The sequence below is a fragment of the Micromonospora sp. NPDC049240 genome (assembly GCF_040647835.1).
In the GTDB taxonomy this organism is placed as follows: Bacteria; Actinomycetota; Actinomycetes; order Mycobacteriales; family Micromonosporaceae; genus Micromonospora.
Map to the genome: position 1 here is coordinate 115,343 of NZ_JBEZCX010000002.1, position 111,654 is coordinate 226,996.

104 protein-coding genes and 6 tRNA genes (2 of these 110 only partly in view) are annotated in these 111,654 nt (G+C 73.3%); 54 read left to right on the top strand and 56 right to left on the bottom strand.

Translation table 11 applies throughout. The features are described from left to right. Positions 1-205, top strand: partial view of a helix-turn-helix transcriptional regulator gene (locus AB0B02_RS03775; protein WP_357296618.1) — the 3' portion only. 1,217 nt of this gene lie to the left of the window's left edge; only the last 205 of its 1,422 coding nucleotides appear in the window; its start codon lies off the left edge, out of view; it ends in the stop codon at positions 203-205. A 3-nt stretch (positions 206-208) separates the two neighbouring features. Here AB0B02_RS03775 and AB0B02_RS03780 read toward each other — a convergent pair whose 3' ends face one another. After that, on the bottom strand, positions 209-775 hold the full coding sequence (locus tag AB0B02_RS03780) for an NUDIX hydrolase (protein WP_357296619.1): 567 nt from the start codon (positions 773-775) through the stop codon (positions 209-211). 228 nt (positions 776-1,003) lie between these two features. After that, complete coding sequence (locus AB0B02_RS03785; RefSeq protein ID WP_357296620.1) at positions 1,004-1,228, bottom strand: hypothetical protein; 225 nt, start codon at positions 1,226-1,228, stop codon at positions 1,004-1,006. A 420-nt stretch (positions 1,229-1,648) separates the two neighbouring features. Here AB0B02_RS03785 and AB0B02_RS03790 point away from each other — a divergent pair, with 420 nt between their 5' ends. From AB0B02_RS03790 to AB0B02_RS03810, 5 genes are all read left to right on the top strand, one after another. Next, positions 1,649-2,350: a hypothetical protein gene (locus AB0B02_RS03790; RefSeq protein WP_357296621.1), complete on the top strand. Its 702-nt coding sequence runs from the start codon at positions 1,649-1,651 to the stop codon at positions 2,348-2,350. 722 nt (positions 2,351-3,072) lie between these two features. After that, on the top strand, positions 3,073-3,585 hold the full coding sequence (locus tag AB0B02_RS03795) for a hypothetical protein (protein WP_357296622.1): 513 nt from the start codon (positions 3,073-3,075) through the stop codon (positions 3,583-3,585). Positions 3,586-4,057: 472 nt separating this feature from the next. Continuing rightward, positions 4,058-5,614, top strand: coding sequence for a replication initiator (locus AB0B02_RS03800; protein ID WP_357296944.1), 1,557 nt, complete (start codon positions 4,058-4,060; stop codon positions 5,612-5,614). Further along, entirely contained in the window at positions 5,611-5,808 is a 198-nt protein-coding gene (locus AB0B02_RS03805) for an excisionase family DNA-binding protein (RefSeq protein ID WP_357296623.1), read from the top strand. Before AB0B02_RS03800 ends, AB0B02_RS03805 begins: the two co-directional genes overlap by 4 nt. After that, complete coding sequence (locus AB0B02_RS03810) at positions 5,808-7,028, top strand: site-specific integrase (RefSeq protein WP_357296624.1); 1,221 nt, start codon at positions 5,808-5,810, stop codon at positions 7,026-7,028. The genes AB0B02_RS03805 and AB0B02_RS03810 overlap by 1 nt, the downstream gene beginning before the upstream one ends. A gap of 78 nt (positions 7,029-7,106) precedes the next feature. Here the strand turns inward: AB0B02_RS03810 and AB0B02_RS03815 are convergent. Further along, positions 7,107-7,178, bottom strand: a tRNA-Val gene (locus AB0B02_RS03815). A gap of 50 nt (positions 7,179-7,228) precedes the next feature. Continuing rightward, positions 7,229-7,762: a TIGR02611 family protein gene (locus AB0B02_RS03820; protein ID WP_281935064.1), complete on the bottom strand. Its 534-nt coding sequence runs from the start codon at positions 7,760-7,762 to the stop codon at positions 7,229-7,231. A gap of 273 nt (positions 7,763-8,035) precedes the next feature. On the opposite strand from AB0B02_RS03820, the gene AB0B02_RS03825 reads away from it, so the two are divergent. After that, entirely contained in the window at positions 8,036-8,467 is a 432-nt protein-coding gene (locus AB0B02_RS03825) for an SsgA family sporulation/cell division regulator (RefSeq protein ID WP_007457244.1), read from the top strand. 76 nt (positions 8,468-8,543) lie between these two features. Here AB0B02_RS03825 and AB0B02_RS03830 read toward each other — a convergent pair whose 3' ends face one another. Beyond that, positions 8,544-9,320 carry a glucose 1-dehydrogenase gene (locus AB0B02_RS03830; protein WP_357296946.1) on the bottom strand — a complete coding sequence of 259 codons (777 nt, stop codon included), beginning with the start codon at positions 9,318-9,320 and terminating at the stop codon, positions 8,544-8,546. 158 nt (positions 9,321-9,478) lie between these two features. On the opposite strand from AB0B02_RS03830, the gene AB0B02_RS03835 reads away from it, so the two are divergent. Next, on the top strand, positions 9,479-10,396 hold the full coding sequence (locus AB0B02_RS03835) for an AraC family transcriptional regulator (protein WP_357296625.1): 918 nt from the start codon (positions 9,479-9,481) through the stop codon (positions 10,394-10,396). Between the two features lie 7 nt (positions 10,397-10,403). Then, positions 10,404-10,859 carry an Rrf2 family transcriptional regulator gene (locus AB0B02_RS03840; RefSeq protein ID WP_281935072.1) on the top strand — a complete coding sequence of 152 codons (456 nt, stop codon included), beginning with the start codon at positions 10,404-10,406 and terminating at the stop codon, positions 10,857-10,859. Position 10,860: 1 nt separating this feature from the next. On the opposite strand, the gene AB0B02_RS03845 is transcribed toward AB0B02_RS03840, so the two are convergent. The 7 genes from AB0B02_RS03845 to AB0B02_RS03875 form a co-directional block, all read right to left on the bottom strand. Beyond that, positions 10,861-11,475, bottom strand: a complete 615-nt coding sequence (locus tag AB0B02_RS03845; RefSeq protein WP_357296626.1) for a malonic semialdehyde reductase — start codon at positions 11,473-11,475, stop codon at positions 10,861-10,863. Continuing rightward, a complete protein-coding gene (locus tag AB0B02_RS03850) occupies positions 11,469-12,032 on the bottom strand; it encodes a flavin reductase family protein (protein WP_281935076.1) in 564 nt (187 codons plus the stop codon). Before AB0B02_RS03850 ends, AB0B02_RS03845 begins: the two co-directional genes overlap by 7 nt. Beyond that, complete coding sequence (locus AB0B02_RS03855; protein ID WP_357296627.1) at positions 12,029-13,363, bottom strand: LLM class flavin-dependent oxidoreductase; 1,335 nt, start codon at positions 13,361-13,363, stop codon at positions 12,029-12,031. The genes AB0B02_RS03850 and AB0B02_RS03855 overlap by 4 nt, the downstream gene beginning before the upstream one ends. 11 nt (positions 13,364-13,374) lie before the next feature. Then, a complete protein-coding gene (locus AB0B02_RS03860) occupies positions 13,375-14,232 on the bottom strand; it encodes an ABC transporter permease (protein ID WP_357296628.1) in 858 nt (285 codons plus the stop codon). Then, positions 14,225-15,043 (bottom strand): ABC transporter ATP-binding protein, encoded by an 819-nt coding sequence (locus tag AB0B02_RS03865; RefSeq protein WP_281935080.1) that lies wholly within the window; start codon positions 15,041-15,043, stop codon positions 14,225-14,227. The genes AB0B02_RS03860 and AB0B02_RS03865 overlap by 8 nt, the downstream gene beginning before the upstream one ends. After that, positions 15,040-16,071, bottom strand: a complete 1,032-nt coding sequence (locus tag AB0B02_RS03870; protein WP_357296629.1) for an ABC transporter substrate-binding protein — start codon at positions 16,069-16,071, stop codon at positions 15,040-15,042. The genes AB0B02_RS03865 and AB0B02_RS03870 overlap by 4 nt, the downstream gene beginning before the upstream one ends. Positions 16,072-16,209: 138 nt before the next feature. Continuing rightward, complete coding sequence (locus AB0B02_RS03875) at positions 16,210-16,350, bottom strand: putative leader peptide (RefSeq protein ID WP_281935085.1); 141 nt, start codon at positions 16,348-16,350, stop codon at positions 16,210-16,212. A gap of 182 nt (positions 16,351-16,532) precedes the next feature. Here AB0B02_RS03875 and AB0B02_RS03880 point away from each other — a divergent pair, with 182 nt between their 5' ends. After that, positions 16,533-16,706: a DUF4236 domain-containing protein gene (locus AB0B02_RS03880; RefSeq protein ID WP_064498970.1), complete on the top strand. Its 174-nt coding sequence runs from the start codon at positions 16,533-16,535 to the stop codon at positions 16,704-16,706. Between the two features lie 114 nt (positions 16,707-16,820). Next, the gene (locus tag AB0B02_RS03885) at positions 16,821-17,339 is read left to right on the top strand and encodes a potassium channel family protein (RefSeq protein WP_281935088.1); all 519 of its coding nucleotides are present in this window, start codon (positions 16,821-16,823) and stop codon (positions 17,337-17,339) included. On the opposite strand, the gene AB0B02_RS03890 is transcribed toward AB0B02_RS03885, so the two are convergent. Beyond that, positions 17,305-18,204 carry a hypothetical protein gene (locus AB0B02_RS03890; protein ID WP_357296630.1) on the bottom strand — a complete coding sequence of 300 codons (900 nt, stop codon included), beginning with the start codon at positions 18,202-18,204 and terminating at the stop codon, positions 17,305-17,307. The genes AB0B02_RS03885 and AB0B02_RS03890 overlap by 35 nt on opposite strands. Before the next feature lie 48 nt (positions 18,205-18,252). Beyond that, positions 18,253-18,774, bottom strand: a complete 522-nt coding sequence (locus AB0B02_RS03895; protein WP_281935092.1) for a VOC family protein — start codon at positions 18,772-18,774, stop codon at positions 18,253-18,255. Between the two features lie 50 nt (positions 18,775-18,824). Here AB0B02_RS03895 and AB0B02_RS03900 point away from each other — a divergent pair, with 50 nt between their 5' ends. Further along, complete coding sequence (locus AB0B02_RS03900; protein WP_281935094.1) at positions 18,825-19,295, top strand: MarR family transcriptional regulator; 471 nt, start codon at positions 18,825-18,827, stop codon at positions 19,293-19,295. 48 nt (positions 19,296-19,343) lie between these two features. Then, complete coding sequence (locus tag AB0B02_RS03905) at positions 19,344-21,017, top strand: tetratricopeptide repeat protein (RefSeq protein ID WP_357296631.1); 1,674 nt, start codon at positions 19,344-19,346, stop codon at positions 21,015-21,017. Between the two features lie 4 nt (positions 21,018-21,021). Here AB0B02_RS03905 and AB0B02_RS03910 read toward each other — a convergent pair whose 3' ends face one another. Both AB0B02_RS03910 and AB0B02_RS03915 read right to left on the bottom strand, forming a co-directional pair. Beyond that, complete coding sequence (locus AB0B02_RS03910; RefSeq protein WP_281935098.1) at positions 21,022-22,422, bottom strand: HAMP domain-containing sensor histidine kinase; 1,401 nt, start codon at positions 22,420-22,422, stop codon at positions 21,022-21,024. After that, positions 22,419-23,075, bottom strand: a complete 657-nt coding sequence (locus tag AB0B02_RS03915) for a response regulator transcription factor (RefSeq protein ID WP_107159334.1) — start codon at positions 23,073-23,075, stop codon at positions 22,419-22,421. Before AB0B02_RS03915 ends, AB0B02_RS03910 begins: the two co-directional genes overlap by 4 nt. A 97-nt stretch (positions 23,076-23,172) precedes the next feature. On the opposite strand from AB0B02_RS03915, the gene AB0B02_RS03920 reads away from it, so the two are divergent. Together AB0B02_RS03920 and AB0B02_RS03925 are read left to right on the top strand one after the other, a co-directional pair. Further along, on the top strand, positions 23,173-24,303 hold the full coding sequence (locus tag AB0B02_RS03920; protein ID WP_357296632.1) for a sigma-E factor regulatory protein RseB domain-containing protein: 1,131 nt from the start codon (positions 23,173-23,175) through the stop codon (positions 24,301-24,303). A 246-nt stretch (positions 24,304-24,549) separates the two neighbouring features. Continuing rightward, complete coding sequence (locus AB0B02_RS03925) at positions 24,550-26,766, top strand: AAA family ATPase (protein WP_357296948.1); 2,217 nt, start codon at positions 24,550-24,552, stop codon at positions 26,764-26,766. 57 nt (positions 26,767-26,823) lie between these two features. Here AB0B02_RS03925 and AB0B02_RS03930 read toward each other — a convergent pair whose 3' ends face one another. Next, positions 26,824-27,246, bottom strand: coding sequence for a hypothetical protein (locus AB0B02_RS03930; RefSeq protein ID WP_281935104.1), 423 nt, complete (start codon positions 27,244-27,246; stop codon positions 26,824-26,826). Between the two features lie 321 nt (positions 27,247-27,567). Between AB0B02_RS03930 and AB0B02_RS03935 the strand changes: the two genes are divergently transcribed. Then, positions 27,568-27,903, top strand: coding sequence for a hypothetical protein (locus AB0B02_RS03935; RefSeq protein WP_281936245.1), 336 nt, complete (start codon positions 27,568-27,570; stop codon positions 27,901-27,903). Positions 27,904-27,963: 60 nt separating this feature from the next. Here the strand turns inward: AB0B02_RS03935 and AB0B02_RS03940 are convergent, their stop codons facing one another. The 3 genes from AB0B02_RS03940 to AB0B02_RS03950 all read right to left on the bottom strand — a co-directional run bounded on the left by AB0B02_RS03940 (position 27,964) and on the right by AB0B02_RS03950 (position 31,812). Further along, entirely contained in the window at positions 27,964-28,950 is a 987-nt protein-coding gene (locus AB0B02_RS03940) for a sporulation protein (protein ID WP_281935106.1), read from the bottom strand. A 94-nt stretch (positions 28,951-29,044) separates the two neighbouring features. Beyond that, the gene (locus AB0B02_RS03945; protein WP_281935108.1) at positions 29,045-29,821 is read right to left on the bottom strand and encodes a DeoR/GlpR family DNA-binding transcription regulator; all 777 of its coding nucleotides are present in this window, start codon (positions 29,819-29,821) and stop codon (positions 29,045-29,047) included. Further along, complete coding sequence (locus AB0B02_RS03950) at positions 29,821-31,812, bottom strand: beta-galactosidase (protein WP_357296633.1); 1,992 nt, start codon at positions 31,810-31,812, stop codon at positions 29,821-29,823. Before AB0B02_RS03950 ends, AB0B02_RS03945 begins: the two co-directional genes overlap by 1 nt. 228 nt (positions 31,813-32,040) lie before the next feature. On the opposite strand from AB0B02_RS03950, the gene AB0B02_RS03955 reads away from it, so the two are divergent. From AB0B02_RS03955 to AB0B02_RS03980, 6 genes are all read left to right on the top strand, one after another. After that, positions 32,041-33,366, top strand: a complete 1,326-nt coding sequence (locus AB0B02_RS03955) for an ABC transporter substrate-binding protein (protein ID WP_357296634.1) — start codon at positions 32,041-32,043, stop codon at positions 33,364-33,366. A gap of 22 nt (positions 33,367-33,388) precedes the next feature. Beyond that, entirely contained in the window at positions 33,389-34,345 is a 957-nt protein-coding gene (locus tag AB0B02_RS03960) for a sugar ABC transporter permease (protein ID WP_281935113.1), read from the top strand. Further along, positions 34,342-35,226: a carbohydrate ABC transporter permease gene (locus tag AB0B02_RS03965; RefSeq protein WP_281935115.1), complete on the top strand. Its 885-nt coding sequence runs from the start codon at positions 34,342-34,344 to the stop codon at positions 35,224-35,226. The genes AB0B02_RS03960 and AB0B02_RS03965 overlap by 4 nt, the downstream gene beginning before the upstream one ends. Then, positions 35,223-37,448, top strand: coding sequence for an alpha-galactosidase (locus AB0B02_RS03970; protein ID WP_357296635.1), 2,226 nt, complete (start codon positions 35,223-35,225; stop codon positions 37,446-37,448). Before AB0B02_RS03965 ends, AB0B02_RS03970 begins: the two co-directional genes overlap by 4 nt. A 101-nt stretch (positions 37,449-37,549) precedes the next feature. Then, complete coding sequence (locus AB0B02_RS03975; RefSeq protein ID WP_281936247.1) at positions 37,550-37,942, top strand: YciI family protein; 393 nt, start codon at positions 37,550-37,552, stop codon at positions 37,940-37,942. Then, on the top strand, positions 37,939-39,192 hold the full coding sequence (locus AB0B02_RS03980) for a sigma-70 family RNA polymerase sigma factor (RefSeq protein ID WP_357296636.1): 1,254 nt from the start codon (positions 37,939-37,941) through the stop codon (positions 39,190-39,192). The genes AB0B02_RS03975 and AB0B02_RS03980 overlap by 4 nt, the downstream gene beginning before the upstream one ends. A gap of 50 nt (positions 39,193-39,242) precedes the next feature. On the opposite strand, the gene AB0B02_RS03985 is transcribed toward AB0B02_RS03980, so the two are convergent. Continuing rightward, positions 39,243-39,809, bottom strand: a complete 567-nt coding sequence (locus AB0B02_RS03985; protein WP_281935120.1) for a hypothetical protein — start codon at positions 39,807-39,809, stop codon at positions 39,243-39,245. A 280-nt stretch (positions 39,810-40,089) separates the two neighbouring features. Here AB0B02_RS03985 and AB0B02_RS03990 point away from each other — a divergent pair, with 280 nt between their 5' ends. Further along, the gene (locus AB0B02_RS03990; RefSeq protein WP_357296637.1) at positions 40,090-40,392 is read left to right on the top strand and encodes a GntR family transcriptional regulator; all 303 of its coding nucleotides are present in this window, start codon (positions 40,090-40,092) and stop codon (positions 40,390-40,392) included. Between the two features lie 55 nt (positions 40,393-40,447). Continuing rightward, positions 40,448-42,658: an FxSxx-COOH system tetratricopeptide repeat protein gene (fxsT, locus tag AB0B02_RS03995; protein WP_357296638.1), complete on the top strand. Its 2,211-nt coding sequence runs from the start codon at positions 40,448-40,450 to the stop codon at positions 42,656-42,658. Between the two features lie 61 nt (positions 42,659-42,719). On the opposite strand, the gene AB0B02_RS04000 is transcribed toward fxsT, so the two are convergent. Beyond that, positions 42,720-44,108: a cellulase family glycosylhydrolase gene (locus tag AB0B02_RS04000; protein WP_357296639.1), complete on the bottom strand. Its 1,389-nt coding sequence runs from the start codon at positions 44,106-44,108 to the stop codon at positions 42,720-42,722. 298 nt (positions 44,109-44,406) lie between these two features. Here AB0B02_RS04000 and AB0B02_RS04005 point away from each other — a divergent pair, with 298 nt between their 5' ends. Continuing rightward, positions 44,407-45,369, top strand: coding sequence for a TIGR03557 family F420-dependent LLM class oxidoreductase (locus AB0B02_RS04005; RefSeq protein ID WP_357296640.1), 963 nt, complete (start codon positions 44,407-44,409; stop codon positions 45,367-45,369). A gap of 177 nt (positions 45,370-45,546) precedes the next feature. On the opposite strand, the gene AB0B02_RS04010 is transcribed toward AB0B02_RS04005, so the two are convergent. The 7 genes from AB0B02_RS04010 to AB0B02_RS04040 form a co-directional block, all read right to left on the bottom strand. Then, positions 45,547-46,449 carry an endonuclease/exonuclease/phosphatase family protein gene (locus AB0B02_RS04010; RefSeq protein WP_357296641.1) on the bottom strand — a complete coding sequence of 301 codons (903 nt, stop codon included), beginning with the start codon at positions 46,447-46,449 and terminating at the stop codon, positions 45,547-45,549. Between the two features lie 5 nt (positions 46,450-46,454). Further along, a complete protein-coding gene (locus AB0B02_RS04015; protein WP_281935127.1) occupies positions 46,455-47,945 on the bottom strand; it encodes a phosphatase PAP2 family protein in 1,491 nt (496 codons plus the stop codon). Between the two features lie 76 nt (positions 47,946-48,021). Beyond that, positions 48,022-49,023 (bottom strand): YihY/virulence factor BrkB family protein, encoded by a 1,002-nt coding sequence (locus AB0B02_RS04020; RefSeq protein ID WP_357296642.1) that lies wholly within the window; start codon positions 49,021-49,023, stop codon positions 48,022-48,024. Next, on the bottom strand, positions 49,016-50,023 hold the full coding sequence (locus AB0B02_RS04025) for a diacylglycerol kinase family protein (protein ID WP_281935132.1): 1,008 nt from the start codon (positions 50,021-50,023) through the stop codon (positions 49,016-49,018). The genes AB0B02_RS04020 and AB0B02_RS04025 overlap by 8 nt, the downstream gene beginning before the upstream one ends. Before the next feature lie 91 nt (positions 50,024-50,114). After that, on the bottom strand, positions 50,115-50,690 hold the full coding sequence (locus AB0B02_RS04030; RefSeq protein ID WP_281935134.1) for a Clp protease N-terminal domain-containing protein: 576 nt from the start codon (positions 50,688-50,690) through the stop codon (positions 50,115-50,117). Continuing rightward, the gene (locus AB0B02_RS04035) at positions 50,690-50,926 is read right to left on the bottom strand and encodes an HTH domain-containing protein (protein WP_107159391.1); all 237 of its coding nucleotides are present in this window, start codon (positions 50,924-50,926) and stop codon (positions 50,690-50,692) included. The genes AB0B02_RS04030 and AB0B02_RS04035 overlap by 1 nt, the downstream gene beginning before the upstream one ends. A gap of 206 nt (positions 50,927-51,132) precedes the next feature. Further along, a complete protein-coding gene (locus tag AB0B02_RS04040) occupies positions 51,133-51,381 on the bottom strand; it encodes a hypothetical protein (RefSeq protein WP_357296643.1) in 249 nt (82 codons plus the stop codon). A 41-nt stretch (positions 51,382-51,422) separates the two neighbouring features. Here AB0B02_RS04040 and AB0B02_RS04045 point away from each other — a divergent pair, with 41 nt between their 5' ends. The 6 genes from AB0B02_RS04045 to AB0B02_RS04070 all read left to right on the top strand — a co-directional run bounded on the left by AB0B02_RS04045 (position 51,423) and on the right by AB0B02_RS04070 (position 57,570). Next, the gene (locus tag AB0B02_RS04045) at positions 51,423-51,830 is read left to right on the top strand and encodes a hypothetical protein (RefSeq protein WP_357296644.1); all 408 of its coding nucleotides are present in this window, start codon (positions 51,423-51,425) and stop codon (positions 51,828-51,830) included. A 67-nt stretch (positions 51,831-51,897) separates the two neighbouring features. Beyond that, on the top strand, positions 51,898-52,461 hold the full coding sequence (locus AB0B02_RS04050) for a helix-turn-helix domain-containing protein (RefSeq protein ID WP_357296645.1): 564 nt from the start codon (positions 51,898-51,900) through the stop codon (positions 52,459-52,461). Then, the gene (locus AB0B02_RS04055) at positions 52,458-53,282 is read left to right on the top strand and encodes an oxidoreductase (RefSeq protein WP_281935138.1); all 825 of its coding nucleotides are present in this window, start codon (positions 52,458-52,460) and stop codon (positions 53,280-53,282) included. Before AB0B02_RS04050 ends, AB0B02_RS04055 begins: the two co-directional genes overlap by 4 nt. A gap of 66 nt (positions 53,283-53,348) precedes the next feature. Further along, a complete protein-coding gene (locus tag AB0B02_RS04060; protein ID WP_357296646.1) occupies positions 53,349-54,179 on the top strand; it encodes a universal stress protein in 831 nt (276 codons plus the stop codon). A gap of 128 nt (positions 54,180-54,307) precedes the next feature. Beyond that, complete coding sequence (locus AB0B02_RS04065; protein WP_357296647.1) at positions 54,308-56,710, top strand: phosphoketolase family protein; 2,403 nt, start codon at positions 54,308-54,310, stop codon at positions 56,708-56,710. Further along, positions 56,707-57,570, top strand: coding sequence for a universal stress protein (locus AB0B02_RS04070; RefSeq protein WP_357296648.1), 864 nt, complete (start codon positions 56,707-56,709; stop codon positions 57,568-57,570). Before AB0B02_RS04065 ends, AB0B02_RS04070 begins: the two co-directional genes overlap by 4 nt. 47 nt (positions 57,571-57,617) lie before the next feature. Here the strand turns inward: AB0B02_RS04070 and AB0B02_RS04075 are convergent, their stop codons facing one another. Next, entirely contained in the window at positions 57,618-59,957 is a 2,340-nt protein-coding gene (locus AB0B02_RS04075) for a heavy metal translocating P-type ATPase (protein ID WP_357296649.1), read from the bottom strand. A 170-nt stretch (positions 59,958-60,127) separates the two neighbouring features. Between AB0B02_RS04075 and AB0B02_RS04080 the strand changes: the two genes are divergently transcribed. Beyond that, entirely contained in the window at positions 60,128-61,138 is a 1,011-nt protein-coding gene (locus tag AB0B02_RS04080) for a nitroreductase (RefSeq protein ID WP_357296650.1), read from the top strand. A gap of 92 nt (positions 61,139-61,230) precedes the next feature. Then, positions 61,231-62,898 carry a GAF domain-containing sensor histidine kinase gene (locus AB0B02_RS04085; RefSeq protein ID WP_281936251.1) on the top strand — a complete coding sequence of 556 codons (1,668 nt, stop codon included), beginning with the start codon at positions 61,231-61,233 and terminating at the stop codon, positions 62,896-62,898. Between the two features lie 12 nt (positions 62,899-62,910). Here AB0B02_RS04085 and AB0B02_RS04090 read toward each other — a convergent pair whose 3' ends face one another. Then, entirely contained in the window at positions 62,911-63,549 is a 639-nt protein-coding gene (locus AB0B02_RS04090; RefSeq protein ID WP_281935148.1) for a response regulator transcription factor, read from the bottom strand. 175 nt (positions 63,550-63,724) lie between these two features. Between AB0B02_RS04090 and AB0B02_RS04095 the strand changes: the two genes are divergently transcribed. The 3 genes from AB0B02_RS04095 to AB0B02_RS04105 all read left to right on the top strand — a co-directional run bounded on the left by AB0B02_RS04095 (position 63,725) and on the right by AB0B02_RS04105 (position 68,744). Beyond that, entirely contained in the window at positions 63,725-64,699 is a 975-nt protein-coding gene (locus AB0B02_RS04095) for a nitroreductase (RefSeq protein ID WP_357296653.1), read from the top strand. 56 nt (positions 64,700-64,755) lie between these two features. Then, positions 64,756-67,674: a BTAD domain-containing putative transcriptional regulator gene (locus AB0B02_RS04100; RefSeq protein WP_357296655.1), complete on the top strand. Its 2,919-nt coding sequence runs from the start codon at positions 64,756-64,758 to the stop codon at positions 67,672-67,674. 65 nt (positions 67,675-67,739) lie between these two features. Beyond that, positions 67,740-68,744: a twin-arginine translocation signal domain-containing protein gene (locus AB0B02_RS04105; RefSeq protein WP_281935153.1), complete on the top strand. Its 1,005-nt coding sequence runs from the start codon at positions 67,740-67,742 to the stop codon at positions 68,742-68,744. A gap of 212 nt (positions 68,745-68,956) precedes the next feature. Here the strand turns inward: AB0B02_RS04105 and AB0B02_RS04110 are convergent, their stop codons facing one another. After that, complete coding sequence (locus AB0B02_RS04110; RefSeq protein WP_281935155.1) at positions 68,957-69,958, bottom strand: NAD-dependent epimerase/dehydratase family protein; 1,002 nt, start codon at positions 69,956-69,958, stop codon at positions 68,957-68,959. A gap of 739 nt (positions 69,959-70,697) precedes the next feature. On the opposite strand from AB0B02_RS04110, the gene AB0B02_RS04115 reads away from it, so the two are divergent. Further along, entirely contained in the window at positions 70,698-71,252 is a 555-nt protein-coding gene (locus AB0B02_RS04115) for a hypothetical protein (RefSeq protein ID WP_357296659.1), read from the top strand. A gap of 65 nt (positions 71,253-71,317) precedes the next feature. Here the strand turns inward: AB0B02_RS04115 and AB0B02_RS04120 are convergent, their stop codons facing one another. The 3 genes from AB0B02_RS04120 to AB0B02_RS04130 all read right to left on the bottom strand — a co-directional run bounded on the left by AB0B02_RS04120 (position 71,318) and on the right by AB0B02_RS04130 (position 73,299). Further along, positions 71,318-72,964: a PKD domain-containing protein gene (locus AB0B02_RS04120; protein ID WP_357296661.1), complete on the bottom strand. Its 1,647-nt coding sequence runs from the start codon at positions 72,962-72,964 to the stop codon at positions 71,318-71,320. Between the two features lie 177 nt (positions 72,965-73,141). Further along, positions 73,142-73,213, bottom strand: a tRNA-Val gene (locus tag AB0B02_RS04125). 13 nt (positions 73,214-73,226) lie between these two features. Continuing rightward, positions 73,227-73,299, bottom strand: a tRNA-Gly gene (locus AB0B02_RS04130). Between the two features lie 150 nt (positions 73,300-73,449). On the opposite strand from AB0B02_RS04130, the gene AB0B02_RS04135 reads away from it, so the two are divergent. Continuing rightward, positions 73,450-73,692 (top strand): DUF6458 family protein, encoded by a 243-nt coding sequence (locus AB0B02_RS04135; protein WP_107159425.1) that lies wholly within the window; start codon positions 73,450-73,452, stop codon positions 73,690-73,692. Between the two features lie 95 nt (positions 73,693-73,787). On the opposite strand, the gene AB0B02_RS04140 is transcribed toward AB0B02_RS04135, so the two are convergent. The 4 genes from AB0B02_RS04140 to AB0B02_RS04155 form a co-directional block, all read right to left on the bottom strand. Further along, the gene (locus tag AB0B02_RS04140) at positions 73,788-74,606 is read right to left on the bottom strand and encodes an isocitrate lyase/phosphoenolpyruvate mutase family protein (RefSeq protein ID WP_357296663.1); all 819 of its coding nucleotides are present in this window, start codon (positions 74,604-74,606) and stop codon (positions 73,788-73,790) included. 87 nt (positions 74,607-74,693) lie between these two features. Further along, positions 74,694-74,768, bottom strand: a tRNA-Val gene (locus AB0B02_RS04145). A 13-nt stretch (positions 74,769-74,781) separates the two neighbouring features. After that, a tRNA-Cys gene (locus AB0B02_RS04150) sits at positions 74,782-74,852 on the bottom strand. A 35-nt stretch (positions 74,853-74,887) separates the two neighbouring features. Continuing rightward, a tRNA-Gly gene (locus AB0B02_RS04155) sits at positions 74,888-74,960 on the bottom strand. 273 nt (positions 74,961-75,233) lie between these two features. Here AB0B02_RS04155 and AB0B02_RS04160 point away from each other — a divergent pair. Further along, on the top strand, positions 75,234-75,836 hold the full coding sequence (locus AB0B02_RS04160) for a TetR/AcrR family transcriptional regulator (protein WP_199199863.1): 603 nt from the start codon (positions 75,234-75,236) through the stop codon (positions 75,834-75,836). A 127-nt stretch (positions 75,837-75,963) separates the two neighbouring features. Here AB0B02_RS04160 and AB0B02_RS04165 read toward each other — a convergent pair whose 3' ends face one another. After that, on the bottom strand, positions 75,964-77,136 hold the full coding sequence (locus AB0B02_RS04165) for an alkane 1-monooxygenase (RefSeq protein WP_281935164.1): 1,173 nt from the start codon (positions 77,134-77,136) through the stop codon (positions 75,964-75,966). A 286-nt stretch (positions 77,137-77,422) separates the two neighbouring features. On the opposite strand from AB0B02_RS04165, the gene AB0B02_RS04170 reads away from it, so the two are divergent. Continuing rightward, positions 77,423-78,781, top strand: coding sequence for a glycosyltransferase family 2 protein (locus tag AB0B02_RS04170; RefSeq protein WP_357296666.1), 1,359 nt, complete (start codon positions 77,423-77,425; stop codon positions 78,779-78,781). Between the two features lie 18 nt (positions 78,782-78,799). On the opposite strand, the gene AB0B02_RS04175 is transcribed toward AB0B02_RS04170, so the two are convergent. Next, positions 78,800-79,654 carry a hypothetical protein gene (locus tag AB0B02_RS04175; RefSeq protein WP_357296667.1) on the bottom strand — a complete coding sequence of 285 codons (855 nt, stop codon included), beginning with the start codon at positions 79,652-79,654 and terminating at the stop codon, positions 78,800-78,802. Between the two features lie 181 nt (positions 79,655-79,835). Between AB0B02_RS04175 and AB0B02_RS04180 the strand changes: the two genes are divergently transcribed. The 3 genes from AB0B02_RS04180 (at position 79,836) to AB0B02_RS04190 (ending at position 82,378) form a co-directional block, all read left to right on the top strand. Continuing rightward, positions 79,836-80,513 (top strand): 50S ribosomal protein L11 methyltransferase, encoded by a 678-nt coding sequence (locus AB0B02_RS04180; protein WP_281935170.1) that lies wholly within the window; start codon positions 79,836-79,838, stop codon positions 80,511-80,513. 114 nt (positions 80,514-80,627) lie between these two features. After that, entirely contained in the window at positions 80,628-81,560 is a 933-nt protein-coding gene (locus AB0B02_RS04185; RefSeq protein ID WP_357296670.1) for an ATP-binding cassette domain-containing protein, read from the top strand. Continuing rightward, positions 81,557-82,378 carry an ABC transporter permease gene (locus AB0B02_RS04190; RefSeq protein WP_357296672.1) on the top strand — a complete coding sequence of 274 codons (822 nt, stop codon included), beginning with the start codon at positions 81,557-81,559 and terminating at the stop codon, positions 82,376-82,378. Before AB0B02_RS04185 ends, AB0B02_RS04190 begins: the two co-directional genes overlap by 4 nt. Positions 82,379-82,402: 24 nt before the next feature. On the opposite strand, the gene AB0B02_RS04195 is transcribed toward AB0B02_RS04190, so the two are convergent. The 4 genes from AB0B02_RS04195 to AB0B02_RS04210 all read right to left on the bottom strand — a co-directional run bounded on the left by AB0B02_RS04195 (position 82,403) and on the right by AB0B02_RS04210 (position 86,761). Then, positions 82,403-83,080, bottom strand: a complete 678-nt coding sequence (locus AB0B02_RS04195) for a response regulator transcription factor (protein WP_357296674.1) — start codon at positions 83,078-83,080, stop codon at positions 82,403-82,405. After that, positions 83,077-84,711: a histidine kinase gene (locus AB0B02_RS04200; RefSeq protein WP_357296676.1), complete on the bottom strand. Its 1,635-nt coding sequence runs from the start codon at positions 84,709-84,711 to the stop codon at positions 83,077-83,079. Before AB0B02_RS04200 ends, AB0B02_RS04195 begins: the two co-directional genes overlap by 4 nt. A 167-nt stretch (positions 84,712-84,878) precedes the next feature. Beyond that, the gene (gene bioD / locus AB0B02_RS04205; protein WP_281935178.1) at positions 84,879-85,607 is read right to left on the bottom strand and encodes a dethiobiotin synthase; all 729 of its coding nucleotides are present in this window, start codon (positions 85,605-85,607) and stop codon (positions 84,879-84,881) included. Continuing rightward, on the bottom strand, positions 85,604-86,761 hold the full coding sequence (locus AB0B02_RS04210) for an 8-amino-7-oxononanoate synthase (protein WP_357296678.1): 1,158 nt from the start codon (positions 86,759-86,761) through the stop codon (positions 85,604-85,606). Before AB0B02_RS04210 ends, bioD begins: the two co-directional genes overlap by 4 nt. Before the next feature lie 156 nt (positions 86,762-86,917). Between AB0B02_RS04210 and bioB the strand changes: the two genes are divergently transcribed. The 3 genes from bioB to AB0B02_RS04225 all read left to right on the top strand — a co-directional run bounded on the left by bioB (position 86,918) and on the right by AB0B02_RS04225 (position 88,698). After that, entirely contained in the window at positions 86,918-87,913 is a 996-nt protein-coding gene (gene bioB, locus AB0B02_RS04215) for a biotin synthase BioB (protein ID WP_281935182.1), read from the top strand. Between the two features lie 91 nt (positions 87,914-88,004). Continuing rightward, on the top strand, positions 88,005-88,187 hold the full coding sequence (locus AB0B02_RS04220; RefSeq protein ID WP_281936254.1) for a hypothetical protein: 183 nt from the start codon (positions 88,005-88,007) through the stop codon (positions 88,185-88,187). Between the two features lie 4 nt (positions 88,188-88,191). Continuing rightward, positions 88,192-88,698: a GNAT family protein gene (locus AB0B02_RS04225; RefSeq protein ID WP_281935184.1), complete on the top strand. Its 507-nt coding sequence runs from the start codon at positions 88,192-88,194 to the stop codon at positions 88,696-88,698. A gap of 74 nt (positions 88,699-88,772) precedes the next feature. Here the strand turns inward: AB0B02_RS04225 and AB0B02_RS04230 are convergent, their stop codons facing one another. The 4 genes from AB0B02_RS04230 to AB0B02_RS04245 form a co-directional block, all read right to left on the bottom strand. Further along, complete coding sequence (locus tag AB0B02_RS04230; RefSeq protein WP_281935186.1) at positions 88,773-91,220, bottom strand: non-reducing end alpha-L-arabinofuranosidase family hydrolase; 2,448 nt, start codon at positions 91,218-91,220, stop codon at positions 88,773-88,775. Between the two features lie 200 nt (positions 91,221-91,420). Next, on the bottom strand, positions 91,421-94,306 hold the full coding sequence (locus AB0B02_RS04235; RefSeq protein ID WP_357296680.1) for a glycoside hydrolase family 9 protein: 2,886 nt from the start codon (positions 94,304-94,306) through the stop codon (positions 91,421-91,423). 198 nt (positions 94,307-94,504) lie between these two features. Then, a complete protein-coding gene (locus AB0B02_RS04240; protein WP_357296683.1) occupies positions 94,505-94,693 on the bottom strand; it encodes a flavin reductase in 189 nt (62 codons plus the stop codon). A 68-nt stretch (positions 94,694-94,761) separates the two neighbouring features. Continuing rightward, on the bottom strand, positions 94,762-95,055 hold the full coding sequence (locus tag AB0B02_RS04245) for a hypothetical protein (protein ID WP_357296685.1): 294 nt from the start codon (positions 95,053-95,055) through the stop codon (positions 94,762-94,764). Between the two features lie 393 nt (positions 95,056-95,448). On the opposite strand from AB0B02_RS04245, the gene AB0B02_RS04250 reads away from it, so the two are divergent. Both AB0B02_RS04250 and AB0B02_RS04255 read left to right on the top strand, forming a co-directional pair. After that, positions 95,449-96,252 (top strand): helix-turn-helix transcriptional regulator, encoded by an 804-nt coding sequence (locus AB0B02_RS04250; protein WP_281935196.1) that lies wholly within the window; start codon positions 95,449-95,451, stop codon positions 96,250-96,252. Further along, on the top strand, positions 96,243-96,434 hold the full coding sequence (locus AB0B02_RS04255; protein ID WP_281935198.1) for a DUF397 domain-containing protein: 192 nt from the start codon (positions 96,243-96,245) through the stop codon (positions 96,432-96,434). The genes AB0B02_RS04250 and AB0B02_RS04255 overlap by 10 nt, the downstream gene beginning before the upstream one ends. Before the next feature lie 636 nt (positions 96,435-97,070). Here the strand turns inward: AB0B02_RS04255 and AB0B02_RS04260 are convergent. Next, positions 97,071-98,198, bottom strand: coding sequence for a GNAT family N-acetyltransferase (locus AB0B02_RS04260; RefSeq protein WP_357296687.1), 1,128 nt, complete (start codon positions 98,196-98,198; stop codon positions 97,071-97,073). Positions 98,199-98,279: 81 nt separating this feature from the next. Further along, entirely contained in the window at positions 98,280-98,984 is a 705-nt protein-coding gene (locus tag AB0B02_RS04265; protein WP_281935203.1) for an amino acid-binding protein, read from the bottom strand. A gap of 147 nt (positions 98,985-99,131) precedes the next feature. On the opposite strand from AB0B02_RS04265, the gene AB0B02_RS04270 reads away from it, so the two are divergent. Both AB0B02_RS04270 and AB0B02_RS04275 read left to right on the top strand, forming a co-directional pair. After that, a complete protein-coding gene (locus AB0B02_RS04270; RefSeq protein WP_281935205.1) occupies positions 99,132-100,205 on the top strand; it encodes a phosphotransferase family protein in 1,074 nt (357 codons plus the stop codon). Continuing rightward, a complete protein-coding gene (locus AB0B02_RS04275; RefSeq protein WP_281935207.1) occupies positions 100,205-101,416 on the top strand; it encodes an acyl-CoA dehydrogenase family protein in 1,212 nt (403 codons plus the stop codon). The genes AB0B02_RS04270 and AB0B02_RS04275 overlap by 1 nt, the downstream gene beginning before the upstream one ends. 66 nt (positions 101,417-101,482) lie before the next feature. On the opposite strand, the gene AB0B02_RS04280 is transcribed toward AB0B02_RS04275, so the two are convergent. From AB0B02_RS04280 to AB0B02_RS04300, 5 genes are all read right to left on the bottom strand, one after another. Beyond that, positions 101,483-102,529: a LacI family DNA-binding transcriptional regulator gene (locus AB0B02_RS04280; protein WP_107162237.1), complete on the bottom strand. Its 1,047-nt coding sequence runs from the start codon at positions 102,527-102,529 to the stop codon at positions 101,483-101,485. 85 nt (positions 102,530-102,614) lie between these two features. Continuing rightward, on the bottom strand, positions 102,615-104,048 hold the full coding sequence (locus tag AB0B02_RS04285; RefSeq protein WP_281935209.1) for a GH1 family beta-glucosidase: 1,434 nt from the start codon (positions 104,046-104,048) through the stop codon (positions 102,615-102,617). After that, positions 104,045-104,947 carry a carbohydrate ABC transporter permease gene (locus AB0B02_RS04290; protein ID WP_357296691.1) on the bottom strand — a complete coding sequence of 301 codons (903 nt, stop codon included), beginning with the start codon at positions 104,945-104,947 and terminating at the stop codon, positions 104,045-104,047. Before AB0B02_RS04290 ends, AB0B02_RS04285 begins: the two co-directional genes overlap by 4 nt. Positions 104,948-104,957: 10 nt before the next feature. Then, entirely contained in the window at positions 104,958-105,935 is a 978-nt protein-coding gene (locus AB0B02_RS04295) for a sugar ABC transporter permease (protein WP_281935213.1), read from the bottom strand. Positions 105,936-106,056: 121 nt separating this feature from the next. Next, positions 106,057-107,376, bottom strand: a complete 1,320-nt coding sequence (locus tag AB0B02_RS04300) for an extracellular solute-binding protein (protein WP_281935215.1) — start codon at positions 107,374-107,376, stop codon at positions 106,057-106,059. Between the two features lie 334 nt (positions 107,377-107,710). Here AB0B02_RS04300 and AB0B02_RS04305 point away from each other — a divergent pair, with 334 nt between their 5' ends. From AB0B02_RS04305 to AB0B02_RS04320, 4 genes are all read left to right on the top strand, one after another. Next, complete coding sequence (locus tag AB0B02_RS04305; protein ID WP_357296694.1) at positions 107,711-108,484, top strand: pyrimidine reductase family protein; 774 nt, start codon at positions 107,711-107,713, stop codon at positions 108,482-108,484. A 205-nt stretch (positions 108,485-108,689) separates the two neighbouring features. Continuing rightward, a complete protein-coding gene (locus tag AB0B02_RS04310; protein WP_281935217.1) occupies positions 108,690-110,438 on the top strand; it encodes an ATP-binding protein in 1,749 nt (582 codons plus the stop codon). A gap of 13 nt (positions 110,439-110,451) precedes the next feature. Further along, on the top strand, positions 110,452-111,600 hold the full coding sequence (locus tag AB0B02_RS04315) for an exonuclease SbcCD subunit D (protein WP_281935218.1): 1,149 nt from the start codon (positions 110,452-110,454) through the stop codon (positions 111,598-111,600). Continuing rightward, positions 111,600-111,654: the 5' portion of an SMC family ATPase gene (locus tag AB0B02_RS04320; protein WP_357296695.1), read on the top strand. The gene runs 2,420 nt beyond the window's last position; 55 of the gene's 2,475 nt are visible here — the first part of the coding sequence; it begins with the start codon at positions 111,600-111,602; its stop codon lies off the right edge, out of view. Before AB0B02_RS04315 ends, AB0B02_RS04320 begins: the two co-directional genes overlap by 1 nt.

Here is a 111,654-nt window from a genome sequence, read left to right on the forward strand (position 1 = left end):
CGCCAACATCCATGCCCAGCAGGGCGAAGTCGAGCGGGCCTGCATCACCGGTGCGGAGGCGCTGAGCCTGACCACCCAGCTACGCTCCGCCAGAGCCGTCCGCTACCTGCGCGACCTGCAAACCCATCTCGCCCCACACCGGCGGCTGCCCACGGCTCGGCACTTCACCGGTCGCGTCGACGCCACCCTCGGCCCACGACGCTGACTGTTACAGCTCTCCCCTGGCCTTGCGCGCGACCATCTCCAGCACTGCAATCACAGTGCCGGCACCGACGATCTCGCCCTGAGCCACAAGCCGGTACGCCTCTTCTAGCGGAATCCAGGCGACCTGCTCAGCCTCGTTCACGTCCACCGGCGTGCCAATGTGCTCGGCCTGCCGGGCCAGGAACAGCAAATTCTCGGCGTCGGCCGTACCGACCCACGGCTGGAAGGACAGCAACGGCTCGACACCTTGAGGGCGCCAGCCCGTCTCCTCCTCAACCTCCCGCACCGCACACGCCGCCGGCTGCTCCTCGCCGTCGACATAGCCGCCGGGCAGCTCCCACACCCATCGGTCGAACACGAACCGGTGCCGCCGCATCAACAGCAGGCGCTCCTGGTCATCGAGCACGGCGACCATGGCCGACCGGGGAGCCCGGATCACGTACTGCTCGAACCGAACCCCGTCCGGCAGCTCGACCTGCGCGATGCTGAGCCGCGCCCGCCTGGTGTCGTCCACGACCCGCTCGCCGTGAATGGTCCATCGGGTCAACTCCGTCGACTGCTTCTCCACCACCCTGCCAGTATCCGTACCCACCCCCTCACCATGCTGGACAGGTAGTACCTGCTGCCCGCACCACCCGGCCGCCCGATCCCTCGCTTGTAAGTTCTGGGCGCTCCGTCCGGCGGGGTCCGTCCGCGTCCGCGACCTCAGAGAGCTGTCTGCGTCCGGCCGCCGGCGGGCCGCCCTTCTCTCGGCACGTTGCTGTCACCGCTGCTGTCAGCGACCTCCACGCGGAACCGATCAGATCCGGCGACGAGGTTCCTTCCCGGGAACGTCGCCGTACGGGAGCGAGACGCCCAAGGCTCGCCAGAGGTCGTGGAGCACCCGCCCCAGCCTTTCGCTGTCGTCTGTCGACAACTGAGCGATAGGCATGCCGGCGGCCTGGTGCTCGCCGATGTTGTAGATCAGGTCCGCGAGAGACGTGGCTGTCGGCCGGTTAAGGCGAAGAACAACTTCCTCAGGCATGTCCCGCACCCTACGGCTGTCTGACGGCCCAGCCACGGTCCGGACGGTACGTCCACGGCCTCCTGAAGTCGGTGTGTTGAAGCGGAACTTAGACCGGCTCGTTCGTGACCTGCGGCGACCTGGTTGGCATGCTGGTCGCGCCCTATCGTGGGTTGCCGCCACTGCTAGTTGGTTGCGGACGTTTGACGGTGTCTCGTGCCCCCTACGTGCCCCGAGCGGATCCGTCGCGGCTGGCCATCCCCGGTACTTCATCGCACACAGGGCTCAGCTAGGCCGTCGAACCCTGAGAGCACCGCCGCCAACAGCGCCTTGCGTTCATCTGGTTCGATATCGTTCATGGAGCATGCCACCCCCTCGGATACGAGAACGCCTCAGGGCTTCCATGTCCCTTGGTCATGGGCCACGCTTACACTCCTCGTTGTGTCCGCCGCCAGCCTCGGGACACTAGCGGTGATCGTGAGCATTAAGGACGTCGACGTTTTATCAACGATCGCTCTGGCATTGGCAGTACTTGCGTTCGCTGCACAGTTGATCGTTTCTCTTGCGCAAGCGCAGGGTTCCGCGCAGCAACTTTCGCAAACAGAACGCATCAACTCCCAGACCCAGTCGACGCTCGCGGAGGTTCGGTCTACTGCTCATGCTCTCCTCACCAATCAATCCGACCAATTCAACAAGGTTTTGGCGGCAGCCCTTCGCACGGTTACAGAAAGCGCGGTCCGAGAAGTAGCCGAGGCCACCGGTGACACCAATGCCAGCGATGGATCGACCAATCAGCTTCGCGCCTTGGATCCTACCGAAATCGCGGTGGAGGTCGAGCGGAGGTTGCGCGGCGCGCTTACGCTGGCACCAGCCAAGAGCTCACCCCTGTCCGAACCGACGTGGCTTAACGACCCTCTCGATGAGGTCAGCGGCCCTGCGACGATGCAACTATTCCGGTCGCTTACTCACAACGCGCTCGACTACTTCATTAACCTGTCAAGGTCAGGCCGGTTTCAATCAACGAAACAAGTTTACGTTTATGCTTCTTCGTCGGCCACTCGGGAGCTATTCGACGCCGGAGTCCTTAAGAATGGTGGGTTGTCGCGAAGTAGGAAGCACTATGATGCCTCAGTCACGGGATAAAGGGGTGCTTCTCGCTAGATTCATCAGCAACTACCACGGGAATGAAAGTTGGTACCAGGAAGCGTTGTCGTCGGCTGACCCAATCCCACCCAGCGAAGGGAAGCCTGAGTAGGTGATTCGGTTACGCTAGCCGCTACGCGCAGGTGACCGTACGCCTTTACCATCCCGTCTGCCGTCGACCCGCCCCACTGGGGAGCGGGCCTCCGCCCGGCCCGCCACGTCAAGCGGACCTTGACGCAGGGTCGGACGCTGGCGGGTCGGGCGGTGGTTTGCTCGGCTTGCCCGGGTCGACGGCAGGCGGGATGGCTTCCGCAACCACCCACGAACCGCAAGACGCCGACGGGGTTGCAACCATCTCGGAGCCCGAGCGCCCCCGCCGGAGGCGCAGTAACCGCAACTCTGCGACCGTCGCCAGCTCGCCGACGCGGCCGGCGTGCGCTCGGCTGCGCCGCGCGGGCTCTTGGCCGCGCGGCCCGGCCGGCTGCCGGCCCACCACCACCCCGGTCAACGCCCCTGTCGTTCTGCGGCGGCCCCTTGGGCTTTACGCTTCCGCGCCAGCCGCCGGGCGATGGCGTGGCTGGCCCCGCCCGGCCAAGGGCGGGGTCAGACGCGCGCCCTGGCGGCGGCGCGTGCGGCCCGTCTCGGGCCGCCTTGATAGACGTACAGAAAGTCCTCCCACACCGGCCGGCAGCCCGGCTGTCCCGACACGGCATGCTGGTCACATGCACATCCCTTGGCGGACCAGCCTTGACGTGATCGCAGAGACCTTGCGGCGGCACGGCATCGAGCCTGCCTCGGTGACCAATGTCGAGCCGGCCTGGGTTGCGTTCGCTGAATTCCTACAACTGGACATCGACGGCATCGATCCAGCTCCGGACTCCGATGCCGATGGCTTCATCATTCAGTGGGGCCGACGGTCCTGGAACGACGACCGCCTGATTCTGACCTTCACTCGGCAACTGGCCATCGCTGATGTCGGCGACCACGACGATCCCTACTGGCAGCCCGAACTATGGCAGCTCGACTTGGAGATGGCCTTCGAAGACGAAGCCGACTTGATCGGCCTTGACAGCCTGGACGTCCACAACACGGGGTTCGAGTTTGGGCCCACAGGACCGGTGCGCGCCGCAGCGCTGGCGGATGCCAGGGCGAAGGCGCAGCGGCATGCCCCTGTCCGGGCAGCCTGGATCGCGGCTCCAACGAGTAGCGGCCTTTCCTTCGAGAGCGTCTGCTGACGCCTCAGAAGGGCGAGTTGTGGCGGGCTCGCCGGTCAGTGAAGCGGCGTCACGTCGGGTTGACCTGTCGGCACCCGGTGCTACTCTGACGCTCGTCGAGCACGCCAGCGCGGCCTTCCTGCCGGATCGCTGGTCTCGCCGTCGGAGATGTCGAGCGGCCTTCCTGTCGCTGATGCGGGCCGTGTCCCGCCGGCTCTAAATCGCACCGGCCGCTGTGCCGGTCCCCCGAATCCGCTGAGCGGCCCAGCGCGGTCTTCCCTGCCGCCCACGATGGCCTCGGATTCGCACCGCTCCACGGGTGGGAACAGCCTGCGGCAATCCGGGAAGTGGCACTCGCCACGATTCCGCCCTCCGGCGTCAGCCGCCCTCTCGGCGGTGCCAGGAGACACGACGAACACCACCAGCGGACCTACGTCCACAGCTGGTGGTGCTTCGTCTCCCGTCCCTGCCGCCCCCGCAAGGGGAGACAGCCATCTTCACCACCTACCGCCCCGGCCTCGCCGCCGGCCGTGACGCCCAGGTCCTGCACCGCGCCGCTGCCCCGGAGTTCTCCGGCTGGCTGGAGCATACCCGCCCCGCCGGCGGCTGCTCCCGCCCGATCAGCCTCACCGGCACCATCGCCTCCGTCGACCGCGACACCGGCCGAATCCTGAGCGAGCAGCACACCGACGAACTGCCCGACCGGACGCTCTACAAGGCGTGCGGCAACCGCCGCGAATCGGCGTGCCCGGACTGCGCCTGGGTCTACCAGGGCGACGCCTACCAAGTCGTCTGTCGCGGCCTGACCGGCGGCAAGGGCGTCCCCGCCTCGGTCGCCCGGCACCCGGTCGTCTTCGCCACCTTCACCGCCCCGTCCTTCGGCCCGGTCCACCACCGCCACGTCGCCCGCCACACCTGCCGCAATCGGCAGCGCTGCGACTGCCGCCCCGCCCCATGCCGCGCCCGCACCACCGCCGGCACCTGCGAGCACAGACAGCCCGCGGCGTGCTTCGCCCGCCACGACGCCAACGATCCGCGGCTCGGCCAGCCGTTGTGCCTGGACTGCTACGACCACGCCCACCAAGTCGTCTGGAACCACTTCTCCGGCGAGCTGTGGCGGCGCACCAAGCAGGCCGTTGAACGCCACCTCGCCACGCTCTGCCGCCAACGCGGCATCCCCAAGGTCGGCATCGTCACCGCCTCCGGCAGGGTCCGCTGGGTGCCGCCCGTGCGCGTGTCGCACGGCAAGGTCGCCGAGATGCAGCGCCGGGCCGCCGTGCACTTCCACACCCTGCTACGCCTCGACGGCGTCGACCCCGACGACCCGGGCGCGCTTGTGCCGCCACCCGCCGCCATCACCATCGACGACCTGGAGGCCGCCGTCCACGCCGCCGCCCGGCAGATCACCGTCACCACACCCCCGCACCCCGACCAGCCCGAAGGCTGGCTGATCGCCTGGGGCGGGCAGGTCGACGTCCGACGCATCAACAGCAGCGACGGCGAGCTGACCGACGGCAAGGTCGCCGCCTACCTCGCCAAGTACGCCACTAAGGCCACCGAAGCCACCGGCCACTCCTCCACCCGACTGACCCCCTCCACCATCGGCGACTACGCCGACCCCGGAGGCGACCACCTCGCCCGCCTCATCGACGCCTGCTGGCACCTCGGCCGCCCCGCCCCCACCGACACCAGCAGCGGCGCCGCAACCGCCGACGACCGTCAAGACAGCCTTGACACCAAACCCAACGTCTACGGCGGCTTGCGCCGATGGGCGCACATGCTCGGCTTCGGCGGCCACTTCCTCACCAAAGCCCGCCGCTACTCCATCACCTTCGGCCAACTCCGCGCCACCCGCGCCACCTACCGCCGGACGGAGGACGACCAACCCGCCGACACCCTCACCGTCGGCACCCTCACCTACATCGGGTCCGGCTGGCTCACCGAAGGCGACGCCCTGCTCGCCAACACCGCCGCGAGGCAGCGACGCGAGAGCACACGCGTCGGCCGGGAAGAACTGGCCCACGAGGCTCGGCTGGGGGTGGCCGCATGAGCCGGGACATGACCCCGCGCTGGTACTCCCCCGCCGAGGTCGCCGTCCTGCTCGGCTTCGGCATCTCCAAGGTCAAGATGAAGATCGCCACCGGCGAGCTGCGCTCCATCAAGGACGGCAAGTACCGCCGCATCCTCCCCGAATGGGTCGACGACTACATCCGCGAACAGGTCGAACGCCAGGAGGCCGCCTGATGCCCGGACGCGCCCGAGCCAACGGCGAAGGCTCCATCTTCCCCTACCGCAACGGCTTCGCCGCCTACGTCTGGGTCACCAAGCCCGACGGCCGGCGCACCCGCAAGTACGTCTACGGCAAGACCCGCGAGGCCGTCCACGACAAGTGGATCAAACTGCACCAACAGGCGAAGCAAGGTCCGGTGGCGACCAGCGTGCCCACGGTGGGCAGCTTCCTCACCTACTGGCTGACCGAGATCATCCAGCCGAACCGGGCACCCCTGACCTACGCCACCTACGAGACGTTCGTCCGCCGCTACATCGCCCCCGGCCTCGGCGCGAAGCGGCTCGACCGGCTCCAGTCCCGGGACGTGCAGACCTGGATCAACCAGGTCGCCTGGACCTGCCAGTGCTGCGCCCAGGGCAAGGACGCCGCCCGCCCGAAGCACAAGCGGCGCTGCTGCGCGGTCGGCCGCTGCTGCCAGGCCGTCCCGTCGACGCGGACGGTCAGCGACATCCGGGCCGCACTACGGGCCGCCCTCACCCACGCCCAGGCCGAAGACCTCATCACCAAGAACCCCGCCGTCCCGGTCACCCTCGCCACGGTCCGCCGCCGCCGGGGCATGTCCTGGACGAGCGACGAGGCCCGGAAATTCCTGGAGTTCGCGAGAGCCGACGACGACCCGCTCTACGCCGCCTACGCCCTGGTCCTCGTCACCGGCCTCCGCAAGGGCGAAGCCCTCGGACTGACGTGGGCAGACGTCGACCTCGATGCCGGAGAACTGACCGTCGGCCGCCAACTACAACGCGTTCGCGGGCAGCTCCTGCACCGCAACACCAAGACCCAGGCATCCGAGGCCACCCTCCCACTGCCCGACGTCTGCCTCACAGCCCTGAAACTGCGGAGCGAGCAACGCGACGAGGCGAGAGCAGCCGCCGGCAAGGCGTGGCACGAGACCGGACTCGTCTTCACCACCCGCTTCGGCACACCCATCGAGCCGCGCAACTTCCAGCGCTCCTGGCAGTCGAGGTGCGAGAAGGCAGGAGTCAAGCCGATCACCGTCCACGACGCCAGAAGAACCTGCGCCACGCTCCTGGCCGACCTCGACGTCCATCCCAGAGTCGCCATGCAGGTGCTCAGGCACGCCCGCTTCGCAGTAACGATGGAGATCTACACGCAGGTCACATCGACAAAGACGAGAGAAGCACTCAAGCGCCTCGGCGAGTCCCTGAGCCACTGACGAGAACTGCTGTACAAAGCTGCTCTACGCAAGCAGAAAGGCCACCTCCCGAAGCCGGGAAGTGGCCTTTGACCTGCGTGGGCGATACTGGGATCGAACCAGTGACCTCTTCGGTGTGAACGAAGCGCTCTCCCGCTGAGCTAATCGCCCTCAGCGCGCATGACTCTACCCGATCGACGGCCCGGACCAAAAACCGGGCCTCAGTGCGTCGCGAGGTAGTGCAGCGCCCGCGCCACCACGTCGATGCCGAGGCTGTACTTCAGCGACAGCCACACCACCACCGACACGAAGACCAGCCCGACCAGCCCGAGCACGAAGCGCACCGGCAGCGATCGGCTGGTCACCCAACGCGTCCAGGCGTTGACGTGCCGGCGGGTGAACGCGAGCAGCCGGCGGGCCCAGTGGAACTCGACCGCCCAGACGCCGAGGCCGGCGATGACCAGCAGCCAGCCGGGGCCGGGCAGCGGGATGAGCGCGATGCCGACGGTGACCACGACGGCGCCGAGGATGCCGATGAAGATCTTCAGCGCGACGCGGCCGGTGGGGTTGGCGCGGATGAGGTCGAGCGTGGTGTGCAGGCGACCTCGCCAGCCCCGCCGACGCGGCGTGGTGGGAGCGGCCGGGGAACGCCCGTCGACCGGCACTTCGTACCCCCGATTTCTGGCCGTTCGGGCCGCATCCTCCGGCGGATCGCCCGGGGCCCGCGATGCCACCGGGGTTTCCCTCGTGACCATTTCCACCCCCAGTGTCGCGCGGGACCGTCACCCCTGCTGAGGACTGGACGTTACCGGAGTAAGTCGACGACTGAACCACCCGTTGCCGGGCGGGACGACGGAGTGGGCGGAACCGGAAATCCTACTCGGGGTCTCCCGGCCCCGAAGGCTTTCCGACCCCCTTCCCACCACTGGGTGAAGTCAGCGTATGGCGGAGCGTAGCCAGGAGCAGCACCTGAGTATGGGAAAAGCGGGACACGCGCGTTCCGCAGCGGTGCCGGGGGGAGAACGTCCATGAGTGTCATCCGACCGACGACCGTAGAGGTCGAGACGTCGCTAAGGCTCGTCGCGCCTGACGCCACCGCCTTGCCGGTGCGTGCCAGTCTGCGTTACGACCCTGCTGACCCGTATGCGGTCCATGTCCTGTTCCATGCCGAGTCCGCCGGCGGCGAGGCGGTGAGCTGGTCGTTCGCACGCGAACTGCTGGTCACCGGGCTCGACGAGCCGGCCGGCATCGGTGATGTGCGGGTCTGGCCGTGGGCCACCCCGCGCGGCGACTTCGTCGCGCTGGCGCTGTCGTCGCCGGACGGCAACGCCCTGTTCGAGGTTCCGCGCAGCGTGTTGGTGCGTTTCCTGCGCCGGACCTACGTCGTCGTTCCGCGCGGCCGGGAGGCCGAGCACCTGGACGTCGACACCGCGGTGAATCGGCTGCTCGCCGGTCGCTGAGCACGACCACACCCGGGGCCGCGCGGATCTGCCGAGTCCGCGCGGCCCCGGGCCGTCTCACCCCGGGGGTACGCGGTCAGCCGCGTGTGGTGATCCCGCCGTCGACCGGGATGACCACCCCGGTCAGGTACGCGCCGGCACGTGACGCGAGGTAGATCGCGGTGCCGGCCATGTCGTCGGGGCGGCCGATGCGGCCCAGCGGCACCTGCTGTTCGATGGCGGCGCGCGACTCCGGGTCGTCGAGCGCGAACGCCATCATCTTGCTCTCGAACGGCCCGGGCGCGATCGCGTTGACCGTGATCGCCTCGCCGGCGAGCTGGTGGGCGAGGCCGCGGGTGAGCATGTGCACGGCGGCCTTGGTGGCGGAGTAGGCGTACACCTCCATCCACGGCACCCGGAGTCCGTCGATCGAGCCGATGTTGATCACGCGGGCCGGGTCGTCGGCGCCGGCGGCGGCGCGCAGCGCCGGCAGCAGCGCGGTGGTGAGCCGGAACACGGCCTTGACGTTGACGGCCCAGAGCTTGTCGAACGCACTCTCCGGGTACTCCTCCAGCGGCGCGCCCCAGGTGGCGCCCGCGTTGTTGACCAGCACGTGGAGCCGGTCGTGGCGTTGCCGGACGGCCTCGGCCAGCGCCAGCGCGCCGGCGTCGCTGCCGAGGTCCGCCGGGATCGCCTCGCAGTGCCCCTCGGCGGAGAGTTCCTCGGCGACCGCCTCGCACACGTCGGCCTTGCGCGAGGAGATGATCACCCGGGCGCCGGCCCGCACGAATCCGCGCGCGATCATCAGCCCGATCCCCCGCGAGCCGCCGGTGACCAGGACCGTCTTGCCGTCGACCGAGAACAGATCCGTCATGCCCATCCCATCGCCGTCGCCGCCGGGCTGCGGGCTGGTCACCCGACCCGAGCCTTACCGATCGGTAACCTAACCGTCCGTGGTGCGCCCCGACAAGGCGTGCGAGCGGGACGAAACTGTCGAGATGCAACGTGCGTCCGGGCCGGTTACCGTCGGGGATGATGGTCACTACCGGTCAGCCCTCCCCGGCCACCCGCATCGGCCTCTCGGACACCCGCCTCGACACCGACGAGATCGTCACCGGCGCGCTCGACGACCTCACCACCGCACCCGGCTGGCACCGGCCGATCCTGCTCGACCGTGACCTGCTGGTCCTGGTCACTCACGGCCACGGCACCGCCGAGCTGGACTTCCGGGCGGTGCCCTGCCGGCCCGGCACGCTGCTGCGCGCCCGGCCCGGCCAGGCGCTGCGCTGCCTCGGTCAGCAGCTCGACGCCACGGTGGTGAGCTGGGGGCCGGACGCGCTGCGCGGCCTCGACGTCGACCCGGACGCGGTGCCCGCCCACCGCCAGCTCACCGGCGAGGACGCCGACGCGGTGATCAGCGAGGTGAGTCAGCTCGCCGTGGACGCCGACCGGCACGCGCTGGTGCCCGCCGCCGCGGCGTTGCTGCGTCACCAGCTCGCCGTGCTGCTGCTGCGGCTGAGCCTGCTGCCGCGTGGCGAGGAGGGGCCACCGCCGGGCGCCGAGGCGGTGACGTTCCGGCGGCTGTGCCGCGAGGTGGAACGCGGCTACCGGCAGACCCGCCGGGTGGAGGACTACGCCGCCCAGCTCGGCTGCTCCGTGCGTACCCTGACCCGGGCCTGCCTGGCGGTGACCGGTCGCAGCGCCAAGCAGGTCATCGACGAGCGGGTGGCGTTGCAGGCCTGCCGGCTGCTGGCCGCCACCGACGACCCGATCGCCCGGATCGGCCGGCTGCTCGGTTTTCCCGAGCCGACCAACTTCGGCCGCTTCTTCACCCGGGAGGTCGGGGTGAGCCCGGGGGCGTTCCGGGCCGCCCGGGAGCAGCCGCTGCCCGTCCGTCTGGTGCGTCCGCGCCCGCCCGCCGACTCCCCCGCGCCGGCCGGCCGGGCATGATGGCAGTGTGCAGATCTCCGCGCGCGGCGACTACGCGGTCCGGGCAGCCCTGAGCCTGGCCACCGCGTACCCCACCCTGCTGTCCACCCAGGCCATCGCGGCGGAGCAGGACATGCCCCGCAAGTTCCTCGAAGCGGTCCTGGCCGACCTGCGCCGGTCCGGGATCGTCCGGGCCCAGCGCGGCGCCGAGGGCGGTTACACGCTGTCCCGACCGCCGCGCGACGTCACCATCGGGCAGGTGTTGCGCGCCGTCGACGGCCCGCTCGCCGGGGTACGCGGGCTGCGGCCCGAGGAGACGAAGTACGAGGGCGCGGCGGAGAACCTGCCCCGGCTCTGGGTCGCGGTGCGCGCCTCGGTGCGACGGGTGGTCGACGAGGTGAGCCTGGACGAGCTGGTCAGCGGCCGGCTGCCGGCGCACGTGCGCAAGCTCACCACCCAGCCGGACGCCTGGGAGCCCCGCTGATTCACAGCGTGGTGACGACCTCCTCGTACAGTAGCCGGGGCAGCCGTTCCCGCCAGGCGTCCGGGGCCGGGCGGCCGATGTTCATCAGCAGCAGCACCCGGTGCCGCCCGTCGGGGAAGAACTCGCGTTCCACGCCGGTCGCGTCGAACCCGGCCATCGGGCCGGCGGCCAGCCCGGCGGCGCGTACCCCGACCACCAGGTAGCCGATCTGGAGCGCGGCGTTGAAGCGGGCCTGCGCCTCCCGGCCGGCCGGGTCGCCGGTGAACCAGTCCCGCGCGCCGGGGCGGTGCGGGAACAGTTCGGGCAGCCGGTCGTGCCAGTCGACGTCGGCGGCGAGCACCGCGGTCAGCGGCGCGCCGGCCGTCTTGTCCCGGTTGCCGGCGCTGACGTACGGCAGCAGCCGCGCCCGGGCCGCCGACGAGCGCAGCAGCAGCACCCGCAGCGGCTGCGCGTTCATCGCGGTGGGGCCGTTGCGGACCAGGTCGTGCACGGCCCGGACCTGCGCCTCGTCGACCGGCTCGTCGGTGAACGCGTTGGCCGTACGGGCCGCCCGGAACAGCAGGTCCTGGGCGGCCCGGTCGAGCGCGAGCAGCTCGTCGGCGGGCGCGTTCACCACGACTCGGACCAGTCCTCGATGGTGGTGGTGTAGCGGCCCCGGTGGTGCAGCAGCGGGTCGCCGTCCTCGCCGGCGCCGAGCGCGAGCGGCTCACCGAGCACGATGGTGTGGTCGCCGGCCTCGATCCGCCGGACCACCCGGCACAGCAGCACCGCCAGCGCGTCGCCGATCAGCGGCACCCCGAACGGGCCGGTGGTCCAGCCGGGGTGGGCGGTGAACCGGTCGATGCCGCTGGTGGCGAAGATCTGCGCGATCTCCTGCTGGCCGGAGGCGAGCAGGTGCACCGCCACGTGCTCGGCGTGCGCGACGGTCGGCCAGCTCGACGACGCGCGGCCCAGGCAGACCGAGACCAGCGGCGGGTCCAGCGACACCGAGGTGAACGAGGTGGCGGTGAACCCGGACGGCGGCAGCGTCGGCAGGAGCCGGTCGCCGCGCAGGCCGGGCGTGGTGACCACGGTGACCGTGGACGCCTGCCGGCGCAGCAGGCCGCGGAACGAGTCGACGTCGACCGGGCGCAGCTCGACGGTGCCGGTGCCGGGCCGGTCCACGGTGGTCACGACGCCACCAGCTCTCGGGCGGCGTGGACGCTGGCCGGCCGGGGCAGGCCGTAGTGTTCGCGCAGGGTGCGCCCGGTGTACTCGGACCGGAACAGCCCGCGCCGGCGCAGCAGGGGTACGACGTGGTCCACGAAGGCCTCCAGTCCGTGGGGTAGCAGTGGTGGCATGACGTTGAAGCCGTCGGCGGCGCCCCGGGTGAACCAGAGCTCGATCTGGTCGGCGATCTGCTCCGGGGTGCCGACCACGACGCGGTGCCCGCGCCCGCCGCCGAGCCGGCCGATGAGCTGCCGGAGGGTGAGCCGTTCCCGCCGGGCCAGGTCGACGACGAGCTGGTAGCGGCTCTGGTGGGACTGCACGGTGGTGGCGTCGGGCAGGTCCGGCAGCGGTCCGTCGAGCGGTCGACCGGTGAGGTCCAGCCCGGTCATGCCGGAGAGCTGGGCGAGCGCGTGCTCGGGCACGATCAGCGCCTCCAGTTCGTCGGCGAGGGCACGGGCCTCCCTCTCGGTACCCCCGATGACCGGTGCGATACCGGGCAGCACCTTGATCAGTTCCGGGTCGCGGCCGGCGTCGGCGGTGGCCCGTTTGAGCGCGGCGTAGAACGCCTGCCCGTCGGCGAGTGTCTGCTGGGCGGTGAAGACGGCCTCGGCGTAGCGGGCGGCGAACGCGATGCCGTCGGCGGACGAGCCGGCCTGCACCAGCAGCGGGCGGCCCTGCGGCGGGCGGGGCGTGTTGAGCGGCCCGGCCACCCGGAACCGTTCGCCGGTGTGCGCGATCTCGTGCACCCGGTCGGTGTCGGCGAAGACGCCGCCGGCGGTGTCGAGCACCAGCGCGTCGTCCTCCCAGCTGTCCCAGAGCTTGATCGCCACGTCGACGTGTTCGGCGGCGCGGCGGTACCGGTCGGCGTGCGCGGGGTGGTCGTCGAGGTTGAAGTTGCGGGCCTCGCGGGCCTGGGCGGAGGTGACGATGTTCCAGCCGGCCCGGCCGCCGCTGAGGTGGTCGAGCGAGGCGAACGCGCGGGCCAGGTTGAACGGTTCGGTGTAGGTGGTCGAGGCGGTGGCGATCAGGCCGATGCGCTCGGTGACGGTGGCCAGCGCGGCGAGCAGCGTGAGCGGCTCGAAGACGGCCTGGATGTTGTGCCGGACGGCGGGGCCGACGGCCAGCCCGTCGGCGAGGAAGACCGAGTCGAGGGTGCCCCGCTCGGCGATGCGGGCCAGCTCCTGGAAGTGGCGTACGTCGGCGAGGCGGCCGGGGTCGGTGCGTGGGTGCCGCCAGGCGGCCTCGTGGTGGCCGACGCCCATCAGGAAGGCGTTCAGGTGCAGGGTGCGGGTCATGGCGGTTCCTCTCAGGCGGTGGTGACGTCGACGCGCCAGGTGGAGAAGCGACGCTCCCCGGCGACGAGGAGCTGGTTGACCACCAGCCCGATGGCGGAGATGGTGATGATCCCGGCGTACATGTCGGGGATCGCGAAGTTGTACTGCGCGTAGTTGACGAGGTAGCCGAGCCCGGCCTTGGCGCCGACCATCTCGGCGGCGACCAGCACCAGGATCGAGTACGCCCCGGCCAGCCGGACGCCGGTGAAGATGGTCGGCACGGACGCCGGCAGGATCACCTTCTGGAACAGCCGCAGGTGGTTGAGGCCCATCGAGCGGGCCGAGCGCACCAGCAGCGGGTCGACGCCCTTCACGCCGGCGATGGTGTTCAGCAGGATCGGCCAGGAGCAGGCGTAGACCACCAGGGCGATCTTGGAGGTCTCGCCGAGGCCGAGGATGAGCACGAAGACCGGCAGCAGCGCCAGCGCGGCGGTGTTGCGGAACACCTCCAGCAGCGGGCTGAGCAGGTCCGCGAGGGGGCGGTACCAGCCGATCAGCAGGCCGAGCGGGATGGCGGTGGCCACCGCGAGGGCCAGCCCGGTGAGCGAGCGGGTGAGGCTGGCGCCGACGTGGTCGGCGAGCTGCCCGCTGCGCAGCAGCTCCCACCAGGCGAGGAGCACCTGGGAGAGCGGGGGCAGGAAGACCCGGTCGACCAGGCCGGTGCGGGGCACCACCTCCCAGATCGCGGCCAGCGCCAGCAGCGCGACGCTGCGGTGCAGGGCCCGGCCGCCGAGCGCGAGCAGCCGGCCGGGCCGGGCGGGGGCGACGGCCGCCGGGGGCACGGCGGGCCGGGTCGCCGCGGCGGCGGGTCGTTCGGCGATGTCAACCAACGCGGGCCTCCTCGCGGACGGCGGACTGCGCGGCGCGTACCTCGTCGCGCAGCAGCGTCCAGATCTGGTGCCGGTGGTGCCGGAACGCGTCGGTGGAGCGGACGTCCTCGGCCGCCTCCCGATCACCCAGTTCGATGTCGATGACCTGCTTGATCCGGCCGGGGCGCGACGTCATCACGGCGACCCGCTGGCCCAGGTGCACGGCCTCGTCGATGCCGTGCGTGATGAACACGATGGTCTTGCCGGTGGCCTGCCAGATCCGGACCAGTTCGTCCTGGAGCAGGTCGCGGGTCTGCGCGTCGAGCGCGGCGAACGGCTCGTCCATGAGCAGCACGTCCGGGTCGTACGCGAGGCTGCGGGCGATCGCGACGCGTTGCTTCATGCCGCCGGACAGTTCGTGCGGGTAGCGGTCGGCGAAGCCGGTGAGGCCGACCAGGTCGAGGTGGTACGCGACCAGGTCGGCGCGCTCGGCGCGGGGCAGGCCCTTGGCCTCCAGCCCGAACGCGACGTTGCCGGCGGCGGTGCGCCAGGGCAGCAGCGCGTACTGCTGGAAGACGATGCCCCGGTCCAGGCCGGGCCCGGTGACCGGGCGGCCGTCGACGAGCACCTGCCCGGAGGTGGGGGTGGCCAGCCCGCCGAGCAGGTCGAGCAGGGTGGACTTGCCGCAGCCGCTGGGGCCGACGACGACCAGGAACTCGCCGGGGCGTACGCCGAGGGTCACCTCGTCGAGCGCGGTGACCGCGCCGCCGCCGCCACGCCGGCCCGGGAAGACCTTGCGCACCCGGTCGAAGCGGATCTTGTCGGTGCTCATGCGCCACCGCCGGGGTTGGCGAACGCGTTGAACCGGTTGGTGTAGAGGTCGGCGGGCTTGGGGCGCGGGCCCTTCAGCTCGCCGGCGTCGGCCAGCCAGTCGATCCAGGTGGCGAACTCCCGGTCGGTGATGACGCCGCCGGTCTCGGCGACGCCGCTGGACTTCCAGTAGTCGACCAGGGTGGCGTCCTCGTTGCGGCCCCGCTTGCCGATGATCTCCTTGAGTCGGGCCACCACGGTCTCCCGGGGCTGGGTGCGCGCCCACTCGATGGCCTTGCCCACACCGGTGACGAACGCGCGGACGGTGTCCGGGTTGCGGGCGATGAAGTCGTCGCGGAAGACGTAGCTGCCGGCGCTGAACGCCCCGAGCAGTTCGTAGTCGGTGAACACGGTGCGGATGCCGCCGGCCGCGACCGCCTTGTCGCGGATCACGCCGCCGAGCACCGCCACGTCGATCTGCTTGGCGCGCAGCGACTGTTCGGTGTTGACCGGTGGCAGTGCGACCAGTTCGACGCGGCCGATCTCGTCGGCGGTCAGGCCGCCCTTGGCGAGCCAGGTGCGCAGCACGGCCTCGGCGTGCGCGCCGAGCGTGTTCATGCCGACCCGCCTGCCGATCAGGTCGCGCGGGCCGCGGATCGGGCTGTCGTCGCGTACGTAGTAGCCCTGGAAGGTCTGCGCGTCGGAGCCGTAGTAGCTGACCACGGCCGTGATCGGCGCGTTGGCGGTCTGGAGTTTGACGATGGCGCCGTTGAACGCGCCGCCGAAGTCGCTCTGGCCGGTGGCGGTGGCCTGGATGTCGGCCGGGCCGCCGGTGACGTTGCCGATCCAGTCGAGTTTCACGTCGCCGAGGTAGCCGAGGTCGGCGGCGAGTTCGGGGAGCGTCACCTGACCGACCGAACCCTGGTAGCGCAGTTTCGTGGTCTGGGTGCCGGCGGCGCCGGCGTCGGTGCCGCAGCCGGTGGCGGCGGCGAGGGCGAGCAGGGCGACGGCGGCGGCGAGGGCACGCCGGGGTGATCGGGTCGAGGGCATGGCGGTGTCTCCTGATCTGTCCACGATGCGGTGGAGGGGGCCCACGTGGGGGCGGAGCGCACGCCGTGCCGCGCCGGGCCACGATGCGCCGGCGACGGGAACGGACGGGCGGAGGAGGGGGAACGACGAGCGTTCGGCTCAACAGAGCGCGCTCGCGTGCCGGACCAGGTCGACGTGCACGCGAGCGGTGAGGAGAAGCTCGTCCCGCTGCGACATGCCCTCATGCTGCCGACCGTTGTCCCCGCCGGTCAACGCCCTTCCAGTCAGTGAGACTTTCATCGCTGGCTTTGTTACGACCCGTCTCCACCAGCATTTACCACCCCTTAACACCTACCCATTGGATAGAGATTGTGCCGGGCGCGACGCCCACCGTCCAGACCGGACCGGACCAGGTTTCGCGTTTCGTCGATCCGGGCATGTTCCCCCTCGCAGAGGCAGGGAGATCGAAGGAGGCACCCCCGATGGGCGTTCAGTTCCGCAAGCGCAAGAAGTACGGGCCGCTGATCCTCCACTTCACCCAGAACGGGTTCTCCTCGTGGAGCATCAAGATCGGCCGTTGGTCCTGGAACTCGAACACCCGCGCCCACCGCGTGGACCTTCCGGGGCCGCTCTCCTGGAAGCAGGACAAGGCCTGATCCCGGGCGAGGAACTCCGGGGAGATCCGGTGCCGACGGTCCGTCGGCACCGGATTTCGTCGTCCGGTCCGGTGTTCCGCCGCCGCGACCCGGTCCGAGGCGGACAATCGCGACATGGTGGACCTGACCCTGCGGCGGATGCGGCGGCGGGCGGTGGCGGCCTGCGCGCTGATGCTGGTCGGCTACTTCCTGGTGCCGGTCGAGGCGGACCCGAACGGGTGGCGACTGGCGCTGCGCTCGGTCGCCACGGTGCTGCTGGTGGCGGCGGTCGCGTTCCTGGTCACCGGCCAGGTCCGCCGTCAGCTCACCCGCGACCAGCCGACCGGCGACGCGGAGGACCGCGCGCTCACCCGGCTCGCGATCGCGTTGATCGCCGGGCTGCTGGTCTTCGCGCTCGCCGACTACGTGGTGGCGAACACCCGCCCCGGTGAGTTCGTCGGGTTGCGCACCCGCGTCGACGCGCTCTACTTCGCGCTGGCCACGCTCACCACGATCGGTTACGGCGACGTGCACGCGCAGGGGCAGATCGCCCGGGTGGCGGTCTGCGCGCAGATGGTGTTCAGCATCGGCGTGGTGGCCACCGGCGCGTCGGTGGTGGTCAGGCAGATGACCCAGCGGTCGGGGCGGCGCTGACCACCACGTCCCCGCCGAGCCGGCCGGGCTCCGGGTCACGGGTCACCGTGCCGGCGGTGAGCAGCGAGGTGAGCGCGCGGTTGGCGTCGGCGGCCCGGTAGACCGTGGCGGTGGCCGCGAACCGGCGCAGCTCGGTCACCGTACGCGGGCCGGAACGGGCCAGCTCGGCCAGCAGCTCGCGGCGCAGCGGGCCGGGCTCCGGGTCGAGCGTGATGTCCAGCAGCCGCCCCGCCGGGTCGGCCGGGTCGCGGTAGCGCACGCCGGCGTACTCGTCGACGGCCCAGAGCGCGTCCTTCATCGTCTCCAGGCCGCGGTCGGAGCCGGTGGCGTAGCCGAGCAGTCGGGCCGGCCCGTCCTCGGGCACCAGCTCGACCTCGGTGACCAGCGGGAAACCGGCAGCGGTGAGCGCCGGCCGCAGCGACCGGCCGGGCGCGGTGACCAGCAGCAGCTCGGCCGGGCGGCCGGACGACACGGCGGTCAGCAGCGCCGGGTCGGGCGTGCCGCCGTCGACCACGGCCAGCAGCGGTGCGCCGGCCGCGCCGGCCGCCTTGAGCGCCACCGGCAGCCGGTCCGGCCGGCCGGGCACCAGGTGCACGGCGACGTCGGCCGGCAGGGTGGCCTCGACCGCGCCGAGCCGCGCCGGCAGCTCCGCGTCGCCGTCGGCGAGCACCAGCACGGTCAGCCGCCGCCCGCGCAGCCGGTCGGCGAACTCGGCCACCACACGCAGCACCGCCTCCGCGCCACCGGCCTCTCCCCCGGCGTACGCCAGGGCGAGCGTGGCCCGCCGCGCCCGGTGCAGCGCGGCGGGGAGCCAGTGGTCGAGCTGGCGGACGAGCAGCTCGCGCAGGACGGCGTCGGTCGACATGGTGCCGTTTCTACCGCACCCGACCACGTGCCCGGCCGGGAACCCCGGTCAGGCCGGGACGGAGACGCCCACGCCACCCCGGGTCTGGCCGCCGTAGCGCTGACGCTCGCGGTCGAGGTCGAGCCGACCGATCCGCTTGCGGGCGGCGAGCGCCGCGTCGTCCAGCAGGTTCGCCGGGACGATCCAGACGATCTCGAACTCCAGCCCGTCCGGGTCGCGGCCGTAGAGGCTCTTGGTGGTCCCGTGGTCGGACGCGCCGACCAGCGCGCCGGCGGCGGCCAGCCGTTCGGCGGTGGCGGCCAGCTCGTCGAGCGTGTCCAGCTCCCAGGCGAGGTGGTAGAGGCCGACGGTGCCCCGGCCGGCCGGGGACGGCCCGGCCGCCGCGCCGACCTCGAACAGCCCGAGGTCGTGGTCGTTGGTGGAGTCGGGCGCCTGGAGGAAGGCGGCGCCGCGGAAGCCGTCCGGCGTCATCGGGACCCGGCGGAAGCCCAGCACGTCGCGGTAGAAGGCGACGCTGCGCTCCAGGTCACTGACGTAGAGGACGGCGTGGTTGAGCCGGTGGATTCCCATGCCCTCGACGGTACCGCGTTTTGGTTGAGCGTTCAACCACTGGCGCTATGATGGGCGTCATGACCCGGTGGCTGGACCCCGACGAGCAGCGGACCTGGCGGGCCTTCCTCGCCGCCTCCCGCGCGCTGATGGACACGCTCGACCGCGAGCTGCAACGCGACGCCGGCATGCCGCACGCGTACTACGAGATCCTGGTCCGACTCTCCGAGGCCCCCGGCCGGCGGCTGCGGATGAGCGAGCTGGCCGACGCCACCGGCTCGTCGCGCAGCCGGCTCTCGCACGCCGCCGCCCGGCTGGAGGCCGCCGGCTGGATCCGCCGGGAGGACTGCCCCACCGACCGGCGCGGCCAGCTCGCCGTGCTCACCGACGACGGCTTCGCCACGCTGACCGCCGCCGCGCCCGGCCACGTCGAGGGCGTACGCCGGCACCTGTTCGACGCGCTCAGCCCGGCCCAGGTCGACCAGCTCCGCCGGATCAGCGAGACGCTCGCCGACCACTTGACCCAATCGGCACCAAACTGATCCACTCCGGGGGTTGTACTTACCGTCGCCGGATGAGCACGATGGGGCGTGTCCTCCGGCTTCGCTGACCTGACCGTCCAGGCGCACCATCTGGTGTCCGAAGGCGACCTCGACGGCGCGCAACGGCTGCTCGCCGACGCGCTCAGCGACGCCGACCCGCGTCCCGGCAACGCCTCCCCCGAGCTGGCCGAGGCGGCCGGCCTCCAGGCGCGGCTGCTCGTCGCGCTCGGCGAACCGCACTCCGCGCGCGGCTGGGCCGCGTTCGCGTACGCGGCGACGACCCGCCTGTTCGGCCGCTCCGACGAGCGCACCGTCACCGCCGCCGCGACGCTGGCCGCGGTGCTGCACCGGGTCGGCAGCGACGCCCGCGCCGCGCGGCTCTACTCCGACGTCATCATCGAGCTGACCGCCCGCGACGGGCCCGAGTCCCAGCGGGTGCTGGCCGCGCACGCCGACCTGGCCACCGTGGAGTACGCCCGCGGCCAGTGCGAGGTGGCCCGCGACCGCCTCGCCGACGCCTGGGAGCTGCACCGCGAGGTCTACGGCGACGACCACCCCAGCGGCATCAAGATGCTGGCCAAACTCGGCGCGATGGAACGCGACTGCGGCCGGTACGCCGAGGCGCACGAGCACCTGGCGCTCGCCGAGGACCTGTGCCGCCAGCACCTCGCCGTGGACGACCCGCTCGCCGTCCAGGTGGCCGGTCTGGCCAGGGCCGCCGCCGACCCGGACCACGTCTGCGCCGCGCCCGAACCGCCCGCACCCACGACGCCGGTGGTGCCCGCCGCCCGGGTCGCCCCGCCCGTCGAGGGTCCGCCCGACCTGCCGCCCTACACCCCGCCCGCGCTCGACGAGCCGGTGCGCACGCCGCTCTACCACCCGCCGGGCCGGGCCACCGACGCCGGGCACGTGCCCACGCCCCGCACCGCGCCCGAGGCCGACGCCGAGTCGTTCGACGACTACCCGTGGCCGCCGGAGCACGAGCAGCCCTGGCGACCGGACGAGCCGGCCGACCCGCGCCGGCAGCCGGCCGACCAGCCCTGGCGGGCCGGCGAGCCGGCCGAGCAGCCCTGGCGAGCCGGCGAGCCGGCCGAGCAGCCCTGGCCGCCGAGCGAGGACGCGGTGCCGCCGACCGTGGTCGGGCTCGCCGCCGACGCGCCGCCCGGCGTACGCCGGGTGCCGCCGGCCCCCGAGCCGTCGTCGCGCTACCTGCCGGTGCACGTGCCCCGGCCACCCGCCACGCCCCGGCGCGAACGGCCCTGGCTGCCGCTGGCGGTGCTCGGCGTGGTGGTGGCGCTGCTGCTGGGCACCATCGCGGTGATCGCCGGCGTGTCCCGGGTGGACGGTGACCGCGACACCCCGGCCGCCCCGTCGGGCGGGCCACCGTCGAGCGGGCCGCCGCCGACCTCCGCACGGCCCACCGCCAGCGCCCGGCCGGCCGCCTCCCCGGGCACCCCACCGGGCCGGTTCGCGCTCACCGACCGACGTGACAGCATCGTGCTGAGCTGGACGTACCCGGCCGGCGCGGAAGGGCCGGTGGTGGTCGCCGGAGGCCGCGCCGGCCAGCCGCAGCACACCTTCGCGACGCTGCCCGCCGGCTCCGGCGACTACATCGCCTACGGGCTCGACCGCACCACCGACTACTGCTTCACCGTGGCGCTGGTCTGGTCCACCGACACGGTGGCCCGCGCCGCCCCGGTCTGCACCAAGCGACGCCGCTGACCGGTCACTCCGGGTCCGGCTCGGCCAGCGCGGGCAGCCGTACCGTCGCCCGCAGCCCCGGCGCGGCGGTGCCCGGCGTCGCGTCCGCCAGCTCCACCGTGCCGCCGGCCCGGCGCACCAACTCCCGCACGATCGCCAGGCCGAGGCCCGCGCCGCCGGCGTCGCGGGCCCGCGCGTCGTCCAGCCGGGTGAACCGGGCGAACACCCGCTCCCGGTCCGCCGCCGGGACGCCCGGCCCGTCGTCGGTCACCGTGACCAGGTGGTACGCGCCCTCCGGCCCGGCGACCGCCAGCCGCACCTCGGCGGACGCGTGCCGGATCGCGTTCTCCACCAGGTTGACCAGCACCCGGCGCAGCTCCCCCGGGTCCCCCTCGGTCCACCACGCCCCGGCCGGCACCGCCAGCCGCACCGGCGGCGACGGGTAGCGGGCCGCCACCGCACGCAGCAACTCACCCAGCTCCACCGGACCCACCGCCGCCGGCCGCGCGGGGCGCGCGTCGTCCTCGTCGAGGCGGGCCAGCAGCAGCAGGTCGTCGACGAGGCGGCTCAGCCGCTCGGTGTCGGCGAGCAGGTCGTCCGCGACCGCCGGCCAGTCGGTGCCGTCCCCGAGCCGGCGGGCCACCTCCAGCTCGGTCCGCATGTTCGTCAGCGGGCTGCGCAGCTCGTGCGCGGCGTCGGCCACGAACGCCCGCTGCCGGTCCCGGGACGCGGCCAGCCGGTCCAGCATGTCGTTGAGCGTGACCGCGAGCCGGTGGATCTCGTCCTGCCCGGCCGGCACCGGCAACCGCTCCGTCCCGGCCCGCCCGGTGATCTCGGCGGCGCCGCTGCGCAGCTCCTCCACCGGGCGCAGCGTCGCGCCCACCACCCGCCAGGCCACCACCGCCAGGCCCGCCACCAGCAGCGGGAAGCCGACCAGCAGCAGGTTGCGCACCACGTGCAGGCTGTGCCGCACGTCGGACAGCGACTTGGCCACCAGCACCGTACGCGGCTCGGCCGGGGTGCCGGCCGGCACCGTCACCACCCGGACCGGCCCGGACAGGCCGACCCGCTGCCCGTCCACCACCAGCCGCTGCCGCTGCCCGGGCCGCAGCTCGTCGGGGCCGAGCATCGGCACCAACCGGTCCGCGTCGATCGAGGCGGCCCGGATCCGGCCCTGCGCGTCCACCACCTGCACGCGCAACTGGCCGCCGGCCACCGGCAGCGGGTCCGGCAGCGCGTCCTCGGCGGTGAGCAACGCGACCGCGTCCGCGGTCCGCAACGCCTCCGCGTCGACCGACCGTTGCAGCGTCCAGCCGAGCGCGCCGAGCAGCAGCGCGCCACCGAGCGCGAACCCGAGCGCCAGCCCGAGCACGCCCAACGCGAGCAGCCGGGCCCGCAGCCCGAGCCGGCGCAGGGGGCGGATCACGTGGCCAGCCGGTAGCCGGCGCCACGGACCGTCTCCAACCGCTCCCGGCCGATCTTGCGGCGCAGGTAGCCGACATAGACCTCCACCGCGTTCGGGGCGGTGTCCACCGAGGCGTCCCAGACGTGGTCCAGCAGCTCGGTCTTGGACACCACCTCGCCGGGGCGGCGCATCAGGTAGTCGAGCAGCGCGTACTCGCGGCTGGTCAGCGCCACCTCGGCGTCGGCCCGGGTGACCCGCCGCCGGGCCGGGTCCAGCCGCAGGTCACCGACCGTGAGCACGGCCGGCCGTCGGGGTGCGCCCCGGCGCAGCAGCGCCCGCAGCCGGGCCAGCAGCACCACGTACGAGAAGGGCTTGGTGAGGTAGTCGTCGGCGCCGCAGTCCAGGCCGTCGGCCTGGTCGTACTCGCCGTCCTTGGCGGACAGCATCAGCACCGGCAACCAGCGCTGCTCGGCGCGCAACCGGCGCACCACCTCGTAGCCGGAGAGGCCGGGCAGCATCACGTCGAGGATCATCGCGTCGTAGTCGCCGTGCCGGGCCGCGTCCAGCCCGGCCGGGCCGGTGGCCGCCACGTCCACCACGAAACCCTCCGCCGACAGGCCCCGACGCAACGCCGCGGCGAGCCGCGTCTCGTCCTCCACCACCAGCAACCGCACCGGTCCAGGGTGCCACCACCGGGTCACCCGTAGGGGATCGGCTCAGCGTCCTCACAGCGAGGATCCCGCAGCATGGAGCGCAAGGAGGTGCACACTGATGTCTGTGATGAAGAACCGCGCCGTGCTGCGCTGGCTGGTCCCGGTGACCGCGGGGGTCGCCGTGATCGGGGGCGGCGCCGCCGTCGGCACGTTCGCCGCCGGCGCCGACCCGGCCCTGCCACCGCGCAGCGCCGCCCAACTGCTCGACGACCTGCGGACGTCCCGCCTGGACGGGCTCTCCGGCACCGTCGTGCAGCGCGCCGACCTGGGCCTGCCGCCGATCGCCGCGCTCGCCGGCCAGGCCAGCGGCAACCAGCTCGCCGGTCTGGTCTCCGGCACGCACACGCTGCGCGTCTGGTACGGCGGCGAGGACCGGCAGCGGCTCGCCCTGGTCGACACGCTCGGCGAGCAGGACGTGCTGCGCAACGGCCGCGACGTCTGGACCTGGAACAGCCGGGAGAACACCGCCGTCCACCGGAAGCTGCCGGCCGACGGCAAGGACCTGCCGTCCGCGCCGGCCACCCCGGCCGACGCCGCCCAGCAGGCGCTGGCCGCGATCGACCCGACCACCGCGGTCACCGTCGGCCGGTCCGCCACCGTGGCCGGGCGGGACGCGTACGAGCTGGTGCTCACGCCGCGCGACAAGGCGTCGCTGGTGCACCAGGTGCGCATCGCGCTGGACGCGAAGGAGCACGTGCCGCTGCGCTTCGAGGTGCTCGCCGACGGTCAGGACGAGCCGGCGTTCGAGGTGGCGTTCACCCAGGTCGACTTCCGCACCCCGGACGCCGACCAGTTCCGGTTCAACCCGCCGCCCGGGGTGAAGGTCACCGAGGAGTCGGCCGACGCGCGTCCCGGCCCGGCCACCGACCGGAAGCCCGGCGCGGCGGACGCTAAGCGGCCGGACGTGCGTACCGTCGGCACCGGCTGGACCACGGTGGTGGTCGCCACGCTCGGCGACGCGGCCGGGCTCGACGGCGCGGCGAAGGCCGGCGGCACGAAGGCCGGCGCGGGCGCGCCGGACGCCGACATGCTGGCGAAGGTGCTCGGTGACCTGCCGAAGGTCAGCGGCGACTGGGGCAGCGGGCGGCTGCTGAGCGGCAAGCTGTTCAGCGTGCTGCTCACCGACGACGGCCGGGTGGTGGCCGGTCTGGTCACGCCGGAGCGGCTCTACCAGGCCGCGAAGGGCTGATCGAACGTCGGGCTCGGGGCCCGGTCGGCGTGCGCCGGCCGGGCCCCGAGCCGTGTCCGGGCTTGGTCGAATGGCGGGCGACGCGCTATCTTTCTCAGTTCAGGCACAAAAAAGGGAATGGCTTATGAATGCCATTCCTGCGGCAATTTTAGTCAATGAGGAGCCCGCTTGTCAACGCACTCCGACGTGTCGGGTGAGCTGCACCAGGACGACGACGAGATCGGTCGCGAGCAGGAGTACGTCTCGATGCTCTACGACCGGCTGGACGGGCTGCGCGAGCAGGCCGCCCGCCGGCTCGACGAGGAGTTGCGCCACACCGGCGGCACCCAGCAGGCCCGCTCGCAGCGCGACTCCACCGTGGCGATGTACGCCGACCAGGTCGAGCAGTACTCCGCCGTCGAGTCCGGCCTCTGCTTCGGCCGCCTCGACGGTGACGACGGCGCCGCCCGCTACATCGGCCGGATCGGCATCTTCGACACCTCGGGCGAGTACGACCCGCTGCTGATGGACTGGCGTGCCCCGGCCGCCCGCCCGTTCTACCTGGCCACCGCCGCCAACCCGCAGGGCGTACGCCGCCGTCGGCACCTGCGCACCCGCGACCGGAAGGTCACCGGCCTCAACGACGAGGTGCTGGACATCACCGCCGCCTCCCCCACCGCGCACGAGGAGGTCACCGGCGAGGCGTCGCTGCTCGCCGCGCTCAACGCCGGACGCACCGGCCGGATGCGCGACATCGTCGAGACGATCCAGGTCGAGCAGGACCGCATCATCCGCGCCGACCTGCCCGGCGTGATGGTGGTGCAGGGCGGGCCCGGCACCGGCAAGACCGCGGTGGCGTTGCACCGGGCCGCGTACCTGCTCTACACCCACCGCCAGCAGCTCTCCACCCGGGGCGTGCTGCTGGTCGGCCCGAACGCCACGTTCCTGCGCTACATCTCCCAGGTGCTGCCGGCGCTGGCCGAGACCGGCGTGCTGTTGCGCACCCAGGCCGACCTGTTCCCGGGCGTGCACGCCCGGCGCACCGAGCCGGCCACCACCGCGGCGCTGAAGGGCCGCGCGGTGCTGGCCGAGGTGCTCGCCGGCGCGGTCCGGGACCGGCAGTGGGTGCCGGCCGAGCCGATCACCGTCGAGCTGCCGCAGCGGGAGGTGCTCACGCTCGACCCGGAGACGGTCCGCCAGGCCCGCGACCGGGTCCGGCGCACCGGCCGGCCGCACAACCTGGCCCGCGCGCTGTTCGACGTGGAGATCGTGCACGCGCTCGCCGACCAGGTGGCCGAGCGCATCGGCGCCGACCCGCTCGGCGGGGAGAACCTGCTCTCCGAGGCGGACCGGGCGGAGATCCGCCGCGAGCTGCGCGAGGAGCCGGAGATCGTGGCCGCGCTCGACGAGCTGTGGCCGGTGCTCACCCCGCAGCGGCTGCTCGCCGACCTGTTCGCCTCGCCGGAGCGGATCGCCACCGCCGCGCCGATGCTCACCGACGCCGAGCGGGCCGCGCTGCACCGCGAGCCCGGCGGCTGGACACCGGCCGACGTGCCGCTGCTCGACGAGGCCGCCGAACTGCTCGGCGAGGACGAACGCGCTGCCGCCGCCCGCCGGGACCGGATCCGCGCGATGGAACGCGAGTACGCCGAGGGCGTGCTGGAGATCTGGCGGGGCTCCCGCTCGATCGACGTGGAGGACGAGGCCGACGGTGGTGAGATCCTCGGCGTGACCGACCTGATCGACGCCGCCCGGCTCTCCGAACGGCAGGAGGAGTCCGACCGGCTCACCACCGCCCAGCGCGCCGCCGCGGACCGCACCTGGGCGTTCGGGCACGTCATCGTGGACGAGGCGCAGGAGCTGTCGCCGATGGCCTGGCGGCTGCTGATGCGCCGCTGCCCGAGCCGGTCGATGACCATCGTCGGGGACGTGGCGCAGACCGGCGCGCTGGCCGGCACGCCGTCCTGGGGCGAGGCGCTGAGCCCGTACGTGGCGGACCGGTGGCGGCTGGCGGAGCTGACCGTCAGCTACCGCACCCCGGCCGAGATCATGGCGGTCGCCGCCGACGTGCTCGCCGAGATCGATCCGTCGCTGCGCCCACCCCGCTCGGTACGCGCCACCGGCGTACCGCCGTGCGACCGGACCGTTCCGGCGGACCGGCTCGCCGTCGAGCTGGTCGAGGTGACCGCCCGGGAGGCCGCGTCCCTGGGTGACGGGCGGCTCGGCGTGATCGTGCCGACCGGGCGGGTGGCCGACCTGGGCGCCGCCGTGGTCGCGGCGCTGCCCGAGGCGGCGGTCGGTGAGCAGCCGGAGCTGGCGAACCGGGTGGTGGTGCTCACCACCGAGCAGGCCAAGGGCCTGGAGTTCGACTCGGTGCTGGTGGTGGACCCGGACCGGATCGTCGCCGAGTCCCCCCGAGGCCACAGCGACCTCTACGTCGCGCTAACGCGCGCCACCCAGCGCCTCACCATCCTCCGGACGTAAGGAGGGGCCCCTTCTTAACGCTTCCGGTAGAGAAGGGGCCCCCTCTCAAGCAGACGCTCAGCCGGGGTTGGCACCCTCGTCGGTGACGTTGGCGACCTGGGCGCCGGGGGCCGAGGCGTCACTCGTCGATCCACCGGCCGGGGTGCTCAGCCCGCCGGTGGTGGCGTCCCCGGTGGTGGTCGGCGCCACCTTGCCCGGATGCCGCTCCGGCTGCCGGGCCACTCGGCGCACGCTGGCCGGGCCGGCCGTGCCGCCGGTCGTGGTGACCGCGCCCTGGCCGCGGGTCGGCCCGCCGTCGCGCAGCACGTCCGGGTCGATCGCCACGTGCGCCGGGTCGTCCGGATCCGACTCCTGGATCACCCGCTGTTCGTCGGTCGGCGGCACGGTGACCTCGTCCAGGGCGCCCTCGCCGTACACGCCGCCGGCGACCCGCTGTTCGGCCTGCCGGGCGGCGTCCTGCCGGATGTCGTCCTCACGCACGTCAACCACCTCGCAGCTCGTGGTGTGGGTATCCGTGCTGCGTGCCCGGGGTCGGGAGGCTGAAACCGGCCGGGAGGCAGCGTCGGTTTGGCACCCCGGAGCGCCGGATGTCCGGTTCGGGACGCGGCCGGCACACCGTCGGCACCCGCCGGTTAGCTTGTCTCGGGGGGCGGGTAGTCGGAGGGTGCCCCCGCCACAGTGTGCGAACCGTGCCGTGGCCGAACTGCGGCAGCGGGGCGCGGGGTGCCGTACGACTCATCAAATCCTGAGGAGGACCAGATGAGCACGCAGGCCGCATCCACCAGGCCGATGAACCGGCCGATGTCGGACGTCCAGAACCGGTCGAGCATGATGGAGTCGCCGACCCGTCCGATGCCGTCGATGCACGACGGCCACCGGGAGGAGATGCCCGCCCCCGGCACCGAGACGAAGCAGGCGTTCCTCACCACCGAGTTCTGGGTGTACGCCGCAGCCGCCGCGGTCGTCGTGATCGCCGCGTTCTGGAAGGGCACCACCGCCAACGGCCTGAACATCAACAACCCGAACCAGGCCTGGTGGTACCTGACCGCGCTGACCGGCGCGTACCTGATCAGCCGTGGTCTGTCGAAGGCGGGCAGCGCGCGCCGCTCCGGCAGGGAGCGTCGCGGCCGGCGGTGACCCGCGCCGCGTGACCGGCGACGCCCCCGGGATCCGTCCCGGGGGCGTCGTCGCGTGCCGTCACTCCTCGCCGAAGTCCCCGCCGTCGTCGCCCTCGAAGGCGTCCTCCAGCATCTCGCCGGCCACCAGGCCGCCGGCGACGCCCAGCGCCGCGCCCGCCACCATGCCGCCCATGCCGCCGCCACGACGACCGTGGTGGCCCTGCGGACCGTAGTGACCGGGGGCGCCGTAGTGGCCCTGCGGGGCGCCGAAGCCCTGGGCGCGCAGGCCGCCGTACCGGGACGTGGTCTCCCGCAGCCACCCGTCGACCACCTGCGGCCAGTCGGTACGCGAGGCGTCGCTGTGCGGGACGGAGTACCGCCCGTAGACGTCGTGCCCGGCGCTGAGGAAGCCGCCGCGCTTGTCGCACTCCAGGATCACCTCGACGCCCTGCTGGCTGGTCACGAACGTCAGCTCGACCTCGGTGACCGTCTGCGCGTACTGCGGCGCGGCGTAGAACTCGATCTCCTGGTAGAACGGCAGCGTCTGCGGCACGCCGTAGATGTGGCCACGCTCCAGGTCCGCGTGCTTGAACCGGAAACCCAGCGCCTGGAACGCGTCGAGGATCCGCTCGTGGACCGGCAGCGGGTGCACCGACACCTGGTCCAGGTCGGACTTGTCGACCGCCCGCGCCACCGCCAGCTCGGTACGCAGACCCATGGTCATGCCGTGCAGCCGCTGCCCGAAGACGTCGGTGACCGGGGTCTCCCACGGCACCGGCATCTGGAACGGGATGGCGAGCTGCTGCTTCGGCGCCAGCTCGAACGCGTCGCTGACCGGCATCCGGTGGAACTCCATGACGCCGGCGTACTCGGTGTCGCCGCCCTCGATCTCGACCCGGGTGACCAGGCCGACGGTGATCCGCTCGATGCGCGCCGGCGCGTCGCCGCCGACCAGGTTGACGTGCCCGTCCAGGGCCAGCCCGGGCCGGGTGTTCGGGTTGGTCAGCACGGTGTCGACGCTGGGGCCGCCCACGCCGAACGCGCTCAACATCTTCTTGAAGACCATCGCCACTCCGCCTCCGCCATCCGCGGGCTCCACCGTGGAGCCCGCGGGCCGTGCAGGGCACCCTAACCGCAATGGCTGGGAAATGCCTGAAAGGTCAGGCCACCGGCGTGACGATCAGTTCGCCCACCTGCTCGCCGAGTTCCCGGCGGGCCGCCGCGGGCAGGCCCTCGTCGGTGATCAGCACGTCGGCCTCGTCCAGCGGCGCGATGGTGGCGATGCCGATCGTCTCCCACTTGGTGTGGTCGGCGAGCACGACCAGCCGGCGGGCAGCGCCGATCAACCGCCGGTTCACCGCAGCCTCCAGCAGGTTGGGGGTGGTGAAGCCGGTACGCCGGCTCATCCCGTGCACGCCGAGGAAGAGCAGGTCCACGTTGAGCGCGGCGATCGCCGCCTCGGCGACCGGGCCGGTCAACGCGTCCGACGGGGTACGGATGCCGCCGGTGAGCACCACGCTCTGGTCGGCGCGAGGGTTCTGGTAGAGCGCGTCGGCGACCGGGATCGAGTTGGTGACCACGGTCAGCCCGCGTACCCCGGCGAGCCGGGCGGCCAACGCGGCGGTGGTGGTGCCGGCGGAGAGCGCCACCGCCATGCCCGGCTCGACCAGCCCGGCGGCCCGCTCGACGATCGCCTGCTTCTCGGCCCGCTGCCGCACCGACTTGGCGGCGAAGCCGGGTTCCTCGGTGGAGCCGGGCCCGGCCAGCGTCGCGCCGCCGTGCACCTTGTCGATCAGCCCGCGCTCGGCCAGCACCTCCAGGTCACGCCGGATGGTCATGTCCGACACGCCGAACCGGTCGACCAGGTGGCTGACCCGGACGCCGCCGCGCTGGCGGATCAGCTCCAGGATGGCGCTCTGCCGTTGCTGGGCGAGCATCAGACCGGTTCCTCGCGGACCACCGCCACCTCCCCCGCCGGCACCACCAGGTCGCCGTCGCACCGTTCGCCGGTGAGCAGTTCGACGCCGGTGACCGGCAGCCGGGCCGCGTCGTCGGTGTGGTTGACCACGAACAGCCAGCTCCGCTCCGCCGAGCGACGCCGGACCACCTCCACGCCGACCGGCGCGGGCACCGGCGGGTGCACGCCGGCCTCGGTGAGCAGTCGGGCCACCAGCCGGTCGGTCGCCGCGTCGTCGAGCCGGGTGCCGACATACCAGGCGGCGCCCGCGCCGACCGCGTTGCGGGTCAGCGCCGGCACGCCGGGCAGGGGCCCGTCGGCGTACGCGGCGAGCACCTCGGCGCCCTCGGCGTGCAGCCACTCGGTCCACACGTCGGCGTGGGCGCCGTCGTCGAGGCGGACCGTCTCGCCGGCGCGCAGCGGGAAGAACTCCTCCACGCGTACGCCGAGCAGGTCCCGGAACGCGCCCGGGTAGCCGCCCAGGCGGATGTGGTCGTGCTCGTCGACGATGCCGCTGAAGTAGGTGATCAGCGCGGTGCCGCCGGCGTCGACGAAGCGGCGCAGCGCGGCGGTGTCCGCGTCGCGGGTCAGGTAGAGCGTGGGCACCAGGATCAGCCGGTAGCGGGACAGGTCCGTCGACGGGTGCACCACGTCGGCGGTGACGCCGGCCCGCCAGAGCGCGGCGTGCAGCGCGGTCAACCGGTCGGGGTAGGTGACGTCGACGCTGGGGTGGGAGTCGAGTTCCGCGCCCCACCACGCCTCGTAGTCGAACAGCACGGCGACGTCGGCGTCGACCCGGCTGCCGCGTACCTCGGCCAGCGCGCGCAGGTCGGCGCCGAGCCGGCTGACCTCGCGGAACACCTTGGTCTCCGGGCCGGCGTGCGGCACCAGCGCGGAGTGGAACTTCTCCGCGCCGGCCCGGGACGCCCGCCACTGGAAGAAGAGCACCCCGTCGGCGCCGCGCGCCACGTGCGCCAGGCTGTTGCGGCGCAGTTGGCCGGGTGTCTTGGCCACGTTGCGGGGCTGCCAGTTGACCGCGCTTGTGGAGTGCTCCATGAGCAGCCAGGGCGCGCCGCCGGCCACGCCGCGCGTCTGGTCGGCGGCGAGCGCGAGGTTCACCTGCGGCTGCGGGTCGGCGGCGGTGAGGTAGTGGTCGTTGGCGACCACGTCCACGTCGGCCGCCCAGGAGTGGTAGTCCAGGTACTTGATGCCGGTGCCGATCATGAAGTTGGTGGTGACCGGTTGGGTGACGAGCCGGTCGAGCAGTTCCCGTTCGGCGCGGAGCTGGGCGCGCTGCTCGTCGGAGGAGAAGCGCAGGAAGTCGAGCTGCTGGGTCGGGTTGGCGAACGTCGGCGCGGCGCGCGGCGGGTTCACCTCGGCCCAGTCGTGGTAGCGCTGGCTCCAGAACGCGGTGCCCCAGGCGGCGTTGAGCGCGTCCAGGTCGCCGTAGCGCTCGCGCAGCCAGCGGCGGTACGCCTCGGCGCTGACGTCGCAGTAGCAGTGCACGTTGTGGCAGCCCAGCTCGTTGGAGACGTGCCAGAGCACGACCGCCGGGTGGGCGGCGTACCGCGTCGCGACCGCCTCGACCAGAGCGAGCGAGCGGTCCCGGAAGATCGGCGAGCTGGGGCAGTACGCCTGCCGACCGCCGGGCCACAGCACGGCGCCGTCGGCGCGGCGGGGCAGTGTCTCCGGGTGCCGGTGGGCCAGCCACGGCGGCGGGCTGGCGGTGGCGGTGGCCAGGTCGACGCGGATGCCGCCGTCGTGCAGCAGGTCGAGCGCGCGGTCGAGCCAGCCGAACTCGTACCGGCCGGGGGCCGGCTCCAGCAGGGCCCAGGAGAAGATGCCGACCGAGACCAGGTTGACCCCGGCGCGGCGCATCAGCGCGACGTCCTCGGGCCACACGTCCTCCGGCCACTGCTCCGGGTTGTAGTCGGCGCCGTACCAGATGCCCTCGCCGTGCCAGTTCCGCATGAGAGCTGAGGGTGCCCGCGAACGACAGCCAAGTCAACACTTTCCAACATCGACAGTAGTTACAACGTTTACCACTTCTTTTCGCTGCCACAGCACGGTTGTCGCTGCCCTTTCGCCCTCTTGACAGCGCTGAACCAACGGGTAGCTTCAACCGCCACCGGCTATTTCTGTTCGGACGTGTGGATTCTCGGTGGATCTCGTAGCCACCTCGTCCCCGCAGGAGGCACCATGTCCCGTCCCCGCTCACAGGCCGAGTACCTCGCCCGGCTCGTCCCCCCGTCCGTCGCCGGCCTGCGCCGGCGCTCGCTGCTGGCCGGCGCGGCCGGCGCGGGCGCGTTGCTCGGCACCGGCGCGCTCGCCGGCTGCGGCGACTCCGACTCCGGCGGCGACGCGAAGAGCGTCACGCTCGGCTCGAACCAGTCGGACCCGAAACCCAAGGACGTCGTCGCCAAGGTGGCGGACGGCTTCAAGACATCGTCCGGGGTGACCGTCAACGTCAACACGGTCGACCACAACACGTTCCAGGAGAACATCAACAACTATCTCCAGGGCAAACCGGACGACGTGTTCACCTGGTTCGCCGGCTACCGGATGCGGTTCTTCGCGGCCAAGGGCCTGGCCGGTGACCTCAGCGACGTGTGGGGCAAGCTCGACGGCTACTCCGACGCGTTCAAGAAGGCGTCCACCGGCGACGACGGCAAGCAGTACTTCGTGCCGGCGTCGTACTACCCGTGGGCGGTCTTCTACCGCAAGTCGGTCTGGCAGCAGCGCGGCTACCAGGTGCCCACCACGCTGGACCAGCTCACCGCGCTCGGCGCGCAGATGAAGAAGGACGGCCTGACCCCGATCGCCTTCGCCGACAAGGACGGCTGGCCGGCGATGGGCACGTTCGACATCCTCAACCTGCGGATCAACGGCTACCAGTTCCACGTCGACCTGATGGCCGGCAAGGAGGCGTGGACGTCCGACAAGGTGAAGAAGGTCTTCGACACCTGGGCCGGGCTGCTCCCCCTGCACCAGCCGGACGCGCTGGGCCGCACCTGGCAGGAGGCCGCCCAGTCGTTGCAGCAGAAGAAGAGCGGCATGTACCTGCTCGGCCTCTTCGTCGGCCAGCAGTTCAGCGGCGCCGACCTGGAGGACCTCGACTTCTTCACGTTCCCGGAGGTCGACTCCACGATCGGTGCGAAGGCCCTGGACGCGCCGATCGACGGGTACATGATGGCCCGCAAGCCGAAGTCCAAGGACGCCGCCACCAAGCTGCTGACGTACCTGGGCTCGAAGGACGCCGCGAACATCACGGTCAAGAACGACCCGAGCACGCTGGTCGCGAACAGCGGCGCGGACACCGCCGGCTACACCGCGCTCCAGAAGAAGGCCGCCGAACTGGTCGGCTCCGCCACCGAGATCGCGCAGTTCCTGGACCGGGACACCCGACCGGACTTCGCCTCCACCGTGATGATCCCGGCCCTCCAGCAGTTCATCAAGAACCCGAAGGACATCAGCGGGATGCTCACCAGCGTCGAGAACCAGAAGAAGTCGATCTTCACAAGCTGACGGCGGAAGGGGGAAGGACACCATGTCCGACCTGCCCCTGATCCAAGCGGATCGCGCCGTGCCGCCGCCGGCCGCGACCACCACCACCGGTGGTCGCGGCCGCCGGCTACGGCTCCTGTCCGGCACCGACCGCGTGGTGATCACGCTGATGGTGCTGGTGCCCCTGCTGCTCGTCCTCGCCCTGGTCTGGCTGCCGGCGGCGGCGACCGTGCTGCTCTCCGGCACGGACTGGGACGGCATCGGCCCGCTCGGCGAGATCGACTGGGTCGGGCTGAAGAACTACGACGACGTGGTGAACAACTACCCGCCGTTCGTCCCCGCGGTGCAGAACAACCTGCTCTGGCTGGCCGCGCTCTTCGTGGTGGCCACCCCGATCGGGATGTTCCTCGCCGTGCTGCTCGACAAGGAGCTGCGGGGCAGCCGGTTCTACCAGACCGCGCTCTACCTGCCGGTGGTGCTCTCGCTGGCGCTCGTCGGCTTCATCTGGCAGCTCATCTACAGCCGGGACCAGGGCCTGCTCAACGGCGTGTTCGGCGGCGACACCGACTGGTACGGCGACCCGAACGTGAACATCTGGGCGGTGCTGGTCGCCGCCGGCTGGCGGCACGTCGGCTACATCATGCTGCTCTACCTGGCCGGCCTCAAGGGCGTCGACCCGTCGTTACGGGAGGCCGCCGCCGTGGACGGTTCCTCGGAGACCAGCACGTTCTTCCGGGTCGTCTTCCCGGTGATGCGCCCGATCAACATCATCGTGCTGGTGGTCACCGTGATCGAGTCGCTGCGCGCGTTCGACCTGGTCTGGGTCATCAACAAGGGCCGCAACGGGCTGGAGCTGATCTCGGCGCTGGTCACCCAGAACGTGGTCGGCGAGGCGAGCCGGATCGGCTTCGGCTCCGCGCTGGCCACCATCATGCTGGCCGTCTCCCTGATCTTCATCACCGTCTACCTCTGGACCGTCATGCGGGAGGACAAGCGATGACCACCGCCGTCTCCCCGGGCCGCCGCCGGCCGCTGCGGCCGGCCCGGGTGGTGCTGCACCTCTTCCTGGGTACGATCGCCGTCGGCTGGCTGTTCCCGCTGTTCTGGGCGGTGCTCACCTCGTTCCGCTCGTACCAGTACACCGCCGTGCACGGCTACGTCTCGTTCGGCGGCTGGACGATCGACAACTACGTCACCGCGTGGCGGACCGCCGAGTTCGGCAAGCACTTCCTCAACTCGCTCTACATCACCGTGCCGGCGGTGCTGCTCACGCTCTTCCTCGCCTCCTGTGTGGCGTTCGTGATCGCCCGGTTCAGTTGGAAGCTCAACATCGCGTTGCTGGGCCTGTTCACCGCCGCGAACCTGCTGCCGCAGCAGTCCCTGCTGATCCCGCTGTTCCGGATGTTCACCCAGATCCCGCTGCCGGCCTGGATGAGCGACTCGGAGCTGCTCTACGACAGCTACTGGGGGCTGATCCTGGTCAACGTCGCGTTCCAGTGCGGCTTCTGCGTCTTCGTGCTGAGCAACTACATGAAGGCGCTGCCGCACGAGCTGTACGAGGCCGCGATGGTCGACGGAGCAAGCGTGTGGCGGCAGTACTGGCAGGTGACCCTGCCGCTGTGCCGACCGGCCCTGGCCGCGTTGGCCACGCTGGAGGTGACCTGGATCTACAACGAGTTCTTCTGGGCGACGGTGCTGATGCGTACCGGCGACAAGTTCCCGGTGACCAGCTCACTGAACAACCTGCGCGGCCAGTTCTTCACCGACAACAACCTCGTCTCGGCCGGCTCGGTGCTGGTCGCGATCCCCACCCTGGTGATCTTCTTCCTGCTCCAGAAGCAGTTCGTCCGGGGCCTGACGCTGGGAGCCTCCAAGGGATGACGATCGTCCACCTGCGCCGCGCGGACACCAGCCTGGTGCTCGACGCGCGCGGCCCGGGGCTGCCCCGGGTCGTGCACTGGGGCGCCGACCTCGGGCCGCTGTCCACCGAGGAGTTGCCCGCCCTCGTCGACGTCACCGTGCCGCCGGTGGTGCCGAGCAGCTTCGACGCGCCGACCGTGCTGTCGTTGCTCCCCGAGGCGAGCGCCGGCTGGGGTGGCCGACCCGGCCTGGCCGGTCACCGCGACGGCCGGGACTGGTCGACGGCGTTCCGCCTGACCGGGCTCGACGTGCACGACGAGCCCGCCCCACCGGCGCCCCCCGCCGCCGGGCAGGAACGGTTAGGAGGGGCCCCCTCACCTGCGCCAGGCGTTAACCGGGGGCCCGTGCTTTCCCGCGGGCTGGTGGTGGTGCGGGCAGCGGACCCGGGCGCGGGATTGAGCCTGTCGATCGAGATCACGCTGGACCCGGCGGGGTTGCTGACGCTGCGGCACCGGCTGCGCAACGACGGCGACGGCCGCTACGAGCTGCGCGAGCTGACCCCCGTGCTGCCGGTGCCGGCGGTCGCCACCGAGCTGCTCGACCTGACCGGGCGCTGGTGCCGGGAACGCGAGCCGCAGCGGCACCCGTGGCCGATGGGCGCCTGGGTCCGCGAGGGGCGGCACGGCCGCACCGGGCACGACGCCACGTTGCTGCTGGTCGCCGGCGTCCCCGGATTCGGCTTCGGGCACGGCGAGGTGTGGGCGGTGCACACCGCGTGGAGCGGCGACCACGTCACGGTGGCCGAGCGCCGACCCACCGGCGAGGCCACACTCGGCGGCGGTGAACTGCTCGCGCCCGGCGAGATCGTGCTCGGCCCCGGCGAGGAGTACGCCACGCCGCTGCTGTACGCGGTCCGGTCGGCGGACGGGCTGGACGGGCTCAGCCACGTGCTGCACACCCACCTGCGGGCCCGGCCGGGTCATCCGCGCACGCCGCGCCCGGTGACGCTGAACGTGTGGGAGGCGGTCTACTTCGACCACGACCTGGACCGGCTGCGGGCGCTCGCCGACCGGGCCGCCGAGGTGGGCGTGGAACGCTTCGTGCTCGACGACGGCTGGTTCCGCGGCCGGCGGCACGACCTGGCCGGGCTCGGCGACTGGTGGGTCGACGAGCAGGTCTGGCCGGACGGGCTGCAACCCCTCATCGACCACGTACGCGGGCACGGCATGCAGTTCGGGCTCTGGGTCGAACCGGAGATGGTCAACCCTGACTCCGACCTGTTCCGCGCCCACCCCGACTGGGTGCTCCAGACACCGGGCCGGCTGCCCCCGGCATGGCGGCACCAGCAGGTGCTCGACCTGGCCCACCCGGACGCGTACGCGTACCTGCGCGACCGGCTCGACACAGTGCTGCGGGAGCACGACGGCATCGCGTACCTCAAGTGGGACCACAACCGTGACCTCACCGAGGCCGGGCACGGCGGCCGGCCCGGCGTGCACGGGCAGACCGTGGCCGTCTACCGCCTGCTGGACGAGCTGCGCGCCCGGCACCCCGGCCTGGAGATCGAGAGCTGCTCGTCCGGCGGCGCCCGGGTCGACCTGGAAATCCTGCGCCACACCGACCGGGTCTGGGCCAGCGACTGCAACGACGCGCTGGAACGACTCTCCATCCAACGCTGGACCGGGCTGCTGCTCCCGCCGGAGCTGATCGGCACGCACATCGGGCCGGAGCGCTCGCACACCACGCACCGCGTGCACGACCTGGGCTTCCGGGCGGTCACCGCGCTCTTCGGCCACCACGGAATCGAGTGGGACATCGCCGCGATCGACGCGTCCACGCGGGCCGAACTGGCCGCCTGGGTGGCACTGCACAAGCGGCTGCGCCCGCTGCTGCACGGCGGGCGGGTGGTCCGGGTCGACCACCCGGACCCGGCCGTGCAGGCCCACGGCGTGGTCGCCCACGACCGCTCCCGGGCGGTGTACGCGGTCAGCCGCGTCGCCACCTCCGTCGCCCAGGTGCCCGGCGCGGTGCGGCTGCCGGGGCTGGACCCGACGCGGCGCTATCTGGTGCGCCCGCCGGCCGGGGTGCCGGAGCCGGCGCTGTTGGAGCTGGCCCCGCCGGGTTGGCTGACGTCCGGCGCCGGGGTGACGCTGCCCGGGTCGGTGCTCGGGGCGGTCGGTCTGCAACTGCCCGCCCTGCACCCGGAGCAGGCGCTGCTGCTGGAGGTCACCGGACTTTCCTGAAATCCTCACCGGCGGATGTCGAGACGCGGGGTGGCGGCTTCTACCGCAGGGTGGAAGCACCGACAATCGGTGCTCGGCGTGAGGAGCGAATCGTGAAGTACATGTTGCTGATGCAGTTCAGCGCCGCCGGGACCGACATCCCGCCGGTGGACACCTGGACGCCGGAGGAGTTCCGGGCGCACCTCGACTTCATGGGCGAGGTCAACGCGAAGCTCATGGCCGACGGCGAGTTCGTGCAGGGCGAGGGGCTGGGCGGCCCGCAGCAGGCCCGGATCGTGCGGGCCGGCGCCGACGGCGCGCCGGTGGTCACCGAGGGGCCGTTCGCGGAGACCAAGGAGTTCCTGGCCGGCTTCTGGATCGTCGACTGCGAGACGCCGCAGCGGGCGGTCGAGATCGCCGCGTTCATCTCCACCGCGCCCGGCCCCGGCGGCCGGCCGCTGCGCATGCCGATCGAGGTGCACCCGGTGATGTCCGGCCCGCCGCAGGAGATGTGACCCTGGCCGACCACACCGTCGAGGACCTGCTGCGCGAACTGGCGCCGCGGGTCCTCGGCGTGCTCGCCCGCCGCTTCGGTGACTTCGCCACCGCCGAGGACGCGGTGCAGGAGGCGCTGCTCGCGGCCAGCCGGCAGTGGCCGGTCGACGGGCTGCCGGACCATCCGCGTGGCTGGCTCACGCAGGTCGCGTACCGGCGGATGATCGAGCTGGTGCGGGCCGAGACGGCCCGACGGGACCGGGAGGACCGCGCGGCCCGGCGCGCCGGCGACGACCGGCGGACCGCACCGGCCGCCGACGAACCGGTGACCGGCGACCGGGACGACACGCTGGTGCTGCTCTTCCTCTGCTGCCACCCGTCGCTGACCACCCCGTCGGCGATCGCGCTGACGCTACGGGCGGTCGGTGGGCTGAGCACCGCCGAGATCGCCCGCGCGTTCCTGGTGCCAGAGGCCACCATGGCGCAGCGGATCAGCCGGGCCAAGCAGCGCATCCGCGACTCCGGGTTGCCGTTCCGGCTGCCCGAGCCGGCCGATCGGCAGGCCCGCCTCGCCGCCGTGCTGCACGTGCTCTACCTGATCTTCACCGAGGGGCACACCGCGAGCCTCGGCGACGACCTTCGGCGGGTCGACCTCTGCGAGGAGGCGATCCGGCTGGCCCGGGAGATGCACCGGCTGCTGCCCGGCGACAGCGAGGTGGCCGGGCTGCTCGCCCTGATGCTGCTCACCGACGCCCGCGCCGCCGCCCGGAGCGGCCCGTCCGGGGAGCTGATCCCGCTGGCCGAGCAGGACCGGTCCCGCTGGGACGCCGCCGCCATCGCCGAGGGCACCGCGCTGGTCACCGACGCGATGACCCGGGGGCCGGTGGGGCCGTACCAGCTCCAGGCCGCCGTCGCCGCGCTGCACGACGAGGCGCAGAGCGCGGCGGCCACCGACTGGCCGCAGATCCTCGCGCTGTACGGGGTGTTGGAGCGGCTCACCGGCAGCCCGGTGGTGGCGTTGAACCGCGCGGTGGCGACCGCCATGGTGCACGGCCCGACCGCCGGCCTGGACAAGCTCGCAGCCGTGGCCACCGACCCCCGGTTGGCCGACTCACACCGGCTCGACGCGGCCCGCGCCCACCTGCACGAGATGGCCGGCAACCACGACGCCGCCGCAACCCACTACCGCGCCGCCGCCGCGAGAACCACCAGCCGCCCCGAACAGGAGTACCTGCTGACCCGCGCCGCCCGCCTGCTCCACTCTCGTTGATCAAGGAGTTTGCGTCGGCATCCGCCCGGTTCGCGACGCGAACTCCTTGGTCAACTCGTGCGCGAGGTGGTGTCGCGCAGGGCGAGGGCGACGGTGGCGAAGAGGGCGGCGCCGCAGCCCACGCCGGAGATCAGGGCCACCGCCGCCGCGTCACCGCCGAGCGCGTGGGTGACGAAGCCGGCCACACCGAGTGCGGTCATCACCGCGCCGAGCCAGTGGTAGCGCGGCATCCGCCACACCGCCGCCAGGCCGAAGAAGTGCACGCCCACCACCACCGCGACCCAGGCGACCGACACGGCAGGCCGGTCGAACACGTTGTTGATCACGGCGAGGCCGCCGAAGAGCGCGACCGCCTCCAACGCCACCACGATCCAGTAGCGGCGGTCCATGAACCCCGCCGCCTCCGGTCCCTGCGCGCCGGGCGGGGCCTGCGCGACCCGGAACAGACCGACCAGGAGCAGCGCGGCCACCAGCAGGCCGGCGATCCGCAGCACGAGCGGCCAGGGCGCGGGCAGGCCGCCGCTGTTCACCATGACGAAGACGGTCCCGAACGAGATCGCCACCAGCGAGCCGATCACCAGCCCCGACGGTCGTCCCCTGGTCCCCGGCGTGCTCATCGCGTCCCTCCCGACGATCGCGCGCCGCCCGGTCGGCCCGACGCGCGCCAGATCGTACGGCAGGCCGGCCGGGTCGGTCAGATCGAGCGGCGAGCGACGCGTGGGCTGGTGGGCGGCCGAAGGTGCTTCTCCTTGTGCTGCCGCCCCATCTCGTCCCACACCTCGCAGCCACAGCGGCAGACCCTGCGCCACCTGGCCCACTACCACACCGGCCGATGTCGTCGGGCGAAGGTCAGCGCCGCCGCGATCACGTACTGGTCGTATTTGACGTGCCCACGCAATGTCGCTCCTCCATCAGCAACTACAAGCGCTCAGCCGACTCACAGTCCGCCGCGCACTCCAGCGACTGCGAAGCGAGGGCCTGATCGTGGTCGTACAGAGCCGAGGAACATTCGTCCTGGGCGAGCGGGAGCGCACCACCGTCACCGTGAGCAAGGGCGACCAGGTGCAGGCGCGGATGCCCGATCCGGAAGAACGACGCCGGTACGCCCTCCACGATGGTGAGCCCGTCATCGTGGTGACGAGAACGAACGGCAACGTCGAGGCATACGGGGCGCACAGCGTGACCGTCGTGGGAGCCTGACGACCTCACCAGATCCCGCCTGTTGCCGGTTGATGACAGTGGGTACGGTGCGGTGGTGTCCGTGCAATGGGGACGGTGGCTGCGGCGAGGGCTGCTGGTCGTGGTGGTCGGAGCGACGGCGGCGCTGATTGGCTGGTCGCTGGTCGCCGACGGGAAGACGCCGGCGGCGGTCGTCTCCGGCGCGCTGGCCGCGCTGGCGACGATGTTCGTGCCGCCCCTGCTCGCAGCGCTGCGACTCGGCAAGACGTCGAACAAGGGCAACTCCGGTTCGTCGCGGGTTTTCGGCGCGGTACCCCGTGTGGCGTGGCACTTCCAGGACCGGCCGGCCGAAGTCAAGGCGTTGCGGCGGGCGCTGAAGAGCCGGGGCCGCGCCGCCCTGGTGGCGCTTGCCGGGCAGCGCGGGGTGGGCAAGTCGCAGTTGGCCGCCGGGTACGCGCGGCAGTGCGTGGAGGATGGCTACGACCTGGTGGCGTGGCTCAATGCCGAAGGTGGCCCTACTGCCGAACTGGCCCTCCTGGCCGGGCATGTCGGGCTTCGGACCGGGGCCGACCAGACGCCGCACGAGCTGGCGACGGCGGTGAGCCGGTGGCTCGGCGAGAGCGGTCGGGCCCGGCGGTTGGTGGTGTTCGACAACGTGGACGACCCGGACGAGGTGACGCCGTTCCTACCCGGCCCGGGCGGCGCGACCGTGCTGATCACCAGCAATCGGCAGGAGTTCGCGGCCATGCCCGGCGTCGCCGTCGTCCCGGTGGGCCTGTTCAGCCCCGAGCAGGGGCGACGGTTCCTGCGGGAGGCGACCGGGCTGGCTGACGGCCCGGATGCCGGCGAGGTCGGCGAGCAGTTGGGCTGGTTGCCGTTGGGGCTGGCGCAGGCCGCCGCGTACATCGTGCGCAACAGGCTGTCGTATCGCCGCTACCTGGATGCCCTGTACGGGCAGGACCTCGACGCGACCCTGCGTCGACAGGCGGGCACCGACCACCCCGGCGTGCTCAAGGCTACCCAACTGAGCGTGGCGGGTCTGGTCGCGGACGATCCGAGCGGGGACGCGGTACGCCTGTTGACGGTGCTGGCTCTGTTGTCGCCGGACGGCATCAGTCGGGAGCTGCTCGTCGCCGGGGCGGACGCGCTGGGGCTGGCCGGCGGGGTGGGGCGGGCGCTAAACCTGCTCGCCGCGGCGTCACTCGTCACGCTCGGCGGTGTGGCGGAGGACGAGCGCGGTCGGGACCGCGTGGCCGTGGCGGTGCACCGGTTGACCGCCAGGGTGATCCGCCATCTCGCCGCCGGAGCGGACGCCACACCACCACTGGCCGACGCAGTCGCCGCCGCGACCGAGATGCTGGACCGGCTCACCGACGACCTACCGTATGCGCAGGTCGCCCAACGGCGGGCCGAGGTCGACGAGCTTGTGGCCCACATCCTCACGTTGCGTGGACATGTCGCCGAACCGTCACCGCTGCTGCTGATCCAGCTTCTCTGGGCGGCGCGTGCATTACGTAGCGCCGGAGACGTCGCCCGCGCTCTCGCCCTGTTCGAGCAGCTCGTCACCGAACGGGAACGGATCCTGGGACCCGACCACCCGGACACGCTCACCTCCCGAAACGACCTTGCCACTGCCTACGTGTCAGTTGATCGCACCGCGGAGGCCATACCCCTGCACGAGCAGACCCTCGCCGACCGCGAACGCGTCCTCGGACCCGACCACCCGAGCACGCTCATGTCCCGCAACAACCTCGCCCACGCCTACGGGTCGGCAGGACGCATCAACGAGGCGCTCACCCTCTACGAGCAGACCCTCGCCGACAGCGAACGCGTCCTCGGACCCGACCACCCGGACACCCTGACCTCCCGCAGCAATATCGCGTACGTCTACGGGGCAGCAGGACGCGCCGCACAGGCCATCCCCCTACACGAGCAGACCCTCGCCGACCGCGAACGCATCCTCGGACCCGACCACCCGGACACGCTCATGTCCCGCAACAACCTCGCCCACGCCTACACCTCAGCAGGACGCATCAACGAGGCGCTCACCCTCTACGAGCAGAACCTCGCCGACCGCGAACGCATCCTCGGATCCGACCACCCGGACACCCTCATGTCCCGCAACAACCTCGCCCACACCTACACGTCGGTAGGACGCACCACACAGGGCATCGCCCTCTATGAGCAGACCCTGGCTGAGTGCGAACGGCTCCTGGGTCGCGAACATTCGACGACCAGGACCGTGCGCGCCAACCTCGCCGCCACGCGGGCGGCAATCCAGGGCTGACCGCGTACGCGAAGAAAGGTGGCCGGGTCCGTGCGGACCCGGCCACCCGATGCGCGGTCGGTCAGCTCGCGGAGCAGGTCACCGCCGGGGTGGCGGCGCTGCCGTTGCCGATGAAGCCGAACGTGGTGCTGGCGCCGGCGCCGAGCCGGCCGTTGTAGTCGACGTTGCGGGCGGTCCACGCCGACCCGCTGCCGCTGACCGTGGCGTTCCACGCCTGGCTGACGGTCTGGCCGTTGGCGAACGTCCACTTCGCCGTCCAGCCGGTGATCGCGGCGGAACCGGCGGTCACCTTGACGTCGCCCTGGAAGCCGCCCTGCCACGAGTTGACGACGGTGAGGGTGGCGGTGCAGCCACCGGCCGGCGGGGGCGTGGTGGTCGGCGGCGGGGTCGGGCTGGTGGTCGGGCTGGGGCTCGTGGTCGGGCTGGGGCTGGTGGTCGGGCTGGTGGTCGGGCTCGGCGAGCTGCCGGCGTAGACCGAGGCCTCACGGGAGGTGGCGGCGATGCCGTTGGCGCCGTTGAAGATGCGCTGGCCCCAACTGGTGAGCTGGGCCGGGTTGAAGCCGGTGGTCATGTCCAGGTATTCCACGCCGCCGCCGTTGCCGCTCCAGGACCAGCCGAGGTAGCCGATCCGGTTGGTCTGGGCGTAGGACATGATGGCGTCCTCGTCGGGGTTGCCGTCGGAGTGGTTGAAGCCGAACTCGCCGACCACGATGGGCAGCCCGGCGGTGCGGAACCGGCCCAGGTAGTCGCTGATCTCGGCGGCGGTGTCGAACACGCCGTACATGTGGATGGAGAAGACGGTGTTGCGCTGCGGGTCGGCGTTGAAGACGGTGCCGGCGTTGTCGCGCATGGTGAACGACCAGTCCTGGCCCCAGTTCGGCGCGTCCACCATGATGGTGTGGGTGAGGCCGCCGGCGCGCAGCCGCTTGATCGCGTTCGAGGTGTCGGTGGTCCAGGCGCTGTAGCCCTGGTTGCCGAACGGCTCGTTGCCGATGTTGACGATGACGTACTTCTCCTGGCCCTTGAGCACGTCGGCGATGCTCAGCCAGTAGTCGGTCGCCTTGGCCAGCGTGGTGGCGGCGCCGTCCTCGCCGTAACCGGTGGTGTCGTGCACCTCCAGCACGCAGATGAGCCGGTTGGCCTTGCACAGTGAGATCACGTTGGCCACGTCGGCGGCGCTGTTCTTGGTCCAGCGGTCACCGCTGGCCAGCACCACCCGGACCGTGTTGGCGCCGAGGGCCTTGATGTTGGCGAACGAGCTGGTCTGCTGCGGGTACCAGGTGTGCGCGTGGTTGACGCCGCGCATGACGAACTCGGTGCCGTTGGCGTCGTAGAGCCGACCGTTCGAGACGGAGAACCCGGTCGCGGCCTGCGCCGGCTGCCCGAAGGCGAAGACGGCGGTGAGCGCCGTCAGCAGGGCGACGCCCGCGGCGGAGAGCATTTTCTTCATGGCTGTCCTCTGGAGGGAGATCTCCCCCGTGCCCGTGTGGGGGTGCGGTGATGGTGATGACGGTCCCGGACGCCGGCATCAGCGTAGGCCGATGGGCCTCTGAAGGCAACCGGTTAAGTCCTGTGGCGGCCCGCGTCGCCACGGGCCGCCACAGGGGCGGTCATCCCCACCACAGGATGGTGCGCCTCTCCGGTCTGAACCGGTTAAGCGGACTGTAGGCAGCCTCAAACCACTCGTCAAGGTTGACACGCTGCCGACGGGGTATCCCGGGACGATCCACCCCGGGAGGAGAGGCGCCATGGTGAACGTCGGCTACACCCTGATGTGCGAGCAGGCCGGTCCGAAGGAACTGGTCGACCACGCCGTGCGCGCCGAGGCCGCCGGCTTCGACCACCTGGTCATGTCCGACCACTACTACCCGTGGCTGGAGTCGCAGGGCCACTCGCCGTACGCCTGGTCGGTGCTCGGCGCGGTCGCCCACGCCACCACCCGGCCGGAGCTGCTGTCGTTCGTCACCTGCCCGATCCGCCGCTACCACCCGGCGGTGGTGGCACAGAAGGCCAGCACCATCGGGGTGCTGTCGGACGGGCGGTTCACGCTCGGCCTCGGCGCCGGGGAGAACCTCAACGAACACGTGGTCGGCGGCTGGCCGCACGTGCAGCAGCGGCACGAGATGTTCGAGGAGGCGTTGCAGATCATCCGGCCGCTGCTCAACGGCGAGACGCTGACGTTCTCCGGCAACCACTTCGACGTGCCCGACGCGTACGTCTGGGACCGGCCCGAACGGCCGGTGCCGATGGCGGTGGCGGCGTCCGGCCGGCAGTCCGCCACGCTCGCCGCCGAGTACGCGGACGCCATGATCGCCACCGACCCGCTGTCCCACCTCGTCGACATGTACGAGGAGGCCGGCGGCGCGGGTCGCCCCCGCTACGGCCAGGTGGCCATCTGCTACGGCCCGGACGAGGACGAGTGCCGCAAGATCGTGCACGACCAGTTCCGCTGGTTCGGCATGGGCTGGAAGGTCAACGCGGACCTGCCCAACCCGGACGCGTTCGACGCGGCCACCCAGTTCGTCCGCGAGGAGGACGTGGCCGAGGGCATCGCCTGCGGCCCGGACGTCGAGCGGCACGTCGAGGCGTTCAAGAAGTTCGTCGACGCCGGCTTCACCCACGTGGCGCTGGTCCAGGTCGGCGGCGACCGTCAGCCGATGTTCCTCGACTGGGCCCAGGAGGAGCTGCTGCCCCGGCTGCGCGAGCTGTGACCGGCCCGGCGGTGCCGCAGGCCGCGGCACCGCCCGGCCGTCGTTCCGAGGAGGTGACGTCATGCGCATCGGAAACACCGAGATCCGGCCCGCCGGCGGCGGGTTCGGCTGTCTCCTGATGATCCTCTTCTCGATCGTGGCCTCGGTGGTGCTGACCGTGCTGCTCAACCTGATCCTCTAGAACCGGCCGCGACCCCTGCTGCTGGCGCTGCCGCTGCTCGGGCTCGTGCTGCTGGGCGCACGCGCCGGGCGGCTGCTGCCGAAGATCCGCGACTGGTCCAACGCGGCGGGCGTGAGGTCCAGTTCGGCCAGAAGGGGGTAGTGGTCGGAGGCGGTGTCGGCCTCCGCGTCGCGGATCACGCGGACCGCGCGGACCCGGTCGGCCAGGGCCGGCGTGGCGAGCAGGTAGTCCAGCCGCATCCCGGCGAACTCCGCGCCGCCGTGGCCGGTCGGCACCGTCAGCCCGCCCGGCCCGTCGCCACCGGCCCGCGGCCAGAGGTCGACCAGGCCGCCGTCGAGCAGCCGGGCCACCGCGCGGGTGTCCACGGTGCGGCCGTCGCGGCGCAGGTGCCGACGCCGGTACGCGGCGGCGAGCCCGGCCAGCCGGGCGGTGTGGTCGATGGCCGGCTCCAGCGTGTTCAGGTCCCCGGCGAGCACTGCCAGCTCTCCCCCGCTGCGCCGCACGGCCGCCGCCAGCCAGCCCGCCTCGATCCGCCGCCGCCCGCCCGACCAGGGGTTGAGGTGGGTGCTGAACACGGTCAGCGGCCCCGCCCCGGTGGCCACCCGCACCAGGGCGGCGGCGTGGTGGAACGGCCGGCGCACCCGCCCGGACCGCAGCACCCGCAGCGACGGACGGACCAGCACCGCCACCGGCTGGCCGAAGCAGGACCGGGCCAGGTACGGCACCAGACCCGTCCGCTCCGCCAACCCGCCCAGCGTGCGGTCCAGCCCGCGCAGCTCCTGGAGGGCCAGCACATCCGGGCGCTGCGCGGTGACGACCGAGACGATCCGGTCCCGGCGGTCGGTGCCGTCACGGTCCCGACCGCCGGTGCGGATGTTCCAGGTCATCACCCGCAGCATCGTCGTCAGTCCGGCCGACCGGCCTTGGCCAGCTCGTCGTCCAGCTCGTCCACCTGCTCGGACTCGATCGCCGGCTGGTTGCCCTGGGCGACGTCGGCGTTGGGCCGGATCACCCACCAGAGCAGCGACAGCCAGAGCGTGCCGAGCAGGATCGCGCCCATGAAGTCGGTCGGGTGGTGCATGCCCCGGTACATCCGGGAGGTCGCCACGCCGGCCGGCATGATCACGGCCATCGCCACGAACAGCCACCGCCACCAGCGGTCGGTACGCGGGAACACGATGATCGCCATGGCGACCCAGAGGCAGATGGTCGCCGCGATGTGCCCGGACGGGAACGACGAGGTGGGCATCTGGCCGTCCAGGTTCTCCACCGGCGGGCGGGGCCGCTCCACCACCCGGGCGCTGGCCAGGAACAGGCTCAGCTCGCCGAACATGGCCAGCACCACGAACAGCACCGGCCGCCAGCGGCGCCACAGGGCCAGCACGATCGGGCAGAACACCAGCGAGACCAGCAGGATGGCGTGCGTGTCGCCGAACTTGCTCCACCACCAGCTCAGGTCCGTGAGCGCGTCGGTGTGCCGGGCGGCGAACCAGCGCGGGACCTCGGTGTCGAGCGTGTCGAAGAACGTGCCCTTGGCGTGGTAGCTGACGTACATGCCGAAGGCGTACAGCGCGCCGAAGACGATCACCCAGCCGACCAGCAGCTCGGCCACCGCGGAGCGGGGGTGCTCCAGCACCTTCTCCTCGGCCGGGGCGGGCTTGATCTCCTCGCCCGCCTCCGGCTCCAGGCCCTCGCTCAGCGGCGGCACCGGCCGGCCGCGCTCGCGTCGCCACAGCCGGAACGCGTACGCGGTGACGCCCAGCCAGGCCGCGCCGAGCAGCCAGCCGCCGAGCACGTCCGACACGAAGTGCACGCCCAGCGCGATCCGGGTCAGCCCGACCAGGAAGACCAGCACGGCGGCGATGGCGATGGCCGGCTTGCGCCAGCGCGGTGCCATGGCCGGCAGGAACACCAGCAGCAGCGCGCCGTACGCGACGAACGAACCGAGCGCGTGGCCACTGGGGAAGCTGTTGCCGGGAGCGCTGGCGATCGGCACGTCCACCACCGGGCGCAGCCGCCCCACCAGCGCCTTGAGCGACGGGTCGAGGATCAGCCCGCCCACGCCGGTGACGATCAGGTAGACCGCCAGCCGGGACTGGCGGCGGATCAGCAGGCCCACCACGGCGATGGTGATCAGCCAGATCAGCACCGGCCGACCGCCCAGGTCGGTGATCGCCTTCAGCACGGTGACCAGCGGTTGGTGCGGCGCCACGAGGTTGTTGAACCACTCGGCCGCCGCGTGGTCGGCGTCCTGGAGCGGGCTCCAGCGGAACCGGACGAGCATGAGCAGCACGCCGAAGGCGACGCCCGCGCCGGCCACCGCGAGCAGCCCGACCAGGCTCCGCTCGGCGAAGTGGCCGAGCGGCCGGCGCCCGGCTTCCTTGACCGCGGTCACACCGCACCTCCCTTTTCTTCTGCGAGGCGCGCTGTACCCGATCGGCGTGGCTCTCACACGCCGCGTCGGCGCGGCGTCAGAGCGCGGTCATCTCCCCGGTGTCGAACAGCTCCTCGCGCTGCGCCTCCGGCTCCCACAGATCCGGCTGGGCCGGCTCCTCCACCCCGATCCGCATGGCCTCCAACTGGGCGGCGAAGGCCAGCCCGCCGAAGAGCGCCATGCCGGTGAGGTTCGCCCAGAGCAGCAGCGCCATCATGCCGGTCAACGCGCCGTAGGTCTGGCCGAACCCGCCGCTGTACTTGACGTACGCGGCGAGCAGCAGGCTGGCCAGCCACCACAGCGCGATGGCGATGCCGGCGCCGAAGAAGAGCCAGGACAGGCCGGGTTGCTTGCGCCTGGGCGCGTGCCGGAACAGCACCGCCACCGCGAGCACGGTCAGGCCGAGACTCAACGGCCAGCGGACCACGTCCCAGACGACGGTGGCGACGTCGCCCCACTCGTAGTGCCGGCGCACCGAGTCGCCCAGCGCGCCGCCGCCGACCAGGATCAGGAACCCGGTCAGCGCGGGCACACCGGCGACCACCGCGAGAATCGCCGCGCGGACGTACTTCGGAAACGCCGGGCGGTCCCGCTCGACGCCGTAGATCCGGTTGGCGCCGCGCTCGATCTGCGCCATCGTGGTGGTCAGCGCCACCAGCCCGGTGATCAGACCGAGGGTCAGCGCCAGCTCGCCGGCGTCCTCGGTGCGGTCGGCGTCGGAGAGCAGCTCCTGCACCACCGTCTCGCTCTGGCCCGGCGTGATCGCCAGCACCGTGTCGGCGACGACCTTGCCGCCCTCGTCCGCGCCGAGGTCGGTGATCAGGCCGGTGAGCGCGATCAGGAACGGCACGACGGCGAGGCAGAGCTGCAACGCCAGGGCCCGGGAGTGGCTGAAGCCGTCGCCGTAGCGGAACCGGATGAACGCGTCCCGCAGCAGGCACCAGCCGCCGTGCCGGCGCAGGGTGCGCCAGGCGTCGTCGGCGGACAGCTCGTTCTCGGCCATCAACCGCGTCTCGGGGACGAGCTTGGTGCTACTCACGCCGCGCCTCCTTGATCAGGCGCTCACCGCGCTCCGCCGCCGCCTCGGCGTCCTCCGCCAGGTCGGGGTGGTCCTCGGGGCGTGGCACGCAGAGCCAGAGCGACTCGGGCCGGATGGTGGCGGTGAGCGAGCGGCCCGGCTCGATCAGGTCGCCGTCGAGCTGCCGGGGCTGGGCCCGGTTGCTGGCGATCTCGACGGTGCGGGCCCGGAACACCTCCATCCGGGGCACGCTGCCGGTGCGGCGGACCAGCGCCCAGCCCATGGCGACCCAGTGGCCGATCGTGCGCGGGGTCAGCACCGCCACGTCGAGCCAGCCGTCGTCCGGCTCGGCGTCGGTGAGCAGGCGCACCCCGCCCTGGAGGCGGCCGACGTTGGCCACCAGGACCGAGCGGGCGCGGCGGCGCAGCGGCGGCCGGCCGTCGATGCGGACCGAGACCCGCATCGGCCGGTCCCGCAGGTGGCGGGCGGCGCCGACCAGGTAGGCCGGCCAGCCGATCCGCTTCTTGGTGGTCTCGGAGGTGGAGTCGAGCATCTGGGCGTCGAAGCCCATCCCGGCCATCACCGCGAAACACTTGTCGTCGACCACCCCGACGTCGAGCCGGCGCATTCCGCGCTCGACGGCGACCTCCAGCCCGGCGGCCAGGTCGTTGGAGAGGCCGAGGTTGGCGGCGAGCAGGTTGCCGGTGCCCTGGGGCAGCACGGCCAACGCCACCTCGGTGCCGGCCAGCGCGGTCACGCAGGCCATCACGGTGCCGTCGCCGCCGCAGGCGAAGACCACCTCGGCGCCGGCCTTCACCGCCTCCTCCGCCTGGCCGCGGCCCGGGTCCTCGACCGTGGTCTCGTACCAGGTCGGGGCCGGCCAGCCGGCCGTGTCGAGCGCGCCGTCCACGATCCGCCGGAACTCGTCGAGGTCGGCCACCTTCACCGGGTTCACCACCACGGCCGAGCGCGGGGTCCGGTTCTCGGCGGTCACCGGAAGCTTGTCGTCTGCACCGTCCACGGCGCCAGTGTGCAGGACACCGGGCGCGGCGGCGACCCGGCGGGCGGGGTCGTTGCGAGGACCGCAATCAGGTTTGGATTCCGGCGGGGGGTCAGGCCGCCTCGCGCAGCGCCGCGTCGACCCGCCGCCGCAGGTCGTCGACGTCGACACCGGCCTCGGTGAGCACCTGCGCGGCCAGGCCGTCGCCCTCGCGCAGCAGGCCGAGCAGGATGTGCTCGGTGCCGATGTGCCGGTGACGCAGCCGGAGCGCCTCGCGCAGCGACAGCTCCAGCACCTTCTTGGCCCGGGGCGAGAACCGGCCGCTGTCGTGCCGGCGACGCCACCACCGGCGCGGGCGCGGCGTCGCCTCGCGGAGCGCGTCCGGGCCGAACGACTCCTCGATCCGAGCCACGATGGCGGCCAGGTCGATGCCGATCTCGCGCAGCGCCGCCGCGTCCGCCGCGCCGAGCCCGTCGACGCCCTGTGCGGTGTGGCGGGCCACCGCCGCGCGCAGGGCGTCGGCCTCGACGCCGTCGGCCGACAGCAGCCGGACCGCCAGGTTGTCGCGGTCGGCGAGCACGCCGAGCAGCAGGTGCTCGGTGCCGACCGGCCGCCGGCCCTCGGTCTGTGCCTCGACGAGCGCGTGGTGCACCACGGCCCGGGCCCGGTCGGTGAATCGTTCGAACATCACGCCTCCCAGCTTTCGCGCACCGCCGGCCGCCCGGCGTGCTTCTTGTGGACCGCCTGTCGGCTGACCTCGAGCGCGTCGGCGATCTCCTGCCAGGACCAGCCCTGTCGCCGGGCGTTGTCCACCTGGACCACCTCGAGCCGTTCGAGCAGCCGGCGCAGGGCGAGCACGGCCCGCAGGCCGACCTTCGGGTCGGTGCTGCCGGCCGCCGCCGCGAGTTCCGTTGCCTGACTCATGCTGTCAATGTAGGTTGACAGCGCCATCTCGTCAACCCCGGTTGACACTAGACACGCCCCGACCTGCCCGTTCGCCGCCCGCGCCGGTGCTACGGTCCGCTGGTGTTCCACCGCCGCCCACCGGACCGGCCGGTCGAGGCCACCCGCCGGCTGACCGCCGGGCGGCTCACGCTGGAGGTCGCCGGCGGCAGCGTGGTCGGGCACCGCTATCCGGCGAACTTCGACGTGCTGCACGTCGACGAGGAACTGCCGCTGGCCGTGGTCTGCGACGGCATGGGCGAGGGCGAGGGCAGCCGGGTGGCCGGCGCGACCGCGACGCAGACCTTCGTCGGGCGGGTCCGCGCCGGGTGGCCGGTCGTCGACGCCGCCGGGCTGCACGCCGCCGCCGCCGAGACCCAGCGTCGGGTCCGCCGGGCCGGCGCCACGCGCGCGGGGCTGACCGGGTGCACGCTCACCGCGCTGGTGGGTCGAGCCGGACGGCGACCGGGGCTGGCTCGTGCACCTCGGCGACTCACGGGCGTACCGGCTGCGCGACGGGCTGCTGGAGCTGGTCACGGTGGACCACACCCTGGCCTGGCTGGGGCTGCTGCACGGCTGGTGGCCGGCCGACTCCCCGGAGGCGGCCCGGGCCCGCTACCAACTGCTGCGCTACGTCGGCCACCCGGACCAGCCGGAACCGGACCTGCTCGCCGCCCCGCTGCGTCGCGGGGACACCTGGCTGCTCTGCACCGACGGGGTCAGCGACCAGCTCGGCTACCACCGGCTGCGGGACCTGCTGGCCGCCCGCCAGGAGCCGGCCCGGACGGTCCGGGCACTGCTGGACGCCAGCCTGGCGGCCGGCGACGCGGACAACGCCACCGCCGTCGTGGTGCGCGTGCACCCCGCCCTGCCCGCCCCCCGCTGAACAACCCCGCCCCGGCGTGACCGGGGACACGGTTGACGTCCTGACGTTTTATGCAAGACTTGTCAGCATGTCGAACGATCGGTTGGAGACGATCCTGGCCGCCGCGTACGCGTGCTTCACCCGGCACGGGATGCGGCGCACCACCATGGACGACATCGCCGCCGCCGCCGGCATGTCCCGGCCGGCGGTCTACCAGTACGTGCGCAACAAGAACGACGCCTACCGGCGACTGGCCGAGCGGCTCTTCGCCGACACGCTCGACCGGGCCCGGCAGGCCGCCGCCACCGGAGGCGGCGAGCTGGCCGACCGGCTGCACGACGTGCTCGCCGCCAAGCTGGAACTCACGCTCACGCTGCACCGGGACAGCCCGCACGCCACCGAGCTGCTCGACGCCAGCGGCAAGCTCACCGGCGACCTCGTCGAGGCGTACACCGCCGAGATGACCGACCTGGTGGCCGGCACGCTGACGGACGCCGCCGGGCCCCGGGCCCGCGCGGTGGCCGACGTGCTCGTCGCGCTCACCCGCGGCCTGGAGGCCGACCTCACCGACCCCGACCTGCCCCGGCAGCGGCTGCGCGACGGCGTCGCGCTGCTCGTCGCCGGCCTGACCTCTCCGGGAGACCACGCATGACCACCGTCCTGATCACCGGCACCTCCTCCGGCATCGGCCGGGCCACCGTCGCGCGGCTCGCCCGCCGCCCCGACCTCACCGTGTACGCCACCGCCCGCAAGGTCGACGCGATCGCCGACCTGGCCGACACCGGCGCCCGACTGCTCGCCCTCGACGTGACCGACGAGGCGTCCATGCGCGCCGCCGTCGCCGCGGTGGAAGCCGCACACGGCCAGGTCGACGTGCTGATCAACAACGCCGGTTACGGCGAGTACGGCCCGATCGAGGAGGCCCCGATGGACCGGGTGCGGGCCCAGTTCGAGACCAACGTCTTCGGGCTCGCCCGGCTCACCCAGCTCGTGCTGCCCGGCATGCGCCGGGCCGGCCGGGGCCGGATCGTCAACGTCAGCTCGATGGGTGGCCGGCTGGTCTTCCCCGGCGGCGGCTACTACCACGCCAGCAAGTACGCGGTGGAGGCGATCTCCGACGCGCTGCGCCAGGAGGTGCGGCCGTTCGGGGTGGACGTGGCGGTCATCGAGCCGGGCCTGATCCGCACCGGCTTCGGCGCGGTCGCCGCGTCCTCGCTCGGCGCCGGCACCGAGCCGACCGGGCCGTACCGCCGGATGGTGGCCGCGGTCGACGCGTCGATGGCGAAGTCCTACCGGAACCCGGCGCTCGCCGCCCCGCCGGAAGCGGTGGCCCGGGTGATCGAGCGGGCCGTGCTGGCCCGCCGCCCCCGCACCCGCTACCTGGTCACCGCCGCCGCCTGGGCGATGGTGCACACCCGCCGGCTGTTCGGTGCCCGGTTCTTCGACGCGGTCAACCGCCTCCAGTTCCGCTGACCCGGTCCGGCCGGCCCGGCCACCCGACTACCGTGGGTGAAGAACCCGGTCGGGAGGTGAGCCGGCATGGCCGCACCCAGGCACGGCGCGGTGGTGGTCGGCGTCGGCCGGTCGGCGGAGGGCCTGACGGTGGTCCGCACGGCCGCCGGCGAGGCCGCCGCCCACGACCGGCCGCTGCACCTGATGCACGCGTTCAACTGGGCCGCGACCGGCGGCCCCGCCCCGGCCGGCGGCACCCGCATCGACGCCGAGCGACTGCTGGAGCGGGCCGGCCAGCTCGCCGCCGACGCCGCGCCAGGGGTGCCGGTCAGCGGCGAGATCGTCGAGGGCTCACCGGTCGAGGCGCTGCTGCGGGCCGCCGGCACCGCGTTCCTGGTAGCGCTCGGTGACGGCGGCATCTCCACCTGCCCGGCCTGCGTAGCGGCCGACGCGCCCGCCGTCGAGCTGGCCGCCCGCGCGGGCTGTCCGGTCCTGATCGGCCGGTCCGAGCCGGCCCCGCCCGGGCCGCTGCTGGTCGGCTACGACGGCTCGCCGGGCGCCCGCCACACGCTCGGGTACGCCTTCGACTGCGCCGAACGCCGGGGCGCCCGGCTGCTCGCCGTCCGGGTGGTCGAACCGGAGCGCCGCGACGCCGACGACGGCCTGCTGGAAGCGGCGGTCAACCGGCACGCCGTGCGGCATCCCGGGGTGGCCGCCGACTGCCAGACCGTCCGCGGCGTACCCGCGGACGTCCTGCTCGACCGCTCCCGGTCGGCGCAGCTCGCGGTGGTCGGCGCGCGCGGCGACGGGCCGGTGCGGTCCAGTCTGGGCGAGGTCAGCCAGGCCCTGCTCTACCACTCGCCGGCACCGCTGATCGTCGTCCGGGGGCTCGACCCGGGCGCCCGGGAGGGGGCATGACGCCCGCCCGACCCGGGACCTACGGCCCTGACCGACACCCCCGCCCGGGGGTGAGGCTGGACGCGCCGGGGAGGTCGATCTCCTCCCCGGGTGGCAGACGACCCCGAGCCACGAGAGGCCAAGGCAGCATGGACACCGCGCTGGACCTGCACAGCCCCCTGACCGACGACGAGCTGCGCCGGCTGGACGCCTACTGGCGGGCCGCGAACTACCTGACCGTCGGGCAGATCTACCTGCTCGACAACCCGCTGCTCCGCGAGCCGCTCCGGCCCGAGCACGTCAAGCCCCGGCTGCTCGGCCACTGGGGCACCAGCCCCGGCCTCAACCTGCTCTACGCGCACCTCAACCGCGTCATCGTCGACCGGGACCTGTCCGCCATCTTCGTCACCGGCCCCGGCCACGGCGGCCCCGCGCTGGTCGCCAACACCTGGCTGGAGGGCACCTACAGCGAGCTGTACCACCACATCCCGCGCGACGAGGCCGGCATGCAGCGGCTGTTCCGCCAGTTCTCGTTCCCCGGCGGCATCCCCAGCCACGTGGCGCCGGAGGTGCCCGGCTCGATCCACGAGGGCGGCGAGCTGGGGTACGCGCTGAGCCACGCGTACGGGGCCGCGTTCGACAACCCGGACCTGCTGGTCGCCTGCGTGATCGGCGACGGCGAGGCGGAGACCGGCCCGCTGGCCGGGAGCTGGCTGTCAAACGTGTTCCTGAACCCGGCGCGGGACGGGGCGGTGCTGCCGATCCTGCACCTCAACGGCTACAAGATCGCCAACCCGACCGTACTGGACCGGATCCCCGCCGACGACCTGCGCGACCTGATGCGCGGCTACGGCTACCAGCCGTACCTGGTCGAGGGCGACGACCCGGCGGCGGTGCACCACCTGCTCGCCGCGACGCTGGACCGGGCGGTCGACGAGATCGCCGGGATCCAGCGCCGGGCCCGCTCCGGCGGCGACGTCGAGCGTCCCCGCTGGCCGATGATCGTCCTGCGGACGCCGAAGGGCTGGACCGGCCCGGCGACCGTCGACGGCACGCAGGTCGAGGGCACGTTCCGCGCCCACCAGGTGCCGATCGCCGAGGTGCGCGACAACCCGGCGCACCTGGCCGAGCTGGAGCGCTGGCTGCGCAGCTACCGGCCGGAGGAGCTGTTCGACGCCACCGGCGGGCCGGTCGCCGAGCTGGCCGCGCTGCCGCCCACCGGCGACCGGCGGATGAGCGCGAACCCGGTGGCCAACGGCGGCAAACTGCTGCGCAACCTGGAGCTGCCGGACTTCCGTGACTACGGCGTCGACGTCGAGGAGCCCGGCGGCACGGTGGCCGGGGCGGCCGGCACGCTCGGCCCCTGGGTGCGCGACGTGATCGCCCGCAACCCGCAGACGTTCCGCCTGTTCGGCCCGGACGAGGTCGCCTCGAACCGGCTCGGCGCGGCGTTCGAGGTCACCGACCGGGCGTTCGTCGGCCGCCGAGAGCCCGGCGACGACCACCTCTCCCCCGACGGCCGGGTGATGGAGGTGCTCTCCGAGCACCTCTGCGAGGGCTGGCTGGAGGGCTACCTGCTGACCGGCCGGCACGGCATCTTCACCAGCTACGAGGCGTTCATCCACATCGTCGACTCGATGGTGAACCAGCACGCCAAGTGGCTCAAGGTGACCCGGCACATCCCCTGGCGGGAACCGATCGCCTCGCTGAACTACCTGCTCTCCAGCCACGTCTGGCGGCAGGACCACAACGGCTTCTCGCACCAGGACCCCGGCTTCATCGACCACGTGGTCAACAAGAAGGCCGAGGTGGTCCGCGTCTACCTGCCGCCGGACGCCAACACGCTGCTCTCCACCATGGACCACTGCCTGCGCAGCCGGCACTACATCAACGTGGTGGTGGCCGGGAAGCAGCCGGCGCCGAACTGGCTGACCATGGACGAGGCGGTCCAGCACTGTCGCCGCGGCCTGGGCATCTGGGACTGGGCCAGCACCGACGACGACGCCGAGCCGGACGTGGTGCTCGCCTGCGCCGGCGACGTGCCGACGCTGGAGACGCTCGCCGCCGCCGACCTGCTGCGCCGGCACCTGCCCGACCTGAAGGTGCGGGTGGTCAACGTGGTCGACCTGATGCGCCTGCAACCGCCCTCGGAGCACCCGCACGGCCTGCCGGACAACGAGTTCGACACCATCTTCACCCGCGACAAGCCGGTCATCTTCGCCTACCACGGCTATCCGTGGCTGATCCACCGGCTCACCTACCGCCGGGCCAACCACGAGAACCTGCACGTGCGCGGCTACAAGGAGGAGGGCACCACCACCACGCCGTTCGACATGGTGATGCTCAACGACCTGGACCGCTTCCACCTGGTCATCGACACCATCGACCGGGTGCCGGGGCTGCGCTCGCGCGCCGCGCACCTGCGCCAGGAGATGGTGGACGCGCGCCAGGCCTGCCGCGACCACACCCGCGAGTACGGCGAGGACGACCCCCGGGTCGCCGAGTGGCGCTGGATCCGCGAGACCGACCCGGCCGTGAAGGGTGACGCATGAGCAACGAGGAGATCGTGGTCGGCTACGACGGCTCGACCGACGCGTCGGTGGCCCTGAACTGGGCGCTGGACGAGGCGGGCCGGTCGGGCCGGCCGGTGCGGCTGGCGTACGTCTTCGAGTGGTTGACCGTGGCCGGCTGGATCGGCCCCGGCGTGGCCCCGGGCATCTGGCCGGACGAGAACGCCCGCCGGCAGGTCGAGGAACTGGTCCGCAAGGCGGCGGCGGACGCCGCCGCCGAGCGGCCCGGCATCACCGTGCACGGCGAGGTGTTCGACGGCCCGCCCGCGCTGGTGTTGCAGGAACGCTCCACCGGGGCCGGGATGCTGGTGCTCGGCAGCCGGGGGCACGGCGGCTTCGGCGGCCTGCTCGCCGGCTCCACCGCGGTCTCGGTCAGCGCGCACGCCCACTGCCCGGTGGTCGTGGTCCGCGACAGCCAGGCCGCCACGTCCGGGCCGGTGGTGGTCGGCTCGGACGGCTCCCCCTCGGCGCTGCGGGCGCTCGGCTTCGCCGTGGAGCGGGCCGCCCAGCGGGACGTGCCGCTGCGGGTGCTGCGGGTCTGGGAGCCGCCGGGTGACCGGTGGGTGCCGCCGGACTTCGACCCGGAGGACGTCGCCGCCGGCGAGCGGACCGCCGCCGAGGCGGAGCTGGCGCCGTGGCGGGAGACCTTCCCGGACGTGCCGGTGGAGATCTCGGCGGTGCCCGGCAGCGCGGCGTCGCTGCTGGTGGAGGCGAGCCGGGCGGCGCAGCTCGTGGTGGTCGGCAGCCGGGGCCGGGGCGGGCTGCGCGGCATGCTGCTCGGCTCGGTCAGCCAGCAGCTCATCCAGCACGCGCACTGCCCCGTCGCGGTGGTCCGGGAGTAGAAGGAAGGGCCCCTTCTTAACGCATTCTGCATAAGAAGGGGCCCCTCCTAACGCCCCGGAGGGCCGTCGGCGGGGTTGAGCGAGAAGTAGTCCTCCTCCTCCTGGGCCAGGTGCAGGCGCAGCACCGCGTCCAGGCCGTACAGCGCGGCGAGCAGGTCGGGCACCTCCTCGGCGGGCAGTCCGCCGTCCAGCGCCGCCAGGTGCCCGCCGATCCGCTCCACCAGCCGGACGATCTCCACGTGCGCCCGGCTCATCGTCGAGGTCGCCTCGTCGCTGCCGAGCGGACCGGCCAGCGCCGGGTAGAGCTGCCGTTCCTCGGCCGCCTCGTGCGGCAGTACCTCGTCGACCAGGCGCCGGTGCACGTCCCGCACCGCCGGCACACACCCCGGGTCGTCCGGGCGGGTCGCCACCAGGTCGGCGGTGTCCCGCAACCGGGCCAGCACGTCCCGGACGCCGCCGTGCTCGCGCTCGTACCGGTCGAGCAGCTCCCGGGTGTGCGGGGGCACCTCCCGCTGCCGCAGCCCACCGCCGAGCGCCCGCAGCGCGTTGAGGATCACCAGCACGTCGATGCCCTCCTGGAGGAACGCGCCGGCGACCGGGGGCAGCCGGCCGGCGGCGGCCACCAGCATCGCCAACACCGCCAGGCCCATGCCGACGGTGGCGCTCTGCACCGCGATGCGGCGGGCGTACCGGGCGATCTCGACGGCGTCGGCGAGCCGGTCCAGCCGGTCCACGGTGAGCACCGCGTCGGCCACGTCGGCGGAGGCGGTCGCCCCGGTGGCGCCCATCGCCACCCCGACGTGCGCCTCGGCCAACGCCGGGGCGTCGTTGACGCCGTCGCCGACCATCACGGTCACCGCCCGCGCCGCCTCCGCGCGTACCCGGTCGGCCTTCTCCGCCGGCGCGCAGCGCGCGATCACGTCGTCCACGCCGACCACCTGGGCGACCTGCCGGGCCGTACGCGGACGGTCGCCGGTCACCATCACCAGCCGGGTCAGCCCCGCCTCGCGCAGCCGCCGCACGGTCCGCCGGGCGTCCGGGCGGACCGGGTCCTCCAGCAGGATCGCGCCCAGCGGCCCGTGCTCGTCGCTGACCCAGACCGTGGACCGGCCGGACCGCTCGGCCCGGTCCCGGACCCGGTCCGCCCACACCGGCGGCTCGCCGTCGAGCTGGCCGACCCGCACCGTCCGGCCGTCGACCCGGCCGGTCACGCCCCGCCCCGGCTCCTCGGTCACGTCGGTCGGCCCGGCCAGCGGCAGCCCCCGCTCGCGGGCCTGCCGGACCAGCGCGGCGGCCAGCACGTGCGGCGAGAGCTGCTCGACGGACGCCGCCAGCCGCAGCACCTCGTCCCGGTCGCCGCCCGGCGCGACCACCGTCTCCGCGGCCCGGGGCCGGCCGGCGGTGAGCGTGCCGGTCTTGTCCAGCAGCAGGGTACGGGCGCGGCCGAGCTGCTCCAGCGAACCGCCGTCGCGCACCAGCACGCCCCGGCGGGCCACCCGGGACAGCCCGGAGACCACCGCGATCGGGGTGGCCAGCAACAGCGGGCACGGGGTGGCCACCACCAGCACCGCCACCGCCCGCACGAACTCGCCGGACAGCAGCCACGCCAGGCCGGCGAGCAGCAGCGTGAACGGCACGAACCCGGCCGCGTACCGGTCGGCCAGCCGCACCATCGGGGCCTTGCGCGCGGTGGCCTCCCCGGCCAGCCGGACGATGCCGGCGTACGTGCTCTCCGCCGCGTTGCGGTCGGCCCGCAGCCCGAAGCCCGCGCCGGCGTTGACCACGCCGCTGGCCACCTGCTCCCCGACGGCGCGGCCGACCAGCCGGGACTCGCCGGTCACCACCGACTCGTCGAGCGTGGCCGCCTCCTCGACCGTGCCGTCCACCGGCACCACGTCACCGGGGCCGACCACCAGCCGGTCACCGGCGACGACCCGGTCCAGCGACACCACCTCGATCCCGCCGTCCGCGGTACGCCGCCGCGCCTGCCGGGGCGCGCGTTCCAGCAGCGCCCGCAGGTCGCGGGTGGCCCGGCGCCGGGCGTACTCCTCCAACGCCCGCCCGGTGGCCACCATCACCGCGATCACGGCGCCGGCCAGGTACTCCCGCACCAGCAACGCGCCGAGCAGCGCCAGCACCGCGATGACGTCCACCCCGAACTGCCGGCGCCACAGTTGGCGCAGCATGGTCCAGGCGGCCGGCGCGAGCGCCGCCACGGTGACCGCGGCCCAGACCAGGTCGGCCGCGCCCCGCGCGCCCGCGAACCACGCCGCGGCGCCGCCCAGCACGGCGAGCGTGAGCAGCGCCAACGGGGCCCACTCGGCGGTCGCGGCCCGTCGGGCGCGGGCCGGCCGTTCGGGTACGCACTCGCGCGGTTCGGTCCCCACGTGCGGATCGTCTCAGTGCCGAAGCGGGGCAGGTAGGGCGAACGCGGGTAATCCGAGGGGCCGAAGGACCCCGTGCGGCAGGTCCGGACATGCCCGAGGATGGAGCGGCAACCCCACCCGGGCGCCCCGCAGGTGGGGCACGATGGGGGAAAGACAGGAAGGTCGTGACGATGAGCCACGAGACGCCGGCTACCGATCGCCCGCTGACCACCGCGCTCGCGGAGGCCGCCGGAACGGCCGGCCACGCCCCGTCGGTGCACAACACCCAGCCCTGGCACTGGACGGTCCGGCCGGACGCGCTGGAGCTGCGGGTGGTCCGCGAGCGGCACCTCAGCGTCATGGACCCGGAGGGCCGACTGCTGGTGGTGAGCTGCGGCGCGGCGCTGCACCACGCCCGGGTGGCACTGGCCGCCGAGGGCTGGACGCCGGTGGTGGAGCGCCTGCCCGACCCGCACCAGCCCGACCTGATGGCCCGGCTCACCGGGCTGCGGCACACCGGCGCCGACCCGGACGCGATGCGCCTGGTGCAGTGCATGCGGGTGCGGCACACCGACCGGCGTCCGGTCAGCGACGAGCCGATCCCCGCCGCCGTGCTGGGCGACATCGACCGGGCCGCCACCCGGGAGGGCGTCGACCTGCAGATCCTCGACGACATGCAGAAGATCGAGCTGGCCGGCGCCGCCCAGCAGGCCGCCGCCGTCGAGGCGGACAGCCCGGAGCTGCGCGAGGAGCTGGCGTACTGGACCAACCGGGCCGGCACCGGCACCGGCCTGCCGCCGGAGGTGCTGCCCGACCAGGCGGCGCAGACCACCGTGCCGGGCCGCGACTTCGGCACCCCCGGCTCGCTGCCGATCGGCCCCGGCCACGACAAGGCCGCCGTCTACGCCGTCCTCTGGGGCGCCGAGGACGAGCCGCTGAGCTGGCTGCGCGCCGGTGAGGCGCTCTCCGCCGCCTGGCTCGAAGCCACCCGGCACGGGGTGTCGTTGGTGCCGCTCTCCGGCGTGGTCGAGGTCGACGGCACCCGCGAGGTGCTCCGGCAGACGCTGGCCGGCCTGGGCCACCCCTACCTGAGCATGCGGCTCGGTCTGGCCGACCCGGAGCACGCCGGGCCGCCGCACACCCCGCGGCTGGACGCCGCGCAGACCGTCGACACGTCGGCGGTCCGTGACCAGCCGTCCTGACGGTCTCGTCGGCGGCGGCCACCGGGCGATAGCATCGGCCGGTGGCCGCCGCACCGAACCCCCGGCACGAGCCCGTCACGCCGTCGCTCGGGTTGTCCCCGCTGTCCCGGGTCCGCCTCGACGAGTTGCTCCAGGAGATGCTCGACCGGGTCGGCGAGGTGGTCACCAGCCGGGAACGGCTGCGTGCGCTGCTCGACGCGGTGGTCGGCATCGGCTCCGACCTGGACCTGCGCAGCACGTTGCAGCGGATCGTGCGGTCGGCGTGCGAGCTGGCCGGCGCCCGTTACGGCGCGCTCGGGGTGATCGGCCCGGACCGCATGCTGCACGACTTCATCGTCCACGGCATCGACGCCGAGCTGCACGCGCGCATCGGCGAGCTGCCGCACGGGCGGGGCGTGCTCGGCCTGCTCATCGACGAGCCGAAGCCGCTGCGCATGCCGGACATCACCCGGCACCCCCGGTCGTACGGCTTCCCGCCGCACCACCCGCCGATGCACAGCTTCCTGGGCGTGCCGGTGCGCATCCGTGACCAGGTGTGGGGCAACCTCTACCTGGCCGAGAAGCAGGGCGCCGCCGAGTTCACCGAGGACGATGAGGAGATCGTGTCCGCGCTCGCCGCCGCGGCCGGCGTGGCGATCGAGAACGCCCGCCTCTACGCGCTGGCGCACCGGCGGGAACGCTGGCTCGCCGCCGCCGCGGAGATCACCTCGGTGCTGCTGGGCGAGGTGCGCCGCACCGACGCGCTGTCGCTCGTCGCGCGTCGCGCCCGCGAGGTCGCCGAGGCGGAGCTGGCGCTGGTGCTGCTCTACGACGAGGACGAGGCGCAGTTCACCGTCGAGGTGGTCGACGGCGCGGACCCGATCGCCCGGGAACTGGTCGGCGCGGTGCTGCCGGCCGGCGAGACCAGCTTCGCCGGCTCGGTCACCGAGCGCCGGCACGAGCAGGTCGACGACCTGGCCGCGGCGGCGCCCTGGCCCCAGCCGGTGGTCGCCGGCCCGGCGGTGGTGTCCCCGCTCGCCGCCGCCGACACGCTGCACGGCGTGCTGGTGATCGCGCACCGGCCCGACCACGGCCCGGCCGGCGACGACGACCTCGCGTTGCTGGCCAGCTTCGCCGGGCAGGCCGCGCTGGCCATGGAGCGGGCGCGCGGCCAGGAGGAACGGGAACTGCTGGTGGTGCTGGAGGACCGCGAACGGATCGCCCGCGACCTGCACGACGTGGTGATCCAGCGGCTCTTCGCCACCGGCCTGCAACTCCAGAGCGGGGCGATGAACGCCCGACCCGAGGTGGCGAAGCGCATCAACCAGGCGGTCGACGACCTGGACGCCACCATCCGCGACATCCGCCGCACCATCTTCGAGCTGCGCACCCCGATGAGCGCGGCGCTGCGCACCGAGATCCGCGAGGCCATCGAGGTGGCCGCCGAGACGCTCGGGCACCGACCCGACCTGGACCTGGTCGGCCCGATCGACAGCGCCGTCCCGGACGAGCTGCGTCCCGAGCTGGTGGCCGTGCTGCGCGAGGCGCTGTCCAACGCGGTCCGCCACGCGCAGGCCGACCGGGTGTCGGTGCGGGTCGCGGCGGACGCCGGCCGGGTCGAGATCACGGTCACCGACGACGGGATCGGCTGCGACCCGACGGCGGCCCGCAGCGGCCTGGTCAACCTGCGGGAGCGGGCCGAACGGCTCGGCGGGGAGTTCACGCTGCGCCGGGTCGAGCCGCACGGCACCGAGCTGCGCTGGGGCGTCCCGCTCGACTGACCCGGCCGGGGGTCAGTGGTTCTTGCCGAGCAGCCGGGTGGCCAGCACCGCCGCCTGGGTGCGCCGCTCCAGACCCAGCTTCGCCAGCACGCTGGAGACGTAGTTCTTCACCGTCTTCTCGGCCAGGAACATCTTGCCGGCGATCTCGCGGTTGGTGAGCCCCTCGGCGACGTACTCCAGGATCCGCCGTTCCTGCTCGGTGAGCGACTTCAGCTCCCGCGGCTGCTCCACGCCGCTGCGGATGCGCTCCAGCACCCGGGTGGTGATCGCCGGGTCGAGCAGGGACTGTCCGGCCGCCACCCGGCGGACCGCGTCCACCAGGTCGGTGCCGCGGATCTGCTTCAGCACGTAGCCGGCCGCACCGGCCATGATCGCCGCGAACAGCGCCTCGTCGTCCTCGTACGAGGTGAGGATCAGGCCCTTGATGGACGAGTCCACGGCGCGCACGTCCCGGCACACGTCGATGCCGTTGCCGTCGGGCAGCCGGGCGTCGAGGATCGCCACGTCGGGGCGGAGCGCGGGAATCCGCCGCGCCGCCTCCTGGGCCAGGCCGGACTCGCCGACGACCTCGATGTCGCCGCTGCTGGTCAGCAGATCGGCCAGGCCACGACGGACGACCTCGTGGTCGTCGAGCAGGAACACCCGGATCATCAGTCCTTTCTACCCGCTGCCCCGGCGTCCCGCACGGGCCGAAGGTCCCGTCGTCGACGCGCCGCCCCGGGCCGGTCGGACCGGCCCAGGTGGGGACCTCCGGCCCTGCTCAGGACGCTTCCGGTGACGCACCGTAGGAACCGGAGGCCCGACGCCGTACGGAGGGAGCACGACCATGACGACCGAATACACCGTCGGGCAGCTGCGGGCCGCGGTCACCGACGCGGTACGCGCGCCGTCGCTGCACAACACCCAGCCGTGGCGGTTCCGACTGCACGACGGCGGCATCGAGGTCGCCGTCGACCCGCTGCGCGGCCTGCCGGCCACCGACCCGACCGGCTGGGGCGCGCGGATCGCGTGCGGGGCGGCGCTGTTCAACCTGCGGCTGGCGCTGGCCGTGGCGGGCACCCCGGCGACGGTCCGGCTGCGCCCGTACCCCGCCGAACCGGACGTGGTGGCCCGGCTGACGCCGGACGTGCCGCGCCGGCCCACCCCGACCGAGCAGAGCCTGTACGGGGCGATCGGCCGCCGGTTCAGCAACCGGGCGCCGTTCTGGCCGGACCCGGTGCCGGCCGAGGCCCGCTGGCGGCTCGGCGAGGCGGCCCGCGCCGAGCAGTGCTGGCTGGAACTGGTCATCGGCACCAGCGCGGTCAACGCGTTCGCCGAGGTCGCCCGCAGCGCCCACCGGGTGCTGGAACGCGACCCCGCGTACGTGGCCGAACGGGTGGCGTGGATCCGCTCCGAGCCGGCCCCGGACGGCGTGCCGGCCGCCGCCGGCGGCCCACAGACCGAACCGCAGGACCTGCTACCGCAGCGTGGCTTCGGCGGACGCAACCGGGCGCCCGGCCGGGACTTCGAACCTGAGCCGCTGGTCGCCGTGCTCGGCACCCCCGGCAACACCGGCACCGACCAGGTCGTCGCCGGGCAGGCCCTGCAACGGGTGCTGCTCACCGCCACCGACGCCGGGCTCGCCGTGTCGATGCTCTCCCAGCCGATCGAGGTGCCGGCCGCGCGGGAGGCGCTGCGGCTGTCCCTGGGCCGGTTCGGCACGCCGCAGATGGTGATGCGGGTCGGGTACGGCCAACCGGGCCGCGCCACCCCGCGCCGCCCGGTCGACGAGGTGCTCGACCTGCCGGTCGCGCGGGCCTGACCCCGCCACCGCGACCGGAGCGACAGCGGTCGATCCGGTGGTACGGTGTCGCCCGCATGGTCAGTTATCGGATCCTGGGCCCGCTCGAGGTGATCCGGGCCGGGCAGCCGGTCCCGCTGCGCAGCCCCAAGCAGCGGGCGGTGCTGGCCGTCCTGCTGGTGCACGCCGGCCGGGTCGTCCCGCTGGACCTGCTGCTCGCCGCGCTCTGGGGCGACGCACCGCCGGACACGGCCGTCGGTCAGGTGCAGACGCTGATCTGGCGGCTGCGCGGTGTGCTCGGCGACGCCATCGCCACCAGCCCCGGCGGCTACCGGCTCGTCGTCGCCCCCGACGCGCTCGACGCCACCGTCTTCGCCGCCACCACCGCCGAGGCCGCCGAGCTGGTCGCCGCCGGGCGGCTGGCCGAGGCGTCCCGCCGCTACGGCGACGCGCTCGCCGCCTGGCGCGGGCCGGTGCTGGCCGACGTGCGGCTGCCCGGCGACCCGGGCGCCGCCGGCTTCCACGCCGCCGTCGCCGAGCTGACCGAGCAGCGCCTCGCCGCCGAACGGGACCGGGTCGACGTCGAGTTCGGCCTCGGCCGGCACGCCGAGCTGATTCCCCGGCTGCACCGGATGGTGCGGGACGAGCCGCTGCGGGAGGAACTGCGCGAGCGGCTGATGCGGGCGCTGCACCGGGCCGGCCGGCGGGCCGAGGCGCTGGAGGTCTACCGGCAGGGCCGGGCCGCCGGCGTCGCCGAGCTGGGCCTGGAGCCCGGCCCGGCGCTCCAGGCCCTGCACGGGCGCATCCTGGCCGGTGATCCGCTGCTCGACGACGCCCCCGACGGGGCGCCCGCGCCGGCCGCCGCGCAACTGCCGATGGACGCCCCCGACTTCGTCGGCCGGGACGCCGTCGCCGCCGACCTGGTGGCCCGGCTGACCGCCGCCACGACGACCGCGCCGCGGGTCGTCGCCGTCTCCGGCGTGGCCGGCGGCGGCAAGACCACCCTCGCCGTCCACGTCGGACACCTGGTCCGGGCGTCCTTTCCCGACGGGCAGCTCTTCGTCGACCTGCGCGGCGGCGGCGAGCCGCTCGACCCGGGCGCGGTGCTGGGCCGGTTCCTCCAGGCCCTCGGCGAGGACCCGCGCGCGGTGCCCGCCGGGACGGACGAACGGGCCGCCCTGTTCCGGGCCCGCACCGCCGGCCGGCGGCTGCTGGTCGTGCTGGACAACGCGGCCGGCGAGAACCAGGTCCGCCCGTTGCTGCCCGCCGAGCCGGGATGCGCGGTGCTGGTCACCGCGCGGCGACGGCTCACCGCCCTGCCCGGGGCGGCCCACGTCGACCTCGGCGTCTTCACCGCCGAGCAGGCCGTCGACCTGCTCCGCCACGCGCTCGGGCCGGCCCGCGTCACCGCCGAACACGCCGACTGCCGCCGGGTGGCCGAACGCTGCGGCCACCTGCCGCTGGCCATCCGCATCGCCGCCGCCCGGCTCGCCGCCCGCCCGCACTGGCCGGTACGGCGGCTCGCCGACCAGCTCGCCGACGAGCGCGCCCGACTGGACGTGCTGCGCACCGGCGACCTGGCGGTCCGCTCCAGCCTGGCGACCAGCTACCAGGAGCTGACCGGCGCGGAACGCCGCCTGCTGCGGCTGCTCGGTGCGGTGGACCTGCCCCGGGTGCCGTCCTGGGCCGCCGCGGCGCTGCTCGACCTGCCGCTGGCCACCGCCGAGGAACTCACCGAACGGCTGGTCGAGGCCCGGCTGGTGGACGTCGACCCGGCCGGTTACCGGCTGCACGACCTGGTCCGGGCGTACGCCGGGGAACGCGGCGCGGCCGAGGAACCGGCCGGCGTCGGACGGGCGGCGCTGGCCCGGCTGGTCGGCGGCTGGCTGACGCTGACCGACGAGGCCTACCGGCGTACCTCCGGTGGTTTCCGGCGCGGCCCGGCCGGCACGGCGCCGCGCTGGTCCCGGTGGACGGCGGCCGAGCTGGACGTGGTGCTCGCCGACCCGGTGTCGTGGTTCGAGGCGGCCCGTGGCCCGCTCATCGGCGCGGTCCGGCGGGCCGCGTCGGCCGGGCTCGACGAGGCGGCCTGGAACCTGGCGAACACGCTCGGCCGCTTCTTCGAGCTGCGCGAGCACCTCGACGACTGGGACGCCACCACCGGGCAGGCGCTGGCCGCGTGCGAGGCGGCCGGCAACGAGACCGGGCAGGCGTGGCTGCTGCGGGCCCGCGGCGAGCGGTACCTCGACCTGGACCGGCTGGACGACGCGCTGCGCTGCCTCGACGCGGCACTGAGCCGGTTCGAGCGGCTCGGCGAGCGCGCCGGGCAGGCGCTGACGCTGCGGGCCGCCGGCACCGCGCACCGGCTGCGCCGCGACGACGCCGCCGCGATGACCGCGCTGGGGCGGGCCGAGGCGCTCACCGTCGAGCTGGGCGACCCGACCGGGCAGGCGCAGGTGCTGTTCGGCCTCGGCGCGGCGCACCGGGTGGCCGGGCGCACCGACGCGGCGGAGACCGCCTTCCGGGCGGCGCTGGCGCTGTTCCGGCAGCTCGACGACCGGTTCGGCGAGGCGTACACCTCGACCAGCCTGGCCCTGGTGCTGGGGCGCGACGGCGCGGAGGCGGACGCCGGCCGGTTGCTGCGCCGCGCGTTGGCGCTCTGCGAGGAGCTGGGTTACCGGCGGGGCGCCGCCATCAGCCGGGGTCACCTCGGCGACCTGCACCTGCGCACCGGCGAGTACGAGCGGGCGGTGGCGGAGCTGACCGAGGCGGTCGCCGGCAGCCGGGAGGTCGGCGACGGCATCGGCGAGCTGATCGCGTTGCGCCGTCTCGGCGCCGCCCACCTCGCCCTGGGTCGGCTCCCGGCGGCCCGGTCCGCGTTGCGCGGCTGCCTGGCGCTGTGCCGCGTGCACGGCGAGGAGCAGGAACGTGAGCGGGCGCTGCGGCTGCTCGGGGAGGCGCGGGCGCGCGCCGCGAGCGAGGTGAGAGCGAGCTGAGAGGACGGGACGGCCGGCGGGCGGCACGGTGGGGACCGAACCCATCGGACCAGGGGAGGCTCCCGATGACCGACCGCACCACCGTCCCGCCGCCGACCGGCGGACCCGGCCTGTCCCGACGCCGGTTCCTCGGCGGTGTCGGCGCGTCCGCCGCCGTGCTGGGCGCGGGCGGCGTGCTCGGCGTTCCCGCGCCGGCGTCCGCCGCGTACTACATGAAGTGGGGCGCGGTGGTCTCGCCCGGCAGCGCCACCAACAACATCGACTTCGCCCGCAAGGTGGACCTGCTGCGCCGGATGCGTCCGCAGACCGCCCGCATCTCGATGTTCTGGGGCGACCCGAACCGGCGGCAGTTCAGCGACGGGCAGCTCGACGAGCTACGCGGCACCGGACTCACCGAGATGATCATCCAGTCCTCGGAGGACCCGGACCCGGCCCTGGCCCGCCGACAACTCGACCAACTGCTGCCGTACGTCGACGCGCACCCGAACACGCTCTTCGTCTGGGAGATCGGCAACGAACCCGACTGGCACCAGCCGAACAACCCGTGGCTGGCCCGGTGGAACCGGCTGGCCACCATCCGCGACAACAAGCCGGCCCAGGACCGGGGCAACCTGCTCTGGGCGATCAACATGCCGGCCGGCCGCTGGAACGGCGACGGCTCCGGGTTCACCTTCGGCAACTCCGGGCAGTGGTTCGACGCGTTCGTCCGGGACACCGGCGACGGGCTGGGCGCGATGCTCACCGGCCCGTACCGGCCGGACGTCGCCACCGTGCACTGCTACAGCTCCAGCTACCTGACGCGCGGCGCGGACGGCGGCGGCGAGCACAACCCGTACAAGATGATCGACTACGTGCGGGGCTGGAACCCGGGCCTCAGCATGAAGATCACCGAGGCCGGGATCGACGGCGCGAAGTCCGACCGCGGCTACCGCTACGTGAGCTTCGGCTCGTCGGTGGCGAACGAGACGGCCGGGCAGGTCGACAGCGTCTGCTTCTACGGGCTGCCCCCGGCCGAGCGGCAGTACGGCATCTGGGAGACCGAGGCCAGCCAGGTCGGCACCCACCCCTGAGTGCCGGACCGGGCGCGCCGCCGGGTGCGACGGCGGCGCGCGGGAAAGCGGCGGGGCCGTCGGGACCCGGCCCCGCCGCACCGCCCCCGTCGCCGTCCGGCCTGCCCCTCGTTGTCGCCCGCGCCGCCCGGCCCGCCCCCGTTGTCTGTCGGGCCGGTGCCGGCGGGTCGGCCGCCTGCGCTCCGCGAACGGAGGGCGACCGGCGTCGCGGGTCAGGCCGGCAGGGTGGCCAGCAGCGCCGCCTCCCGCTCCGGAGCCAGGCCCACCGGGGCGCGCGCCGGTCGGCCGGCCCGCGCCGGCACCCGACCCACCTCCCGCAGCCACCGCCAGGTGTCCGCGACCGTCTCGGCGACCGGCCGGCAGACCAGACCCGCCGCGTACGCGCGCTCGACGTCGCGCTCCTGCAACCAGCGGTACTCGTGCCCGCGCGGGATCCAGATCGGCAGGTCGTTCCACGGCTCCACGCCGGCGGCGAGGATCGGCGCCGGCGGCGTCCACCGCAGCGTCGCGTCCGACCCGGTCGCCGCCACCACCGCGTCGAGCAGCTCACCCATCGTCGTGTGCCCGCTCCGACTCACCACGTTGTACGCCCCGCCGACGCCCTCGGCGCCCCGGTCCAGCAGCCAACCCGCCAGGTCGCGGACGTCCACGTACTGCACCGGGAGATCCGGTGGCCCGGGGGCAAGCACGTCACCGCCCAGGGCGACCCGGTGCAACCACCACGGCAGCCGCCCGATGTCCTCCCCCGGCCCGAGGATCAGGCCGGCCCGCACCAGCAACGCCCGCTCGCCGAACACCTGCACGGCGGCCCGCTCCCCGCCGGCCTTGTTGCGCGGATAGTCGCCGTCGTCCGCGTCCGGCTCGGCCGCGACGGTCGGCGCCTCCTCCCCGGTGCCCGGCCCGGCCGTCGGCGCGTACACCGAGCCGCTGGAGACGTAGACGTAGTGCGGCACCGCGCCGGTCAGGGCCTGTGCCGCGTCCCGCACGGCCCGGGGCGCGCCGTCCCAGGTGTCCACCACCAGGTCCCACTCGCCGCCGGCGAGCGCCGCCAACCCGCCCGGCTCGTCGCGGTCACCCCGCAACCGGTGCACGCCGGCCGGCACCTCGCCGTGCACACCCCGGTTGAAGACGGTCACCGCCCAGCCGCGGCGGACCGCCTCTGCCACCACCGCCCCACCGACGAAACCCGTGCCACCCAGCATCAACAGTCGCATCGCCCCACCCTGCCCCCGGAACCCCGTGCCGGGAGGACCTGTTCACGGTGAGCGGATCTGCCAACGGCAGAACCGCCCACCCACTCCCTGGCCCGCTCCCCCTGGGTTGATCATGAGGTTGGCGGCACTCGGTGTCCGTTTCGTCACCGCCAACCTCATGGTCAACGGGTGAGGCGGTCGGAGCATCGGGCGGGGCGCCGGGTGGGCGGCGCTCCGGTGGTGGCACGTCGCGGGGCTGCCAGGCACCCATGACGCTTCACTTGCGGTGGCGGGTGGGACGGTGTGGGTGTCTGCGCAGCCTTGAGGCACCTGTGGCGTGCCGCTGAGGGCAGCATGGGCCGGTGGGTGGAACGGTATGGCTGTCTGGGCAGCCGTATGACAACCATGGCGTTCCACTCGTGGTGGTAGGGGCGGGTGGGTGGAACGGTATGGGTGTCTGGGCGGTCCGGCATTCGGCGCCTTGTGCGCGCTCCCGCGCGGTGGGGGCGTTTTGTCCGGTTCGGTGGTGGTGGGCGGCACGCTGGCGGCGGAATCGTCGACGGGCTGGCGGCGTTGTGGACGGGTGCACGGCCGAGGAAGGCGAGCGCCCCCCGCCGGGAATGACGGTGGGTCCCCGGTCGTTGCACACACTTCCGGCGCCGCGTCGAGGCCCCCGCCCCGCGAGCAGCCGAACTTTTGTTGTGCGCCTGACGGTGCCCGCACCCCCCGGTGCGTTGACCCCCGAATGGAGCCCCCCACCATGAACACGATGCTGCGTAAGAGCGTGCTGGGTATTGCTGGTCTGGCCTTCACCGGTGGTGTGTTCGCCGGTCCGATCGCCGGTCACATCGAGTCCGCGCACGCCGCCACGGCCAAGCCGGTCACGGCGGTGGCGAGCGTGCAGGGTGAGCAGTCGACGATCAACCTGAACGACGAGCAGACCGCCAACGTCAAGGCGATCATCGCGGCGACGAAGAAGGCCGGGCTGCCCGAGCGGGCCGCGGTGGTCTCGATCGCGACCGCGTTGCAGGAGTCGAAGCTGGAGAACCTGGGCCACCTCGGCGACCGCAACGACCACGACTCGCTGGGTCTGTTCCAGCAGCGCCCCTCCTCGGGTTGGGGCACCCCGGAGCAGATCACCGACCCGGAGTACTCGACGCTTGCGTTCCTGAAGGGTCTGAAGCAGGTCGACGGCTGGCAGGACATGCCGCTGACCAAGGCCGCGCAGACGGTGCAGGTGTCGGCCTACCCGGACGCGTACGCGCAGTGGGAGAAGCAGGCCACCGACCTCGTCGGCAAGCACTGGAACAGCTAAGACACGCAGAAGGCCGGCACCCCGGACGGGGTGCCGGCCTTCGTGTGCGTACCGGAAAAACGGGGTCAGGCCGGCGGGAGGACGAACGTCCAGGTGGTGGCGGTCGTGCTCGCCGCCGCGCCCGTCGCGGCCAGCCCGCCGTAGCTGCCGGCCGGGACGCTGCTCGCCGAGTCCGCCAGCAGGCCGGTCACCCGGCCACCTCCGGTCTGCGAGCTGTTGCTGCGGACCGCGACGCCGGCCGGCGGGGTGAGCGCGGTGGAGGTGGCGTCGCCGTGCAGCCAGTACGACACGGCCCAGCTCTGCGCGGCGGTCACCGGCGCGAACGGGGTGGTCCGCGTGGCGGTGCTGGCCGGGTCGGTGGCCCGGGCGAAGACCGGCGCGCCCGGCGCGACCCCCCGGTACGCGGCCACCACCAGGTTGCCCTTCGCCTGGCTGTCCAGCGCCACCCGCACCGCCGTGCCCGCGTCCCCGGCGGTCGCGGTCTTCCACCAGGCGGTGGTGGTGGCGTAGCCGCCGTCGAACCGGTCGAGGCGCGTCCAGCCGGTCACCCCGGTCGGCTCGCCGGTGCCGGTGTGGGTGTTCTGGCCGAGCAGGAGCAGCAGCGTGTCACCGGGCTGCACGCCGGACGGGACGGTCACCGTGTGGCTGGACCAGTTGGCGTTCGCGGTGGCCTGCCCGACGAACGAGATCCGCTCCGGCACCGGCGCGACCGTGACGTCGACGGTCGTGGTGCCGGTGGCGCCCCGGTCGTCGGTGACCGTCAGCGTGACCGGGTAGGTGCCGGCCGCGGCGTACGTGTGCGACGTGGTCGGCACGGAGACGGTGTCGACGTCGGACCCGTCGCCGAAGGCCCACCGGTGGTCCTGGATCGCGCCGTCCGCGTCGGTGGAACCGGCGCCGGAGAACGTGCACACCAGCCCGGCGCAGGACGGCGTCAGGGCGGCCACCGGAGCCTGGTTGGCCGGCCCGCCGGAACCCTTCAGGATCTTCACGTAGTCGATGTCACCGGCGAAGTAGTCGCAGGTCACCTTCGTACCGTCGCACTGGCTCTTGCCACCGACGGAGAGCTGCCACGAGTTCGCGATGGTGCCGGTCGGCCCGGACAGCCGGCTGGTGCGGACGCCGTCGACGTACATCTCCACGTACGCGGCGGTGCGGTTGCAGGTGACGGTGTGCCACTGGCCGTCGGCGATCGGCACGTCGGTGTACCCGGTGCGCGAGGCGCCGTCGCCGCCGCGGAACAGGCACTTCGGCTTGCCACCCGGCGCCTCGAACTTCCAGTAGCCGCCGGCGGTGTTCCCCTGTCCCTTCTGGAGGATGTTGCCGAACGAGTACGTCGTGCGGTAGCGGATGGTCACCGAGAAGTCCCCGGCGTCCGGGTTGAGGTCGGTGCTGTGCGGCACCAGGTCCACGTGGCCGGGCACGTACTCCTGGTCGGTGGGCAGATGGGTGGCGAACCGGTGGCCGGTGGCCCCGGCGTAGATCGCGCCGGTGACCACCTCGCCGCCGACCGCGCCGTGCCGGCCGCTGCCGCTGCTGTCCGTCAGCACGGTCGCCGCCGCCGGCTCGTCCATGCTCCAGAACGCCACGGTCCGGGTGGCGGTGGCCTGCGCGGGCGCGCCGGCCACCGTCACCCCGGCCGCCGCGACGACCACCGCCACGCCCGCCCGGGCGACCGTGCGCCGCCATCGTCCCTGCCCGATCGTCCGCATGTGACCGCCTCCCTGCGTATCGGGCCTCACCCTGACACGCGTCGAGCCGGCGGCCCATAACCCGCACGGTTGATCTTCACCCGGCCCTCGGGGCGAACGGGTGACCGATGTGGCCGGTGCCGGCCGCCGGTGGGAGATGCCCGCCGGTCGACCGGCGGCAGAAGGGTGATTCTTCGGTGGGCGATACTGGGTTTGAACCAGTGACCTCTTCCGTGTCAAGGAAGCGCGCTCCCACTGCGCCAATCGCCCGGGGCAGTTCGCGAGCGGACGACGGGATTCGAACCCGCGACCCTCACCTTGGCAAGGTGATGCGCTACCAGCTGCGCTACGTCCGCACCGTCGCCGGCTCGCGTCGGCGACGAGGGAAACTCTACCCGATGCCAAGATCGCCGCGCGGCGACCCCCCGCGGACCCGTGGTTGCGCTGCTCGTCGCCGGGGTACAGAGCCGGGCGACAGCACAATCATCCCCCTGAAGGAGGCTGTCGTGGGTATCGGTACGAGCATCTTCCTGATCGCGGTCGGCGCGATCCTCACGTTCGCGCTGAACGCCAACGTCGGCGGTGTCGACCTCGACGTCGTCGGCTGGATCCTGATGGCGGCCGGCGTGCTCGGCCTGATCATGACCACGCTGGTCTGGGGCCGCCGCCGTCAGGTGGTCACCACCGTCGACCAGCCGGTGGAGTACCGCCGGGTCGAGGAGCGCCGGGACGTCGCCCCGCCGATGTGATCCGACCGCACACACCCGGGGGCCGACGGAGCTGATCGGTCCCCGGCCGGGCCGGGACGGGGGCGCCGCTGGGCGCCCCCGTCCGCGTCCCCGGGTCAGTCCCGCATCAGCGCGTTGAGCGTGCCGTGGTCGAGCCCGCCGGCCAGCGCGTCGTACGTCCCGGCGTCGAGCGCCTCGGTCGCCGCCCGCCGGGCCACCGCGTACGCCGCCCCGAAGACGGTCGACCCGAGACTGATCCGGGCCACCCCGAGCCGGGCCAGCTCGGCAACCGCCGGGGCACCCGGCCCGACCAGCACGTTCAGCGGGGCGGGGAGCGCCGCCACCAGCGCCGCGATGGTCTCCGGGTCGACCGTCCCCGGCACGAAGACGCCGTCCGCGCCGGCGGCCAGGTACGCCTCGGCCCGCGCCACCGTCTCCGGCACACCGCCGACGCCGCACAGGAACGTGTCGACGCGCGCGTTGACGTACAGCGGGATGTCGGCGCGGTCGGCGGCGGCGCGGACCGCGGCCAGGCGGGCGCACTGCTCGTCGACCGGACGCAGGGGCGGGCCCGCGTCGTACCGGGCGTCCTCGATGTTCACGCCCACCGCGCCGGCCGCGAGCACCGCGGTCGCCGTTCCGGCCACCTCGTCGGGGGTGTCGCCGTACCCGGATTCGATGTCGGCGGTGACCGGCAGGGACACCGCGGCGGCGACCCGGTGGATCACGTCGACGGCGGTCTCGCGGGTGAGCGCGTCGCCGTCCGGCGCGCCCCGGCTCCACGCCACGCCGGCGCTGGTGGTGGCGACCGCGCGGGCGCCGGCCGCGGCCACGATCCGGGCGCTCGCCGCGTCCCAGGCGTTGACCAGGACCAACGGCTCACCGGGCACGTGCAGGCTGCGGAATTGCTGGGCTCGGGTCTGTTGTTCGTTCACCGGGCCAGTCTCGGCCACGCGGGGCGTTCCCGGTGCCCCGCACCCGACGAGAAAGGCCGTGTCGAGTGATCGACACGGCCTTTCCGATGGTGGGCGATACTGGGTTTGAACCAGTGACCTCTTCCGTGTCAAGGAAGCGCGCTCCCACTGCGCCAATCGCCCTCGTCAACTGCCGAGGTGGAGACGGGATTTGAACCCGTGTACACGGCTTTGCAGGCCGTTGCCTCGCCTCTCGGCCACTCCACCGAGGTTGCCCCCGAACTGCGTGGCGGCATTCTCCGAGCGGACGACGGGATTCGAACCCGCGACCCTCACCTTGGCAAGGTGATGCGCTACCAGCTGCGCTACGTCCGCACGCCCCCGGCGTTTCCCGGTGACGGATGAGAACTTTAGCCGAGCGAGGGAACGTTGCCAAATCGGATACCCGTTTCCGGCGCGTCCGGGATGAGCAATGCGCCATCTCCGGCAGGCGTCCTAGGAGCCTGGGCGGGATCCGGCGGGCCGATCACACGCACGACCACCTGCGGATCCTGGCCACCGACGGAGTGTCTACCTTCCGACTGTCCCATCGCCGACCGGCCGCTCCGGTAACTCCTCGTGGTCATCCAGATGGGCTACCGTAACGGCGTGACGAGACGAGCCGCCGAGATCCGCCTGGACGCGCTGCTGCGCACGGCCTGCGAGGTGATCGCGGAACGAGGGCTCGCCAACACGCGTACCGCCGACGTGGCGGAGGCCGCCGGGGTCAGCCAGGCGCTGGTCTTCTACCACTTCGCCACCAAGGACCGGCTGCTCGCGCAGGCGTTCGCGTACGCGGTCGAGCAGGATCTGGCGCGCCTGGACGCGGTGCTCCGCTCCGCCGCGCCGCCGCTGGCGAAGCTGCGCCGGATGCTGCGCCTCTACGCGCCGACCGGCCGCGCCGCCTCCTGGTCGATCTGGATCGACGGCTGGTCCGAGTCGCTGCGGACGCCGGAGTTGGAGAAGCTCTCCCGCCGCCTCGACCTGCGCTGGCGGCAGGACCTGGCGACGGTGATCGCCGACGGGGTCGCCGACGGCACCTTCACCTGCCCCGACCCGGCCGGCGCGGCCTGGCGGATCAGTGCCGTGATGGACGGCCTGGCGGTGCAGCTCTCGGTGCACGAACGGGTGATCACCCGCCGGCAGATCGCCGAGTGGATCCGCCTGGTCGCCGCCCGCGAGCTGAGCCTGGAGCCCGGCCAACTGGACTGAGCCGGCACCAGCCCCGGCCGGCTGGACGGAGCCGGCAGGAGGCCCGGCAACAGGCCGGCCGGCTGGACCGAGCCAACGGCCGGGCCCGGCCGCCCACCAGGGGGTGAGGGACGGCCGGGCCCGGAGTTCAGCCGGCGGACGGCTCCGCGGCGCCGGTCCGGGCCAGGCGGGCCCGCACCCGCTCCCGGGCCGGCGGGTGGACGTTCGCGGCGGACAGGTCGCCCCGGTAGTGGGCCAGCACGCGGTGGTCCATCACGCGCCGCCAGACCGGCGGCAGCAGCGCGGCGACCACCATGGTGGCGTAGCCGGCCGGCAGTTGCGGCGAGGCGTCGAAGCTGCGCAGCGCCTGGTAGCGGCGCAGCGGATTGGCGTGGTGGTCGCTGTGCCGCTGGAGCTGGAACAGGAAGACGTTGGTGACGACCCGGTCGCTGTTCCAGCTGTGCCGGGGGTCGACCTTCTCGTAGCGACCGGCGGCGGTGCGCTGCCGGGCCAGGCCGTAGTGCTCCAGGTAGTTGACGGCCTCCAGCAGGGAGAAGCCGACCACCGCCTGGAGCACGAGGAAGATCAGCACGCCGGGCCCGAACACCGTCGCCAGCACGGCGAAAAGCAGCACGGTCAGGGCCCAGGCGTTGAGCACGTCGTTGCGCCAGGTCCACGGGCTGCGCCCGCGCAGCCGGAAGCGGCCGGCCTCCAACCGCCAGGCCGAGCGCAGGCTGCCGGCGACGGTACGCGGCCAGAACGCCCAGAACGACTCGCCGAGGCGCGAGCTGGCCGGGTCCTCGGGCGTGGCGACGCGGGTGTGGTGGCCCCGGTTGTGCTCGACGTGGAAGTGCCCGTACCCGGTCGGCGCCAGCGCGATCTTCGACAGCCGGCGCTCCGCCCGCTCCCGCTTGTGCCCCAGCTCGTGGGCGGTGTTGATGGCGATGCCGTCGACCACCCCGACGGTGGCGACCAGGCCGGCGGCGGCCGGCCAGGAGAGCCGGCCACCGGCCCACACCGCGCAGCACAGCACCAGGGCCGCGTACTGGGCGGGCAGCCAGAGGTAGGTGAGCCAGCGGTAGTAGCCGTCGGCCTGCAACGCCGGCACCGCCGCCTCGGGCGGGTTCGCCCGGTCGTCGCCGATCATCAGGTCGACGAGCGGGATGGCGCCGAAGACCACCGCCGGGGTGAGCCACCAGGCCCAGCCGGACCCGGTGGCGTGCCAGAGCGACCAGGCCAGGAACGGCAGCGTCGGCACGAGCAGCGCGAGCGGCCAGAGCGGCCGGCGGGGGTCCCGCCACGGAACGGTGTCGGTACGCATCGTCGGACTCCGATCGGTTGCTCCTGACCCGACTGTGTCAGCCGGCAGGGGTTTTTACAAGAGAAAAGTTTTTGTAAAGCGAGTCACCCCTATCTACCCCTACCTTCAGTGACTGATACCTATGCGTACGGTTATCGTGAATCATCCTCGTTAAATCGTCTTCCGGCCCCACCCCCGGCCGGCCCTCTCTCGCACGCCCGCGCGTCGGCGGTCCCGCAACGAACCCGCCGCGCCGATGGCCCCGGCGGCGCCGTCCGTCGTGGACCGACGAACGGAGACCCCACGCATGTCGTTGCCGACTTCCGGCACCCCCGAACTGACCGTGGTGATGCCGACCTACCAGGACCCGCACTGCCTGGAACTGACCCTGCGGGCGCTGGCCCGCCAGACGCTGTCGCCGGACCGCTTCGAGGTCGTCGTGGTGCGCGACGGCGGATCGTCCGACGGCTACCCCGAGGCGCTGGCCGCCGGCGCCGGCCTGCGCCTGCGGCTGATCGAGCTGGCCGAGCGCCGGGGCCGCTCCGGCGTGCGCAACGAGGGCGTACGGCACGCCGCCGCGCCCCTGATCGTCTTCCTCGACGCCGACTCCTGGTCGATGCCCGACCTGCTGGAGCGGCACCTGACCCACCACCGCACGCCGGGCGCGGCCCCGGTGCTGATCGGCCGCCGCGACGACATCGGGCTGGCCCACCTGCCCGCCGTGCTGCGCGACGAACCGGCGGCGATCCCCCGCCTCTCGCCGTACGCCGGCGACATGCGCTTTCCCCCCGACGGCGTGCCGGACGAGCGCCGGGACTGGCTGGCGGTCGGCTGGACCGTCGCCTACACGCACAACATCTCGTTGCCCCGCGAGCTGTTCGACCGGGTCGGCGGCTTCCGCGAGGAGTTCGCGCTCAGCTACGGCATGGAGGACATCGAGCTGTTCTACCGGGTCGACCAGGCCGGGGCGACGTTCGGGTACGACGACGACGCCCGCGTGGTCCACCTGCCGCACCACCGCAACATGGGCCGCAACTGGGCCGAGATGATGGCGAACACCCGGTCGGTCATGGCGCTCTACCCCTGCCTGGAGTGGGAGTTCCTCAGCGTCATCGTGGGCCCGGAGGCGGTCAAGCGGATCCTGTTCTACCGCTCCCTGGTCCGCGCGTCCGTCACGGCCGCGACGTGCGCCATCGGCCCCGCCGTGACAGGGCTCGCCGGCCGGCTGCCCGGGCCCCGGGTGCTCTGGGTGGGCAACGGCAGCGCCGACGCCGGGCTGCCCCCGGAGGCGTTGACGTTCGACCACGGCGCGCCGGTCGGGCCGACCAATTTCCACCTGATCGGCCTTGCCCCGCCGCTGGCGCCGGGCAGCCTCGACGCGGTGGTCAGCGTGGACTTCTGGCGCTACCTGCTCTGGCCGGAGCTGTGCCAGTTCGTCAACTCGTCGCTGCTGCTGGCCGGCGAGGTGCACCTGGTCGCCACCGACGAGAGCGCGCCGGAGATGTGCGCCGTCGACCCGGAGTCGCTGGCGTACCTGCACCGGTCACTGGCGGCCGAGTTCACCGTCGACCGGCAGGAGGTGCCGGGCCTCGGCACGCTGCTGTCGCTGCGCCCCCGGTACGCCGACGCCGCGCCCGCGTACGCGCAGGCCGCAGCCGCCGGCTGAGGCCGGTCACCGCCAGCGTCACCGCCACCGTCGCGGGGTCCGTCGCCGTTCGAACGACGGCGCCGGGCCCCCGGCCGGGCCGTCGGTGGGCTCGCCGGCGGGGCGGAGCAGGCGTCGCATCCGCAGCAACAGCCCAGCCCCGAGGAAGAGCAGCAGACCACCGAGCCCGAAGGCGGCCTGCACCACTCCGAAGCCGCCGGTCTCGGCGACCGGCCGCCCGGCCGCGCCCGGCAGCGGCGGCTCGACCACCGTCGCGTCGGTCGGCTCGTCCGCCGTCGGCTCCTCGGAAGGCGGCTCCTCGCGGGGCGGGTCGGTCGGCTCGGCGCTCGTCGGCGTCGGCTCCGGCGTCGGCTCGACCACCTCGCCCACCACCTGGCGCGAGGCGGTCCGCCGGGCCAGCAGCCGCAACTGCGGGTCGTACGCCTCGGCGGCGATGCTCACCCGGCCGCGTCCCACGTCCTCGGCGAAGGCCACCCGGTAGCGCGCGGTCACCGTGCGCCCCGGGCAGAGCACCCCGGGGTCCAGCTCCCGGTCGGTCAGTCGCGCGGTGTCCCCGTCGGTGCGGATCTCCAGCGGAAACGAGCCGGTCTCCTCCACCCGGTCCACCTTGACCTGGTCCAGCCGCAGGCCCTGCACCTGGAGCAGCATCGACCAGCGCACCCTGACGCAGTCGGAGCGCGCGCCCCGGTCGGACCGGGACACCACCGCCGAGAGCGTCTCCACCCGGTTGCCGCCGGTGAACTCGTCCGGCAGGCCGCTCAGCTCCGTGGAGAAGGCCGCCGCCGCCCCGGCCGGCGCGGCCCCGGCGAACCCGGAACCCGCCAGGCAGGTCAGCACCAGCCCGATCCGCAGCGCGTGCCGCCACCCGCTCACCAGGCCTCCTCACCTCGGTCGGTCGTGTCCACCCGCAACGCTAGGAGCGGTCCCGGCCGGCCGGTAGACGGGCGTGTTCGCACCCAACGTCAACATCGGGGGGTCGTTTCACCGACAGTGGTGAACCGGTCACGACCGCCCGCCGACACGCCCGGGATCGGCCGTGCGACACAATCTCCGGGTGTCCGAGCTGTCCGCCGCCTTCGTCCGGCTGCACGCGCGTCTCGCCCCGGTCGCCTTCGTCCCCGAGGTGCGGCTGCACCAGGCCGACGAGCCGATCGGCCTCTGGGAGCTGACCGAGGGCGAGTTCCGCAGCAGCCAGCCGCCACCGTTCTGGGCCTTCGCCTGGGCCGGCGGGCAGGCGCTCGCCCGGTACGTGACCGACCACCCGGAGCTGGTCGCCGACCGCCGGGTGCTCGACCTCGCCGCCGGCTCCGGCCTGGTCGCCATCGCCGCCGCCCGGGCCGGCGCCGCCGCCGTCCGGGCGGTCGAGGTGGACGAGCGGGCCGTCGCGGCCGTCGCGCTCAACGCCGAGGCCAACGGGGTACGCGTCGACGCCGAGTTCGGCGACGTGCTCGACTCCGACGCCGGGGACGCGGAGGTGGTGCTGGCCGGCGACGTGTTCTACAGCGAGGCGATGGCCCGGCGGATGCTGCGCTTCCTGCTCCGGGCCGCCCGGTCCGGCGCGCGGGTGCTGGTGGGCGACCCGGACCGGGCGTTCCTGCCCCGCGAGCGCTTCCACCGGTTGGCCGGGTACGACGTGCCGGTGTCCGAGGCGCTGGAGAGCGTCCGGGTCAAGCACACCACCGTGTGGGAGCTGGACCCGAACCCACCCGGCGCCCGGCGCCGCGGTCAGTAGGGTCCCGTTCCTCCACCGGAGGCGTTAGGAAGGGGCCCGGCCTTACCAAAGTGGGGGTGGGTGGGTGCCGTTCGGTGGCGGTGGGGGGTGCCCGCCGACGCCTAGCGTCGCCGCATGATCACACTTCGTGGGTTGACGAAACGGTTCGGCGGGGTGACCGCCGTCGACGACCTGACCGTCGAGATCCGCCCCGGCCAGGTGACCGGGTTCCTCGGCCCGAACGGCGCCGGCAAGTCCACCACCATGCGGATGGTGCTCGGCCTGGACCGGCCCACCGCCGGAGCGGCCCTGGTCAACGGGCGCGCGTACCGCACCCTGCGGCACCCGCTGTACGAGGTCGGCGCGCTGCTCGACGCCACCGGCGTGCACCCGGCCCGCTCCGGCGTGGCGCACCTGCGGGCGACGGCGCGCAGCAACGGCGTACCGGCCCGGCGGGTCGCCGAGGTGCTCGACCTGGTCGGTCTGGACACCCGGGCCGCCGGCAAGCCGGGCCGGGCGTTGTCGCTGGGGATGGGACAGCGGCTCGGCATCGCCGGCGCGCTGCTCGGTGACCCGCCGGTGCTGCTGCTCGACGAGCCGGTCAACGGCCTCGACCCGGACGGGGTGCGGTGGATCCGCGGGTTCACCCGCCGACTCGCCGACGAGGGACGCACCGTGCTGATCTCCAGCCACCTGATGAGCGAGATGCAGCAGACCGCCGACCGGGTGGTGGTGCTCGGCCGCGGCCGGCTGGTCGCCGACGCGCCGCTGGCCGAGCTGATCGCCACCCGGCCCGCCGCCTCGATCCGGGTACGCGGGCCGGAACCGGCCGCGCTCGCCGCGCTCGGCGACCGACTGGCCGCCGAGGGCGCGACCGTCACCGCCGGGCACGACGGCCTCTCCGTCGCCGGCAGCACCGCCGACCGGGTCGGTGACCTGGCGTACGAACTGGGGGTGCGGCTGCACGAGCTGACCGCCGTCGCGCCCTCCCTGGAAGAGGCGTTCCTGGAACTGACCGCCGCCAGCGTCGAGTACGTCGCCGGCCCGACCGGAGGCGAAACCCGATGACCGCACCGCCCACGCTCCAGGAGACCCGGCCGACGTCCCGGGCCACCCCGGCCGGCCGTCCGCTCGTCGGCGCGGTGGCCGCCGAGTGGACCAAGCTCTGGTCGGTCCGCTCCACCTGGTGGACGCTGGTCGCGGCGCTCGTCACCATGGCGGCCACCGCCGCCCAGCTCGCCATCTACGCGGTGAACGCGAACACCGACGACGACCCGACCGTGGACCCGGGCGTGCTGCCGGTCGGGGACGTGGTGGCCGGCTCGCTGGAGCTGACCCAGTTCGTCGTGCTCGCGCTCGGCCTGTTCGCGATCACCAGCGAGTTCGCCACCGGCACCATCCGCACCACGCTGCGCTGCACCCCGTCCCGGGGTCGGGTGCTGGCGGCCAAGGCGCTCGTGGTCGGCGCGGTGACGTTCGGCGTCGGGCTGCTGCTCGGCGGCGTCGGCGCGGCGGTGGCCCGGCCGGTGCTGGGCGAGTGGGGGCGGGCGCCGCTGGGCGGCACGGTGGCCGACATCGTCGCCTGCGCCGGATACCTGGCGCTGGTGAGCGTGCTGGCGCTCGGGCTCGCCGCGGCGCTGCGCGGCCCGGTGCTGACGCTGACCGTGCTCCTGGCGCTGCTGTACATCGTGCCGCTGTCGTTGCAGGAGCCGGACATCACGGTGCTCACCCGGATCGCCGACGCGTTCCCCGGCGTCGCCGGCGGCCACTTCCTGGCCGGCGACACCGAGCCGTACCCGGCGGCCGTCGGGCTGCTGCTGCTCGCCGGCTGGGCCGCCGGCGCGCTGGCGTGCGGCCGGTGGGCGCTGGCCCGGCGCGACGCCTGACCGCGCCGGCACGGGCGGGGCTGGTCAGCCGGTGGGCGGGACCAGCCCCGCCTCGTACGCGAGGATCGCCGCCTGCACCCGGTTACGCACGTTCAGTCGGGTGAAGACGCTGGTCAGGTAGCTCTTCACGGTGCCCTCGACCAGGTGCAGCCGGCGGGCGATCTCGGCGTTGGACAGCCCTGCCCCGACCAGCGCGAGCACCTCCCGCTCCCGGTCGGTCAGCCCGGCCAGCCGATCCCGCGCGGACGGGCCACGGGCGAGCCGCCCCCCACTCAACTCGATCACCCGGCGGGCCACCCGGGGTGACAGGTACGCCCCGCCGTCGGCCACCGCGCGCACCCCGGCCAGCAGCTCCCTCGGGTCGCCGGACTTCAGCAGGAAGCCGGCGGCGCCGAGGCCGAGCGCGCGGGCGATCAGGTCGTCGTCGCCGAACGTGGTGAGCATGACCGGTGCGGTCTCCGGCACCAGGCGGCGGATCTGCGCCGCCGCGTCGAGCCCGTCGCAGCGGGGCATCCGGATGTCGAGCAGCGCCACCCGGGGCCGGTGCGCACGCACCAGCTCCACCGCCGCGTGGCCGTCGCCCGCCTCGCCGACCACCTCGACGCCCGGGTCGGCGGCGAGGATCGCCCGCACCCCGGCGCGCACCATGGCCTCGTCGTCGGCGAGCACCACCCGCAGCGGCCGCCCGTGGTCGTCGGTCATGACGCGATCCGCTCCTTGCTGATCAGCTTCCCGTCGCTGAAGCAGAGCCGCCAGGTCGGCTCCGCGAACGGGAAGTTGCCGTCGGTGTAGAACTCGCAGCCGGGGGCCGTGCCGGTGGCGGGCGGCTCGGCCTGCCGCCGGGGCAGCCCGAGCGCGTCACGCTGCTCGCCCAGCCTCAGCCGGTCGAAGCCGGGCCGGTCGAGCACCGCCCCGGCGGTGGCGAGCGGGTAGTAGACCAGCGCGAGCACCAGCGCCAGCCCGGCCGGCGCACCGAACGCGACGAGCAGGCTGCGGCGGACCCGCCGGCGGGCCTCCCGCAGCCGCCGGGCCTCCACGCCGCGCCGCCCGCCGCCGTACGGATCGCCGCCGTCGTGCGAGTCACCGCCGCACGGCCCGCCGCCGGGCCGCCGACCGGCCCGCGGGGGGCCGAGGCTGGCGACGGGCACCGGGTCGCCGCCGGGTCGCACGTCCGGCCGACGGCCGTCTGTCGGGGCGGACAACGCGCCCCTGGACAACGGAAGGCGAGCGGTGACCGCCCAACCGCCGTCGCACCGGCCGGCGTCCAGGGCGCCGCCGGCGAGGCGTACCCGCTCGCGCAGCGCCAGCAGGCCGGAGCCTTGCGACGCCGGCCCGGGCAGCGGACCGGCCGGGGCCTGCGGGTTGACCACCGCGACCGTGACCGCGTCGGCGGCGCGCGCCACGGTGACCGTGACCGGGGCGTCCGGCGCGTACCGGGCGGCGTTGGTCAGCGCCTCCCGGACCACCCGGTGCACGGCATGCGCGACCAGCGGCGGCAGGCCCACGTCGGCGGCCGCCTCGCCGGGCAGGTGCACGGTCATGCCGGCGTCGCGGGCACCGTCGACCAGGTCGGCGACCGACTCGCCGGGCGGGCGCCGGGGGCGCTCCTCGCGCAGCACCCCGATGACCTCGTGCAGCCGCTCGGTGGCGGCGGCGACGCTGGCCCGCAGCTCCCCCGCCGCCGCACGGTGCGCCGGCGACAGTCCGGTCGCCAGCTCCAGCGCGCCCGCCCGCAACGCGATGAGGCTCAGGTCGTGGCCGAGCGAGTCGTGCATGTCCTGGGCGATGCGGGCCCGCTCGCGCAGGCGTACCCGTTCCGCCTCGCTCCGCCGCTCCTGCGCGGCGTGCCGTCGCCCGGCCGTGGCAAGCGCCCGGTGCTGGCGCCGCAGCCGGCCCAGCAGCCAGGGGAACACGCCGGCGAAGAGCAGCACCGAGGTGAGCTGGAACCAGGCGGCCGGCTCGGTGCCGAGCAGGCCGAGGTTGAGCACGGTGCCGGTCACCGCGATGGCGGCGAACACCGCCGCCGCCGGGGCGGCGCGGGCGCTGCGCAGCCCGGCCAGGTAGCCGAGGACCGGGATGGCGAACACCACGTTGCCGTCGACGAGCGAGCCGGCCACCACCGCCGACACCGCCACGAGCGGCCACCGGCGGCTCACCGCCACCGCCACGCCGAGCAGCGCCAACACGCCGACCAGCAGGGGCACCTCGTGCGACCGCCACGGCGGGGTGAGCCGGGCGTACGTCACCGGCGTCGCGAGCACGGCCCAGAGCAGCAGGTCACCGGCCCGGCGACGGGCCGTCGGGGACAGCGGGCGCAGTTCCACGGCGGTCACGCTACCCACGCCGGCCGGGGCCGGACACCGACGAAGGTCAGGTACTCAGCCCGCCGTAGAGGGCAGGGGTAAACACGCCCCGGCGCCCGACGCGGTGAGCCGAGGGTGGCGTTAAAAGGGGCCCCCGCCTATACCGAATGCGTTGAGAAGGGGCCCCGCCTTACTCCTCAGCCGCTCTCCTCGGCCCAGGCCCGCCAGTCGTCGAGGACACCGTAGAGCGCCGGGGTGAGCCAACCCGGCGCGGACCGGCGGAACACGCCCGGGTCCATCCCGCCGGCGCCGGCGGGCACCGCGCCGAGCAGGTTCGGCACCAGCTCGGACAGGTTCAGCCAGTGCACCAGCTCCGGCTCGGTCGGCCAGGCGCCGATCACCACGCCGGCCGGCACGGCCCGCCGCTCCAGCGCCTCCAGCGTCAACGCGGTGTGGTTGAGCGTGCCGAGCCCGGCCCGCGCCACCACCACGGCCGGCGCGCCCAGCGACACCGCCAGGTCGGCCACCGTCCAGGGCTCGCCGGACGGCCGCAACCCCATCGGTACGAGCAGCCCGCCGGCTCCCTCGATCAGCACCAGGTCGTGCTTGTCGACCTCCTCGCGGACCGCGTCGACCGCGTTGTACAGCTCCAGCGGCGGCAGCTCGGCGACCCGGGCCGCGGCCAGCGGGGCGAGCGGGTCCGGGTAGCTGGCCAGCGTCCGGCCGGTGAGCGGGGCGGCCAGCCGGGTCACCGAGTCGACGTCACCGGGCTCGCCGGTGGCGGTACCGGTCTGACCGGGCTTGACCACCGCCACCCGCAGCCCGGCCGCCTGGGCGGCGGCGGTGACGGCCGCGGTCACCACGGTCTTGCCGATCCCGGTGTCGGTGCCGGTCACCAGCACCGCGCCGGTCCAGCCGTCGCTCATGAGTCCTCCGTTCGGGACTGCGGGGCGCACGCCACGATCACGTCCAGGGCCCGTTCGAAGTCCGCCCGGTCCACCCCGGCGCCGATGGTCAGGCGCAGCCGGGAGCGGCTGTCCGGCGTGGACGGCGGACGGAAGCAGCCGACCGCCACGCCCCGGTCGCGGCAGGCCGCCGCCCAGGCGGTCGCCGCCTCCGGGCCGGGCGCGGTCACCGAGACCACCGCCGCGTCGGGGGCGGACACGGGCAGCCCCGCCGCGCCCAGCCGGCGCACCGCCAGCGCGACCCGGTCGGTCAGCTCGGCGCGGAGCGCGTCGCCGTCCCGGGCCAGCCGCACCGCGGCCCGCACCCCGGCCACCACCGCCGGCGGCGGCGCGGTGTCGAAGATGAACGTGCGGCCGGTCTCCACCAGGTGGCGGACGAACTCCGCCGGCCCGGCGACCACGCCGCCGGCCCCACCGAGCGCCTTGGACAGGGTCGCGGTGACCACCACGTCGGGCGCGCCGGCCAGCCCGGCCGCGGCCACCCCGCCGGCGCCGGCCGGGCCGGTGACGCCGAGCGCGTGCGCGTCGTCGACGAGCAGCAACGCGCCGTGCCGGCGGGCCACCGCGTGCAGCTCCGCGAGCGGTGCCACGTCGCCGTCCACGGAGAAGACCGACTCGGTCACCACCACGGCCGGCCGGCCCGGCGCGGCGGCCAGCGCGGCGGCCACCGCGGCCACGTCCCGGTGCGGCGTCACCAGCGTCTCGGCGCGGGAGATCCGGCAGCCGTCGATCAGCGAGGCGTGGTTGTGCGCGTCGGAGACGAGCAGCGTACGCGGCTGGGTCAGGCCCCGGACGGCGGCGAGGTTGGCCAGGTAGCCGGAGGAGAAGACCAGCGCCCGGTCGACGCCGAGCCAGGCGGCCAGGTCGTCCTCGAGCGCGTGGTGCAGGTCGGTGGAGCCGCGCACCAGTCGTGACCCGGTGGCGCCCAACCCGTACCGGGACAGGGCCGTCGCGGCGGCGGCGGTGACCTCCGGGTGGGTGGCCAGGCCGAGGTAGTCGTTGCCGGCCAGGTCGACGACGTCGTCGTCGGCCGCGCGGGGACGCAGCGTGCGGGTCAGGCCCGCCTCGGCCCGCTGTTCGGCGCTGCGGTCGAGTGCCGCCAGCCAGTCCGCCACCGCACCGTCCCCTCCCGCCGACCGCCCGCCCCGCCGGGCGCTTCCGCCGGGCGAAGTTACCACCCGGGCGGGCGACCCCGGCGTGGCGTGGTCCCGGCTCGCCGGGCCGCTCACGACGGTTTCCCGCGCTTCCGGCGGCCTGTTAGGTTACGAGCCATGCCAGAGATCCTCGACCAGGCCCGGACCCGGGTGCTGGAGAACGGCGTCGGCCTCGACGAGGCCGGCATCCTCGCCGTGCTGAACCTGCCCGACGAGCACCTGCCGGCCGCGCTCCAACTCGCCCACGAGGTCCGGATGCGGTGGTGCGGCCCGGAGGTCGAGGTCGAGGGCATCGTCTCGCTGAAGACCGGCGGCTGCCCGGAGGACTGCCACTTCTGCTCCCAGTCCGGCCTGTTCACCTCGCCGGTCCGGTCGGTCTGGCTGGACATCCCGGCGCTGGTCGAGGCCGCGAAGCAGACCGCCGCGACCGGGGCCACCGAGTTCTGCATCGTGGCCGCCGTCCGCGGCCCGGACGCCCGGCTGATGGCGCAGATGCGCGCGGGCGTGGCCGCCATTCGCGAAGCGGTCGACATCCAGGTCGCCGCCTCGCTCGGCATGCTCACCCAGGAGCAGGTCGACGAGCTGGCCGCGATGGGCGTGCACCGGTACAACCACAACCTGGAGACCTGCCGCTCCTACTTCCCGAACGTGGTCACCACGCACTCCTGGGAGGAGCGCTGGGAGACGCTGCGGATGGTCCGCGAGTCCGGCATGGAGGTCTGCTGCGGCGGCATCCTCGGGCTCGGCGAGACGGTGGAGCAGCGGGCCGAGTTCGCCGCGCAACTCGCCGAGCTGGACCCGCACGAGGTGCCGCTGAACTTCCTCAACCCGCGCCCCGGCACGCCGCTGGGTGACCGGCCGGTGGTCGAGGGCAAGGACGCGCTGCGGGCCATCGCCGCGTTCCGGCTGGCCATGCCGCGCACCATCCTCCGGTACGCGGGCGGTCGCGAGCTCACCCTGGGTGACCTCGGCACCCGCGACGGCCTGCTCGGCGGCATCAACGCGGTCATCGTCGGCAACTACCTGACCACGCTGGGTCGGCCGGCCACCGACGACCTGCAACTCCTGACCGACCTGAAGATGCCGGTGAAGGCGCTCTCGGCGACCCTGTGAGGCGACGGTGACGAAGCTGGTCCGACCCGACGTGCCGGCCGGTGACGCCGACGCGGCCAACCGCGCCGGCACGGCCGACGACGCCGGCGCGGTGACGCGCTGGTGCGACAGGTGCGGCGAGTCGGTGGCCGCCGGCCCGCACCCGGCCTGCGCGGCGGCGCGGGCGTGGGAGCCGCCGCGCTGGTGCGCGTCCTGCCGCCGGCGGATGAAGGTGCAGGTCGTGCCGGCCGGATGGTCGGCGGTCTGTGTCGAGCACGGCGAGCGGCGGGGCTGACGCGATGCTGCGCGGGCGGACGGTGACGCTGCGGCCGGCGACGGACGCCGATGTGGCCGCGCTGGCCGCGATCCGCGCCACCCCGGAGGTGCGCCGCTGGTGGCGGGGCGGTGACGACCTGGCCGAGGCGGTCCGCGCCGACCTGGCCGACGACGCGCTGGCCGTGTTCGTGGTCGAGCACGAGGGCCGGCTGGTCGGCGCGATCCAGTGGTACGCGGAGACCGACCCCGACTACCGCCACGCCAGCCTGGACATCTTCCTCGACCCGGAGGTACGCGGCGCCGGGCTGGGCGGGGACGCGATCCGGACGCTGGCCCGGCACCTGGCCGACGAGTACGGCCACCACCGATTCACCATCGACCCGGCGGCGGCGAACACGGCCGCGATCCGGGCGTACGCGAAGGTGGGCTTCCGGCCGGTGGGCATCATGCGGCGCTACGAGCGGGGCGCCGACGGGCGCTGGCACGACGCCCTGCTGATGGACCTGCTCGCCGACGACCTGGCCGACTGATTCCGGCGGCGCCACACCGACGGGCGTGCCCGGCACCGCACGGTGCCGGGCACGCCCCGGTGGTCAGCGATCCGTCAGCGTTGCAGGGTCAACACACCCGGCCGCCACGGCAGCAGGTTGTAGTCGCCGCTCGCGCTGGGGTTCTTGCCCTGGTACAGCAACTGGAGGTTGCAGGCGTCGACGGTCTTGGTCTGGTCGGGATTGTTGCGGACCAGGTCACCGTGGCTGATGTCGTTGGTCCACGTCGCACCGCTGTTGGCCTTGCCCGCGAAGGGGTTGCTCTCGGTGGCCGCGTTCGGGGTCCAGGTGCCGCCCAGGCTGGTGGCGGTGAAGGAGCGGAAGTACCGCCCCTGGCTGCCGATCGCCTCGACGAGCATCAGGTACTGGTTCTGGCCCGCCACCTTGTAGACCTCGACGCCCTCGAACAGGTTGTTCGTCGAGTCGGTCATGATCGTCGTGTAGCTCGAGCCGAAGCTGCCCGGGAAGTTCCCGAGCGGCATGCTCGACCGGTAGATCTTGCCGTTGTCCCCGGCGAAGAAGAGGTACATGTTCTGGTCGTCGCCGATGAGCGTCTGGTCGATGACGCCGTACGGGGCGTCGGGGAGGGTCGCGGTGGAGAGCGTCTGCGCCGCGGACCAGCCGTTGGCGTTGGTCGGGTCACTTGACGTCTTGTAGCTGAACGACGTCGGCCCCCACTGGTACGCCAGCACCCAGATGTTCTTCGGGGCGAAGTACAGCAGCGTGGGCGCCACCGTGCCCTGGCTCATCCCGGTCTGACTGGCCGAGGCCATGTCGGACCAGTTGGTGAACAGGCCGAAGTTCATCGAGCCGTACTGCCCGCTGCCGTTCACGTTCGACGCGTAGACCAGGTGCTTGCCGTTGTAGACCACGTTGGTGAAGTCCTTGACCGAGACCCAGCCGTTCGCCGGGTTCGCCAGCGCGCCGGTCGACGACCAGCGGTAGGTCGACGGCAGCGCGCAGCCGCTCGGCGGCGGCGTGGTCGTGGGCGGCGGCGTGGTGGGCGGCGGCGTGGTGGTGCCGAAGTCGGTCCGCCACTGCTGGTTGGTCTGGCCGTGGCAGTCGTAGAGCTGGATCTGCTGGCCGTTGCCGGTGCCCCAGACGTCGAGGCAGCGGCCGGACTGCACGCCGCTGATGGTGCCGTTGGAGTTGATGTTCCACTGCTGGTTCGGCTGCCCGTTGCAGTCGTAGATGATGATGCCGGTGCCGTTGGCGGTGCCCGCGCCGTTCGCGTCGAGGCACTTGCTGCCGTACACCATCAGCTGCTTGTTGCTGGTGTACGTCCACTGCTGGTTCGACTGACCGTTGCAGTCGTAGAGCTGGACCCGGGTGCCGTTGGTCTGGGTGGCGTTGGGCACGTCGACGCACCGGCCCGACTGCACGCCGACGATCCGGCCGCTGCCGCCGGACGGCGGCGGTGTGGTCGGCCCGGAGGTCGGCGTCGCGGTCGGCGAGGTGGTCGGGGCCGCCGCGTTGAGCGCGTTGAGGACCGAGGTGTACGCGGCCTTCTTGTTGCCGCCGCCGTCGAACAGCAGCGGGCTCTCGCCGGAGCGCCAGGAGTCGCTGTCGCGCACACCCCACACGGTGATGCCGATGCAGCGCGGCACGTTCATGCAGGCCTGCGTCAGGCCGGCGTACTGGCTGGTGGAGGCGTTGGTGACGTCGGCCTCGGTGAGCGCCACGTCCACGCCGAGCGCGGCGAAGCTGGACAGCGTGGTCTGGAAGTTGCTTGGCAGCGAGCTGCCGCCGGTGAAGTGGGTCTGGAGACCGACGCAGTCGATCGGCACGCCCCGGGACTTGAAGTCCTGGATCATCCGGTAGACACCCTGCGTCTTGCCGTACGACCAGTTCTCGATGTTGTAGTCGTTGTAGCAGAGCTTGACCGACGGGTCGGCCGCCCGCGCGGTGCGGAACGCCACCTCGATCCAGTCGTTGCCGGTGCCCTGGAGGTTGGAGTTACGGCGGCTGCCGTCCTCGTTGAACGCCTCGTTCACCACGTCCCAGGCGGCGAGCTTGCCCTTGTAGTGGGCCATCACACCGTTGATGTGGTCGATCATCGCCTGACGCAGGTTGCTGCCGCTGAGGCTCTGCATCCAGCCGGGCTGCTGGGCGTGCCAGGCCAGCGTGTGACCGCGCACCTTCAGGCCACGCTGGGTGGCCCAGTTGTAGATCTGGTCACCGGAGTTGAAGTTGAACTGGCCCCGCTGGGGCTCGGTGGCGTCCGGCTTCATCTCGTTCTCGGCCGTGATCATGTTGAACTCACGCGCCGCGATGGTGCTGTACGTCGAGTCACCGAGCCGGCCGGCCGCGATCGCCGTGCCGAAGTACCGGCCCGACTGCGCGGCCGCCGCGCCGAGCGTGCTCGCCGCGGCGTTCGCCGACGGCATCATCACCGCGACCGCGGCCACCGTCACGACGCTGACCGCACCGGCGAGCAGCGCTCGGACGGCGGGCGATCGCCGCCGTCGGGTCCCGCCGCGAGCAGCGGATGGGCTCATTGCCACCGTGGCCTCCTTACTGGCCAACACCCGAGCCGTCTGGGCGGGGACGACTGGACGTCAAGGTTGAGGTATCTAATTCCTTCGATATTTTCATCGACCGCGCGGGTGGACAATATGTTTCGGAAAAGTTTCGGAAGATTTCCGGACCGCGTGCGCGGTCGGTCACCCGGTGTGATGACCGACCGCGCCCGCCGGATCGGTGGTCAGGAGACGGTGCAGGCGCTCCCGTTGAGCGTGAAGCCGGTCGGCCTCGGGTTCGTGCCGGTGTGGGTGCCGTTGAAGCCGAAGCTCGTCGACGCCCCCGCCGCCAGCGTCCCGTTGTAGGCGAGGTTCGAGGCGGTCACCGCCGTGCCGGTCTGGGTGACGTTCGCCGACCAGCCCTGCCCGGCCTTCTGCCCGGTGCTCGGGAACGTGAAGGCGAGCGTCCAACCGTTGATCGCGCTGGTGCCGGTGTTGGTGACCGTGACGTTCGCGGTGAACCCGGTGTCCCAGGTGTTCGCCGTCCAGGTCACCGCGCAGCCGCCGCCGGTCGGCGCGGCCGTGGTGGTGACCGTGACGCCGGGCGAGGCCGGCGAGACGTTGCCGGCCGCGTCCACCGCGACCACGGTGAACGTGTACGCGGTGGAGGCGGTCAACCCGGTCACCGCCAGCGTCGTGCCGGTGGTGGAGCCGACCAGCACGGTCCCGCCCCGGTAGACGCGGTACCCGGTCACCCCGACCGCGTCGGTGGCCGGACCCCAGGTCAGGGTGAGCCCGGTCGGGCCGACCGCCGACGCGGTGGGCGTGCCGGGCGCGGTCGGCGGCGTGGTGTCCGGCGCCGGGGCGGCCGGCGTGGTGACGGCCAGCGCCGCCGAGGCCACCGACCGGTTGCCGGCGCCGTCGACCGCGCGCACGGTGAACTGGTACGTCCGCTCCGGCGTCAACCCGGTCACCGCGAGCGTGTTGGTGGTGGCCGGGCGCAGCACCAGCGCGTCGCTGCCGGTCTGCGCCTGGGTCACCTCGTAGCCGGCCAGGCCGCTGCCGCCGGTGTCGGTGGCGGCGGCCCAGGTCAGCGTCAGGCCGGTGGCCGTGACGCCGGAGGCGACCGGGGTGCCGGGGGCGGTCGGCGCGGTGGTGTCCGGAGTGGCCGGGCCGGGCTCGTCGCCCCACACCCGCACGCCGCCGGAGTAGAGCGGCACCTTGCGGTTCGGCCCGGCGGTGGCCTGGTACGACGGGTCGTTCGTCGGGTCCCAGGTGCCGCCCTCCGGCACGCCGATCTTGAACTGCACCTCCATCCGGTGCTGCGACTGCCCGGCCGGCGCGATGGTGTAGCCGGTGCAGTCCACCTCGACGTACCAGATGTCGCCGGAGAACTGCTTGGCCGTCGACGGCGACGGGCAGCCCTGGGTGTAGCCGGGCGTGACGGTCACCGGGCCGGTGCCGTCCGGCCGGAAGTAGTACCGGAACTTTCCGGTGGTCAGCGCCCGGGCCGGGAACGCCGACTTGTTGTAGATGATCGCCTTGAGCCCGGTGGCCCGCGGCTCGGCCTGCATCACCGTGGTCTCCACGGTCAGCTCGTCCATGTCCGGCGTCTCGGCGGTCGGGAAGCCGGCGCGCGGGCTGCCTCCGTACTCGTTGGTCAGCCGGGCCAGCGCGGAGGTGAAGCCGGCGTTGTAGTCGGTGGCCACCTCGTTCATCACGTAGTCCGACCGGCTGTCGGTGTACGCGTCGTTGGCCGCCGACGGGCCGCCGACCAGCGCGCCGTAGAGCACGTGCCGGGTCTCGACCGGCACGGTCTGGCTGTCCCACCAGGAACCGTGCGCGGTGCGGTGGTGCGGGTTCTTCGGGGAGTTGGTCCCGAACCCGATCAGGTAGCTGGAGTTGCGCGGGTTGTCGCCGAGCGCGTAGTTGACCTGCCGGACCGCGAAGTCGTGGTAGCGCGTCTTACGCGTCGCGTCGGTGGTCCTGTCGCTGTAGACCAGCGCGGCGAACGCGGTGTTGGCGGCGTAGCGCAGCGCGCCCCAGGAGTCGAGCACCGCCATCCCGCCCGGCGAGTAGGGCACCTTCTGCCCGTTGACGCCCACGGTCCAGTAGTCCAGCCAGCGGTTGGCGTCGTCGACGTACTTCTGCTTGCCGGTCAGGTTGGCCAGCAGCACGTACGCGCCGAACTGCTTGTTGTCCCAGGCGAGCGTCCACTTGTAGGAGCGGGTGGTGGACTGCGGTTCGGTGCCGAGCTTGTCGTACTCGCTCTCCGCCTTGGCCAGGTAGGCCGCGTCGCCGGTGGCCCGGTACAGCCACGTCGCGCCCCAGACCAGCTCGTCCTGGTAGCCGCTCCAGGACTTGTAGAACGACGCCGCGTCGGTGATGCACTCGCTGTACGACTTCCGCACCGTGTCGGCGAACGTGTAGAGCTGCTTGGCGTGGCCCAGCAGCTTGTCCGCGTAGGCGGCGTCGGTGGGGCGGAACACCATCGACGACGCGGCCATCGCCGCCGCCGTCTCGCCGGCCAGGTCCGCGCCACCGCAGCTCGCGTCGATCTTGTACGCGGGCCGCGCCATCGGCAGCACCTCGGCCGGCCCCCACCACTTGTGGTCGTCGTCGCCCTTGCCGACCTGGCCGTAGAGGACGTTCGGCGCGGGGTGTGCCTTGACGAAGTAGTCGTTGACGAAGCGCAGATTGTTGAGCAGATAGCTGAGCTGGCCGGAGGCGACGTAACCGTCCCGGTACTCGACCGCGCCCCAGGCCAGCATGGTGGTGCTGAACGCCATCGGGAAGCCGAACTTCACGTGGTCGCCGGCGTCGTACCAGCCGCCGGTCAGGTCGACGCCGACGTCGGCGCCGTCGGTCAACGCCGAGTCGCCCCGCCAGGAGACCCGGTTCCAGGACGGCTTGCGGCCGGACTGCTGCGCCTCGTAGAAGAACAGCGACTTCTGCAACGCCTCGGCGTAGTTGTACGCGGCCGCGGCCTGCGCGGCCGGGGCGGACGCGGTGGCCGGCACGGCGGCGGCCGGCAGCGGCACGGTGGTGGCCAACGCGGCCACCAGCGCGGCGCCGGCGGCGAGCAGCCGGCGGGACGGGCGACCGCGCGGCGGCGGGGTCGGTCGGGGCATGGCGAGCTCCTGTGGAGGATGGGCTGCCGCACGGCGGCGCGATCGGCGTCGGACGGTGCCGGTCGGGCCGCCGTGCGGCGGTGGTGGTGGGGTGGGCCGCAGGAGCGCGGGAGCGCTCCCATGGATGGTTGACAATGTAATCTCGCCGCCGCCGGTTTGGGAAGACGGCCGGGAGCGAGGCGGGTCGGTCGGGGAGGGTCAGCCGCGAGGCTCGGCCCAGGCGGTGAAGCGGTCTTCGAGGTCCGCCGGGCACCGGCCGCCGTCCAGATCGGCCAGTTCCTCGGCCGCAGTCTCGTGCAGGGTCAGGAGGTACGCCCGCAGGTCGGCCTTCCGCTCGCGGTAGCGCGCGAGGAGGGTCAGCTTCGCCGTCGAGCACGGCCAGGCCACCCCGCAAGCACGGCAGCGCCAGGTGGGCCGCGACGGGACGTGGTCGGCGGGGCCGGGGCGGCGGGCCATCACACGAGAGCGCCGACGCGCGGGCGGCGTTGCGACACCGGCGGCGGTGGGGTCAGCACGCGCACTCCGCTCCGCCACAGGAACAGGGACCGGCGGGCGGTCGCGTTGCCGTCCGGGCCGAGTTGGTAGACGTCGGCCCACAACCAACCGTCGTACGTCGTCCAATCCAGCACACGGATCATCCGGACCCTGATCGGGCGGACGAACTGCGGCGACGCCTCCTGGGTGAGGTGCAGGACGTCGCCGGCACGCAGCGCGGGCACCTCCGGCCGGCGGCGGCGCGGCGCGGTCACCGGCCGTCGCCCGGTCGCGGGAAGAGCGTCGTCGTTGCCGGCGACGACAGCCAGCGCGACGGCGGAACGCGGTTCGGTCGGACCGGCGGCGGGGTCGACTGCGGGCTGGGGGTCGGCTTCTCCTCGGGCACGGACACGCCCTCCTCTCGCGGGGGAAATGGAAGGGGGACCGCCCCGCGCTGACGCCTGCCGGACGAGGCGGTCCCCTGACTGACACGGTCGCCGGGTCTCGGGTGGTCCCTGCCGGCCGCGCCGCACTGGTGACACTCTTGTGCGTGACCGCCTAGTGTCGGAAGGTGTTCGGCCACGTTGGAGAGAGTGCGGCGACCAGCGTTTGCCCTAGTGGGGAGCCATGGAGGCGCATCGGCTGAAGGTGGGGGAGGCTTGGGGAACATGACCATGACAGCCGCCGAAGTCCTGCTCGACGAGCTACGGCACGCACGTGCGTCTCGCGGCCTCAGTCAGGACGATTTCGGCAAGCTCATCAGCTACTCGGGCACGCACGTCAGCGCCGTTGAGACCGGCTCGCGCCCGCCGACCGGCGATTACGCCGCCTCGATCGATCGCGCGCTGAAGACCGGGGGCATGTTCGCGCGCCTACTCGATCGGCTCTCCGAACTCGACGCCGCGCCGCTCTGGCTACGCGAGTGGATCACCTTCGAGCAGCAGGCCCGCACGTTGCGGTGGTATGAGGTGGCGTGGGTACCCGGACTCTTACAAACCGAGGCGTACGCACGCGCCGTGTTCGGCAGCGATGGCAGGATCAGCGCCGAGGAGGTGGAGACGCGAGTAGCCAAAAGGCTTGCGCGGCAACAGATCCTCGCCAGCGACGACCCGCCGCACCTCGTTGCCGTTCTAGACGACGCAGTCCTTCGGCGGCCCGTCGGCGGCCCCGCAGTGATGCGCGAGCAACTGTTCCACCTGGCGCAGCTCAGCCAGCACCGGCGGCGCGTCAGAATCCACGTCGTACCGCGTGGGGTCGGCGCGTACGCTGGCCTCGACGGGCCGTTTGTCGTCGCGACCCTGGCGGACTTGGTTGACGTGGGCTACCTCGACAACCGGCTGCGGGGTCAGGTGGTCGAGCGGACCCCCGAGGTGGCGGCCCTACGCGAGCAATGGGAAGCCATCCTCGCCGAGGCGCTGACACTGCAACAGTCCTCCGAGCTGATAACGGAAGTGGCAAAGTCATGGACCTGACTGGCGCGCACTGGCGCAAGAGCACCCGCAGCGGCAGTAACCAAGGGGCCTGCGTGGAGGTCGCCGACAACCTTCCCGGCGTCGTCGGCGTACGGGACTCGAAGGACTCGACCGGCCCGACGCTCGCCTTCGAGCCGGCGTCCTGGCGGGCGTTCGTCGCCCAGATCGCCGAGCGCGGCTGACCGCTCCTGACCCGAGAGCGCCCCGGACCCGTGCGGGCCGGGGCGCTCCGCCGCCGGGCCTGCGGCGATCTGGCGTGATGGTCGAGCAGGTCGAGCACCTGATGACCTGCGCGGAGCAGCCCCATATTCATTTGCGTTCGTGCCGCTGTCCGCCAGCACCCACTCCGGGCTGCCCGGAGCATTCATCCTGGCTGGCCCCGACACACTTCAGGAAGCGGCGAACCTCTGCCGATCTTGGACTTGTGGCACCTCCGATTTCATGCCGAATCGAACATTTCCTGGCACCACAAGTCCATGATCGACGAAACCCTCACCTCGAGCCCGCCGCACTTGCCCCGGACCCGTACGGCCCGGGGCGCTCTGCCGTGTCGGGCGTCGGCGGGCGTCGGGGCTGGCGACGCGTGGTCGGCATCTTGCCGGCGGGCAGGTCGCGGCGGACGAACCGTCAGCTACCTGCCGCCCAGGGACACGAACGGGGCCCCCGCACCGGAGGCCCCGTCCGTGTCACCGTCCCCCGCATCGGAGGTCGGTCAGGGTGGCGCCGCATCGGCGCCGGTGTCGGCTCCCCGCCGGGCCCCGTCGGCGTGCCGCGCCGTTGCGGCTCACCGAGTGGACCCGGCCGGGCTGCCGTCAGCTCTAACCCGGCCGCTGCGCCGGCAGGCCCGCCGCGGTGTCCCGGCCGGGCCACGCCGGTCGGACGGCCCCCGGCCCTCGGCCGGCCGGCACGCCCACCCGGCCGGCGGGGGTCAGCGGCAACGTCGCGGTCAGCACGCCGCCGTCGCGGTCCAGCGTCACCGGCCGGTCCAGCCGGCGCAGCGTCCGCAGCATCGGCGTGTTCTCGGCCTGCACGTGCAGCAGCACCGCGGCGCAACCGGCCCGGCCGGCGTGCCCGAGCAGCCGACGCAGCAGCGCCGAGCCGAGGCCCCGCCGCTGCCAGTCGTCCCGGACCAGCAGCGCCGCCTCGGCCTCGTCGCCCTCGCCGAGCAGGTTGGCCATCGCCACGACCGACTCCGCCGCCCCGCCGGAGCCCGCCGTGGCGAGCAGGGTCACCCCCCGCGCCGGTTCGAGCAGCCGACGCAGCCGGGCCGGCGACGGGTACGCGCCGCTCAGGTAGCGCCGCTGCCGGCTCCGCTCCGAGCAGCCGACGTGCAGTTCGCGTACGGCCGGCACGTCGTCTGCGGTGGCCGGCCGCACCGACACCTCCCCACCGTCGGGCAGCACCAGCGTGACCCGGTGGGTGTCCCGGCGGTCCAGCGTCGCCGCCAGCTCGACCAGCGCCTGCGCCCGGGCGTACTCGGCCGGGGTGAAGCTCGGCTCCCGACGGCGCAGCTCGTAGGCGCCGCCCGCCGGGTCGGCGAGCAGCATCGTGGTGCCGCCCACGCCGCCCGGCGCGGCGGTGGACGTCGGACGCCAGGTCACCGCGTCGGCACCCAGCAGCGTCCGCAGCGCCGCGCCGGGGCCCTCCGGATCGCGGAGCAGCCGACCGGCCAGGCCGAGCACCCGCGTCGGCTCGTCGGCCAGCCCACGCGCCTCGCTGCGCGCCACCCAGCAGTCCCGTCCCCGGCCCCGCTCGACCGCGGCCCGCAGGTCGGCCTCGGTGATCTGCTCGGGCGCGTCGACCAGGAAGTCGTCGACGGCGCCGACCTCGGTGGTGTGCACCTGCACGGTGAGGATGTTGACCCCGCGCAACGCGAGGCTCGCCGTGAGCACCGACAGGTAACCCGGCCGGTCGTCCACGGTGGCTCGGATCCGCCACAGCGCCATGGTTGTCTCCCTTCCTCACCACCGACCATGCCGGTCGCCTGTTGCGCCCCCGTTGCCCCGGGGTGACGCCCCGCCTCCGGGTCAGGTGACGGTGGTCACCGGCGGCGTGCCCACCAGGTCCAGCCGGTCACCGAGGATCACCGCGCTGGCGCGGACGAGTTGGGCGAGCCGGTCCACCTCGGTGGCGTGGAACGCGGCCGCCGAGAGCGGCTCGCCGTGGTCGCGGGAGACCACCAGCACCAGCCCGGCCCGGCCGAACGGCGCCACCGCGTAGTGGTGCCCCTCCGGGCTGGTCAGCGCGCGGGCGCGCAGCGGGGTCACCTCGGGCAACCGGGGCGGCGTCGGGGTCCGCCAGCTCGCGTGCCCGACGGTGGCCGAGCCGGCCCCACCGGGACGCGCGGCCCAGTCCAGCGGCACCACCGCGGCCACCGCCCAGTCCGCGGCGAGCAGGCCGGGCACGGCGTCGACGAGCGTGGCCACCCCGTCGGTCGGGTTCGCCGCCACCTGGGCGAGCAGCTCCGCGTCCTGGCCGGTGGTGGTCGGCGTGCCGATCGCCCGCCACACCCCGTCCACCCGGACGCCGGGGATCGCGGCCAGCCCGGCGAGCAGCCGTTCCACCCGCGCCGCGCCAGGCCAGACCACGGTGAAGTCGTCGACCGCCCGCCCACCGAGCCGCTCCAGGACCACCACCTGGACGATGTCCGCCCCGGAGACACCGAGTGTCCGGGCCACCTGGCCGAGCGTGCCCGGTCGGTCGGGCAGGGTCACCCGAACTCTCAGCAGCATGTTGATCCCCTCCGCTCGGCGGGCCGGCGCGTGGCCGGCAGGCTGTTCCCAGCCTGCCGGCCGGCCGTTTCGTCCCCGTTGCCGCGGCATGTCCCGCCGGGAAAATCCGACCTTGACAACAAAGCTGAGCTGCCGTCGACTATCCGGATGACCGATCCGGCCGTCGACGCCACCCGGCCACCGACCGGTCCGGCCCCGCGCGGGCTCGACCTCGACCGACTCGCCGCCCACCTGGCCACCCACCGGCCCGAGCTGGCCGGGCCGCTGTCCGCGCGCCTGATCGCCGGCGGCAAGTCCAACCTGACCTACCTGCTGCGCGCCGGTGACCGCGAGGTGGTGCTGCGCCGGCCCCCGCTCGGGCACGTGCTGGCCACCGCGCACGACATGGCCCGGGAACACCGGGTGATCTCGGCGCTGGCCCCGACCGGCGTGCCGGTCCCCGAGGCGCTGCTGCTCTGCGCCGACGAGAGCGTCATCGGCGCGCCGTTCTACCTGATGGCCCACGTCGACGGCGAGGTCTACCGGCGGCGCGAGCAGACCGACGCGCTCACCGCCGGCCAGCGGCGTGACCTCGCCATGGCGATGATGGACACGCTCGCCACGCTGCACCGGGTGGAGCCGGCCGAGGTCGGGCTGGCCGACTTCGGCCGCCCCGACGGTTACCTGGCCCGGCAGGTCCGGCGCTGGGCCGGGCAGCTCGACCGGTCCCGCAGCCGCCCGCTGCCCGGCATCGACGAGCTGCGCGACGCGCTGGCCGGCAGCGTGCCGGAGGGCGCGAACGCGGGCCGGATCGTGCACGGCGACTACCGGCTGGACAATCTGCTCACCGCCGTCGAGCCGGTGACGGTGCGGGCGGTGCTCGACTGGGAGATGGCCACGCTGGGCGACCCGCTGGCCGACCTCGGCCTGCTGCTGACCTACTGGGACGTGCTGGGCGACAGCGACCTCGCCGAGGGCAACCCGGTGGCCGACGGGATCGGCCCCCGGGCCGGCTTCCCCACCGGCGCCGAGCTGATCGACCGCTACGCCGGCCGCAGCGACGTCGACGTCGGCCCGTTGCACTGGCACGTGGCGCTCGGCTGTTTCAAGCTGGCGGTGATCTGCGAGGGCATCCACTACCGGCACACCCTCGGGCAGACGCTGGGCGAGGGGTTCGACCGGATCGGCGAGATGGTGGCGCCGCTGGTCGCGCACGGTCTGCACGCGGTGAGGGAGAAGTGATGGAGTTCGCGTACGACGACCGCACGGTCGAGCTGCGGCAGCGGCTGGAGGCGTTCCTCACCGAGTGCGTCCTGCCGGCCGAGCCGGTGCACCACGAGCAGGTGCTCGCCGCCGGCGACCCGTGGGCCCGGCCGCCGGTGATGGACGAGCTGAAGGCCGAGGCCCGGGCCCGGGGCCTGTGGAACCTGTTCCTGCCGGACGCGCGCTACGGCGCCGGCCTGACCAACCTCCAGTACGCGCCGCTGGCCGAGCTGACCGGGCGCAGCCCGCACCTGGCCCCGGAGGCGCTGAACTGCGCCGCGCCGGACACCGGCAACATGGAGCTGCTGGCCGAGTTCGGCTCCGACGCGCAGCGGGAGCGCTGGCTCGCGCCGCTGCTGGACGGCACGATCCGCTCCGCCTTCTGCATGACCGAGCCGGAGGTCGCCTCCTCCGACGCGACGAACATCGCCACCCGGATCACCCGCGACGGCGACCACTACGTGGTCGACGGCCGCAAGTGGTGGTCGTCCGGGGCGATGGACCCGCGCTGCGAGGTCTTCATCGTGATGGGCAAGACCGACCCGGACGCCGACCGGCACCGCCAGCAGAGCATGATCCTGGTCCCCCGGGACACCCCGGGCGTGACGGTACGACGCGGGATGACCGTCTTCGGCTACTCCGACGCCCCGCACGGCGGGCACGCCGAGATCGACTTTACGGGTGTCCGGGTGCCGGTGGAGAACCTGGTCGGCGCCGAGGGCACCGGCTTCGCCATCGCCCAGGCGCGACTCGGTCCGGGGCGGATCCACCACTGCATGCGGCTGGTCGGCATGGCCGAACGGGCGCTGGAGCTGCTCTGCCGCCGCGCGCTGGACCGGGTGGCGTTCGGCCGCCCGCTCGCCGAGCAGGGCGTGGTACGGGAGTGGATCGCCGAGTCCCGGGTCCGGATCGAGCAGGCCCGGCTGCTGGTGCTCAAGACCGCCTGGCTGATGGACACCGTGGGCAACAAGGGCGCGCACACCGAGATCCAGGCCATCAAGATCGCTACCCCGGCGATGGCCGAGTGGGTGATCGACAAGGCGATCCAGGCGTACGGCGGGGCCGGCGTCAGCCAGGACACCCCGCTCGCCGCGCTCTGGGCCCAGGCCCGCACGCTGCGCCTGGCCGACGGCCCCGACGAGGTCCACCGCGCGTCCCTCGCCCGCCGAGAACTCCGCCGCTGGTCCTGACCCACCCCCACCCCCCACGCCCGCTGATGCACGGATCGTGCGGGGGGAGGTGGTGGTGGGGGTGCGTCAGGCGGAGGCGCGGTGGATCAGCTCGGTGTTCAGGAGGACGTGCGGGGAAGGGACGTCGTCGCCGCGGATGCGGGAGACCAGGAGGCGGGCCATCTGCCGGCCCATCTCCTCCACCGGCTGGAACACCGTGGTCAGCGGCGGCTCGGCCTGGCGGGCGATCGGGGCGTCGTCGAAGCCGATCACCGCCACGTCCTCGGGCACCCGGCGACCCGCCTCCCGCAGCGCGCGCAACGCGCCGAAGGCCATCAGGTCGGAGGCGACGAAGACGGCGTCCAGATCCGGGCAGGAGTCCAGCAGCCGACGCATGGCGGCCGTGCCGCTGCCCTCGCTGAAGTCCCCGTACGCGATCAGGCCGTTCTCGACCATGCCCCCGGCGGCGCGCACCGCCTCCCGGTAGCCGGAGAGCCGGGCCAGGCCGGCGCCCATGTCCTGCGGGCCGGCGATGGTGGCGACGCGCCGCCGCCCCCGGGCGAACAGGTGCTCCACCGCCTGCCGGGCGCCGCCGACGTTGTCCACGTCGACGAACCACGCCGGTTGGGCGTTCGGGTGCAGCATCCGGGCCGGCCGGCCGCCGAGCACCGCCGGCAGGCCGCGCTCCTCCAGCAGCGTGGGCAGCGGGTCCGAGTCGTGCAGGGACAGCAGCAGTACGCCGTCCACGTGCTGGTTGGTCAGGTGGTGCTCGACCCGCTCCCGCTCGATCGGCGACTGCACCATCGCCAGCCAGAGCTGCATCGGCGTCTCGACCAGCCCGGAGCTGACGCCCCGGACGATCGCCGCGAAGAACGGCTCGGTGAAGACCCGCTCCCCCGACTCGGAGACCACCAGGGCCACCGAGTCGGTCCGCTGGGTGACCAGCGCCCGGGCGGCCCGGTTCGGCACGTAGCCCAGCTCGGCGATGGCCTGCTGGACGGCCGCCCGGGCCTCCGGACTGACCTGCGGCGAGCCGTTGACCACGCGGGAGACCGTGCCGCGCCCGACGCCGGCGCGGGCCGCGACCGCGTCGAGGGTCGGGCGCCCGAGCGAGCGGGTGCGCTGCGTTGTCATCGTCTGTGCTCCTCCGACGGTCGGGCGGGCCCGGCACCGGTTGAGGCTCCGGCGCCGGGCACCACCCGTTACTGGCTGGCCCAGCTTATTGTGCGGCCAGGCCGTTGCGTCGGATCACGTCGGCGTACCACCTGGCGCTGGACTTCGCGATCCGGGCCTGGCTGTCGTAGTCGACATAGACCATGCCGAACCGCTTCGTGTAGCCCCAGGCCCACTCGAAGTTGTCCATCAGTGACCAGGCGAAGTAGCCCTTGAGCGGCACCCCGGCCTCGATCGCGGCGTGCGACGCGCGCAGGTGCGCGGCGAAGTAGGCCAGCCGGTCCGGGTCGTCGACCCGCCCGTCGGCCAGTGTGTCGACGAACGCCGAGCCGTTCTCGGTGACGTAGAGCGGCAGGTCGGTGTACTCCCGATGGACCCGCTCCAGCGTCTCGGTCAGGCCCGGGGCGTCGATCTCCCAGTCCATGTCGGTCACCGGCACGCCCCGGGTGACGAACCGGACGTCCTCGCTGCCCGGCCAGCAGGACGGCGCCCGCCAGTAGGGCTCCGGCTCCCCGCCCTCGACCGGCGCGGCGACCACGTGCCGGCTGTAGTAGTTGACCCCGACCATGTCCAGCGGCGTGGAGATGGTGGCCAGGTCGCCGTCGCGGACGTGCCCGAGGTCGGTGACGCTCCGCAGGTCGGCGATCAGATCGGCCGGGTACGCGCCGCGCAGCACCGGGTCCAGGAAGAAGCGGTTGGCCAGCGCGTCGATGCGGCGGGCCGCGTCGGCGTCCGCCGCCGACCCGGTGGCCGGGGTGACCGGGTAGAGGTTCACCGTGATCCCGAGTTCCGCCTGCGGGCGGGACGCCCGCACCGCCTGCACGGCCAGGCCGTGGCCGAGCATCAGGTGGTGCCCGGCCCGGACCGCGTCCGCGCCGTTCGACCGGCCCGGCGCGTGCACGCCGGAGCCGTAGCCGAGGAACGCCGAGCACCACGGCTCGTTCAGCGTGGTGAAGTACTTCACCCGGTCGCCGAGCGCGTCGGCGACCAGCGCCGAGTATTCCGCGAACCGGCCGGCGGTGTCCCGGGCCGGCCAGCCGCCGGCGTCCTCCAGCGGCTGGGGCAGGTCCCAGTGGTAGAGCGTCACCCAGGGCTCGATGCCGTGCCCGAGCAGCTCGTCGACCAGGCGGTGGTAGAAGTCCATCCCCTCCTGGTTGACCCCACCGGCGCCGCCCGGCTGCACCCGGGGCCAGGAGACGGAGAAGCGGTAGGACCGCAGCCCCAGGTCGGCCATCAGCCGCACGTCGTCCGACATCCGGTGGTAGTGGTCACAGGCCACGTCGCCGGTGTGCCCGGCCACCGTCCGACCCTCGGTGTGGCTGAAGGTGTCCCAGATCGACGGCGTACGGCCACCCTCCGCCGCGGCGCCCTCGATCTGGTACGCGGCGGTCGCCGCGCCCCAGAGGAAGCCGGGCGGGAACGTGACGGCCGGGCCCTCGTCGAGAACGCCGACGGCGGGCGGGCTGGCTGGGTTGCTCACGACTTGACGGCGCCTTCCATGATGCCGCCGATGATCTGGCGGCCGAACAGAACGAACACGATGAACAGGGGCAGGGTCGCGATCAACGTACCGGCGAAGATCTGCGAGTTGTCGGCGAAGTAGGCGGTGTTGAGGCTACGGAGCGAGATCTGGACGGTGGGGTTGGACGGGTCGGCCAGCACCACGAACGGCCAGAAGAACTGGTTCCACTGCTCCATGAAGGTGAGCAGGCCGAGCACCGCGGCGGCGGGCCGCAGCGCGGGCATCACCACGTGCCAGTACACCCGCCAGGTCGAACAGCCGTCCACCCGGGCGGCCTCGATCAGCTCGTTCGGGACGGCCTGTTCGGCGTACTGGCGCATCATGAAGATCCCGAAGCCGCCGATGAGGAACGGCACGGTGACCGACGGCATGGTGTTCAGCCAGTCGAGCTTCGCCATCAGGATGTAGAGCGGGAGCACACCGAGCTGGATCGGCACCATCATCGAGGCGAGGATGATCAGCAGCAGCGCGTTCTTGCCCCGGAAGCGGAGCTTGGCGAACGCGAAGCCGGCCAGCGAGCCGAAGAACACCGTGGCGATGGTGATCGTCCCGGAGACCAGGAACGAGTTCATCAGGCCCTTGACGACGTTGGCGTCGCCGTTGGCCAGCACCCGCTCGATGTTCTCGCCGAGCTTGCCGCCGGGCAGGAACGGCGGCGGCCAGGAGTTGGCGGCGTCGTTGGTCCGCGAGGCGATGACGATCATCCAGTAGAACGGGAACAGCGACAGGAACACGCCGAGGACCAGCCCGAACCAGGTGAGCGGGCTGGCCTTGAAGAGCCGCTCGGCCTGGTGGGTGGCCTTGGCCTTGGCAGGCGCGGGCGGCCGGGTGGGCGGACGGAGGGCGGTGGTCGTCATCTCGTCACCTTCACTTGTCGGAGCTGATGCGGCGGGCCAGCAGGTAGTTGACCGTCGACATCAGTGCGATGAGCACGAAGAGCACGAGCGCGACCGCCCCGGCGTAACCCCACCGGAAGCGCTGGTTCATCACGTCGAGCAGGTACATCGTGATGGTCTGGAACTGGCCCTCGGAGCCGCCGGAGAGGCCGCCCGACCCGCTGGTGAACAGCAGCGGCTCGGTGAAGAGCTGGAGCCCGCCGATGGTCGAGATGATCAGCGTGAAGATGATCGTGGGGCGTAGCTGCGGGACCGTGATCGACCAGAACTGGCGGCGCCGGGACGCCCCGTCGAGCGCGGCGGCCTCGTACATGTCCTTGCTGATCGACTGCATGGCGGCCAGGTAGATCAGCGCGTTGTAGCCGACCCACCGCCAGTCGACCATGGTGGAGATGGCGAACCAGGAGGCGAAGCGGTTCGCCCGCCAGTCGATCGGGTCCAGGCCGACGGCGTCGAGCAGCCAGTTGATCAGGCCGAAGTCCTTGGCGTAGATCATCGAGAAGATCAGCGCGACCACCGCGGTCGAGGTGATGATCGGCATCGCGATGGCCATCCGGAAGAAGGTCTGCGCGCGCAGCTTCCGGTTCAGCGCGTTGGCCAGCATCAGCGCCAGCATCAGCTGGGGCACGGTGGAGAGCACGAACATGCCGAACGTGTTCACCACCGCGTTCCAGAACTGCGGGTCGTCGGTGAGCAGTTCGACGAAGTTGTCCAGCCCGACGAAGGAGATCGTCGCGTTGAGCGGGGACCGGTCGGTCAACGCGATCCAGACCGTGTACACGATCGGGTACGCGCTGAACACGGCGAAGAGCAGGAAGAACGGCAGGACGTACAGGTAGGGCGAGTACTTCAGGTCCAGCTTGGTGGCCGAGCTGGCGCGGCGGTGCGAGGTGCGGGCGCGCGGCGGGCGGGGCTCGGGCGGCGCCGTGGCGTGCAGGTCGAGGCTCATCAGGAGTCCTTCTCCTCGGCCGGCGTCGCCCGCCTCACGGGCGGCGCCGGGCTCTGCGGGCACCGCGGGTGGCGCCGGCAGCACGGGGCTGCCGACGCCACCCGCGAGCGGCTCAGCCGGATCACTTACCGGCGGCCGCACCGTTCTTCAAAGCCGCCTGCCACTGCTCGTCGGCGGACTTGCCCTGCTCCACGGCGCGCAGCGTGTTCTCCACGGCGGTGCGGACCGCGTTGTTCTTCGGGCCGAGGTAGACCGGCTTCAGGTCGGTGGCGCCAGCGGCGAAGATCTTGCCGACCGGGGCCTTGCTGAAGTAGTCGTTGGTCGAGTCGGCCACGGCCGGGTCGGTGAGCGCCTGCGGGTTCGACGGCAGGTTGCCGACCGCCTTGAACGCGCCGACCTGACCCTTGGCGCTGGTCAGGAACTTGGCCAGCTCCGCGGCCTCCTTCTGGTGCTTGCTCGACTTCGGCACGCCGAGGAACGAGCCGCCCCAGTTGCCACCCGCGCCGGGGGCCTTGGCCACGTCCCACTTGCCGGCCGCCGCGTCACCGGCCTGGCCCTTGATCACACCGGTCATCCACGCCGGGCAGGCGATGGTGGCGAAGGTGCCGTTCTTGAAACCGGCGTTCCACTCGTTGGAGAAGGACTGCAGGTTGTTCGACAGCCCGGCGGCGATCATCTTGGTGGTGAGCTGGTACGCGGCCTGCACGTCCGGGTTCTGGTCGATGACCAGCTTGTTGCTCTTGTCGTAGTACGTGTAGCCGGTGCCCTGGCCCGCGATCTGCATCAGCACCACGTTGTAGAAGTTGGTCGCCGAGTCGACGAACTTGTGCTTCTTGTCGGCGGCGGCGAACTTCTGGCCGGCCTCGATGAACTTGTCCCAGGTGGGCCAGAGCGCGCCGACCTGCTCGCGGTCGGTGGGCAGGCCGGCGGCCTTGAACAGGTCGCTGCGGTAGCACAGCGCCATCGAGCCGACGTCGGTGCCGAGGCCCAGCACCTTGCCGTCGGGGGTGGTGCCCTGCTCCCACTTCCACGGCAGGAAGTTGCCCTTGAGGTCGTTCGCGCCGTGGTCGGCCAGGTTCACGAACTTGTCGGCCTGCGCGTAGAACTGGACGATCGTGCCCTCTTCGAGGGCCACCACATCACCGGCGCCCGAGCCGGCGGTGATCTGCTGGGTCAGGCGGGTGTTGTAGTCGCCGAGACCGAGGCCCTTGCCGCGCTCCTGGATCTTGACGTTCGAGTGCTCGGCTTCGTACTGCTTGTACAGGTCTTCGTAGCCGAAGCCCTGGTCGCCGAAGACGTCGACGACCAGGGTGACCGGGCCGCCGCTGTCCCCGCCGCCTGACGAGTCGTCGTCGTTGCCGCAGGCCGTGGCGCCGGCAAGCACCATGGCGGACGCGAGTGCGATGGCCGCGAAGCGCCGACGGTGGATCGGGACGCTCATCTTCAGACCCCTCTTTTCGGTGGTGAGGCGAGATATCTGTGTGGTGGGGGGTGCGTTTGGCGCCGGGCCGGAGCGGGCAGGAAGGAGATTCACACCACTGCCGGGAGCGCTCCCATGAGATTGCCGGCAGGTAACAGGGGTGTCAATAGGCCGCTGGGAGCGTTCCCATTTCGTTACCGCGTGCGCCCCGCCGCCCCGGCGCCGCATAGGCTGCCAGCATGATCTGCCGAGCCTGCCGGGAGCGGCGGCACCGCGACTGCCGTGGCCGGACGTGGTGCGACTGCCAACACCGCGCACCGGGGCCCACGCCGCCGGTCACCGGGCCGGCCGGCGAATGAGCGGCGGCACCCCGATCGAACGGGTCTGGCCCGCACCCGGGACCGGTCCGCTCACCGACCCGCAACTCACCGCGCTCTACGACCGGACGACGCAGCCGCACCTGCGGGTCAACTTCGTCGCCAGCGCGGACGGCGCGGTCACCCTGGACGACTATTCCGCCGGGCTCTCCGGCGAGCCGGACAAGCGCGTCTTCGGGCTGCTGCGGATGCTCTGCGACGGCCTGCTGGTGGCCGCCGGCACGCTGCGGCACGAGGGCTACGGCGCGGTCCGGCTGAGCGCCGACCGCCGCGCCTGGCGCCGCGAGCGGGGTCTGGCCGAGTTCCCGACGCTGGTGGTGGTCTCCGGCTCGCTCGACCTCGACCCGGCGCAGGGCTGCTTCGCCGACGCCCCGGTCCGGCCGCTGGTGCTCACCCGCTCCGGCGCCGTGCCACCAGCCGGGCTCACCGAGGTCGCCGACCTGATCCGCTGCGGCACCGACCACGTCGACCTGGCCGCCGGGCTGGCCGAGGTGCGCCGACGCGGGCTGGGCCAGGTGCTCTGCGAGGGCGGCCCGCACCTGTTCGGCGCGCTCACCGCCGCCGACCTGGTCGACGAGCTGTGCCTGACCGTGGCGCCGCTGCTCGCCGGCGCCGGCCCCGGCCGGATCACCGCCGGGCCCGGCAGCGCCGCGCGCCACCTGCCACTGCGGCACGTACTGGCCGCCGACGACGGCGTGCTGATGCTGCGCTACGCCCGCGACCCGGGCGACCCGCCGCCCACCACCCCCTGACCACCCCACCCCACCCACCGGGCGGCGGTGACCTGCGGCGCGAGCGCCCGTCGGGAGCGGAATCACACGTACCGTGTTCGCCCGGATCCGCCCGGCGAGCGGCCGGCGTGGCGTCCGACGCGTCGCGTGGCAACCTGTCGCATCCCTCGGGCAGGATGCAGGACGTGCGCCGCCAATCCGACGACCAGCCGACCGGAGACCGCCGATGACCGACGACCAGCTCGACGGCCCCGGCGAGGGGGTCGGCCGGGTGCTCGGCACCGCCGACGCCACCCCGCTCACCTTCTGGACGGCCGTCGCCCCGGGGAGCTACCTGCAACTCGACGACGTGGTGGTGACCCGACGCGAGCTGCCCGACCGGGAGCCGGTGACCATCGCCGGCGTGGTGACCCAGGTGCGTGCCCGGCACGAGGGGGCGCAGTTCGACTCCGACGTCTTCGCCATCGCCGACGGCACGCTGCCGGCGCAGGTGCAGGAGGCCGCCGAGATCACCACCACCCGGGTCGATCCGGAGTTCTACGTCCCGCCCACGCCGGGCGCGGTGGTGCACCGGGCCGAGGGTGACGCCCGGGCCCGGGCGCTGCACTTCGACCGGATGGAGCGGCGGATCCCGATGGGGATGGGCCGCGACGGCGTGCCGGTCTACCTCAACGCCGACTTCCTCGACGGCACCCGGGGCGCGCACGTCTCCATCTCCGGCATCTCCGGGGTGGCCACCAAGACCAGCTTCGCCACCTTCCTGCTCTACTCGGTGTTCCGCTCCGGCGTGCTCGGCGGCGACGCGGTCAACGCCAAGGCACTGATCTTCAACGTCAAGGGCGAGGACCTGCTCTTCCTCGACCACCCGAACACCCGGCTCGACGACCCGACCCGCGCGGCGTACGCGAAGCTCGGTCTCGACGCCGGCGCGTTCCCCGACGTGCGGGTGTACGCCCCGCCCCGGGTCGGTGACTCCTCCGGCACGCCGGATGTGAGCAGCCGGCTCACCGGCGTGGACAGCTTCTACTGGACGCTGAGCGAGTTCTGCGCCGACCGGCTGCTGCCCTACGTGTTCGCCGACGCCGACGACGAGCGCCAGCAATACACCATGGTGGTCCACTCGGTCGCCGCCCACCTGGCCAGATACGCCCAGCCCGCCGACGGCGGGGTCAGCATCGACGGGGTTCGCCTCGGCTCCTACGCCGACCTGGTCGACCACGTGGTCGAGCAGCTCAACGACGACGAGACCCGGGGCGACTGGGCCGGCAGCGCGGTCGGCCTGGGCACGGTCAACGCGTTCGCCCGCCGGCTCATCGGCAGCAAGAAGGACCTGGGCCGGCTCATCCGAGGTGACCTGGCCACCCGCCGCCCGCACTCGATCAACACCGCGGAGAGCGCCCAGGTCACCGTGGTCGACCTGCACAACCTGCCGGACCGCGCGCAGCGCTTCGTGGTCGGTGTGACGCTCAAGAGCGAGTTCGAGCGCAAGGAGAAGGCCGGCACCGCCAAGCCGTTGCTCTTCGTCGTGCTCGACGAGTTGAACAAGTACGCGCCCCGCGAGGGCTCCTCCCCGATCAAGGAGGTGCTGCTCGACATCGCCGAGCGGGGCCGCTCGCTGGGGGTGATCCTGGTCGGCGCGCAGCAGACCGCGAGCGAGGTGGAGCGGCGGATCGTCACCAACTCGGCGATCCGGGTGGTCGGCCGGCTCGACCCGGCCGAGGCGTCCCGCCCGGAGTACGGCTTCCTGCCGCCCGCCCAACGCCAGCGGGCGCTGCTGGCCAAGCCCGGCACCATGTTCGTCAACCAGCCGGACATCCCGGTGCCGCTCTGCCTGGAGTTCCCGTTCCCGGCGTGGGCCACCCGGGTCTCCGAGGCGGGCCGCGCCCCGTCGGAGACGCTACGGTCGATCACGCAGGCCGCCGACCCGTTCGCGGTGGTCGGCTCCGGCACCTCCGACGACGACATCCCGTTCTAGGCGGCGACCCACCATGAAGATCCTGCACACCTCCGACTGGCACGTCGGCAAGGTCCTCAAGGGGCAGTCCCGGGCCGAGGAGCACACGCAGGTCCTCGCCCAGGTGATCGACATCGCCCGCGAGGAGCGGCCCGACCTGGTGATCGTCGCCGGTGACCTCTACGACACCGCCGCGCCGACGCCGGAGGCGACCCGGCTGGTCACCCGCGCGCTGACCGCGTTGCGCCGCACCGGCGCCGACGTGCTGGCGATCGGCGGCAACCACGACAACGGCGCGGCGCTCGACGCGCTGCGCCCGTGGGCCGACGCCGCCGGCATCACGCTGCGCGGCAGCGTGCGGGAGAATCCGGCCGAGCACGTCATCGACGGGGTGACCCGCGACGGCGAGCGGTGGCGGGTCGCCGCGCTGCCGTTCCTGTCCCAGCGCTACGCGGTCCGCGCGGTGGAGATGTACGCGCTCACCCCGGCCGAGGCCAACCAGACCTACGCCGACCATCTCGGCCGGGTGCTCGACAAGCTGGCCGAGGGCTTCACCGAGCCGGACCGGGTGCACCTGGTCACCGCGCACCTCACCGTGGTCGGGGCGAGCACCGGCGGCGGCGAGCGGGACGCGCACACCGTGCTCGGCTACGCGGTGCCGGCGACCGTCTTCCCGGGCAACGCGCACTACGTGGCGCTGGGCCACCTGCACCGCTCCCAGCGGGTGATCGGCCCCTGCCCGATCCGCTACAGCGGCAGCCCGCTCGCGGTCGACTTCGGCGAGCAGGAGAACGTCGGCTCGGTGACGATCGTGGAGGTCACCGCCACCACCGCCGCCCGGATCCGGGAGGTGCCGGTGCCCGGCGCGGTGCCGCTGCGCACGGTGCGGGGCACCCTCGCGCAGCTCGCCGAGATCGAGCCGCCGGACGGCTGGCTGCGGGTCTTCGTCCGGGAACAACCCCGGGCCGGGCTGCGCGAGGAGGTCCAGGAGCTGCTCCCCCGCGCGCTGGAGATCCGGATCGACCCGGAGCTGATGCCGGCGCCGGGCAGCGGCACCCGCACCGCCCAGCGGGCCGGCCGCTCGCCGCGCGAGCTGTTCGCCGACTACCTGGGCAGTCGTGGGCACGCCGACGACGGCGTCCGGGAACTCTTCGACGAGCTGCTCGAGGAGGTGGAGCACTGATGCGGCCGATGCGGCTGGACATGGCCGGCTTCACCGTGTTCCGCGAGGAGACCA

Excerpts from the sequence above, each read along its gene's own strand:
- AB0B02_RS03785 (WP_357296620.1), bottom strand. The coding sequence starts at position 1,228 with ATGCCTGAGGAAGTTGTTCTTCGCCTTAACCGGCCGACAGCCACGTCT.
- AB0B02_RS03795 (WP_357296622.1), top strand. The coding sequence starts at position 3,073 with ATGCACATCCCTTGGCGGACCAGCCTTGACGTGATCGCAGAGACCTTG.
- AB0B02_RS03805 (WP_357296623.1), top strand. The coding sequence starts at position 5,611 with ATGAGCCGGGACATGACCCCGCGCTGGTACTCCCCCGCCGAGGTCGCC.
- AB0B02_RS03810 (WP_357296624.1), top strand. The coding sequence starts at position 5,808 with ATGCCCGGACGCGCCCGAGCCAACGGCGAAGGCTCCATCTTCCCCTAC.
- AB0B02_RS03820 (WP_281935064.1), bottom strand. The coding sequence starts at position 7,762 with ATGGTCACGAGGGAAACCCCGGTGGCATCGCGGGCCCCGGGCGATCCG.
- AB0B02_RS03825 (WP_007457244.1), top strand. The coding sequence starts at position 8,036 with ATGAGTGTCATCCGACCGACGACCGTAGAGGTCGAGACGTCGCTAAGG.
- AB0B02_RS03830 (WP_357296946.1), bottom strand. The coding sequence starts at position 9,320 with ATGACGGATCTGTTCTCGGTCGACGGCAAGACGGTCCTGGTCACCGGC.
- AB0B02_RS03835 (WP_357296625.1), top strand. The coding sequence starts at position 9,479 with ATGATGGTCACTACCGGTCAGCCCTCCCCGGCCACCCGCATCGGCCTC.
- AB0B02_RS03855 (WP_357296627.1), bottom strand. The coding sequence starts at position 13,363 with ATGACCCGCACCCTGCACCTGAACGCCTTCCTGATGGGCGTCGGCCAC.
- AB0B02_RS03865 (WP_281935080.1), bottom strand. The coding sequence starts at position 15,043 with ATGAGCACCGACAAGATCCGCTTCGACCGGGTGCGCAAGGTCTTCCCG.
- AB0B02_RS03870 (WP_357296629.1), bottom strand. The coding sequence starts at position 16,071 with ATGCCCTCGACCCGATCACCCCGGCGTGCCCTCGCCGCCGCCGTCGCC.
- AB0B02_RS03875 (WP_281935085.1), bottom strand. The coding sequence starts at position 16,350 with ATGAAAGTCTCACTGACTGGAAGGGCGTTGACCGGCGGGGACAACGGT.
- AB0B02_RS03880 (WP_064498970.1), top strand. The coding sequence starts at position 16,533 with ATGGGCGTTCAGTTCCGCAAGCGCAAGAAGTACGGGCCGCTGATCCTC.
- AB0B02_RS03885 (WP_281935088.1), top strand. The coding sequence starts at position 16,821 with ATGGTGGACCTGACCCTGCGGCGGATGCGGCGGCGGGCGGTGGCGGCC.
- AB0B02_RS03890 (WP_357296630.1), bottom strand. The coding sequence starts at position 18,204 with ATGTCGACCGACGCCGTCCTGCGCGAGCTGCTCGTCCGCCAGCTCGAC.
- AB0B02_RS03895 (WP_281935092.1), bottom strand. The coding sequence starts at position 18,774 with ATGGGAATCCACCGGCTCAACCACGCCGTCCTCTACGTCAGTGACCTG.
- AB0B02_RS03900 (WP_281935094.1), top strand. The coding sequence starts at position 18,825 with ATGGGCGTCATGACCCGGTGGCTGGACCCCGACGAGCAGCGGACCTGG.
- AB0B02_RS03920 (WP_357296632.1), top strand. The coding sequence starts at position 23,173 with ATGTCTGTGATGAAGAACCGCGCCGTGCTGCGCTGGCTGGTCCCGGTG.
- AB0B02_RS03925 (WP_357296948.1), top strand. The coding sequence starts at position 24,550 with ATGCTCTACGACCGGCTGGACGGGCTGCGCGAGCAGGCCGCCCGCCGG.
- AB0B02_RS03935 (WP_281936245.1), top strand. The coding sequence starts at position 27,568 with ATGTCGGACGTCCAGAACCGGTCGAGCATGATGGAGTCGCCGACCCGT.
- AB0B02_RS03940 (WP_281935106.1), bottom strand. The coding sequence starts at position 28,950 with ATGGTCTTCAAGAAGATGTTGAGCGCGTTCGGCGTGGGCGGCCCCAGC.
- AB0B02_RS03945 (WP_281935108.1), bottom strand. The coding sequence starts at position 29,821 with ATGCTCGCCCAGCAACGGCAGAGCGCCATCCTGGAGCTGATCCGCCAG.
- AB0B02_RS03950 (WP_357296633.1), bottom strand. The coding sequence starts at position 31,812 with ATGCGGAACTGGCACGGCGAGGGCATCTGGTACGGCGCCGACTACAAC.
- AB0B02_RS03955 (WP_357296634.1), top strand. The coding sequence starts at position 32,041 with ATGTCCCGTCCCCGCTCACAGGCCGAGTACCTCGCCCGGCTCGTCCCC.
- AB0B02_RS03960 (WP_281935113.1), top strand. The coding sequence starts at position 33,389 with ATGTCCGACCTGCCCCTGATCCAAGCGGATCGCGCCGTGCCGCCGCCG.
- AB0B02_RS03965 (WP_281935115.1), top strand. The coding sequence starts at position 34,342 with ATGACCACCGCCGTCTCCCCGGGCCGCCGCCGGCCGCTGCGGCCGGCC.
- AB0B02_RS03970 (WP_357296635.1), top strand. The coding sequence starts at position 35,223 with ATGACGATCGTCCACCTGCGCCGCGCGGACACCAGCCTGGTGCTCGAC.
- AB0B02_RS03975 (WP_281936247.1), top strand. The coding sequence starts at position 37,550 with ATGTTGCTGATGCAGTTCAGCGCCGCCGGGACCGACATCCCGCCGGTG.
- AB0B02_RS03985 (WP_281935120.1), bottom strand. The coding sequence starts at position 39,809 with ATGAGCACGCCGGGGACCAGGGGACGACCGTCGGGGCTGGTGATCGGC.
- AB0B02_RS03990 (WP_357296637.1), top strand. The coding sequence starts at position 40,090 with ATGTCGCTCCTCCATCAGCAACTACAAGCGCTCAGCCGACTCACAGTC.
- AB0B02_RS04000 (WP_357296639.1), bottom strand. The coding sequence starts at position 44,108 with ATGAAGAAAATGCTCTCCGCCGCGGGCGTCGCCCTGCTGACGGCGCTC.
- AB0B02_RS04005 (WP_357296640.1), top strand. The coding sequence starts at position 44,407 with ATGGTGAACGTCGGCTACACCCTGATGTGCGAGCAGGCCGGTCCGAAG.
- AB0B02_RS04010 (WP_357296641.1), bottom strand. The coding sequence starts at position 46,449 with ATGCTGCGGGTGATGACCTGGAACATCCGCACCGGCGGTCGGGACCGT.
- AB0B02_RS04030 (WP_281935134.1), bottom strand. The coding sequence starts at position 50,690 with ATGTTCGAACGATTCACCGACCGGGCCCGGGCCGTGGTGCACCACGCG.
- AB0B02_RS04035 (WP_107159391.1), bottom strand. The coding sequence starts at position 50,926 with ATGAGTCAGGCAACGGAACTCGCGGCGGCGGCCGGCAGCACCGACCCG.
- AB0B02_RS04050 (WP_357296645.1), top strand. The coding sequence starts at position 51,898 with ATGTCGAACGATCGGTTGGAGACGATCCTGGCCGCCGCGTACGCGTGC.
- AB0B02_RS04055 (WP_281935138.1), top strand. The coding sequence starts at position 52,458 with ATGACCACCGTCCTGATCACCGGCACCTCCTCCGGCATCGGCCGGGCC.
- AB0B02_RS04060 (WP_357296646.1), top strand. The coding sequence starts at position 53,349 with ATGGCCGCACCCAGGCACGGCGCGGTGGTGGTCGGCGTCGGCCGGTCG.
- AB0B02_RS04065 (WP_357296647.1), top strand. The coding sequence starts at position 54,308 with ATGGACACCGCGCTGGACCTGCACAGCCCCCTGACCGACGACGAGCTG.
- AB0B02_RS04070 (WP_357296648.1), top strand. The coding sequence starts at position 56,707 with ATGAGCAACGAGGAGATCGTGGTCGGCTACGACGGCTCGACCGACGCG.
- AB0B02_RS04080 (WP_357296650.1), top strand. The coding sequence starts at position 60,128 with ATGAGCCACGAGACGCCGGCTACCGATCGCCCGCTGACCACCGCGCTC.
- AB0B02_RS04090 (WP_281935148.1), bottom strand. The coding sequence starts at position 63,549 with ATGATCCGGGTGTTCCTGCTCGACGACCACGAGGTCGTCCGTCGTGGC.
- AB0B02_RS04095 (WP_357296653.1), top strand. The coding sequence starts at position 63,725 with ATGACGACCGAATACACCGTCGGGCAGCTGCGGGCCGCGGTCACCGAC.
- AB0B02_RS04100 (WP_357296655.1), top strand. The coding sequence starts at position 64,756 with ATGGTCAGTTATCGGATCCTGGGCCCGCTCGAGGTGATCCGGGCCGGG.
- AB0B02_RS04105 (WP_281935153.1), top strand. The coding sequence starts at position 67,740 with ATGACCGACCGCACCACCGTCCCGCCGCCGACCGGCGGACCCGGCCTG.
- AB0B02_RS04110 (WP_281935155.1), bottom strand. The coding sequence starts at position 69,958 with ATGCGACTGTTGATGCTGGGTGGCACGGGTTTCGTCGGTGGGGCGGTG.
- AB0B02_RS04115 (WP_357296659.1), top strand. The coding sequence starts at position 70,698 with ATGAACACGATGCTGCGTAAGAGCGTGCTGGGTATTGCTGGTCTGGCC.
- AB0B02_RS04120 (WP_357296661.1), bottom strand. The coding sequence starts at position 72,964 with ATGCGGACGATCGGGCAGGGACGATGGCGGCGCACGGTCGCCCGGGCG.
- AB0B02_RS04165 (WP_281935164.1), bottom strand. The coding sequence starts at position 77,136 with ATGCGTACCGACACCGTTCCGTGGCGGGACCCCCGCCGGCCGCTCTGG.
- AB0B02_RS04170 (WP_357296666.1), top strand. The coding sequence starts at position 77,423 with ATGTCGTTGCCGACTTCCGGCACCCCCGAACTGACCGTGGTGATGCCG.
- AB0B02_RS04185 (WP_357296670.1), top strand. The coding sequence starts at position 80,628 with ATGATCACACTTCGTGGGTTGACGAAACGGTTCGGCGGGGTGACCGCC.
- AB0B02_RS04190 (WP_357296672.1), top strand. The coding sequence starts at position 81,557 with ATGACCGCACCGCCCACGCTCCAGGAGACCCGGCCGACGTCCCGGGCC.
- AB0B02_RS04195 (WP_357296674.1), bottom strand. The coding sequence starts at position 83,080 with ATGACCGACGACCACGGGCGGCCGCTGCGGGTGGTGCTCGCCGACGAC.
- bioD (WP_281935178.1), bottom strand. The coding sequence starts at position 85,607 with ATGAGCGACGGCTGGACCGGCGCGGTGCTGGTGACCGGCACCGACACC.
- bioB (WP_281935182.1), top strand. The coding sequence starts at position 86,918 with ATGCCAGAGATCCTCGACCAGGCCCGGACCCGGGTGCTGGAGAACGGC.
- AB0B02_RS04225 (WP_281935184.1), top strand. The coding sequence starts at position 88,192 with ATGCTGCGCGGGCGGACGGTGACGCTGCGGCCGGCGACGGACGCCGAT.
- AB0B02_RS04235 (WP_357296680.1), bottom strand. The coding sequence starts at position 94,306 with ATGCCCCGACCGACCCCGCCGCCGCGCGGTCGCCCGTCCCGCCGGCTG.
- AB0B02_RS04250 (WP_281935196.1), top strand. The coding sequence starts at position 95,449 with ATGACCATGACAGCCGCCGAAGTCCTGCTCGACGAGCTACGGCACGCA.
- AB0B02_RS04255 (WP_281935198.1), top strand. The coding sequence starts at position 96,243 with ATGGACCTGACTGGCGCGCACTGGCGCAAGAGCACCCGCAGCGGCAGT.
- AB0B02_RS04260 (WP_357296687.1), bottom strand. The coding sequence starts at position 98,198 with ATGGCGCTGTGGCGGATCCGAGCCACCGTGGACGACCGGCCGGGTTAC.
- AB0B02_RS04265 (WP_281935203.1), bottom strand. The coding sequence starts at position 98,984 with ATGCTGCTGAGAGTTCGGGTGACCCTGCCCGACCGACCGGGCACGCTC.
- AB0B02_RS04270 (WP_281935205.1), top strand. The coding sequence starts at position 99,132 with ATGACCGATCCGGCCGTCGACGCCACCCGGCCACCGACCGGTCCGGCC.
- AB0B02_RS04275 (WP_281935207.1), top strand. The coding sequence starts at position 100,205 with ATGGAGTTCGCGTACGACGACCGCACGGTCGAGCTGCGGCAGCGGCTG.
- AB0B02_RS04280 (WP_107162237.1), bottom strand. The coding sequence starts at position 102,529 with ATGACAACGCAGCGCACCCGCTCGCTCGGGCGCCCGACCCTCGACGCG.
- AB0B02_RS04290 (WP_357296691.1), bottom strand. The coding sequence starts at position 104,947 with ATGACGACCACCGCCCTCCGTCCGCCCACCCGGCCGCCCGCGCCTGCC.
- AB0B02_RS04295 (WP_281935213.1), bottom strand. The coding sequence starts at position 105,935 with ATGAGCCTCGACCTGCACGCCACGGCGCCGCCCGAGCCCCGCCCGCCG.
- AB0B02_RS04300 (WP_281935215.1), bottom strand. The coding sequence starts at position 107,376 with ATGAGCGTCCCGATCCACCGTCGGCGCTTCGCGGCCATCGCACTCGCG.
- AB0B02_RS04305 (WP_357296694.1), top strand. The coding sequence starts at position 107,711 with ATGAGCGGCGGCACCCCGATCGAACGGGTCTGGCCCGCACCCGGGACC.
- AB0B02_RS04310 (WP_281935217.1), top strand. The coding sequence starts at position 108,690 with ATGACCGACGACCAGCTCGACGGCCCCGGCGAGGGGGTCGGCCGGGTG.
- AB0B02_RS04315 (WP_281935218.1), top strand. The coding sequence starts at position 110,452 with ATGAAGATCCTGCACACCTCCGACTGGCACGTCGGCAAGGTCCTCAAG.